This window comes from Saccharopolyspora dendranthemae (assembly GCF_007829955.1).
GTDB lineage: Bacteria > Actinomycetota > Actinomycetes > Mycobacteriales > Pseudonocardiaceae > Saccharopolyspora > Saccharopolyspora dendranthemae.
This window is the reverse complement of record NZ_VIWX01000006.1, coordinates 398,445-484,333: the sequence shown is the minus strand read 5'-3', so window position 1 is coordinate 484,333 and position 85,889 is coordinate 398,445. Positions and strand designations below refer to the sequence as shown.

Sequence of the window (85,889 nt, the reverse complement as noted above, 5' to 3'; positions counted from 1 at the left end):
GCCGAGCAGTCGGGCGTCGAGGGCCTCGACGACCTGTTCGTCGGCCCGACCGCGATCGCCTTCGTTGAAGGCGAGCCGGTCGATGCAGCCAAGGCGATCAAGGAATTCGCCAAGGGCAACCAGAACCTGGTGGTCAAGGGCGGGTACATGGACGGCCGCGCGCTGTCCGTGTCCGAGGTCGACAGCATCGCTGACCTCGACTCGCGCGAAGTCACGCTGGGCAGGCTGGCCGGTGCCATGAAGGCCAAGATGAACGAGACCGCCGCGCTGTTCGTCGCGCCGGCGTCTCAGGTGGCTCGCATGGCCGCCGCCCTTCAGGAGAAGAAGGGCGAGTAAGGCTCCCGCAGTCCGCAGTGGACGGTGCGTGGAGCGCGCGCCGTTGCGGGCCCGTGGAACGTCTTTCGCGCGAAACCCCCTTACCCGGATACCGACGGTGCCCGGGCACTGAGCAGAAAGGAACGCCGACATGGCGAAGCTGAGCAACGACGAGCTGCTGGACGTCTTCAAGGAGATGACCCTCCTGGAGCTGTCGGAGTTCGTGAAGCAGTTCGAGGACACCTTCGACGTCACCGCCGCCGCCCCGGCCGCGGTCGCCGTTGCCCCCGCCGCCGGTGGCGAGGCCGCCGAGGCTGAGGAGCAGGACGAGTTCGACGTCGTGCTCGAGAGCGCCGGCGACAAGAAGATCCAGGTCATTAAGGTCGTTCGCGAGATCGTCACCGGCCTGGGCCTGAAGGAGGCCAAGGAGCTCGTCGAGGGCACCCCGAAGGCCATCCTGGAGAAGGTCGACAAGGAGAAGGCCGAAGAGGCCAAGGGCAAGCTGGAAGAGTCCGGCGCCTCCGTCTCCGTCAAGTGATTCACCACCCGGCCGCTGGGCGCTTCGTCCGGCGGTCCGGGTAGCGGAACCTGACACGCCGCTCCACGACTCGCGGCTGCGCCGCACGCGTCGGGTTCGAAAACCAGGTTCCGGAGTCGCTGAGTCTTTGACTCGCTGTGAGAGAACGGGCACTCGCTGTTGCGGGTGCCCGTTCTCTTTTCCTTTGCGCGGAAACGAGGACCTTTTTTCGGACGTATCCGAGAAGGGTCCTTGATTTGTAGTGAACTCATGAGTAACCCTGCTGCGTCGAGCTCGTTGCATAGGTGTGACGCCAACTACCTTCGTTAGGCGCGTCACGTGTGCGAGGGTGCTTCTCCGGGGATGGATTACGTCCCCGGAATCGGTGTAATCGAGGACGCGGAGGTTCGGATGGGCGTCGAGGTGGTTGTCGAAGGGCTCTCGAAGTCCTTCGGCCCGCAGACCATCTGGCGGGACGTCTCGCTGAATCTGCCCCAGGGCGAGATCAGCGTGCTGCTCGGGCCTTCCGGCACCGGCAAGTCGGTGTTCCTGAAGTCGCTGGTGGGTCTGCTCAAGCCGGATGAGGGCAAGGTCGTCATCAACGGGACGGACATCTGCACTTGCTCGGAAAAGGATCTTTACGAGGTTCGGAAGCTTTTCGGCGTGCTGTTCCAGGACGGCGCGCTGTTCGGCTCGATGAACCTCTACGACAACATCGCCTTCCCGCTCCGCGAGCACACCCGCAAGAGCGAGACCGAGGTCCGAAACGTGGTCCTCGAGAAGATGGAGATGGTCGGTCTCATCGGTGCGGAGGACAAGCTCCCAGGTGAGATCTCGGGCGGCATGAAGAAGCGCGCGGGTCTGGCCCGCGCCCTCGTGCTCGACCCGGAGATCCTCCTGTTCGACGAGCCGGACTCCGGTCTGGACCCGGTCCGGACCGCGGTGCAGAACCAGCTGATCGTCGACCTCAACGCGCAGATCGACGCGACGTTCCTGATCGTCACGCACGACATCAACACCGCTCGGACCGTGCCGGACAACATCGGCATGCTCTACCGCCGCAACCTGGTGATGTTCGGGCCGCGCGAGGTCCTGCTGACCTCCGACGAGCCCGTGGTCGTGCAGTTCCTCAACGGCCGGCCCGACGGGCCGATCGGCATGAGCGAGGAGAAGGACACCGCGCTGGTGGAGGCCGAGCTGGCCAAGCACGGCCGACCGCAGGTCCCCGCGATGATGCCGCAGCTGGAGGTCAGCCCCGGCCTGCCGGACCGCTCCGCCGTGCACCGCCGCAAGGAGCGCGTGCTGCGCCAGCTGCGCTCGCTGAACCCCACCGCGCAGGAGGAGATCCTCAAGAGCCTGACTCCGGAGGAGTTGGCGCTCTACGGGTTCAAGTCCCCCGCGACCGGTTCCTGGCCCCAGCAGCAGGCGGCACCGCAGCAGCAGGCGGCACCGCAGCAGCAGGCGGCACCCCAGCAGTTCGCCAACCCGCAGCAGCCGCCGCAGCAGTTCGCTCAGCAGCCGCAGCAGGCCGCACCCCAGCAGCCCGCGCCGCAGCAGTTCGCCCAGCAGCAGGCGCAGCCCCAGCAGGCGCAGCAGCAGCGGCCCTCGCCGCACCCGCGCCAGCAGGAGCAGGAACCGGTGTGGCCCGGCGGGTTGCAGGCGGACGAAGAGCCCGCGGGCGGTCGCCGCCGCTGGTTCGGACGCAAGCGAGGTGAGCAGTGAGCGCGTCCCGGGTGCAGTTCCCCGGTGCCGGTGGTCTGCGCCAGACGGGCAAGCTGTTCGCGCTGGGGATGGACATCGTGCGGGCCATGCCCTCGCGTCCGTTCCAGATCCGTGAGTTCATCCAGCAGTGCTGGTTCATCGCCAGCGTCACGATCCTGCCGACCGCACTGGTCTCGATCCCCTTCGGCGCGGTCATCGCGCTCCAGCTCGGATCGCTGACCAGGCAGATCGGCGCCCAGTCGTTCACCGGTGCCGCCAGCGTGCTGGCGATCATCCAGCAGGCCAGTCCGATCGTGACGGCGCTGCTGATCGCCGGTGCGGGTGGTTCGGCGATCTGCGCCGACCTCGGGTCGCGCAAGATCCGCGACGAGATCGACGCGATGGAGGTGCTGGGCGTCTCGCCGATCCAGCGCCTCGTGGTGCCCAGGGTTCTGGCCGCGATGCTGGTGGCAGTGCTGCTCAACGGCATGGTCAGCGTCGTCGGCGTGGTCGGTGGCTACACCTTCAACGTGATCATGCAGGACGGGACGCCGGGCGCGTACATGGCCAGCTTCAACGCGCTGGCCCAGCTGCCGGACCTGTGGATCAGTGAGCTCAAGGCCCTGATCTTCGGCTTCTTGGCGGGTGTGGTGGCCGCTTTCCGCGGCCTCAACCCACCACCGGGTCCGAAGGGCGTCGGGGACGCCGTGAACCAGTCGGTCGTGATCACCTTCCTGCTGCTGTTCGCGGTGAACTTCATCCTCACGACGCTGTACATGCAGTTGGTCCCGCCAAAGGGAATGTGATGGCCGCCAGGGGAATGGGAACATGGTGACGATCTCGCAGCGCGCCAAGCGCGCGGCCCGACGGCCGGTGGAGATGCTGGACGACCTGGGTGACCAGATGTCGTTCTACATGCGCTCGCTGGCGTGGATTCCGAGGGCCATCACCCGCTACGCCAAGGAAACGCTGCGCCTGCTGGCCGAGGTCAGCTTCGGCAGCGGCGCCCTGGCCGTCATCGGCGGCACGGTCGGCGTGATGATCGGCCTGACGCTGTTCACCGGCACGGTCGTCGGGCTGCAGGGCTTCGCGGCCCTCGACCAGCTCGGCACCTCGGCCTTCGCCGGCTTCATCTCGGCCTACTTCAACACCCGCGAGATCGCGCCGCTGGTGGCCGGTCTGGCCCTGTCGGCGACGGTGGGTTCGGGCTTCACGGCGCAGCTGGGCGCGATGCGGATCTCCGATGAGATCGACGCGCTGGAAGTCATGGGCGTGCCGAGCCTTCCGTACCTGGTGACCACCCGCGTGATGGCCGGCTTCGTCGCCGTCGTCCCGCTCTACGTGCTGGGCCTGCTGACGTCCTACGTCGCGGCCAGAGGCGTCACCGTCTACCTCTACGGGCAGTCGGCGGGCACCTACGACCACTACTTCAACCTGTTCCTGCCTCCCGAGGACGTCCTGTGGTCCTTCGGGAAGGTCCTGATCTTCAGCGTGGTGGTGATCATGACGCACTGCTACTACGGCTACCGGGCCAGCGGCGGCCCCGCCGGGGTCGGCGTCGCGGTGGGACGCGCGGTGCGGACCGCGATCGTGACCACCGCCCTGCTGGACTTCTTCCTGAGCCTCGCGATCTGGGGCACCACCACGACCGTTCGGATCACGGGATGAGCGGGCGCGGAGCGGTCACCACGGTCAAGCGCAGGGTCATGGGTCTGGCGCTGCTGATGAGCATGGTCATGTTCGTCGTGCTGTGCCTGGCGTTCTACAACAAGGCGTTCACGGCCTCCTCGGACGTGATCCTCAAGGCGGCTTCCACCGGCAACCAGCTGCTTCCGGACTCCGATGTCAAGGTCCGCGGCATGATCGTCGGTCGCGTCGTCGAGGTGAAGTCGACGGGCAAGGGAGCGGAGCTGCACCTGGCGCTGCAGCCGGACATGGCGGAGAAGATCCCGTCCAACGTCTCGGCGCAGCTGCTGCCGCGCACCCTGTTCGGCGAGCGCTACGTGTCGCTGGACATGCCCAAGGAGCCGTCGTCCAAGACGCTCGCCTCGGGCGGGGTGATCGAGCAGGACCGGACCCGCGCGGGCCTGGAGCTGGAAACGGTTCTGGCCGACACGATGCCGGTGCTGCAGGCGGTGAACCCCGAAGACCTGGCGTCCACGCTCAACGCGCTGGACCACGCGCTGTCCGGGCGCGGCGACCAGGTCGGAGACACGCTGTCGCAGCTCAACACCTACCTGGACGGTCTCAACCCGTCGGTGCCGGACCTGCGGGACAACCTGCGGGAGCTGGTCGGGGTCGCGCAGACCTACGAGCAGGCCGCACCGGACATCATCTCCGCGCTGGACAACTTCTCCACCACGGCGCGAACCCTGGTGGACCAGAAGCAGAACCTGCAGAAGATGACCGGGCAGCTGACCACGACGTCCGGCGACCTGACGACGTTCTTCAACGCCAACGGCAAGAACATCATCCAGCTCGCCGATGCCCAGCGGCCGACCTTGGACGTGCTGTCGAAGTACTCGTCGTCCTTCCCGTGCTTCCTGGGCGAGATGGCGGAGTACGTCCCGCGCATCCGCAAGGCGTTCGGCGAGGGCACCAACGAGCCGGGTCTGCACGTGACGCTCGAAGTCGCCGCGCACCGCGGCAAGTACGAGCCGAACCAGGACGAGCCGGAGTTCGCCGACAAGCGCGGACCGCGTTGCTACAACTTCATGGAGCACCTGGACCCGATGCCGGAATACCCGCCGGACGGCCCGTTCAAGGACGGCTCGGTGCCGCCGCCGGCATCCCGCCCGGCGACCGGTGGCCTGAACCCGGCAGCGGGCACCAGCCCGCAATCAGCACCGGCCGGTACCGCGACGCAGTGGGTCAACTCGCCCGCTGAGCAGGACATGGTGGCCACCGTGCTGGCTCCGGCCCTGGGACGTCCTTCCTCGGAGGTTCCCGACTGGGGCGGGTTGCTGGTCGGACCGGTGCTGCGAGGTGCGGAGGTGAGCTACCGATGAACGGGATCAGCATTCGCGGACCGCTCTTCAAGTTCATGATCTTCGTCGTCGTCACGTTGCTGGCCTCCGGTCTGCTGATCATGACGATCGCGAACCAGGACCTGCGGTCGGCGACCTCGTACTCCGCGCGGTTCACCGACGCCACCGCCCTCAACGAGGGCGACGAGGTGCGGATCTCCGGGGTCAAGGTCGGTGAGGTCGAGGACGTCGAGCTCGTCGACAACAAGATCGCGCAGGTGACGTTCAACGTCGCCGACCGGAAGCTCCCGTCGTCGGTGACCGCGACCATCAAGTACCGGAACCTGGTGGGACAGCGCTACATCGCGCTGGAGCAGGGGGCCACGCCCGCCGGCTCCGGCGGTGCCGCCGGCCGGACCGCGCAGGGCGGATTCCTGCCCGAGGGCGGCATGATCCCGCAGGAGCGCACCAAGTCCGCGCTGGACCTGACCGTGCTGCTGGGCGGCTTCAAGCCGCTGTTCCAGGCGCTGTCACCGGAGGACGTCAACAAGCTGTCCTACGAGATCATCCAGGTCCTGCAGGGCGAGGGCGGCACGGTCGAGAGCCTGCTGTCGCACACCGCTTCGCTGACGACCACCATCGCCTCCCGCGACAAGGTGATCGGCGAGGTCATCACCAACCTCAACGGCGTGCTGGACACCGTCAACGCGCGTGATCAGCGGCTCTCCGAGCTGGTCGGTCAGCTGCGGCAGGTGGTGTCCGGACTCGCCGAGGACCGCGACTCCATCGGCAGCGCGATCACCTCCTTGGACGGCCTGACCAACACCACGGCGGGGCTGCTGGAGGACGCCAGGCCGGGTCTGCAGCAGGACATCGCCGGTCTCGGTGACCTGTCGAAGAACCTCAACGACAACGAGCAAATCGTGGACCGGGTGCTGCACAACATGCCGAACAAGCTGGAGAGCTTGAGCCGCACCGCTTCCCACGGGTCGTGGTTCAACTTCTACATGTGCAGTGCCTCCGGCAACGTCGGCGTCGGCAACATTAACCTGCCGCTGCCGCTCGCGCCGGTGACCCAGCCGAGGTGCCAGCGATGACTTCCTACTCCCAGCGCGACCCGCTCAAGATCGGCATCGCCGGCATCCTGGTGCTGGTGGTGGCGTTCCTGCTGGTGGCCAACTACGAGCGGCTGCCGCTGATCAGCGGCACCAAGTACACCGCCGAGTTCAGCGAGGCGGCGGGGCTGCGGGCCGACAACGAGGTCCGGGTCGCAGGCGTCAAGGTCGGCACGGTCTCCGACGTCGAGCTGGAAGGCGACCGCGTGCTGGTCAGCTTCCGGATCAACGACGCCGAGATCGGTGACCACACCACCGCGGCGATCAAGGTCAAGACGCTGCTCGGCCAGAAGTACCTGGCGCTGGACCCGCAGGGTTCCAAGGAGCTCGACAACGACCAGCCGATCCCGCTGAACCGGACCATGTCGCCGTACGACGTCATCGAAGCGTTCAGCGACCTGTCCAAGAACGTCGACCAGATCGACACGGCGCAGCTGGCCAAGAGCTTCGAAACCCTCTCCAGCACGTTCAAGGACACGCCCGGTGAAGTCGGCGGTGCCCTCAACGGGCTCTCGCAGCTCTCGAAGACGATCTCGTCGCGGGACGAGGAGATCGAGCACCTGCTGAACAACACCACGCAGGTCTCCCAGCAGCTCGCCGACCGCAACGAGGACTTCGAGAAGCTGCTCTCCGACGGCAACCTGCTGCTCCAGGAGCTCCGGGCCCGCCGGGAATCGATCTCGTCGCTGCTCACCGGAACCCAGGAGCTGTCGCAGCAGCTGACCGGGCTGGTCGACGACAACCAGGCGCAGCTGGGGCCGACGCTGGAACAGCTGGACAAGGTGACCAAGATGCTGCAGCGCAACCAGCAGAACCTGGACCGGAGCCTGAACACCTTCGCCCCGTTCACCAGGCTGTTCTCCAACGTCCTCGGCAACGGCCGCTGGTTCGACACCTACATCTGCGGTCTGCTCCCGCCCGCCGTCGGGCCGATCAACCAGGAGGGTTGCAAGCAATGACGAACGCACCCTCGAAGACCTCGACGCTGGCCAAGGTCCTCACCGTCGGGATCGTGGTCGTGCTGCTCGGCGCCGTCGGCGGCTGGTGGCTGTTCTACGGCGCGGCCGAGCGCAAGGTCACCGCCTACTTCGACGCGGCCGTGGGCCTGTACCCGGGCGGTGACGTGCGCATCCTCGGCGTCCCGGTCGGCACCATCGACGAGGTGACGCCGCAGGGCAAGCAGGTCAAGGTCACGCTGAGCGTGGACCGCGACACCGCGATCCCCGCCAGCGCCAACCTGGTCGCCGTCTCGCCCAGCGTCGTCTCCGACCGGTACGTGCAGTTCGCGCCGGTCTACAAGGGAGGCCCGAAGCTCGGCGACGACGCGGTGATCCCCGCCGATCGCACCGCGACGCCCGTCGAGCTGGACAACATCTACCGGAGCCTCAACGACCTCACCAACGCGCTGGGTCCCAACGGGGCCAACAAGAACGGCGCGCTGACCGACCTGCTCAACACCGGTGCCGCCAACCTGGAGGGCAACGGCAAGGCGCTGTCGGAAACCCTGCGCAACCTCGGCGAAGCGGGCACGACGCTGTCGGGCAACAGCGACGAGCTGTTCAAGACGGTCGACAACCTGCAGCGGTTCACCGGGATGCTCGCCGACAACGACGGCCAGATGCGCCGGTTCAACTCGCAGATGGAAGAGGTCAGCAGCCATCTCGCCGGTGAGCGCAACGACATGAGCGCGGCGCTGGCCGAGCTGTCGGTGGCGCTGGGTAAGGTGGAGACCTTTGTGCGGGACAACCGCTCTCAGGTGCAGTCCAACGTCAGCCAGCTGCACGACGTGGCCGCCGTGCTGGTCAAGCAGAAGGCGGCGCTCAACGAATCGCTGACCAACGCGCCACTGGCCATGAGCAACCTGAACAACACCTACAACGGTGCCTCCGGAACGCTGGACCAGCGCGCCATGTTCAACGAGCTCAACCAACCCCCGCTGGTCTCCGTCTGCAAGCTGCTCGACCAGAGCACGCCGAAGGAGGTCCCGCTGGAGGTCAGCACGGCTTGTGACGCGCTGCGACCGGTCCTGGGCGGCGCCGAGAAGCTGCCGACGCTGGCCGAAACCCTCAACGCGGTGCAGAACGGCAAGCTCCCGCCGTTGCCGCTGCCGCTGACCAACGGACTTCAGCCCGCTGGAGGTGGCCAGTGATGCGGCCCGGTTCGATGACCCGGCTCGTGCGATCCGTCCTCAACCGCAAGTCGGCCGTCAAGGTCGGTGCGGTCGCGGCGGTCGGCTTGCTGGCGCTGTCGGGTTGCTCCTCGCGCGGCGTCTACGACATGCCGCTGCCGGGCGGAGCCGACGTCGGCAGCGACCCCTACGACGTGAAGGTCCGCTTCACCGACGTGCTCGACCTCGTGCCCAACGCGGGTGTCCGGGTCAACGACGTGGCGGTCGGACGGGTCTCCAACATCGTCCTGGCACCCGGGACGTGGGACGCCGAGGTGACGGTGACCCTCAACGGAGACGTCAAGCTGCCCGCCAACTCCGTCGCCCGGCTGCGCCAGTCCAGCCTGCTGGGTGAGAAGTACGTCGAGCTGGCCGCGCCCCCGCAGGCTGCCTCCGGGCGGCTGACCGAAGGCGCGACCATCGGCCTGAACCGCTCGAACCGCAACCCCGAGGTCGAAGAGGTCCTCGGCGCGCTGTCGCTGCTGCTCAACGGTGGTGGTGTCGCGCAGCTGCAGGACATCACCAAGGAGCTCAACAAGGCGATGAGCGGGCGTGAGTCCGACATCCGCGGCTTGCTCAACAACCTCGACGAACTGGTCTCTGGGCTGGACGCGCAGCGCAACGACATCGTGCGCGCCCTGGACAGCGTCAACCGGCTCTCGGCCAAGCTCAACGAGCAGCGCGGCAGCATCGACACCGCGCTGCGCGACCTCGGCCCCGGGCTGCAGGTGCTCCACGAGCAGCGCGGCCAGCTGGTGACCATGCTGCAGTCGCTGGACAAGCTCTCGGGCGTGGCGACCAACGTCGTCGACAAGTCGCACGAGGACCTCGTTCACGACCTCAACCAGCTCGCGCCGACGCTGCACCAGCTCGCAGCGGCCGGTGACGCGCTGCCGAAGTCGCTGGAAACCCTCGTCACCTTCCCGTTCCCGGACAACGCGGTCGAAGGCATCGGGAAGAGCGACTACACCAACCTGTACCTCAAGGTCGACCTGAACCTGAGCACGATCGTCGACAACCTCGGGCGGTCGCGTCAGCCGCTGTTGCCGGTGCCCGACGGCCTTCCGCTCCCGTTGAACGGCCAGACGCAACAGCCCCAGAAACCCGCACCTCCCCAGCCGAAGCCGAATGAATCCGGTGGCGGCGTGCTGGGCTGGCTGTTCGGAGGTGACGACTGATGCTCACCCGTCGAGCACGATTCCAGATCATCGGCTTCGTGCTGATCGCTCTGATCGGTTGCAGCTACGCAGGGTTCAAGTACGCCGGCATGGACCGGCTCTTCGGCAACCGCGGGTACGAGGTCGCGCTCAACCTCGCCAGCACCGGCGGTGTCTTCAAGAACGCCGAGGTCACCTACCGCGGCGTTCCGGTCGGCCGGGTCGGCGACCTGAAGCTGACCGCCGACGGCGTCCAGGTGCCGCTGGACATCGAGGAGAAGGCGCCCTCGATCCCGGCCGACGTGGAAGCCGTCGTCACCAACCGGTCCGCCGTCGGTGAGCAGTACGTCGACCTGCGTCCCAAGCACAACAAGGGTCCGTACCTCAAGGAAGGTTCGGTCATCGCCGAATCGCGGACCACGACGCCGCTCCCGGTCCAGGACCTGATGATGAACCTGGACTCGTTCGCCAAGTCGGTGCCGCAGGACTCGCTGCGCACCGTCGTCAGCGAGCTGGGAACGGCCTTCCGGGACAACGGCGGCCACCTGCAGACCATCCTGGACACCTCCCGCGAGTTCACCACGCAGGCCCAGAACCACCTGCCGCAGACGGTGCAGCTGCTCGAGGACGGCAAGACCGTCCTCGGCACGCAGAACGACCAGGGCTCGGCCATCAAGTCCTTCAGCAAGGACCTGAACCTGCTGTCGCAGTCGCTGGAACGCTCCGACGGCGACCTGCGCGGCGTCATCCAGAAGGCGCCCCCGGCCGCCGTTCAGCTCTCCGGCCTGATCAAGGACAACCCCCGGATCGGACCGCTGCTGGCCAACCTGACCACGACCTCGCAACTGCTGTCGTCGCACACCGACGGCATGGAGCAGCTGTTCGTCAGCTACCCGGCGCAGGTCGCGGTGTCCAACACCGTCGTCCCCGGGGATGGCACGGCTCACTTCGGACTGGTGCTGAACCTCTTCGACCCGATGCCGTGTACGAAGGGGTATGAGGGAACACCGGAGCGGGCAGGCAACGACATGAGCCAGGCCCCGCTGAACAAGGACGCGCATTGCGCTGAGCCTCCGGGCAGTGACATCTCAGTGCGCGGCGCGCAGAACGCACCCGGGCAGTAAGAGAGGCAACACGTGACCGTTCAAGCCGACACCGCTCGCCGGCGGCCCAAGCTGTCGCTGGTGCTGTTCGTGGTGAGCCTGGTCTGCGCCCTGGTCCTCGGGGTGTTGTGGGTGATGGCCATCAACAACTCCTCGGTCGCCTACGCGGAGACCCGCGACGAGGCGCTGCAGCAGGGCCAGGAAGCGATCGTCAACTTCAACACCCTGGACCACAAGGACATCGACCGCGGTCTGCAGCGGTGGGAGGACACCTCCACCGGCCCGCTGCGGGACGAGGTCAAGAAGGGCCGCAAGGACTACGCGACCCGGATCCAGCAGGCCAAGAGCACCACCACTGCCCGCGTGCTCGACGCCGGCATCGTCGAGCTCGACGAGAACGCGGGCAAGGCCAGGATGATCGCGGTCATGCAGATCACGGTGACTGTGGAAGGCCAGCCCCCGGCCAACAAGCAGGATCGCTACCAGGCCGAACTCACGCGTGAGGGCGACGTCTGGAAGATCAGCGGACTGGGCACCGTCCCGGTCGGCTGAACGGCGAGACCCGAAAGCGATTCGAGGAGTAGAGCCAGTGCCAACCAACCGCCGTTCCGGCACGAACCGGCAGCCAGCGGCCCGCCGGCCGAAGGTGGCCGGCCTGCGCAAGCCCACCGCCTCGCCCGCCTCGACGCCGGTGGAAGACGAGCACGTCAACGGCAACGCGACGCCGGAGGCGGCGGAGCAGGAGCCGAAGACCGCTGAGCCCGCGGCGCCAGAGGCGGCTGAGCCCGCGTCCGCCGAGGTCAGCGAGGCTGCTGCGGACTCGGCTTCGTCCGAGGAGTCCTCTGCGGCCGGGTCCGCTGACGAGCCCGCGGTCGACGAGCCTTCCGACGCGGAGACCTCGACGCCTGAGTCCTCGGCCGCTGAGACTTCGGCCGCTGAGTCCTCGGCTGCTGAGACTTCGGCCGCTAAGTCCTCGCAGGCTGAGTCCGAGGAGAGCGGATCCGAGGATGCCGCTGAGCCGGAGTCCGAGGAGTCGAAGTCCGAGGAGCAGGACTCCGGCAAGACCGGGTCCCCCTGGGTGCTGTGGAGCGCGACCGCGGTCCTGGCCGCGCTGGCGATCTTCTTCGGCGTCGCGACCTACACGACTTACAACACCGGTTCCGCCGCGAACGAGGCGTTGACCTCGGCGGGCGAGACCAGCGAGGTCAACGGCCAGATCAGCGAGGGCGTCGAGAAGCTCTTCTCCTACGACTTCAACGACACGGCCAAGACCGAGAACGCCGCCAAGGACCTCCTGGTCGGCTCGGCCGTGCAGAAGTACAACGAGCTGTTCGCCCTGGTCAAGCAGCAGGCGCCGCAGCAGCAGCTGATCGTCACCACCACTGCCAAGAACAGCGCGGTGACCCATCTCGAAGGCGACCGGGCCGAGGTCCTGGTCTTCCTGGATCAGCACGCCATGCGCGCCAACACGGGTGAGTCCAACATCGGTCCCGCTCAGCTCTCGGTCAGCGCCGAGAAGCAGGGCGACAAGTGGAAGATCACCCAGCTCACCCTCCGCTGACCGGAGACGCGAAGCCCAGCGAGAAGCCCCTCGCCCGGAACGCCCCACCAGGAGCGCCCGAGCGAGGGGCTTCCCGCTTCGCACGCACGCCCCGGAAGAGCCCCGGGGTCACCAAGTCCCAGTTTTAGTCCAAACCGAGCCATGATCATGTCCGAAATGTCGGCTCAGTTATGACTAAAACTGGGACCTGGTGGGTGCCGTTGTCTTCAGGTGTGGGACTCAGCCCGCACCGCCGCGGGTTCTCACACGTCGTCTGGCGAGTACGCCGCGACGCCGTGTATTGGCATACATCAGGAGTGGCGCACGGAGTCCAGGCGGCGTGTGAGGTTCCGCCACCCGCACCGCCAAGCAACGCGAGACCGCAATCACCCCTGAAGCTGGGACCGGGTGAGGTTACGGGCCGACGTGGGTGTGGGCGCTCCAGATCGCGTGTTTGTCGGGGTGGGCGTTGCGGAGCTCCCGGACCGCGTTGTGGAGCGCGTAGGCCGCACCGTCCGTGCCGTAGCCGTTCGACCCGAAGACCTCCCCGTAGAAGTCCGCGTGCGCTTCGACCGCGCTGTTCGTCTCGACCTCCCACAGAGTGCCGACGACGTGCGTGAACCCGGCGAAGGCCAGCGCCGAGCACAGCGACAGCGCCGCCGAGGTCGGGTGATCCGCCGCGGTCGCCACCTGACCGAGGTAGCAGAACTCGGCCTTGTCCAGCGCGACCTGCCCGAGCTCGACCAGCCCGAGCGGCCGCTGGCCCTCGCGGTCCAGCAGCATGCCGGCGGCGGGCTGCGCGGGGAACTGCGAGCTCGGCTCGCAGACGTGCACCCACGGGTAGTTCGGCAGCATCCGCAGCACGTCGGTCGCGCTGGCGCTCTCCGTCGAGACGATCCCGGCGCTCGGCCAGTACTGCGCCAGCACCTGGTTCTGCGGCGGGAGTTCGCGCGAGACCTGCACGGCGGATCCCGCCGCCACGAGCGCCTCCCCGTCCGGGACCGGCCGGGTGCGCGCCCGCAGCAGGCACCCGAGGGTCGGCGTGTACGACGAGACCACGCGATCCAGGGCCGAGGCGCCGGCGTGCGCGGTCGCCGCGTGCAGCGGCAGGTAGGCCGCCGCGCCGAACCCGCTCCACCAGACCCGGGGCCAGCGCGCGCCGGCGGGCGGCGTGTTGAGGTATCCCATCCGGTCCAGCACCGGGCGGACCAGCCGCACCCACGTCCAGTCGAGCACCTCGGCCATCGCGGCGTGGTCGTCGTGCTGCGCGGCGGTCAGCAGGGACAGGACCTGCTCACTCGCCTTCTCCGGGGTGGAGTGCGGGATCGGGACGGTCAGCACCCGGCCGCCGAAGATCACCAGAACGTCGGAGCGGTACCGGCTGAGGTTGACGATCGCCACCGACCCGTCGCCGCCGACCCCGCTGAGCGCGCTGAACTGCTGCATCCGCAGGTGTCCCGGCTGGATCTCGCGGACCTCGTCGATCAGCGCGGTCCAGGCATCGGCCAGCCGGCTCCGGTCGTCGGCGTCGCCGAGGTCGGGGTCCTCCGCCGGGCGGTCCAGCAACCGCCGCAACCGGACGATCTCGTCGGCGAGGTCCGGGTGATCGCGGTGCAGCGAGCCGAGCTCGCCGCCGCTGGGCAGGAAGTCGGCCAGTATCGCCGACCGCCCGTGCTCGATCAGCTCCACCGCCTTGTCCGGCTCACCCGCTTCGATGGCGCTCGCCGCCGCGTCGGCCACGATCGAGGCCCACCGCTGCTGCGCGCTCGGCGAAGCGACGACCCGCTTGCCGCGGGTCATCAGCGGCAGCAGTTCGACGGCGGTGGTGAACGACTCCAGCGCTTCGGACCAGCGCTGCTCCTGCGCGCTGATGCGGCCGGCGAGCGCGGCTGCCCGCAGCCGCTGCTCGGCGGGAGCGTTGCTCTGCGTGGCGGCCTCGGTGAGCACCTTGCGCGCCCACCGGTAGTACCGCCGACGCCCGGTGCGCTGGTGCAGCGACTGCAGCGCGCGGCCGAGCTGGATCGACACCGCCGCCCGCCCCGGGGTGGTGTCGGGCATGGCGATCAGCGCCTGGTCGAACAGCTCGATCGCGGTCTCGACGTCCTGCGCGCGCCCTGCGTGCTGGAACCGGTGCGCCAGCACCGCGCCCAGCTGGACCCACGCGATGTGCTGGGTCTCGCTCTCGGAGGACTTCGCCGCCTCGCGGGCCAGCTCACCGGCGCGATCCAGGTCGTCGCGGTTCTCGCCGTGCTCGTAGCGCACCAGGAGGCTGGTGTTGAGCGCGGTGATCATCCGCGCGCGCTGCGAGGGCGCCGCAGCTTCGACGGAAGCTTCGCCCGCGGTGACCGCGGTGTCCAGGGCCTTGGCCTCGCCTCCGTGCTGGAAGTGCCTGCGCAGCAGGATCGCGTAACCGCCCAGTGCGAGGGCGCGGTAGGTGTCGTCGGTGGACAGCGCTCGCACGGCCGGGGCGATCGGCCGGAGCACCCGGCGCAGCTGACCGGATTCGCCGGTGGCGTCGACGTGCTCGGCGGTCGCGGCCGACAGCTGCCAGACGGCCAGCCCCAGCTGCAGGTTCCCGCTTTCGAGCGCTCCGAGGACGCCGATCAGCTCGTTGAGCGCGGAGTTGAGATCGGTCAGATCGCCGTTGCGCTGGAAGCGCAGCCGCAGCGCCTCGGCGTACCGGCACAAGCCCCCGCGCCTGCCGTCGCCGTCGGGCAGCGCGCCGGATCCGGCGGAGAGATGGCGGATCGCCTCGTCGAGATCGTCCGGTTCCCCGTTGCGCTGGTACCGGCGCATCAGCGCGGCACCGAGGTTGATCAGCAGCTCGGAGGTGGTGGGGTCGCTGGCCGGGGAGATCCGCGCGGCCTCGCGGAACACCGCGATGGACTCCTCGTCGGATTCCGCCGAGTCCGCGAGCTGTGCGTGCAGCTTCAGCGCGTTCGCCAAGCGCAGCAGCACCATCGGACGCCGCTGATCGCGCTTGGGGGTCTTCTCGACGGCGTCGCGCGCGACCTGCGCGCTGTCGGCCGCGAGCTGCGCCTGGCCGGTCTTGCCCGCGAGATCGGTCAGGGCCAGCGCGAGGTTGCAGTAGTAGAGGATGCGGTCGCGGTCGCCGGAGTGCGCGGAGGTCGTCGCCGCGCGGTAGTAGCCGATGGCGTCTTCGAGGTCGGCGAGCTCGCGGCTGCGCACGTGGGTCAGCTGCGCGGCGCTGCCGAGGTTGTTGAGCACGCCCGCCCGGGCGGGGTCGTCCTCGCGCAGCACGCCCGCGGTGGTGCGGAAGACCTCGGTGACCCAGCCGAGGTTGCTGAAGTCGAGCGTGGTGACGATCTGGTTCATGGCCGCGATGGCGTCGGCGTAGCGCTGCTCGGCGCTGCGACGCTCGGTTCCCCCGGCTTTGGGGCCGCCGGGTTTCGATCCGACCGCTGCTTGGCCGCCCGTGACGGGGCCCCCGCCGACACCCGGGTTCGTCCCGCTGTGCGGACCGCCCGGTCTTGCGTCCGGGGCGTCCGGGGTGGCGTCGCCGTCGTCCTCCGGGGCGAACCAACTGGATTGTGGGGGTTGAGGGCCGCTCTGGTCCTTGCCGCCGGTCCAACGCTGCAGCCCGCGGAACCGTTCGCTCGCGCGGCTTGCATCGTCTGTCATCGGTCGTTTCTCCTGTGGCCTGCCGGGCACCGGTCGGGGAAGCCGGTGGTCATCTCACGTTACCGGCGGAGGTAATTGTCGAGTAGCCCATGCGTTACTGGGTGGGATCGCCCCCAGAGGTGACGCATCCCCCCGTTGGATGCATTTGCAGAGCTTCGGTCGAAGAAACTACTAGCTCTGCGCGACGGCTTCAGCCCCGTAGGGGAATGTTTGCGGCATCTCGGGGTCTCGATGTGGTCAAGCCGCGCGGGGGATCGCCCGGCGTCGATGGTGAGCCCCGCAGCGTTACGACGTTCGGGCTACGGCCGTCCAGGTCAAGCCGACTACCGATACTCAGAGTAGTCATTCGTGAACGGTCGTTTCCAGATTTCAGGAGTCGCGCGAGTGGTCTCGGGTGGTCTCGCGAATTGGCGTGGACCAATGTTTTCAAGATCGCGAAAGAGCTTCGCGTGAATTTCGCTCACGCCTTCTGGAATGAGTCCAATCGAGAGGTGTGCGAATTGGGGCTCGCGGGGCGCGAGTGAATTGTGTGGCGTTCGTCGCGGAAGGGGTGATCGGCTTCCCGCGCCTCCTTTCGGGCGCGGCGCGGCCGCCGTCGCGGAGGTTCGGCGTGATTCGCAGCGGCCACCGGCCGTCCGGGAGCGCGTTCCGCGTCCCTCCTCTGTGGTCCGAGCAAGGCATTCAGAAGGTTGTCAAGAGCCGATCGGAGGGGGTTCGCTGAGGGCTTGATCGAAGTGCCACATGGGATGATCAAATGCCCCTGACCAGGTTAAACCGACCCCTGCACGCTCACGTGAAGTGATCGTGTTTTCCGCCACGAGAGTGATCGATCGGTGATCTCTTGACTGAAAGCGCGTGCGGGTTCACTCTGGTCCTCAACGCGAGGCTGGGCCGCCGTCGGTGGGCCCCCTCGACAGCTGGCGTCCTTCCGGCTAGACTGCTACTTTGCGCTGCCCTCCTATTGGTCTGCCCGCACTGGACCGTAGGATGGTCGGCGCCATTGCACCCTTGACAGCTGTGCTAGCGATCTGCGCGCTTGCCTGACGCGTGCTTTTTGCGGTGAGCATGGCTGTAGCCAGTTCAGAGTCCCGGAAGGACGCATCTTGGCAGTCTCCCGCGCGACCAAGGTCTCTGCAGCTTCCAACTACACGTCGGGGATCCCTGGGGCACCCAAGCGGGTCTCGTTCGCGAACATCCGCGAACCGCTGAACGTGCCGAACCTGCTAGACCTGCAGATCCAGTCCTTCGAATGGCTCGTCGGAAACGAGGCCTGGTTCCAGCGCCGGGTCGACGCCGGCGAGGACAACCCGGTTGGTGGTCTTGAGGAGGTCCTCAGCGAGATCTCCCCGATCGAGGACTTCTCCGGATCGATGTCGCTGTCTTTCTCCGATCCGCGCTTCGACGAGGTCAAGGCCTCCGTCGGGGAGTGCACGGACAAGGACATGACCTACGCTGCGCCCCTGTTCGTCACGGCTGAATTCACCAACCACTCGACTGGCGAGATCAAGAGCCAGACGGTGTTCATGGGTGACTTCCCGATGATGACCGACAAGGGCACCTTCATCATCAACGGAACCGAGCGGGTCGTCGTCTCCCAGCTCGTGCGTTCCCCCGGTGTCTACTTCGACCAGTCGGTCGACAAGACCACCGACAAGGACGTCTTCAGCGTCAAGATCATCCCGAGCCGCGGTGCGTGGCTCGAGTTCGACGTCGACAAGCGCGACACCGTCGGTGTCCGCATCGACCGCAAGCGCCGTCAGCCGGTCACCGTGCTGCTCAAGGCGCTGGGCTGGTCCACCGAGGCCATCCGTGAGCGCTTCGGTCACTCCGAGACGCTGATGGCGACGCTCGAGAAGGACCACACCGGCGGCACCGACGAGGCGCTGCTGGACATCTACCGCAAGCTGCGTCCCGGCGAGCCGCCGACCAAGGAGAGCGCGCAGACCCTCCTGGAGAACCTGTTCTTCAAGGAGAAGCGCTACGACCTGGCCCGCGTCGGTCGCTACAAGGTCAACAAGAAGATCGGTCTCTCGCAGTCCTACGAGACCGGTGTGCTGACCGAAGAGGACATCGTCACCACGATCGAGTACCTCGTCCGCCTGCACGCAGGTGAGATGGAGATGCCCGCTCGCGGTGAGGACGCCGGCGACAACATCCCGGTCGAGGTCGACGACATCGACCACTTCGGCAACCGCCGCCTGCGCACCGTCGGCGAACTGATCCAGAACCAGGTCCGCGTCGGCCTGTCGCGCATGGAGCGCGTCGTCCGCGAGCGGATGACCACGCAGGACGTCGAGGCGATCACGCCGCAGACCCTGATCAACATCCGCCCGATCACGGCGGCGATCCGGGAGTTCTTCGGCACCTCGCAGCTGTCGCAGTTCATGGACCAGACCAACCCGATCGCGGGTCTGACGCACAAGCGTCGTCTCTCCGCGCTCGGCCCGGGCGGTCTGTCCCGTGAGCGCGCGGGCATGGAAGTCCGAGACGTGCACCCCTCGCACTACGGCCGCATGTGTCCGATCGAGACGCCGGAAGGCCCGAACATCGGTCTGATCGGCTCGCTGGCCACGTTCGCGCGGGTCAACCCGTTCGGCTTCATCGAGACGCCGTACCGCAAGGTCGTCGAGGGCCGGGTCACCGACCAGATCGACTACCTGACGGCCGACGAAGAGGACCGCTACGTCAAGGCGCAGGCCAACGCGGTCATCGACGAGGACGGCAACTTCGTCGACGAGCGAGTCCTGGGTCGACGCAAGGGTGGCGAGGTCGAGCTGCTCGCCCCCACCGAGATCGACTACATGGACGTCTCGCCGCGGCAGATGGTCTCCGCCGCGACCGCGATGATTCCGTTCCTGGAGCACGACGACGCCAACCGCGCCCTGATGGGTGCGAACATGCAGCGTCAGGCGGTGCCGCTGCTGCGCAGCGAGTCCCCGCTGGTCGGCACCGGCATGGAGCTGCGCGCCGCGGTCGACGCCGGTGACGTGATCACGGCGGAGAAGGCCGGTGTGGTCGAGGAGCTGACCGCCGACTTCGTCACGATCATGGCCGACGACGGCAGCCGCCGCTCGTACCGGATGGAGAAGTTCTCCCGGTCCAACCACGGCACCTGCATCAACCAGAAGCCGATCGTCAACGAAGGCGACCGGATCGAGGCCGGGCAGGTCATCGCGGACGGACCGTGCACCGAAGACGGCGAGATGGCCCTGGGCAAGAACCTGCTCGTGGCGATCATGCCGTGGGAGGGGCACAACTACGAGGACGCCATCATCCTGAGCCAGCGCCTGGTGCAGGACGACGTGCTCACCTCGATCCACATCGAGGAGCACGAGGTCGACGCTCGCGACACCAAGCTCGGTGCCGAGGAGATCACCCGGGACATCCCGAACGTCTCCGACGACGTGCTGGCCGACCTCGACGAGCGCGGCATCATCCGCATCGGTGCCGAGGTCCAGGGCGGCGACATCCTGGTCGGCAAGGTCACCCCGAAGGGCGAGACCGAGCTGACCCCGGAGGAGCGGCTGCTGCGCGCCATCTTCGGCGAGAAGGCCCGCGAGGTCCGCGACACCTCCCTGAAGGTGCCGCACGGCGAGACCGGCAAGGTCATCGGCGTCCGCGTGTTCAACCGCGAGGACGACGACGAGCTGCCCCCGGGCGTCAACCAGCTGGTGCGCGTCTACGTCGCGCAGAAGCGCAAGATCCAGGACGGCGACAAGCTCGCCGGCCGCCACGGCAACAAGGGCGTCATCGGCAAGATCCTGCCCGCCGAGGACATGCCGTTCCTGTCCGACGGCACCCCGGTCGACATCATCCTGAACACCCACGGTGTTCCGCGACGGATGAACATCGGCCAGGTGCTGGAGACGCACCTCGGCTGGATCGCCTCGCGCGGATGGACGATCGACCCCGATGCCGAGTGGGCCAAGCGCCTGCCGGAGGAGCTGCTCGACGTCGAGCCCGGGACCAACACCGCCAGCCCCGTCTTCGACGGTGTGCGGGAGGAAGAGATCACGGGTCTGCTGAGCTCGACGAAGCCGAACCGCGACGGCGACCGGATGGTCGGCGGCGACGGCAAGGCGCAGCTGTTCGACGGCCGCAGCGGTGAGCCGTACCCGTACCCGACCGCGGTCGGGTACATGTACATCCTCAAGCTGTCGCACCTGGTGGACGACAAGATCCACGCCCGTTCCACCGGCCCGTACTCGATGATCACCCAGCAGCCGCTGGGTGGTAAGGCGCAGTTCGGTGGTCAGCGCTTCGGTGAGATGGAGTGCTGGGCCATGCAGGCCTACGGTGCGGCCTACACGCTGCAGGAACTGTTGACGATCAAGTCCGACGACGTGGTCGGCCGCGTCAAGGTCTACGAAGCGATCGTCAAGGGCGAGAACATCCCCGAGCCGGGTATCCCGGAGTCGTTCAAGGTGCTGCTGAAGGAGCTTCAGTCCCTGTGCCTGAACGTCGAGGTGCTCTCCAGCGATGGCGCCGCGATCGAGATGCGCGACACCGAGGACGAGGACCTGGAGCGGGCTGCCGCCAACCTCGGAATCAACCTGTCCCGCAACGAGAACCCGTCGGTTGACGACATCGCGCACTGACCCTCGCCGCCGGCTCGCGGGAGCGATCCCGCGAGCCGGCGACCGACCCAACCTGGCACTTGCTTCCACCGGTGGCACCCGGGGAAGCACCATTCGACCAAGGGAGAAGACCCGACGTGCTTGACGTCAACTTCTTCGATGAACTCCGCATCGGCCTCGCCACGGCCGACGACATCCGCCAGTGGTCGTACGGCGAGGTCAAGAAGCCCGAGACCATCAACTACCGAACCCTGAAGCCGGAGAAGGACGGGCTCTTCTGCGAGAAGATCTTCGGTCCGACCCGGGACTGGGAGTGCTACTGCGGCAAGTACAAGCGGGTCCGCTTCAAGGGCATCATCTGTGAGCGCTGCGGTGTCGAGGTCACCCGCGCCAAGGTGCGTCGTGAGCGGATGGGCCACATCGAGCTGGCCGCCGCGGTCACGCACATCTGGTACTTCAAGGGCGTTCCCTCGCGGCTGGGCTACCTGCTGGACCTGGCCCCGAAGGACCTCGAGAAGATCATCTACTTCGCGGCTTACGTGATCACCGGTGTGAACACCGAGCTGCGGCACAACGACCTGTCCACGCTCGAGAGCGAGATCAGCGTCGAGCGCAAGCGGGTCGCCGACCAGCGCGACGCCGACCTGGAGGCCCGGGCCCAGAAGCTCGAGTCCGACCTGGCCGCGCTCGAGGCCGAGGGTGCCAAGAGCGACCAGCGCCGCAAGGTCAAGGAAGGCGCCGAGCGCGAGATGAAGCAGCTGCGCGACCGCGCGCAGCGCGAGCTCGACAAGCTCGACGAGATCTGGGACACCTTCACCAAGCTGGAGCCCCGTCAGCTCATCGCCGACGAGTCGCTCTACCGCGAGCTCTACGACCGGTACGGCGAGTACTTCACCGGTGGCATGGGCGCGGAGGCGATCCAGAGCCTGCTGTCGAACTTCGACATCGGCGCCGAGGCCGAGTCGCTGCGCGAGACCATCCGCAGCGGCAAGGGCCAGAAGAAGCTGCGCGCCCTCAAGCGGCTCAAGGTCGTGGCGGCCTTCCAGGCCACCGGCAACGACCCGAGCGGCATGGTGCTCAACTGCGTGCCGGTCATCCCGCCGGACCTGCGTCCGATGGTGCAGCTCGACGGTGGTCGTTTCGCGACCTCCGACCTCAACGACCTGTACCGCCGCGTGATCAACCGCAACAACCGCCTCAAGCGACTGATCGACCTCGGTGCTCCCGAGATCATCGTCAACAACGAGAAGCGGATGCTGCAGGAGTCCGTGGACGCGCTGTTCGACAACGGCCGTCGCGGACGTCCGGTCACCGGCCCGGGCAACCGGCCGCTGAAGTCGCTGTCCGACCTGCTCAAGGGCAAGCAGGGTCGTTTCCGCCAGAACCTGCTGGGCAAGCGAGTCGACTACTCGGGCCGTTCGGTCATCGTCGTCGGCCCGCAGCTGAAGCTGCACCAGTGCGGTCTGCCGAAGGAAATGGCCGTCGAGCTGTTCAAGCCCTTCGTCATGAAGCGGCTGGTCGACCTCAACCACGCGCAGAACATCAAGTCCGCCAAGCGGATGGTGGAGCGCCAGCGCCCGCAGGTGTGGGACGTGCTGGAAGAGGTCATCGCCGAACACCCGGTGCTGCTCAACCGCGCGCCCACGCTGCACCGCCTCGGCATCCAGGCCTTCGAGCCGCAGCTGGTGGAGGGCAAGGCCATCCAGCTGCACCCGCTGGTCTGCGAGGCGTTCAACGCGGACTTCGACGGTGACCAGATGGCGGTCCACCTGCCGCTGTCGGCCGAGGCCCAGGCCGAGGCCCGGGTCCTCATGCTCTCCAGCAACAACATCCTGTCGCCGGCCTCCGGTCGGCCGCTGGCGATGCCGCGTCTGGACATGGTCACGGGCCTGTACCACCTGACCCGCCTGGTCGAGGGCGCCAAGGGCGAAGGCCTCGCGTTCTCGTCGGTCGGCGAGGCGATCATGTCCTTCGACCGCGGTGTGCTGGACCTGCAGGCCAAGGTCAAGATCCGGCTGCGGGACCTGGTCCCCAACGCCGAGCAGATGCCGGAGGGCTGGGAGCCGGGTCAGCAGTGGATCGCCGAGACCACGTTGGGCCGCGTCTGGTTCAACGAGCTGCTGCCCGAGGACTACCCGTTCGTCGACGACCTGCTGCCGAAGAAGAAGCAGGCCGCGATCGTCAACGACCTCGCCGAGCGGTACCCGATGGTCACCGTCGCCCAGACGCTGGACAAGCTGAAGGACGCCGGTTTCCACTGGGCCACCCGTTCCGGTGTGACCGTGTCGATCACCGACGTGGTCGTGCCGCCGAACAAGACCGAGATCCTGGACAGCTACGAGACCAAGGCCGACCAGGTCGAGAAGCGGTACCGCCGCGGTGCGCTGTCCTACCAGGAGCGCAACGCGGAGCTGGTCAAGGTCTGGACGGCGGCCAAGGACGAGGTCGCCGAGGCCATGGAGACCAACTTCCCCGAGGACAACTCGATCAGCACGATCGTGAAGTCCGGGGCGGCCGGTAACATGACCCAGGTCGTTCAGCTGGCCGGTATGCGTGGTCTGGTGTCGAACCCCAAGGGTGAGTACATCCCGCGCCCGATCAAGGCGAACTTCCGCGAGGGCCTGTCCGTGCTGGAGTACTTCATCTCCAACCACGGTGCCCGCAAGGGTCTGGCCGACACGGCGCTGCGTACCGCTGACTCGGGTTACCTGACCCGTCGTCTGGTGGACGTCTCGCAGGACGTCATCGTCCGCGAGACCGACTGCGGCACCGAGCGCGGTGTCAAGATGCCGATCGCCGAGGTGCTGCCCGACGGTCGCGTGCTCCGTCACCAGTACGTCGAGACCAGCGTCTACGCCCGCACGACCGCCGAGGACGTCACCGACGCCGACGGCAACATCGTGCTGGCTCGCGGGTCCGACCTGGGCGACCCGGCGATCGAGAAGCTGCTCGCGGCGAAGGTCACGAAGGTCAAGGTCCGCAGCGTCCTGACCTGCGAGTCCGGCGTGGGCGTCTGCTCGGTCTGCTACGGCCGCTCGATGGCCACCGGCAAGCTGGTGGACGTCGGCGAGGCCGTCGGCATCGTCGCCGCCCAGTCCATCGGTGAGCCCGGTACGCAGCTGACGATGCGCACGTTCCACCAGGGCGGTGTCGCAGGTGACGACATCACCACTGGTCTGCCGCGTGTGCAGGAGCTGTTCGAGGCCCGCGTCCCGAAGGGCAAGGCCCCGATCGCCGACACCTCCGGGCGCATCCGCATGGAGGACAACGACCGCTACTGGAAGATCACGATCATTCCGGACGACGGCGGCGAGGAGATCGTCTACGACAAGCTGTCCAAGCGTCAGCGGCTCGCGGCGATCTCGGTCGACGGCACCGAGCGGCAGATCACCGACGGCGACCACGTCGAGGTCGGTCAGCAGCTGCTCGAAGGTGCGGTCGACCCGCACGAGGTGCTGCGCGTGATGGGCCCCCGCGAGGCCCAGCTGCACCTGGTGAACGAGGTGCAGGAGGTGTACCGGTCGCAGGGTGTGGGCATCCACGACAAGCACGTCGAGACGATCGTCCGCCAGATGCTGCGCCGGGTCATCATCATCGACTCGGGTGCCACCGAGTTCCTGCCCGGTTCGCCGGTCGAGCGCTCGCAGTTCGAGTCGGAGAACCGCCGCGTCGTCGCCGAAGGCGGGGACCCGGCGTCCGGCCGTCCGGTGCTGATGGGCATCACCAAGGCGTCGCTGGCCACCGAGTCGTGGCTGTCGGCGGCTTCCTTCCAGGAGACGACCCGCATCCTCACCAACGCCGCTATCGAGGGCGCGAGTGACAAGCTGGTCGGCCTGAAGGAGAACGTGATCATCGGTAAGTTGATCCCGGCTGGTACGGGCATCAACCGGTACCGCAACATCCAGGTGCAGCCGACCGAGGAGGCACGGGCCGCGGCCTACGCGATCCCGTCCTACGACGACAGCTACTACACCCCGGATGTGTTCGGCGCCGGCACCGGTGCGGCCGTCCCGCTGGACGACTACGACTTCGGCCGCGACTACCGCTGAAGTCCTGAGTGACCAAGAGCCCCTGCCCGACTCCTCCGGGCAGGGGCTCTTTCTCGTGGTGCAGCGGGTGATCGTGCTCGATGCTGTTGTGCGCTATTACCAGCGGTTGGGCGCGCTGAATGAGGACGCCGCTGCCGGTGTCCGGCGTTGCTCGCAGCGAATCTGCAGCTCAGACACCCTCCGGCGCTGACGGCGGTGACGCCGCGTCGATCCTCTAGCTGCGGGGTTCGTCGGGCGTGCTGTCCGCAGGTGCGGGCTGCGACTGGGTGTCGTAGTAGTCGGCGAGGGCTTCCGCCTCGACCTTGGGCATGGGGAGCGTCTGTTCCGCGGGGGCTGGACTCATGTGTCGGAAGCTAGTGCAGAGCCACCGGCTAGCGGAACCGTTGTTGATCATTTCGTTGACTTCGGGACATGAAAAAGCCCCTGCGTGGCAGGGGCTTCTTCATGTCCAGGGGGCCGTGCCTGGGAGGGGACCACGGCGCCCCGGGAGTTCAGCGGGTCAGGCTTCGAGGTCGGCGAGGGCCTTGCGGACCCGCTCGACCTCGGCCTCGAGCTCGGCGAGCTTGGCCTCGTGCTGCTGACGGGCCTCGTTGATGACGCCCTCGATTGTCTCGGAGATCTCCGAGTTGAGCTCGGCGGCGGCCTTGGACACCGCGGCGGCGGCGACGGGCAGGGCCTGCACGACGCGCTTGCCCTGGTGCATCAGGTCGGCCTGCCACTCGCCGTCGGCGCTGCCGGTGACCGTGAGCGTGAGCTCGACCGTGCGGGTCTTCTTCGCCGTGCTCTTGCGGGTCTGGCGCTTCTTCGGGGCCTCGGAGCTCTCGGCGGCCGCCGACGCCTGGGATTCGGGAGAAGCGGCCTCGGTCGCGACAGCGGAGGTGGCCGTGCTGTCGGCGCCGGTGTCCTCGGCCGGGGTGGTCTGCTCTTCGGTCAACTCAGTCTCCTGTTTATCGCGGGAGGGGACACCAGAATAGAACAAGTGTTCCCCAGCTGTCCTGGCGACACGTCGGTCGTCGCTCGGTGTCGCACGATCCGGTCATCGTTCGAGGACGGCGACCAGTGCTTGCAGTGCGGGGCGGAACGCGCGGTCGGACGGTGCGGCGTACCCGACGATCACGCCGGGCGGGTGCGCGCCGGGGCTGACCCAGTGCGGTCCCAGCACCTGGAGCTCCACCGAGTGCCGCCGAGCCCTGTCGAGAACTTCGAGTTCCGTGGGTCCCTCCGGATCCAGCTGCAAGGTCACGTGCAGGCCCGCCGAGATCCCTGCCGGGTGAGGCCGGTGGTTCGCGCGCATCCCGCGCAGGGCTTCGCCCAGCTGCTCGCGGCGGTGCCGGTAGGTGGCGCGCGATCGGCGGACGTGCTGATCGTAGGCCCCCGACAGGATCAGCTCCGCCATGGCCAGCTGTTCGAACAGCGGTGCGTGCAGTCCGCTCTGCCGCTTGAGGTCCCGCACCGGTTTCACCAGCCGCGTCGGCAGCGCGAGCCAGGCCAGGCGCAGCGCGGGCGCGAGGGTCTTGCTCGCCGTGCCCGCGTAGACGACGTGCTCCGGGGCCATCCCCTGCAGCGACCCCACAGGTTGCCGGTCGAAGCGGAACTCGCCGTCGTAGTCGTCGTCGATGACCAGCAGGTCCTCGTCCTTGGCCCGCCGCGCCAGCTCAGCCCGCCGCCCGGAGCTCATGCTGACGCCGAGCGGGAACTGGTGAGCGGGGGTGACCACCACGGCACGGCTGCGCAGCATCGACACGTCGATGCCCTCGCCGTCCACCGGGATGCCGTGCACCGACATCCCGAACCCGGCCGGGATGTCCCACAGGTGCGGCGCCGACGGGTCCTCGAAGTCGATCGAGATCTCGCCGTGGTCGGCAAGGGCATTGCTGAGCAGTGACAACGCCTGCGTGTAGCCGTTGCAGACGATGATGTTGCCCGCCGTGGTCGCCACTGCCCGCTCGCGGGCGAGGTAGCCGGCGAGGGCTTCGCGCAACCGAGGATGTCCTTGCGGATCGCCGTAGTCGAGGTCGTCGGTGGGTGCGTCGCGCAACGCCCTGCGGCTGGCGGCGAGCCAGTCCCGGCGGGGGAACGAGCTCAGGTTCGGTCGTCCCGGGCGGAAGTCCCAGCGAGCGACGTCCGGCTGCGCGGGTTCGGGTGCGTCGGGAGGAACGGGTGCCGCGAGCAGCTCGGCGACGACGGTGGGGGCGCCCTGCCTGGCGACGAGGAAGCCCTCCGTGACGAGCTGGTTGTAGGCGCGGGTGACGGTGCCGCGAGCGATCCCGAGCTCGTGGGCCAGCGACCGGGTCGACGGGACCCGGCTGCCCGCCGCCAATGATCCGTCCCGGATCGCGGCTCGCAGGGCTTCGGTCAGCTGCCTGCTGTCCGGGCGAACCAGCTCAGCACACCATCCAACCGTCACGCCCCCGACCTTAATGCCTGCCGCAGGGCTCGCTCCGCCCTGCGGTGGGCGTGGCGGAGCCCCGCGTCGGCTCCCATCGGCCGGCATCCGGCAACCGTGATCCTCGCCTCGACGGGAAGGCCGCCGAACGGACCTCCCGTGCCATGATCGGTTGATAATCTCCTCATCCGCTGGACGGGATCTACGGGGAGTGCTGTGGCGGAGGACTTCGGCAGGGACATCGGTGCTGCTGAGCGGATGGTTCGGGATTGGCAGGACCGGGCTCAGGAGAAGGCGGAGAAGTTCAACCGGCTGCAGCAGCAGGTCGAGGGCATCTCGGTGACCGAGTCGACGCGCGACGGCGCGATCCAGGTGACGGTGGCCTCGTCTGGGATGCTGCAGAACCTGCAGCTCGCCGACAACGCGAACAACCGCCCGATGCCCAAGCTGGCCGCGGAGATCATGCGGCTGGTGCAGCAGGCGCAGGCCAAGATCCCCGGCCAGATGGAGCAGGCCGTCGAGGACACCGTGGGGCTCGCCGACTCGGCCGCTCAGCACGTGCTCGGCCAGGCGCGCAAGCACTTCCCGGAGCCGCCGCCCGAGGAGGAACCGCCGCGCGGGACCCGGGCGAACGAGATCCGGACTCCTGCCGAGGACGAGTCCCCGCCGCCGCGTCGTCAGCAGGCGCCCGGCCGTCGCAAGCCGGACGACTTCGACGACGAGGACTTCGGCAACGGCTCCTTCCTGCGCTGAACGGGGATGACACATGCCTGACGAGATGAACGTCGTCATCGAGAACCTGCGCACCCACGCATCCAAAGTGGACGGCGTCGTCGATCAGCTGGGCACGGCGATCGACGCGTCGCAGCAGGTTTCGCTGGACAACGACGCCTACGGGATCCTGTGCCGCCCGTTCGCGTGGATGATCGACCCGGTCGAGCAGATGGGTGTCGAGGCGTTGCGCACGGCGGTGACCTCGATGCAGGAGATCGCTGACAACGTCCGCGCCAGCGCCGAGGACTACCAGCAGGTCGACGACCACAACAGCGAGCTGATCCGCGGGGTGCAGCCGTGAGCAACCCGCTCGTCGCGCAGCAGCCCGAGAGCAACGACGGTTTCATCACCAAGGGCACCGGTGACGCGGGCTGGGCAACCGGCATCGGCATCGCCGAGTCCGTCAACGACGTCTCCAGCCTCAACGAGGGATCCAACTGGGTCGAGTCCGGGCTCGCCTACGGCGGTCTCGCGATGGAGGCCGTCAGCGCCGCAGTCGATCCCATCGGCACCCTGCTCTCCTACGGCCTGTCCTGGCTGATCGAGCACGTCCAGCCGCTCAAGGAAGCCCTCGACTGGTTCGCCGGCGACCCCGACGGCGTCGAGGCCTACGGCAAGACCTGGGAGAACGTCTCGAAGGCGGTCAGCGAGGCCGCTGAGCAGTACAACGCGGCCGTCAAGGCCGACACCGCGGACTGGACCGGCGCCGCGGGCGACGCCTACCGCAAGACCGCTGCGGAGAAGGGCGAAGCGCTCACCGGTGCGGCCCAGCTGGCGGGCACCATCAGCTCGGTCGTGACGATCATGGGCGAGGTCGTCTCGTTCGTCCGGGAGTTCGTCCGCGACCTGGTCGCCGACTGCGTCTCGCGGCTGATCACCTACGCGCTGGAAGCCGTGCTGCCGCCGATCGCCTCGCTGGCCTGGGTGATCCCGCAGGCGGTCGCGTTCATCTCGAAGACCGTCACGAAGATCGTCGACATCGTCACGAAGCTGACCAAGACGATCAGCAACGTCTCGCCGAAGCTGGCCAAGCTCGCCGAGGTCTTCGGCGACATCATGAAAACCCTCGGCAACATGGGCAAGGCCACTGCCGGGGGGCTCGGGAAGGTCGCCGACAAGCTCGACGTCGCCGAACACCTGGCGAAGAAGACGTGGCAGAAGGTCGACGACACCTTCGGCACCGACGTCGTCGGTCGGCGCAACGCCAGGATGGGTGGGCCGGACGCGCCTGACGGCGCCGACTCCCCGGCCGACTCCGAACCCGGTGGAGGCTCGGGAGGTTCCTCCTCGGCTTCCGAATCCGGGGGTTCGGGTTCCTCGGGCGCATCGGGGTCGTCGTCGCCGGGTGATGCTCAGTCCTCCGTGCGGTCGGAATCCGCCGGGGGCTCCAGCGGTTCGCGTTCCGATCCGGGCTCGGGCGATTCGTCCCCGAGCGGGCGCACCGAGGCGGAACCGGGGACTTCCGGGGGCCGCACGGATGCGGGTTCGGGTTCGCAGCCGCACGGCGACGCCGGCCAGAGCTCGGGTGGTTCGTCGCGCACGGACGCCGACTCGGGTTCGGGGTCCGGCGGTTCGACGAACTCCGACGCGGGTTCGCAGGCTCGTGCCGATTCCCCCTCCGACTCCGGCTCGCAGGCGCGCACGGAGTCCAGCGCTGATCCCGGCTCGGGGACGCAGGCGCGCACGGATTCGAGCCCGGGTTCCGGGTCTGATGCGCGCCCGGACGTCAGTCCTGATCCCGGTGGGCAGGCTCGGTCCGAGTCGTCGAGTTCTGCTGGAACGCAATCGGATTCGGGGACGTCCGGTCAGAGTCAGTCCAGTGGTTCGGGCTCCGGCGGTGCGGGCTCCGGCGGTGCGGGCACGCACACCTCCGATGTTCCGCGAGAACCTGCGCACACCTCCGCTGCCGGTGTTGAAGCTCCGGCCAAGCCGCCGGAAACCGCTGCGCCGCAGTCGTCTCCGGCGCCGCCGCGCCCTGACCAGCCGTCGGGGGCAGCCCCGACGGGCGGGGCGAACGCGCCGGGGAGCTCGTCGGCCCCGGGTGGCAGAACGCCGTCGCCGCGTGGCGGACGTCAGGGCGGACAGGCAGGGTGGACCGGCAGCTCAGGACTTCCTGGTGCTGCACGGGACCTCCCGTCCCACGCGCCCCGGACACCGCGCTCTCCGAGCCACCCTCCGAGCCCGCGCCCGAACGGCCCCGGACCCGCGCACCCGCACGCGCCGAGGGGCGGGTCGCCGATGCCCACCCGGGCCCCGCACGCTCCGGCTCCGATGCGGTCCGCTCGTCCCGACGCCCCGCACACCCCGTCCCGGCCCGGCACGCCCGTGCAGCGGCAGCAGGTCGCCCCGCCGCGCCCGGAGCAGCTGCGCACGGCCGACTCGCCGCGCACGCCGATCCCGGCCCAGCGCACGCCGGAAGCGCCCAACAGCCTTCCTGAGCAGCCACGACCCGACGCGCCGAAGATCTCGACGGCGGATTCGATGGCCGCTGAGACCCCGCCGAAGGACCAGTGGCAGGCCGGGCACCACATGGTCGAGCACACCCCGCGCCTCGACATCTCGCCCGAGCTCCGGAACAAGCTCGGGTCGTCCCTGAGGGACATCGAGGCCACCGGTGCGGGCCTGTCGTTTACCAAGCCCCCGGTGAAGGACTACTTCGGCCGCGCCGACTGGGCGCACAAGCGCCCCCGGTGCTCGGTCGACCCGAACCGCTTCACCGTCGAGATGCACGGCAGCCCGGACGGAGTGAAGTTCAAGGGCAACCAGCTGGACGCGAAGGAACTCGCCGAGATCATCAGGGGATCCTCGGGCTACAAGGACGGCACCCCGATCCGCCTCGTCTCCTGCGAGACCGGCGCCGACGTTCCCGATGGTTCGAAGAACTTCGCCCAGCAGCTCTCCGAGGAGCTCGGCGTCGAGGTCCTCGCCCCGAACACCAACGCCTGGGTCGACAACTACGGCAACATCTACGCCAACGAGTCCAGCGCCAAGTTCGACAAGAACGAGCCGGGAACCCCGAAACCCAGGCTCGACTCCCCGGGCGAGTGGACCGCCTTCCGCCCCGACGGCACCAAAGCCGTCCACAGCAGCCCCTACCCACCAGGCCACCAACCCGAATGGGTCCGCCACGGAATCCAAGCCGAAGGCGCCCGCATGCGAGGACTCTTCGGCCGCAAGGACGAAGACTTCTCAACAGACCCCGTCACCGGCCACAACTACAGCAATGCCCCACCCCAGGGGCACGGCCCGCCGCAGGGGCAGTACGGCCCGCCGCAGGGGCAGTTCGGTCCGCCGCAGGGAAACTACGGCCCCCCGCAGGGGCACTACGGCCCGCCGCAGGGGCAGTTCGGACCGCCGCAGGGGCAGTTCGGCCCTCCGCAGGGAAACTACGGTCCCCCGCAGGGAAACTACGGTCCCCCGCAGGGGCAGTTCGGTCCGCCGCAGGGAAACTACGGCCCGCCGCAGGGACAGCACGGTCCCGCGCAGGGACAGCACGGCCCGCCCCAGCAGCACTTCCCGCCGCAGGGAAACGTCCCGCAGGGGCAACACTTCGTGCCCCAAGGTCAGCACCCCGGTCCTCAGGGGCAGAACCTCGGACCGCAGGCCCAGCACTTCCCGCAGCAGGCGAACGTCCCGCCGGGACAGCACTTCCCGCAACAGGGCAACGTGCCTTCGCAGCCGCAGAACGTCGGGCCGCCGAACCAGGGGCTTTCACAGCAGGCCCCGCACCCGCAGTCCGGGCCGAACCAGGCGTACTCGGCGCCGCCCAGCCACTCCCAGCACGGGTACCCGAATCCTGGTCACCCGCCGCAGTCCCACCCTCAGCCGAACGGTCCGAAGCCCACCACAAGTGCTGCTCCGCACGCGCACCTGCCGCAGAACAACCCGCAGGGAGTGCACGGTAGTCACCCTCCGCAGGTTCAGCACGGCCCTGGGCAGGCGGGATATGCTCAACCGCCGCATCCGGGGCAGCTCCAGGGCGTACCGCAGAGTTCCTATTCTCCGCCGAACCAACAGACGCACGGCCCTTCCGCGCAGGCTCCTCAGAAGGGCCCTTCGGCGCCCCAGCCGCAGTCTCCGGTGTCGAACCCCGGACCGAGCGCGTCGTCACCGGCTGCTCCAGGAAACCCCGCGCAGCACGGGCCCGGACCGCAGGCGAGCCAGCATCAAGCGATGCCTCAGGGGGCACATCCTCAACCCTCCTCACCGAACTCAGCGCTGAAACCGCCGGTGCAGGCATCGCCGACAGCGCATCCGGGGAGCCCTGTCCCGCAATCCGCGGGTAAGCCGCAGGCCACGCCCGCCCACTCATCGCCGCAGCCGCAGCCGCAGCACCAACCGACGACGCAACCGAAGCTGTCGCAACAGCCCGGCCCGGCATCGCCGCCGCCGAAGTCGCCGGACCTCGAACCGGGCGCGCAGAAGCCGGGAAGCGCACAAGCTGTGGGGCAGAGTGCACCGAACTCCCCATCGCAACCGAAGGTGAACGGGCAGGACACCTCACCGAAGGGGGGAGACTTCGAGGAGCTCGCACCGTCCGGCACAGCAGAGCCGAACGTGCATCCCGAACAGGCCGACGTGTCGTCGCCTGGGACGCCGAAGCTTGACGATTTCGAGCCGAAGGGCGCTCCGGCATCGTCGCCTTCTCACGTCGGCAAATCGGGCTCGGGGCAGTCCGAGCCCTCGGCCATGACTGATGGTGGCCCTTCAGTCGGGCATGGCCCGAAGCTCGATGATTTCGAGCCGAAGGCCAATTCGCCGGTGCCTGCGTCGCACACGGGCCCGCCGCCTCCGAAGCTCTCGTTCGATCAGATGCTCAACGGCACGGACACGGGTGTCCCGGACGCACCGGATGCTCATCCGCACGAGCCGGCCGGCGGCGAAGAATTCAGCCGGCCCGCTCCGAACGTGCCCGAGCACGGTGTTGATCCACCGAACCCGGAATCGTTGACGAACGGGGATCCTGACGGACCTCCGCGCGGCAATCCTGACTTCGTCGCCAGTCGCGAGGATCAGGAAGCGTTCCTCGAACATGCGAGGAACAACTGGCAGTTCACCCTGTCGACTCCGCAAGAGCTTCAGGAGCTGCGAGCGAAGCTCTCGCCGCGGCTCGATGCCATGTCGGATGCGGAGATCGATGCGATCCGCACCTACACCCGGGACAACGGAGACACCTACCGGAGGCTGAACGAGGCGCTGCGCAACGGCCAGGCCGACGGGTACGAGCCGTACCGCCGGACCCTCACCTCGGCGTTGAACAAGCTACGTGCTGCGAACATCGAGGCCGGCCTCGGTCCGATTCCTGGGCAAAAGCTCCTTCGCGGGATGAGCCTGGACCCGAAGGCCCTCGAGCAGTTCCGATCGGATCACCAACCGGGCGGGGCCGTGGAGCACAAGGGATTCATGAGCACCGCCTACGGGCGGGACGGGTTCGCCGGAAACGTCACCATGGAGATCTACGGGCACTCCTTTACTGATATCCGTGACCTCTCCCGCTTGGACGAGGGGGAGTTCCTCGGAATTGACGGAGTCCGATTCATGGTCACGGAATTGCGCGACAAGCCTGATGGCGGTGTTCATGTGGTTATGGAGGAGATCACTGAACACAGCACGATCAGGGCGAGCGCCGGAGATGTCGACATGAATTCCGAGCGGAGCGCGTTCGATAAGATACTCAACGGGTTGGACGGCTAAAATGGCGTCGAACGGCGAAGGGAATGCGATGGCTGAGGCAGGACGCGAGGGCGGCGGCCCTGTTCGCCGTGTCTTGGTCACTCCGCAGGAGGAGCGCTTTCTCGGACTCTGGCAGGACTTCTGGTGGAGCACGGGGAAGCAGGTCCACGGCCAGGGAACCTTGTACCGACTGGCGGCCCATTCCTTGAGCGCTGCGGAGATGGAGCGCTGGCACGAACGACAGCGCATGGCGGGCGAGGAGATCCCTCGATACGCGCCCATCTTTCGGGAAAGCGCAGCATCCAGGATCTCCCGTGCTCTGCCTGGCATGATTCTCGGCGAGCTCGTGGGCGACGCGGTGGGGATCTCCGCGGCGGATGGTGCTCCGTTCGGCCAGTCCAGCTCGTTCGCTCAGCTGACGTTGTTCTCACTGGAAGCCTTGATCGCGACGCGTTTGTGGGCGGACGTGAACGGCAAATGGGCCGATCAGGAGAATCTGCGGGCCGCTGAGTTCTTCGCAGTTCTGATGTGGGGGCACGCGCAGGGGACCGCCTGGTCGGAGATCATGAGCGGTGACCGTGCTGCGCGCTTCCCGCATCCCCTGGGCTGGTTGGCGGCGCGACCGGAGATGCGTTTCCGGGCGCACCCGGACGAAGCGGCGCTCGGCGCGGTGCGTGATTTCGCCACTCGCAACCGGGCGAGCGCCGTGGCCGGGAACGATTCGAGGTCAGCTGGTGTGCTGGCTTCGAGCGTCCCCCTGGCGATGTGGTCCGATGCTCCGGACCGATTGGTCGCACTCGCTACGAAGAACGCTGCCCTCACGCACGGAGCGCCGCAGGCTCACGTCTCCGCCGCTGCTCTGGCGGTCGTCTGCAACGCGCTGCTCAACGAGCACGACCTCCGCACAGCGGTTCGCGAGGCGATCGAAGCGGTAGGTGCCTTGGATGGCGCGGCCGATACCGTGCGTGCCCTTGAAACCGTGCTGACGGCAGCGGAAGTCAGCACGGTCGAGGAGTTCGCGAGGACTTTCGACGGGGTCTGGACCGCAGACGCGGTGCTGGGTGTGGCCGTGCATGCGGCGATGGTGCACGGCCGCGACTTCGATCGCGCGGTGACTGAATCAGCCGGCGTTCAGGGGGACAGGCCGGCTACTGCCGGAGTGTGCGGGGCTTTGGTGGGGATCGCATCAGGCGTCGCGGCGATCCCCGCGGCACGTCTGAGTCCACTCGCAGTGGGCGGTGTCGCGCAGGAATTGATCGATGACGCGTTGGCTGAATTCGCCAGCGCGAATCCGCCGCGGTCGCAGGAGTGGCACGACCGCTATGACCACTTGCGCGGATTGTGAGGGTGAGCGTTGACTCAGCATGATGGTGGTCGGCGCCCGGTTGAAGTGACGTCGGAGGAAGAGCTCGTACTCGACGAACTGCGTCTATTCCTTCAGGACTCGACCAGGCAACGGGTGGAGGACGCCGACTTCTTCGAGACTTGGCACGGCGTCACCGAGGACCGCTTGCGGCAGGAACTCGAAGCGGACGCCCAGAAGCCCCTTCCCTTCTGGTGGTATCGGTCTTCGATCGGGCTCACCGGGATGCTCTTCGGTGGCGCGGTCGGTGATTCCTTCGGTCAGACCGCCGAAGGCCGCCCGGTCGCCGAGCTCGCTCGTACCGCGTCCGGTGACATGGCTGATTCATGCGCCTTGGGCGTGACCACCGCATGTACTCGGAGGTCGCTTCTGTTCGCCGAGGCCATGGTGTGCGGGCACGTCGCGTTGAGGCGAGAGGAATCCGTCGACCTGGATCGGTTGGTCAGCGAAACCTATCGGCGATGGCTGCAGGTTGAGGGGGTCGGTTCCGGAGCTTCCGGGGGATGGCTGCTCTCCGACTCCCGGCTTCGGGGGGACGCGCACGCGGAGAAGCAGATGCTGAACGCTCTGGCTCTCCAATCGCGTGGTGAAGATGCGTTGGATCGGTTTCCGGCTTCGAGGGTGCTGGCCCACGCAGCACCGCTGACCTTGTTCTGGGACCGCAGTTTCAATCCGCGTCCTGAGCGTTCCCAGGAGAAGCTGCTCGCTTTCGGCATCGCATTCGGTGGTCAGACGCACACGTCACCGGTTGAGCGGCTGGCCATCGCGACGCTTCCGCTGCTCGCTCGGAGGCTGCCGTCGGATCAGACCGTGTTGCGTGCGCTCTCCGCTGCGGAATACGCATTGCACCAGGTTCCCGGGCACGAGCGGGTGAGTTCGGTCGTGCAGCGGGTTCGCCAGTTGCATCAGGACGAGGTTGATCCAGTACCCGCTGTGGAGCAGCTGGCGAGGGAGTTCGATTCGGACAGCGCCCTGGGCGTTCTGGCGATCGCGGTCTACGCCGCTGCTCACGGGAACAAGACGAGTTTCGCCAACGGTCTGGCGGTTTCGGTGCTGCACGACGGGGACCGGCTGGCTTCGTCGACGGTGTGCGGGCAGATCATGGGAATGAACCAGGGCCCGGCCGTGATTCCACGCCGGTGGCTCGAGCAGCTGGACGTCCGCGACCTCGTTGAGCAGATCGCCTCGGACGTGGTTCGCGAGGTCGGCCCGCACTCGCCGGTCAGCGATGAATGGTTCACCCGGTACTCGCTCGCGAACTCGCACGAGCTTGCCCCGCCCACTGAGGGAGCGACTCCCGCAGCGGTAGCGGAGACGCAGACCGCGGACCAGAGGCAGTCCACCAACGCGCCACCACCCGACCCGCATGAGCGGTTCCACGGTTCCATGCTCGCTGGTGCGATGGGTGATGCGCTGGGGTATGCGATCGAGTTCAACGACATCGGGATGATTCGTCGTCATCACGGGGAGAACGGGCTGGTCTCGCCGGTCCTGCGGAACGGTGTCGCGCAGATCTCGGATGACACGCAGATGATGCTGTTCACCTTGGAGGGGTTGATCCGGGCGCACGTGGCGCGGCGCATCGAGCCGCGGGACAACGATCCGATTCCCGAGGTGCAGCACGCGTATCAGCGGTGGTTCCACACCCAGAGCCAGTCGTGGCAGGTTGCCGGCGGGCCGTTCGCGCGTCAGCTGCAGCGCCCGGACGGCTGGTTGATCACCAACCCGGAGTTGTTCTCGAATCGCGCGCCGGGCAACACCTGCATGTCGGCTCTGGCGAACTTCGCCCAGACCGGGGTGTTCGCGACTCCGCAGAACCGGGTCAACGACTCCAAGGGGTGCGGTGGCGTGATGCGCGCGGCTCCGGCCGCGGCGTGGTCCAACGATCCCAGCGAGGTCTTCCTGGTCGCGGTGCGGACGGCGGCGCTGACCCACAGCCATCCGAGCGGGTTCCTGTCGGCCGGGGTGCTGGCGGTGATCGTGCACCAGCTGATCCGCGAGGTTCCGCTGCGCGAATCCGTGAGGTTGGCGAGGGAGTTGCTGACGCGGTGGCCGCAGCACGAGGAGCAGCTGCAGGTCCTCGATCGTGCGGTGGGCTTGGCCGAGCGTGGCCGGGTGTCGCCGGAGGAGCTGAAGGGCGAGCTCGGCGAGGGCTGGGTCGGTGAGGAAGCGCTGGCCATCGGTCTCTACGCCGTGCTGGCCACCGACAACCTGCGTGATGCGCTGCTGCTCTCGGTGAACCACTCCGGCGATTCGGACTCCACGGGGATCGTGTGCGGCAACATCGGCGGCGCGCTGTACGGAACGCGCGGCATTCCGCAGGACTGGTTGCAGCAGCTCGAGCTGCGCGAGGTGATCGAGACCATCACCAACGACATGCTCGCCGAGTTCAGCCCGGGACCGCCGACGGATCCGTCCTGGACCCAGCGCTACCCGGCCTGGTGATTGCGCACCGCGGAGAACGGGTGCGATGAAAGACGTGCGGATCAGGCCGAAGAGCTGCGCCTGGCGACGATGCTGAGCACGAGCCGAAACCTCCACAACCACCGGAAGGGGTCGCAGTCGTGAGTTCCCAGGAGGGGGCGGGGATGACCGCGCTGGAGCAGGCGATCGAGCGGTACGCGAAGGATCCTGAGGCGATTGGCCAGGTCTACCAGGAGTTCTTGACGGCGGAGTTGTTCTTGGTGAGTTCCGAGAACGAGCCCGAGCCCGTCATGGTGAGCGTGAAGGGGCAGGAGAAGCAGCAGATCTGGGTGTGCACCAGGAAGGACAACGTTCCTGATTTCGCGCCCGGCACGGCGGTGGTGAACGGGTACCAGCTGCTGCCGAGGCTCGCGGAGCTCAACGTGCACGTCGTCGCCTCGCCGCACGCCGCGGACGTGATGCTGATCGGTTCGCGGGCGATCATGCACTCGGCGCCCGAGGCGACCGAGGAGATGCGCGCTGCCGCCCGGCACGCTCCCGGTTCGTGGATCGGTGCTCCTGACCGCATGTACCAGGGGCGTCCGCGCGAGGAGATTCCCGGACACGCCTTCGTGGGGGCGTACTGGGCGGACGAGTCGGGCGAGCTGACCGACCGGTACAGCCCGAACTCCGAGTACCGGCCCTCGCCGAAGACGCTGGGTTTCCCGGAACCGGTGAGCGACCTGGAGAGCTTCCTGCACCTCCAGGCGACCGGCTACCTCTCCGGCAGTTCGCTGGTGACATTGCTGGAGCCCTGCGATTTCGCGCTGGTCGTGGAGGAAGACGGGACCCCGTCGGCCTTTCCGCTCAACGGTGGGCTCGTCCTGGTCGGCGCCTCGTCCGTCAAGTACGTGCCGGACTTCGCGAAGAACGCGAACAAGGCCAACCTCGCCGCCATCGAGAGGCACCTGGACGAGGTCGGTCTCGTCCTCGACCTCGGTACGCGGCATCAAGCGCACATCCCGGGTCCCATGCTCAAGGAGCAGCTCGAGAAGAGCCGGAGTGCGGAGCAGCAAGCGGCTCAAGCTCAACCGACGCCGGCGCAGCAGCCGCCGGACGCCCACGAGCGGTTCTTCGGGTCGATGCTGGGTGGGGCGATGGGGGATGCGCTCGGGTTCGCGATCGAGTTCTACGACATCGACTCGACTCGGCGGGAGCACGGGCCTGCCGGGATCACCGGGCCCGTGCTGCGGGACGGTGTCGCGCAGATCTCGGATGACACGCAGATGATGCTGTTCACCTTGGACGGGTTGATCCGGGCGCACGTGGCGCGCCGGATGCAGCCGACCGACAACGATCCGGTTCCCGAGGTGCAGCACGCGTATCAGCGCTGGTACCACACGCAGGGGCCGGAATGGCGTGCTGCGGGTGGGCCTTACACGCAGCACTTGCAGCGGCCCGACGGGTGGTTGATCACCAACTGGGAGCTGTTCGCGAGTCGGGCTCCGGGCAGCACCTGCATGTCGGCGCTGTCGAACTTCGCGCAGACCGGGGTGTCGGCGACGACGCACAACCGGATCAACAACTCCAAGGGGTGCGGCGGTGTCATGCGTGCCGCGCCGGTGGCGGTGTGGTCGAACGATCCGGCCGAGGTGTTCTACGCGGCCGTCGGGACGGCGGCGCTGACCCACAGCCATCCGAGCGGTTTCCTGTCGGCCGGGGTGCTGGCGGTGATCGTGCACCAGCTGATCCGCGAGGTTCCGCTGCGCGAATCCGTGCGGTTGGCGAGGGAGTTGCTGACGCGGTGGCGGGAGAACGAGGAGCAGCTGCAGATCCTGGACAAGGCGGTCGCGCTGGCCGAGCGGGGACCGATTTCCCCCGAGGAGATCGCGCAGGAGCTGGGCGGCGGCTGGGTCGGTGAGCAGGCTCTCGCCATCGGTCTCTACGCCGTGCTGGCCACCGACAACCTGCGTGACGCACTGCTGCTTTCGGTGAACCACTCGGGGGACTCCGACTCCACCGGGATCGTGTGCGGCAACATTGGCGGGGCGCTCTACGGGACTCGGGCCGTTCCACCGGACTGGCTCGGGACCCTCGAACTGAAGGGCCTGGTCGAAACGGTGGCCAAGGACGCGCTGGCGGAATTCAGCCCGGGACCGCCGACGGACCCGGCGTGGACGCAGCGCTACCCCGCCTGGTGAGCAACGAGGAGAAGGCGATGACCGACCCGCAAGGACAGCTGAGCTGGGCCGATCGTTTCCGCGGTGCGCTGCTCGGCGGCGCCGTGGGCGATTCCCTCGGCGCCGGCGTCCGGCACACCACGACTGCCGAGATACAGCAGTGGTTCGGGCCGCGGGGCGTCGTCGACTACCTGCCGGTCTACGGCAGGCGCGGAGCCGTGACCGACCTGACCCAGCTCACCGCGTTCACCCTCGAAGGCCTGCTGCGCGCGAAGGCCGAGGGCTGCACCGGGCTGCCCACCGAGTTCGTGTTCGCCAACCACCTGCGCTGGCTGCACACCCAGGGCGTGCCGTGGGAGTACGCGATGTCGGCGTTCGCGGCGACCGAACCGGCACCCGCCAGCTGGTTGCTGGAACGCCGGGAGCTCTACTCCACCCGCAACCCGGCGGGCAACGCGCTGGGCCTGCTCGGGCGCATGGCGGCGCGCTCGCCGCTCGGTCCCGACGGCATGCTGCACCCGCCGGTGGACGTCGACGGATCCGCCGACTACCCGGTGATCGCCGCTCCGGCGATGGTGTGGTCCAACGTGCCCGAGGGCGTGTACGCGGCGGGCGCGGGCGTCGCGAACCTCTTCACCTCGGGCGCCAACTCGATCGCCGCCGCCGGCCTGCACGCCGACGTGCTCGCGCAGCTCATCCGCGGAATTCCGCTGTGGGACGCGGTCACCGGTTCCGACCAGCGCAGGCTCAACGCCGCCTACCGGGTGCCCGGGGTGCCCGCCGACGTTCGCCGGACCGTGCACGCGGCCATGTTCGTCGGCCAGCGCGGCGGAACACCCGGACCGCTGGACATCGACATCGAGTTCGACGTCGTCGACAAGCCCGGTGAGCTCGGGATCGCGCTCGCCGCCGTCGGCAGCACCCGCACCTTCGCCGACGCGGTGCAGGTCGCGGTGAACAACTCCGCCGACAGCGCCGTCACCGGTGCGCTCGCCGGACAGCTCGCGGGCGCGCTGCACGGTCCCGCCGCGATTCCCGCGCCGTGGCTGGACGAGCTCGAGCTCCGCCAGGTCATCGAGACCTTGTGCGGCGATGCCGCGGAGGCGTTCGCGCCGCCGCCACCGCCCCAGTGGGCGCAGCGCTACACGCGCGGGCCCCAGCAGCCGGGCGCCCGGCAGATCGCCGCCGGACCCGCGAAGACCGTCGAAGGATCCGCCGAGCAGACCATGGTGATGCCGGCGATCAGGGACGATTCCCCGCCTCCTGCTGCGCAGCCGACGCCGCGGCCGCCCGCGCAGCCGACACCACCGCCGCAGACGGCCGCCGCCCCGGCACCGCTCACGGTCCCGGAGCCGCCCATCGACCCGGAACCGCCGGTGCAGGAGGACGTTCCGCGGTTCGAGCCGCAGGACGACGCGCGGATCGGCGCACCGACCTTCCCCACGCGCGCCGAGGTCCGCGAACCCGAGCAGCAGGCCGAGACCACCGCCGTCTTCGCGGCGATCCGGGACGAGCCGGAACCCGAGCAGAACCCCCTCGACCTCGACATGCGCTCCCGCACGCCGATCGACCTCGACCCCGGCGAAGTCGAGGAACCGGAACCGGAGGTCGAGCAGCCCGCCCCGGCTCCGGAGACGCCCTTGGTCGATCTCGCGCCCGAGCCGGAAGTCGAGCCCGAGCCCGAAATCGAGTCGGAGGCGGTGAACGCGCAGGTCGTCGAGGCCCTTGCGGAATCCGACGAGGACGAGGGCTCCACCGTGGTGGACGTCAGCGGCATCGGATCGCCCTTCGACCTGATCGCCGTTCCGCACCGCGACGAGAACGAGCCCGCGCCGGACGCCCGGTTCACCCGCGACGCCGATCCGGAATACCGCTTCACCGACGCGGACGCGGACGCGGACGTCGACGTCGTCTCCGGCACCGATGCGGAGCCCGAGCCGACGCCGATCGACCTGAGCCCGGAGCCCGACGCCGTGCCCGCCGTCGCGCGGCTCTCGGCGGTCGAGACGGAGCCGGACGAGCCCGAGCCGGCCGTCGCGGAATCAGACGTGGCGGAATCGGACGTGCTCGAAGAGGCCGTGTCCGAAGTGGCCGTGGCGGAACTGGCCGTGGCGGACGAGGACACCGCCGAACCGGAGGACCTCCAGGACGTCGAAGCCCTGGACTCCGAAGAGGACGCCGAGTACGAGGACGTCACCGAAGCCGAAGCCGAAGCCGAAGCCGAAGCCGAAGCCGAAGCCGAAGTGGAAGCCGAAGCCGAAGTGGAAGCCGAAGCCGAAGCCGAGGCCGAGCCGACGAGGATCCCGCTGCCGGAGGAGGCAGTGCGGGAACCCGAAGAGCCCGTCGTGCCCACCACCGAAGACCTCGTCGAGGACGCCGCCCTCGACGAGGACACCGCGGCGGTCGAGGAAGCGGACGTCGACGCCACGACAGCGGTTCCCGGCACCGGAGCCCCGGCGTTCGTCCCCAGGACCGCAGACGAAACCGCCGGAACCGCAGCGGGAGCAGCGCCGGCGGACACCGGCGAAGAGGTTCCGGCCGAGCCGGAATCGCAGGTCATCGAGGCCCCTCCGATCTCCGGCGGTCGTCGGGTGCACGCCAAGAACGAGGGCCCCGGTGACGCGGCGCCGTCGCTGACCGAGCGGGTCCTGGGCTGCTTCCTCGGCGGTGCTCTCGGTGACGCGCTCGGAGCCGACCTGGAGTTCGCCACCGCCGCTCAGATCACCGAGCGCTTCGGCCCGACCGGCCCCAGCGGCCTGCGCGAGGCCTACGGGGTGCACGGTGCGATCACCGACGACACCCAGATGACGCTGTTCACGGCCGAAGGGCTGATCCGCGGCAGCATCGCCGCGCGCACGCACGGCGTCGAGGACCCGCTTCCCGAGGTGCAGCTCGCCTACCAGCGCTGGCTGCACACCCAGGGCGTCGAGTGGGACGCGGCCGCGGGCCCGTTCCTCGACGACCACCCGATGCCGGACGGCTGGCTGGTCGAGGTCCCGAGCCTGTTCCGCACGCGGGCGCCGGGCAAGACCATCTTCCGGGCGCTGACCGACTTCGGGGACGGCAACCCGGCCGGTTCGCTGACCCAGAAGATCAACAACTCGAAGGGCTGCGGCGGCGCGATGCGCGCGGCTCCGGTTTCCCTGGCCTCCACCGACCCGGCGGAGGTCTTCGAGCTGGCGGCGCGCACCGCGGCCCTGACTCACAGCCACCCGGCCGGCTACCACTCCGCGGGTGCGCTGGCGGTGATCGTCCAGCAGGCGCTGCTCGGCCGCAGCCTCGACGACGGCGTGTGGCTGGCCCTGCAAGTCCTGGAGACCTGGGAAGACCACGAGGAGACCACCGAGGCGATCAAGGCCGCGGTCGGCCTAGCCGCCGAAGGCGTTCCCTCGCCGGAGCGCATCGCCGAGGTGCTCGGTGGCGGCTGGGTCGGCGAGCAGGCCGTGGCCATCGCGGTGTGCGCGGCACTGGCCGCGGGCGAGGACGTCGAGCTGGCGCTGAAGATCGCCGTGCACCACGACGGCGACAGCGACTCCACCGGCGCGATCTGCGGCAACATCGTCGGCGCTTTGCAGGGCGTCGGCGAGCTGCCGCTGGACTGGCTGGCCGAGCTGGAGCTGCGCGACGTCATCGAGCAGATGGCGCTGGACTGCGTCGCCGAGTTCGGCCGCGGTGGGTTCCAGCCCGGCCGGGCCGCCATCGAGCCGCCGTCCGATCAGGACTGGAACGAGCGCTACCCGGTCCGGTCGACGTGGTCGGCCGAACCGGCGACCGTCGGTGCCGAGGCCGGCGGGTTCCCGTCGCCGAAGCCGGCACCGCGCCGCCGCCTCGACGGGGTGGCGCACACCGAAACAACTGAGGGGAACAGTTGATCAACGTCAGGCAGGGTGACCCGTTCCCGGTGCACCCGCCCTTCCCGGCTCCGGCCGCCTTCGGCGCTTTCCCGGATCGCACCGCGCAGCTGGAGGAGCTGCTGCAGGCCCTGCGCGCCGTGGCGGGCAGCGGCGAGATCCGCTGCACCGCCCTCGGGACCCGCTTCGAGTCCGACGCGGGCGACGAGGCGTTCGAGCTGCTGCGGAGGCTTCGCGACGTCGGCTACACCCCGGACGCGGGCGCCTGGACCTCCGCGGTCTTCGCCGGCGGGGAGCTGCACACCTCCTTCGACGAGCCGCAGTGGCGGAACCCGCCGGAGGACGGCCGCGCGCACCTCGACGAGCTGCGGTTCTACCCGCGACGCGATCCCGCGCAGTGGTTGCTCGCCCCGGCCTGGGACTACTTCGTCGACTCCGTCACCTACCCGGACGGCGCGACCGGTCCGCTGCGGATGCTGCCGGTCTTCGACGGGCGCGACGCGCAGGGTGCTCCGCAGGTGTTCCGGCCCGCGGTGCCGTGGATCGAGAAGCGCGAGGTCTTCAGCTACCTCAACGGCGGCGAGATCGTGCTGTCGGCGATGTCCACCGACGCCGACGAGCTCGACCCGCAGCGCGGCGCCGAGGTGCCCAAGCAGTTCCACACCGACGGCGTGTGGGTGTGGCCGCAGGCGATGGCCTACTACCTCGAAGAGCACGACATCGCGCCGCCGCCGGAGTTCCTCGACCACATCCGCCGCGCCCGCTACCAGGCGCCGACCACGGTCGCCGACATCCGCTCCGCCGAGGCGAAGTCGCTGATCCTGGCCAACGACCCGGCGTCGATGCTGGCGCACCGGCCGGAGGACGCGTTCGTCGCGGTCGGCGCGCACCTGGCGGCTCAAGGCGTGAGCAGCCGGTTCTACAGCTTCGACGAGCCGGTCGGCGGCGGCTGGAGCATGCGCCCCGAGCCGGACGGATGGTGGGCGGTGGAGGCCCACGACGACCGGCCGAACCCCAAGCACCGCTTCCCGGACCCGTGGACGGCGGGGTTCTTCCTGATCGGTGCGATGACCGTCGAGCGCGAGCGCTACCTGCGAGAGCCGGACGAAGCGCTGCTGGACTTCGAGTGCCCGTGGCCGGAGATGTCCGACGAGCCGCCGCTGTCGTCCTACGACCAGAAGTTCGTGGTCCGGCTGCAGCCCGGCGACGAGCTCGACCGCTTCGGCGAGCCCACCGGCAACACCGCGTTCGTCGCGGGCACCACGCTGCCGCAGCGCAGCCTCCCGCCGGGTCGGGAACCGGGGCCTTACCGCCGCTACCGGGTCGCGCAGCCGTTCGACGCGATCACCGGCATCGCCAAGCCCGATCACGGCCAGGTCGGCGGCGGAACCGCCTTCGTGCTGCCCAACTCCCTCAAGGTCCTGTCCGAGGAGGGCTGGCTCGCCGAGGCCTGATCGATCTTCGCGCGCGGTCCCACACCGCGGCTGAGGAACGGGGTGCCCGGACCGGGCGCCCCGTTCTCGGTCGTGCCGGAGGGGCTTGTCGCACGGGGTAGGCTGACGCCAGCAGTCGATGAGAGCTCGCACCTCATTCGAGGCGCGCACGCCGCGCCGGGTGATCGAGCAGGTCAAGAGGACCCCCCGTTTTGACCCTCTGAGAACGGGCCGGGTATCTTTGTTTATCGGACCCGACGCCAATCGGGTCGATCCGCATGCCCGTGCATGACGTGGCCGCCCGAGTGGAGGGCCGCGGCAGCGCCGAGGATGTGTGGAACTCCTCCGAAAACCCTCTGGGGTCTATCTCGGTTTCGGCCGATGCGGGCGCTGCGAGGGCCGAGGGGTGGGCGACACGCCCGACCTCGTGTGCGGGGAGCTCCGAAACACAGTGCCTGACAGGTGCTCGACGCCCAGGGCACGCCGAAGCTCGAACGAGCGGCTGCTTGGTCGAGTACCTAAAAGACGCGAACGCTGACAGAAAGCCGGTCCATGCCCACCATCCAGCAGCTGGTCCGTAAGGGCCGCCAGGACAAGGTCGCCAAGACCAAGACCGCGGCGCTCAAGGGGAGCCCGCAGCGGCGTGGCGTGTGCACCCGCGTGTACACGACCACCCCGAAGAAGCCCAACTCGGCCCTGCGCAAGGTCGCTCGTGTCAAGCTGACCAGCGGCATCGAGGTCACGGCCTACATCCCGGGTGAGGGCCACAACCTGCAGGAGCACTCGATCGTGCTCGTTCGTGGCGGCCGTGTGAAGGACCTTCCCGGCGTGCGCTACAAGATCATCCGCGGTTCCGCTGACACCCAGGGTGTGAAGAACCGCAAGCAGGCTCGCAGCCGCTACGGCGCGAAGAAGGAGAAGAGCTGATGCCCCGCAAGGGTCCGGCCCCGAAGCGGCCGCTGCACGCTGATCCCGTGTACGGCTCGCCGCTGGTCACGCAGCTGGTGAACAAGGTCCTCGTCGACGGCAAGCGCTCGCTGGCCGAGAGGATCGTCTACGCGGCCCTCGAAGGCTGCCGTGAGAAGACCGGCACCGACCCGGTCGTCACGCTCAAGCGTGCCCTCGACAACGTGAAGCCGACCCTGGAGGTCCGCAGCCGCCGTGTTGGTGGCGCGACCTACCAGGTGCCGATCGAGGTGCGGGCCGGCCGGTCCACCACCCTCGCGCTGCGTTGGCTGATCACCTACTCCCGGCAGCGCCGCGAGAAGACGATCGTCGAGCGCCTGATGAACGAGCTGCTGGACGCGAGCAACGGTCTCGGCGCGAGCGTCAAGAAGCGTGAAGACACGCACAAGATGGCGGAGTCCAACAAGGCCTTCGCGCACTACCGCTGGTGACATCTGGTGGGTCTTGCCCGCCAGCCGAACCGATTCGACAGCTTTGCACCTGTCACCGCGACTTGCACCTGCTGTTAGGGAACGGGGAAGAATCTCGTGGCACGCGACGTGCTGACTGACCTGACCAAGGTCCGCAACATCGGCATCATGGCCCACATCGATGCGGGCAAGACCACCACGACCGAGCGGGTCCTCTACTACACCGGGATCACGCACAAGCTCGGTGAGACGCACGACGGTGCGTCTCAGATGGACTGGATGGAGGAGGAGCAGAAGCGGGGCATCACGATCACCTCGGCTGCTACCACCACCTTCTGGGGCGACAACCAGATCAACATCATCGACACCCCCGGCCACGTCGACTTCACCGTCGAGGTCGAGCGCTCGCTGCGCGTCCTCGACGGCGCGGTCGCGGTGTTCGACGGCAAGGAAGGTGTCGAGCCCCAGTCCGAGCAGGTCTGGCGCCAGGCCGACAAGTACGACGTCCCGCGCATCTGCTTCGTCAACAAGATGGACAAGCTCGGTGCGGACTTCTACTACACCGTGAGCACCATCGAGGACCGGCTGCACGCGACGCCGCTGGTCCTGCAGCTGCCGATCGGTGTCGAGTCCGAGTTCGAGGGCGTTGTCGACCTGGTCCGGATGAAGGCTCTGACCTGGCGTGGTGAGGTGTCCAAGGGCACCGACTACGAGGTCGAGGAGATCCCGGAGGATCTGGTCGACAGGGCCGCCGAGTACCGGGAGAAGCTCGTCGAGGCCGTCGCCGAGACTGATGAGGCCCTCATGGAGGCCTACTTCAACGGCGAGGAGCTGACGCAGGAGCAGATCAAGGCCGGCATCCGCAAGATCACCGTCGAGCGCAGCGCGTTCCCGGTCATCTGCGGCACCGCGTTCAAGAACAAGGGCGTTCAGCCCATGCTCGACGCGGTCGTCGACTACCTGCCCTCGCCGCTCGACGTCCCGCCGGTGCAGGGAACCCTGCCCGACGGCGAGACCCCGGCGGAGCGCAAGCCGAGCACGCAGGAGCCGTTCGCCGCGCTGGTCTCCAAGATCGCGGTGCACCCGTTCTTCGGCAAGCTCACCTACATCCGGGTCTACTCCGGCAAGGTCGCCTCCGGCGCCCAGGTCATCAACTCGACCAAGGGCCGCAAGGAGCGCATCGGGAAGATGTTCCAGATGCACTCCAACAAGGAGAACCCGGTCGAGGAGATCCAGGCCGGCCACATCTACGCGGTGATCGGTCTCAAGGAGACCACCACCGGTGACACCCTGAGCGACTCCGCGAACCCGATCGTCCTCGAGTCGATGACGTTCCCGGCGCCGGTCATCGAGGTGGCCATCGAGCCCAAGACGAAGGCCGACCAGGAGAAGCTCTCCACGGCGATCCAGAAGCTCGCCGAGGAAGACCCGACGTTCCAGGTCAACCTGGACGACGAGACCGGTCAGACCATCATCAAGGGCATGGGTGAGCTGCACCTCGAGGTGCTGGTCAACCGCATGAAGAGCGACTTCCGAGTCGAGGCGAACATCGGTAAGCCGCAGGTGGCCTACCGCGAGACGATTCGCAAGACGATCGAGAAGTACGAGTACACGCACAAGAAGCAGACCGGTGGTTCCGGTCAGTTCGCGCGCGTGATCATCAGGCTCGACCCGATCGAGCAGACGTCCGACAGCGCGACCTACGAGTTCTCGAACAAGGTCACCGGCGGTCGGATCCCGCGGGAGTACATTCCGTCGGTGGACCAGGGTGCGCAGGACGCCATGCAGTACGGCGTGCTGGCCGGCTACCCGCTGGTCGGCGTGAAGGTGACCTTGCTCGACGGCCAGTACCACGAGGTCGACTCGTCGGAAATGGCCTTCAAGGTCGCCGGTTCGATGGCGCTCAAGGAGTCGGCCGTCAAGGCGTCTCCCGCGCTGCTCGAACCGATGATGGCGGTCGAGGTGACCACGCCCGAGGACTACATGGGCGAGGTCATCGGTGACCTGAACTCCCGCCGTGGCCACATCCAGGCCATGGAGGAGCGCAGCGGAACCCGCGTCGTCAAGGCTCTCGTGCCGCTGTCCGAGATGTTCGGGTACGTCGGCGACCTGCGGTCCAAGACCCAGGGTCGCGCCAACTACTCGATGGTGTTCGACTCCTACGCCGAGGTTCCGGCCGGTGTGGCTAAGGAGATCATCGCCAAGGCAACGGGCGAGTGACCCGCTGGTCGGCCTCGGGTGACCGGGGCCGGCCAAGAGGCGACGCCTCGCGAAGGCGACCGGGGAGCAATCCCCTCCAGACGGCGGCGAGCGGGCCGCGACTTCCCACGGGAGGAAGCCAACCGCTCGTCACCGACCCGACAGGACTCCGCCTGGCACACCAAGTCGTACGGCGGAAAGTTAACAAGTCCAGGAGGACAATCCAGTGGCGAAGGCGAAGTTCGAGAGGGACAAGCCGCACGTCAACATCGGGACCATCGGTCACGTTGACCACGGCAAGACCACGCTCACCGCAGCCATCACCAAGGTTCTGCACGACAAGTTCCCGGAGCTGAACCCCTTCACGCCGTTCGACGAGATCGACAAGGCGCCGGAGGAAAAAGAGCGCGGCATCACGATTCAGATCTCGCACGTCGAGTACCAGACCGACAAGCGTCACTACGCGCACGTCGACGCTCCCGGTCACGCTGACTACGTGAAGAACATGATCACCGGTGCCGCCCAGATGGACGGTGCGATCCTGGTGGTCGCCGCGACCGACGGCCCGATGCCGCAGACCCGTGAGCACGTGCTGCTGGCTCGCCAGGTCGGCGTGCCCTACATCCTGGTTGCGCTCAACAAGTCCGACATGGTCGACGACGAGGAGATCCTCGAGCTCGTCGAGATGGAGGTCCGCGAGCTGCTGTCGTCCCAGGAGTTCCCGGGCGACGACGTGCCGGTCGTGCGCGTCTCCGCGCTGAAGGCGCTGGAGGGCGACGAGGAGTGGGCCAACAAGATCGTTGAGCTCATGAGCGCCGTCGACGAGAGCGTCCCGGACCCGGTGCGCGACACCGACAAGGCGTTCCTGATGCCGGTCGAGGACGTCTTCTCGATCACCGGCCGCGGCACCGTCATCACCGGCCGCATCGAGCGCGGCATCATCAAGGTGAACGAGGAGGTGGAACTGGTCGGCATCAAGGAGAAGCCGCTCAAGACCACCGTCACCGGTGTCGAGATGTTCCGCAAGCTCCTCGACGAGGGCCACGCGGGCGACAACGTCGGTCTGCTGATTCGCGGCATCAAGCGCGAAGAGGTCGAGCGCGGCATGGTCGTCGTGAAGCCGGGCACCACCACCCCGCACACCGAGTTCGAGGCGCAGGTCTACATCCTGTCCAAGGACGAGGGTGGCCGTCACACGCCGTTCTTCAACAACTACCGTCCGCAGTTCTACTTCCGGACGACGGACGTCACCGGCGTTGTGACCCTGCCCGAGGGCACCGAGATGGTCATGCCGGGCGACAACACCGAGATGTCGGTCCAGCTGATCCAGCCCATCGCGATGGACGAGGGTCTGCGCTTCGCGATCCGCGAAGGTGGCCGCACGGTCGGCGCCGGTCGCGTCACCAAGATCACCAAGTGATGTGACGAGGACCCGCTTTCCACAACGGAAGGCGGGTCCTCTCTTGTTTTTCGTGACCTCGGTCGCGTAAAACGACCCCCGATTTTGGGTGGTGCGAGCGATGTGCCATCCTATATGGGTTGCTCGTTCAGGGCGGCCGGAATTTCAGGCTTCGGATCGATCTCATCGGTCCTGGTAGCCGCGTTGAGACTCCGGCCGCCTTGGTGCGAGGGCCTCGCGCCCTTGTTCGGTGTTCGGATCCGTTCTCTTTCGGAATCCGATCCTCCGGCCGCTCGGTCGGCCGAGCAGGGCACAAGAAAGGTGTACGGGCCTCCGGGCCCACCCCATCGGCGACGTTCGAGGGGACCAGTATGCGACAGCTGGGCGACACGCCCGACCGCGTGTACCGGGCACCTCAACACTTGAACAGGGGCGGACTGAGAGCTGTGACGGCTCCCGGTATCGGGGACGACACCAAGCTGAGGGCCGTGAGGGGCACCGATGGGTGCGCCCTGCACCCATGTACCTAACCGCGGCACGAGACTAGAGGAACGGCAAGCCACCATGGCGGGACAGAAGATCCGCATCCGGCTCAAGGCCTACGACCACGAGGCGATCGACGCGTCCGCACGCAAGATCGTCGAGACCGTGACGCGCACCGGCGCTCGGGTCGTGGGGCCGGTGCCGCTGCCCACTGAGAAGAACGTCTACTGCGTCATCCGCTCCCCGCACAAGTACAAGGACTCGCGGGAGCACTTCGAGATGCGGACGCACAAGCGGCTCATCGACATCCTCGAACCGACGCCGAAGACGGTCGACGCACTCATGCGTATCGACCTGCCGGCCAGCGTCGACGTGAACATCCAGTAAGGCACGGCGACGAGGTAGCGGAGAGAACGAGACCAATGTCTGACAGGCAGATCAAGGGGCTTCTGGGCACCAAGCTCGGCATGACCCAGGTCTTCGACGACAAGAACCGGGTCATCCCGGTCACCGTCGTGCAGGCCGGGCCGAACGTGATCACCCAGATCCGGACCCCCGAGAAGGACGGCTACTCGGCCGTGCAGCTGGCGTTCGGCGCCGTCGACCCCCGCCGGGTGAACAAGCCGCGTGGCGGCCACTTCACCAAGGCCGGTGTCACCCCGCGCCGCCACGTCGTCGAGCTGCGCACCGCGGACGCCGGCGAATACGAGCTCGGCCAGGAGATCAGCGCGGACCTCTTCGAGGTTGGCGCGGTGGTCGACGTGGTCGGCACCAGCAAGGGCAAGGGCTTCGCGGGCACGATTAAGCGGCACGGTTTCCACCGTCAGCCGATGAGCCACGGTGCTCAGGCCGTGCACCGCAAGCCGGGTTCCATCGGCGGCTGCGCGACCCCCGGTCGCGTCTTCAAGGGCATGCGCATGGCGGGGCGGATGGGTACCAACCGCGTCACCACGCAGAACCTGAAGGTGCACAAGGTCGAGGGCGACAACGGCCTGCTGCTGATCAAGGGCGCCGTGCCCGGCCCGAAGGGTGGCCTGGTTCTGGTGAAGAGTCCCGCGAAGGGTGGTGCGTGATGAGCTTGACGCTCGATGTCCGTACCCCGGACGGCAAGACCGACGGCACGGTCGAGCTGCCGGCCGAGATTTTCGACGCGCAGGCCAACGTGGCGCTGCTGCACCAGGTCGTCGTGGCCCAGCTGGCCGCGGCTCGCCAGGGCACGCACGCGACCAAGACCCGCGGTCAGGTCTCCGGCGGCGGCAAGAAGCCGTACCGGCAGAAGGGCACCGGTAACGCCCGGCAGGGCTCCATCCGCGCGCCCCAGTTCGCCGGCGGTGGCACCGTCCACGGCCCGCAGCCGCGGGACTACACCCAGCGGACCCCGAAGAAGATGGTGAAGGCCGCCCTGCGCGGTGCCCTCTCCGACCGGGTTCGCGCCGGCCAGCTGCACGTGGTCACCGGCGTCGTCGGCGGCGAAGCGCCGTCCACCAAGTCGGCCAAGACCGCGCTGCGGAACTGGACCGAAGCCAAGAAGGTTCTGGTCGTGCTCGACCGCCACGAGGATCAGAACTCGTGGCTGAGCCTGCGGAACCTGCAGAACGTGCACCTGATCGACCCGGGTCAGCTGAACACCTACGACGTGCTCAACAGCGATGACGTGGTGTTCACCAAGGCCGCCTACGACCGTTTCGTCGCAGGTCCGGCCAAGGGCCGGTCGGTCAAGGCCGTCGCTTCTTCCGCTGAGGAGGCAGAGCAGTGAGCGCCGACCCCCGGGACATCATCCTGAAGCCGGTGATCTCCGAGAAGAGCTACGGACTGCTGGAGCAGTCGCAGTACACCTTCTTGGTGGACCCGCGCTCGAACAAGACCGAAATCAAGATCGCCATTGAGCAGATCTTCGACGTCGAGGTCGCCAGCGTCAACACGATCAACCGCAACGGCAAGCGCAAGCGCACCCGCACCGGGTTCGGCAAGCGCAAGGACACCAAGCGGGCGATCGTGACCTTGACGCCGGGGAGCAAGGCGATCGAGATCTTCGGCGGTCCGGCCGCCTGACGGTGCTGATTAGGACGAGGTTGCTTTAGAAATGGGCATTCGCAAGTACAAGCCGACGACGCCTGGCCGTCGTGGCTCGAGCGTGTCCGACTTCGCCGAGATCACCCGGACGGAGCCGGAGAAGTCGTTGATCGTCCCGCTGAATCGCAAGGCGGGCCGCAACGCTCAGGGCAAGATCACCACGCGGCACAAGGGTGGCGGTCACAAGCGGGCCTACCGCCTGATCGACTTCCGCCGCAACGACAAGGACGGTGTGCCGGCCAAGGTCGCGCACATCGAGTACGACCCGAACCGCAGTGCTCGGATCGCTCTCCTGCACTTCGCTGACGGCGAGAAGCGCTACATCGTGGCGCCGAACGGCGTGAAGCAGGGAGACGCGATCGAGTCCGGCGCTCGGGCCGACATCAAGCCGGGTAACAACCTGCCGCTGCGCAACATCCCCACCGGTACCGTGATCCACGCGATCGAGCTCCGCCCCGGACAGGGTGCGAAGATCGCTCGCTCGGCCGGTGCCCGGGTGCAGCTGGTGGCCAAGGACGGGCCGTACGCCCAGCTGCGGATGCCTTCGGGCGAGATCCGCAACGTGGACGCGCGCTGCCGGGCCACCGTCGGCGAGGTCGGCAACTCGGAGCACGCCAACATCAACTGGGGCAAGGCCGGCCGCATGCGGTGGAAGGGCAAGCGCCCGACCGTCCGCGGTGTCGTCATGAACCCGGTGGACCACCCGCACGGTGGTGGTGAGGGCAAGACCTCCGGTGGTCGCCACCCGGTTAACCCGAACGGTAAGCCGGAGGGTCGTACCCGTCTCCGCAAGCCGAGTGACAAGCTCATCGTCCGCCGCCGGCGTACCGGCAAGAAGCGCTGAGCAGGGAGGTAAGCAAACATGCCACGCAGCCTGAAGAAGGGCCCGTTCGTGGACGACCACCTGCTCAAGAAGGTGGACGCGCTTAACGAGTCGGGCAAGAAGACCGTGATCAAGACTTGGTCCCGTCGGTCCACGATCATTCCGGACATGCTGGGCCACACCTTCGCGGTGCACGACGGCCGCAAGCACGTCCCGGTGTTCGTCACCGAGGCGATGGTGGGTCACAAGCTGGGCGAGTTCGCCCCGACCCGCACGTTCAAGGGCCACGTCAAGGATGACCGGAAGTCGCGCCGCCGCTGAGCGGGTCTGTGACACGAACGAGTAAGAGCAAGGGGTAGCAGGATGACAGCCCGTTCCGACTCCACTGCCGCGGAAGCTCCGCGCGCAGTGGCGCGGGCCCGGTTCGTCCGCGTGTCGCCGATGAAGGCGCGACGCGTGGTCGAGCTCATCAAGGGCCGGAGCGCCAGCGATGCCCTGGCTGTGCTTCAGTTCGCGCCGCAGACCGCAAGCGGTCCGGTGTCGAAGGTGCTCGCCAGTGCGATCGCCAACGCGGAGAACAACCTTTCCCTCGACCCCGACACGCTGGTCGTGCACCACGCGTACGTGGACGAGGGTCCGACGTTGAAGCGGTTCCGGCCGCGCGCGCAGGGTCGTGCGTACCGGATCCGGAAGCGGACCAGCCACATCACGGTCGAGGTTGAATCTCGGCCTGCGGCGACCAAGTCCCGAAAGAGCCAGAAGGGGAGTGCCCGGTAGTGGGTCAGAAGATTAACCCGCACGGCTTCCGACTCGGCATCACCACGGACTGGAAGTCTCGCTGGTACGCCGACAAGCAGTACTCGGAGTACGTCGCGGAAGACGTCAAGATCCGCCGGCAGCTGTCTCGCGGGATGGAGCGCGCTGGGATCTCGAAGGTGGAGATCGAGCGCACCCGTGAGCGCGTCCGCGTGGACATTCACACCGCCCGGCCGGGCATCGTCATCGGCCGTCGTGGTGCCGAGGCGGACCGCATCCGCGGTTCCCTCGAGAAGCTGACCGGCAAGCAGGTTCAGCTCAACATCCTCGAGGTCAAGAACCCCGAGGCGGACGCCCAGCTGGTCGCACAGGGTGTGGCCGAGCAGCTGTCCAACCGCGTGTCCTTCCGGCGCGCGATGCGCAAGGCCATTCAGTCGGCCATGCGCTCGTCGCAGGTCAAGGGCATCCGGGTGCAGTGCGGCGGACGTCTGGGTGGCGCGGAGATGTCGCGCTCGGAGTTCTACCGCGAGGGTCGCGTTCCGCTGCACACGCTGCGCGCGGACATCGACTACGGCTTCTTCGAGGCCCGCACCACCTTCGGGCGCATCGGCGTCAAGGTGTGGATCTACAAGGGCGAGCTGGTCGGTGGCCTGAAGCAGAAGCAGCAGGAGTCCGAGGTCCGGCCCCCGCGCGGCGGTGGCAACGAGCGCAACGAGCGTGGTGGCCGCGGTGACCGCGGTGGCCGTCGCCGTGGCGGCGCGGACCGCGGCGAGCGCGGTGCGGCTGACAAGTCCGCCAAGGCCGAGACCAAGGCCGCGGAGGGCGAGCAGCCGCAGGCTGCGCCGGCTGAAGAGAAGACGGAGGGCTGAGACGTGCTCGTCCCACGCAGGGTGAAGTGGCGCAAGAGCCACGCGCCGAAGCGTAAGGGCTTCGCCAAGGGTGGCACCCGGATCAGTTTCGGCGAGTACGGCATTCAGGCGATCGAGCACGGCTACGTGACCAACCGTCAGATCGAGTCGGCCCGTATCGCCATCACTCGGCACGTCAAGCGTGGCGGCAAGGTGTGGATCAACATCTTCCCGGACCGCCCGCTGACGAAGAAGCCCGCCGAAACCCGTCAGGGTTCCGGTAAGGGTTCGCCGGAGTCCTGGGTCGCCAACGTCAAGCCCGGACGCATCATGTTCGAGCTGACCTTCCCGAACGAGAAGACGGCGGTCGAGGCGTTGACTCGTGCGGCGCACAAGCTCCCGATGAAGTGCAAGATCGTGTCCCGCGAGGGTGGTGACTTCTGATGGCAGCGGGTGTCACCGCATCCGAGCTCCGCGAGCTGGACAACGAGGAGCTCGTGCAGCGGCTGAAGGAATCGAAGGAAGAGCTGTTCAACCTCCGGTTCCAGATGGCCACTGGTCAGCTGCAGAACAACCGGCGGCTGCGCGTCGTCCGACAGGACATCGCCCGGATCTACACCATCATGCGCGAGCGCGAACTGGGCCTGACGGTTAACGCCGAAGGTGCTGAGGAGGGCGCGGCATGAGTGAGAAAGGACAGGGCGTGGAGCGCAACAGCCGCAAGGTGCGTGAGGGCTACGTCGTCTCGGACAAGATGGACAAGACGATCGTGGTCTCCCTGGAAGACCGCAAGAAGCACGCCCTCTACGGCAAGGTCATGCGTCAGACCACCAAGGTCAAGGTGCACGACGAGGCCAACACCGCCGGTATCGGCGACCGGGTGGTGCTGATGGAGACCCGGCCGCTGTCGGCCAGCAAGCGCTGGCGACTGGTCGAGGTCGTCGAGAAGGCCAAGTAATCAACCGTTTTGGGGCGCTCCCGCGCTGCGGTGGTTCCCCAGAGCGACACGGTGGACCGGCCGGTCGTCGGCGAGATCAACGACCGGCCGTTTCGCTTGTGGAAGTTGACCGCGCGTGTCAGGTCGGCAATTTGGCACGCCAGAGTGTGTCCGGGCGCAAGGTCCGGGCACTTAGGGTCAGGAGTCATACGTGATCCAGCAGGAGTCGCGACTTCGCGTCGCCGACAACACCGGGGCCAAGGAGATCCTCACGATCCGTGTCCTCGGTGGGTCGGGCCGGCGCTACGCGGGCCTCGGGGACATCATCGTGGCGACCGTCAAGGAAGCCATCCCCGGAGCCGGAATCAAGAAGGGCGATGTGGTCAAGGCCGTCATCGTCCGGCAGAAGAAGGAAAGGCGTCGCGCGGATGGCTCGTACATCCGGTTCGACGAGAACGCCGCCGTCCTGGTGAAGCCGGGCGGCGAGCCGCGGGGCACCCGCATCTTCGGGCCGGTGGCCCGAGAGCTGCGCGACAAGAAGTTCATGAAGATCATCTCGCTCGCGCCGGAGGTGTTGTGATCATGAAGATCAAGAAGGGCGACACGGTCGTCGTCATCTCCGGAAAGGACAAGGGCGCCAAGGGCAAGGTCATCAAGGCCATGCCGGACGCCCAGCGGGTCCTGGTCGAGGGTGTCAACCGGATCAAGAAGCACACCAAGGTCTCCCGGACCGAGCGTGGCGCCCAGTCCGGCGGCATCGTCACCCAGGAAGCCCCGATCCACGTGAGCAACGTGATGGTCGTGGACTCGGACGGGAAGCCGACCCGTGTCGGTCACCGCATCGACGAGGACGGCAAGAAGGTTCGCGTCTCGCGCCGCAACGGTAAGGACATCTGATCATGACTACTGCTGAGAAGATCGTCCCCCGGCTCAAGACCCGGTACCGCGAGGAGATCCGCCAGGCCCTGAACGAGGAGTTCACCTACTCCAACGTCATGCAGGTGCCGGGCGCGGTCAAGGTCGTGGTCAACATGGGTGTTGGCGACGCCGCGCGGGACAGCAAGCTGATCGAGGGCGCGGTCCGCGACCTCGCCGCGATCACCGGCCAGAAGCCCGAGGTCCGTCGGGCCCGCAAGTCCATCGCGCAGTTCAAGCTGCGCGAGGGCCAGCCGATCGGTGCGCGGGTCACCCTGCGCGGCGACCGCATGTGGGAGTTCCTGGACCGCTTGGTCACCATCGCGCTGCCGCGCATCCGTGACTTCCGCGGTCTCTCGCCGAAGCAGTTCGACGGCAGGGGCAACTACACGTTCGGCCTCAACGAGCAGTCGATGTTCCACGAGATCAACCCGGACAACATCGACCGCCCGCGGGGTATGGACATCACCGTCGTTACCACTGCCACCAACGATGAAGAGGGCCGGGCGCTGCTGAAGCACCTGGGCTTCCCGTTCAAGGAGAACTGAGCGATGGCGAAGAAGGCGCTGGTCATCAAGGCGGCCCAGAAGCCGAAGTTCAAGGTTCGCGGCTACACCCGCTGCCAGAAGTGCGGGCGTCCGCGTTCGGTGTTCCGCAAGTTCGGTCTGTGCCGCGTGTGCTTCCGCGACATGGCGCACGCGGGCGAGCTGCCCGGCGTGAGCAAGTCTTCCTGGTGATTGCTCGCCTGCTTCAGGGTCCCGGTTGCCCGGTCTGATCCGGCGCCCCTTACCCTGAAGCAGGCGCTACCAGGGCTGATGCCCACGCTCCGCACGCGAGCCGTGCTTGCGCCCGACTAGAACAGGGCCCCGCCACCGTGGCGGGAGGCCCCGAACTTCGTCCAGGCCAGAGCCCAGACGTCCGTCCGCAGGGCGTGACCGGTCCGGGCTCATCGGAACCAGACGAGAAAGGTTGAGCAGGTCATGACGATGACCGATCCGATCGCAGACATGCTGACGCGTCTGCGCAACGGAAACTCTGCGTATCACGACGAGGTCGTGATGCCGCACTCCAAGCTGAAGGCGAACATCGCCGAGATCCTCAAGCGGGAGGGCTACGTGTCCGGCTCCCGCGTCGAGGACGGGGACACTCACCAGAACCTCGTCGTCGAGCTCAAGTACGGCCCGAACCGCGAGCGGAGCATCGCCGGCCTGCGCCGGGTCTCCAAGCCCGGTCTGCGGGTCTACGCCAAGTCCACGAACCTGCCCAAGGTTCTCGGTGGTCTGGGCGTCGCCATCATCTCGACCTCCGGCGGTCTCGTGACCGACCGGCAGGCCATGAAGAAGGGCGTGGGCGGGGAAGTCCTCGCCTACGTCTGGTAAGGGAGGAGGAGCGGCTATGTCGCGCATCGGAAAGCTGCCGATCACCGTCCCCTCCGGCGTCGAGGTGAACATCGACGGCCAGGCGGTGACCGTGAAGGGCCCCAAGGGCGAACTTGCACACCAGGTCCGCGAACCGATTCTCGTCGAGCGTGACGAGGACGGTGCGGTGCTGGTCAAGCGCCCCGACGACGAGCGGGAGAGCCGGTCGCTGCACGGGCTGACCCGGACCCTCGTCAACAACATGGTGATCGGCGTCAGCCAGGGATACCAGAAGGATCTGGAAATCCAGGGCGTCGGTTACCGAGTGCTGCAGAAGGGATCGAACCTCGAGTTCTCCCTGGGCTACAGCCACCCCATCGTGATCGAGCCGCCGGACGGCATTCAGTTCGCGGTCGACGGCCCGACCAAGCTTTCGGTCAAGGGCATCGACAAGCAGCTGGTCGGCGAGATCGCGGCTCGTATCCGCAAGCTGCGCAAGCCCGACCCGTACAAGGGCAAGGGTGTCCGGTACGCGGGTGAGACCATCCGCCGCAAGGTCGGAAAGACGGGTAAGTGACCATGAGCGAGACAGCTACCAAGCGCAAGCCGGTTGGCAAGGACATCTCGACCAAGCGTCGGCTCTCCCGCGCCAAGCGTCACACGCGCCTCCGGAAGAAGATCCTGGGCACCGCCGAGCGCCCGCGTCTGGTCGTCACCCGGTCTCTGCGGAACATCACCGCGCAGGTCATCGACGACACCAAGGGCCTCACGGTCGCGTCGGCCACGAGCCTGGAGTCCGAGCTCCGCGGGTTCGAGGGCGACAAGAAGGCCATGGCCACCAAGGTCGGCGAGCTCGTGGCCGCCCGTGCCAAGGACGCCGGTGTCGAGAAGGTCGTGTTCGACCGGGGTGGCAACGCCTACCACGGTCGCGTGGCCGCACTGGCCGACGCCGCCCGTGACGGCGGACTGGAGTTCTGACAAGTGCGTAAGAACGAGACTGGAAGGGACGCCTGATGCCTGGACGCACTCGGCGTGAAGGCGGCGGGGAGTCCGGCGGCAAGGACCGCCGGGACCGCCGCGACGGCGGCCGTGGCGGGGCGGCCCAAGAGAAGACCCCGCAGTTCGAACGTGTCGTGACCATCAACCGCGTCGCGAAGGTCGTCAAGGGTGGCCGGCGCTTCAGCTTCACCGCGCTGGTCGTCGTCGGCGACGGCGACGGCATGGTCGGTGTCGGCTACGGCAAGGCCAAGGAAGTTCCCGCGGCCATCGCCAAGGGCGTCGAGGAGGCGAAGAAGAACTTCTTCCGCGTCCCGCGCCTCGGCGGCACCATCACGCACCCCGTGCAGGGCGAGGACGCCGCCGGCGTCGTGCTCCTGCGTCCGGCCAGTGCCGGTACCGGTGTCATCGCCGGTGGCCCGGTGCGCGCGGTCCTGGAGTGCGCCGGTATCCACGACGTGCTGAGCAAGTCGCTGGGTTCGGACAACCCGATCAACATCGTGCACGCCACGGTGGACGCCCTGAGGCAGCTGCAGCGTCCGGAGGAGGTCGCGGCTCGCCGTGGCCTGCCGCTGGAAGATGTCGCTCCGGCGTTCATCATGCGTGCGCGTGCCGCCGGGCAGGGGGTCTGATCGTCATGGCACAGCTCAAGATCACTCAGGTGCGCGGGCTGGTCGGCACCAAGCAGAACCAGCGCGACAGCATGCGCAGCCTCGGCCTGCGCAAGATCCGTCAGTCCGTGGTTCGCCCGGACGACTCCAACGTGCGCGGCATGGTCAATGCCGTCCGTCACCTCGTGACGGTCGAGGAGGTCGACTGACATGGTCATCAAACTGCACGACCTGCGTCCGGCTCCCGGTGCCAAGCGCGACAAGATCCGCGTCGGCCGCGGTGAGGGCTCCAAGGGCAAGACCGCCGGCCGCGGTACCAAGGGCACCAAGGCCCGCAAGACCGTCTCCCCTCGTTTCGAGGGTGGGCAGATGCCGATCCACATGCGGCTCCCGAAGCTTCGCGGCTTCAAGAACCGCTTCCGCACCGAGTACCAGGGTGTGAACCTCGGCAAGCTGGCCCAGGCGTTCCCGGAGGGCGGCACCGTCGGTTTCGACGAGCTCGTCGCCAAGGGCCTGGTCAAGAAGAACGAGCTGGTGAAGGTCCTCGGCGACGGGGACTTGGATGGCGTCGAGCTCGACGTCACCGCTCACGCCTTCACCGGCAGCGCTCAGGAGAAGATCACCGCCGCCGGCGGTACGGTCACCAAGCTCGAGCGCTGAGCCAGTTCAACGAGAGGACCCGCCATCCAACCGGGATGGCGGGTCCTTCTTGTATTTTGGTGATTCCCACAGTTTCACGGACGCGATACGGTGTGCGTTCGCAGCATCACCCTTGGCAGTTCACTTAGCCAGATCGCGATGATCGCGCGGCGACATGTCCGAACGCCGAGCCCTCTCTTCAGCCGAAGAAGATCCACTGAAGAGTGTCAAGCGAAGGTGGGTTCGCGCGGCGCCTCTTCGATGGTGTTGCCCCTGTCACAGGTCTCCCTAGCTTTGTCCTCGCCGTTTCACCCGGACGGCGCTGGAAGAGCGAGGGAGGAGCGACGGCATATGCGACCACGACAGGTGGGACGGCGAGCCGTCCTGATGGTCGTCGCGGTGTTGGCCGCGGTCGTCCCCGGAGCAGCGGTCGCGCAGGCCGGGGAACAAGCGGCGCCGCCACGAGAGCACTGCAGTTATCACTTCAGCACCGGTGAGACCCGGTGCTTCACCACGCTGGCCGAGGCCACCGCGAGCCCCAGGGACGACCGCGGAGACGTCATCCAGGCCACGCTGTTCGCCGATCCCAACTACGGCGGAGGCAGCTTCACCGTCTACGGCTCGGGGATGTGCGAGAAGGACGGCGTCGTCAACTTCCAGATCAACCTGCCCGACGACTGGAAGGACGTCGTCTCCTCGGTGCAGCCGTGGGGCGGTTGCTGGGTGTGGCTGTACCCCGAGCCCGACCTGGGCGGCGAGCGCGACGGGCCGTTCAAGGAGAACACGCCCGATGTCGGTTCGATGATGAACGACCGCACCCAGTCCGTCGGTCTGAGCTGAGGGGATCTCGCGATGCAGGCACGAACGATCCGCGCTCTGGTGGCCTCGGCGAGCGTGCTCGGCGCGCTGGCCGTCCCCGCCACGGCCAACGCCGAGGACGCGGGCGTCATCAACGCCCGGGGAGTCAGCGCAGCGGAGGACCCGACGGTCCGAGAGCTGCTGGAGAAGTGCGACAACGGCACCGACAGCTGCGTGTTCCACCCGGCCGGCGAGCCGGAGTACTTCACCGCGGACACCAAGCAGGTCGGCGATCCCGTCTACAACTGCACGCCGGACGACCAGCGGCACAACGTCACCTGGTCGGACACCACGTCGCAGAGCAACAGCGTCGGCCTGTCGATGACCACGGAAGCGGGCTTCGGCAAAATCTTCGCCGTCAGCTACGAGCAGACCTTCCAGCACACCTGGGAGGAATCGCACACCGAGTCGCAGTCGACCTTCGTCGACACCGGTTCCCACCAGGTCGGCTGGGTCGAGCGGGCCGCGCAGATGCAGAAGGTGCGCGGCACCTACGAGCTGCACTTCGAGGACAAGTTCCACGACCACTACATCTGGTACGTCAACGACTTCGAGGCGACCGGGCCCGCGGAGGACTCCTCGACCGCGGTCAGCCAGCACTCCCGCGACATGTCCCAGGAAGAAGTGGACGCCTGCCCGTGACCGCCGGCGAATCCCGGCGGGAACCGGCCCAGGGCAAGCTGATCGAGAGGAACTCGATGATGAAGCGCATCGCGGCGAGCTGCGCGTCGGTGGTCGGGGCGGCGCTGCTGATGGCCCCGCCGGCCACGGCGGCGGAGGAGCCCACGGTCCGAGAGCTGCTGGAGAAGTGCGACAACGGCACCGACAGCTGCGTCTTCCACCCCGCCGGCGAGGTGGAGTACTACCAGAACACCTCCGAGGAGGTCGGCGCTCCGGTGTTCAACTGCACCGACAAGGAGCAGATGATGAGCGTCGCCTGGTCCGACAGCACCGCGGAGAGCAACAGCGTGGGCCTGTCGATGGGCACCAGCTTCGGCGAGGTGTTCAAGGTGGCCTTCAAGGCGACCTACGGCCACGAGTGGCGATCCGAGCACACCGAGTCGCAGACGACCTTCATCACTGTGCGTCCAGGTGAGGTCGGGCAGGTCTACCACGGTCCGAAGATGCAGAAGGCGAAGGGAACTTACGAGCTGCACTTCGAGGACAAGTTCTACGATCACTACATCTGGTACGTCAACGACTTCGAGGCCAGCGGCCCGGCCGACGACCAGGGCGGAACGATCACCCAATCGACGCGCGCGATGACCGAGGAAGAAAAGCAGGCCAACTGCGGTTGATCGGTTGTGGCGCTGGTCTTCGAGCAACACCGCAGGTCACGCTGGGAATAACGGCAACCGCGCCGGAACGGGCGCGGTTGCCGCTGCTTGGCGACGATGTTGCGAAACGTTGATCGTCGTGAGGGTTCGGTCGCTGTCCGTATCCGCCTCGCGGCCTGCTAAAGTCGCGCGGTAGTGCCGTGGGAGACCACGGCCTTGTCCATGGAGTTTCCCGCCGTGCCGGCTGGCGAAGCCGGCCGCTTGTTTTCCGGCCGGTTCCGACCGGCTCGCGTACAGGAGGTTCGCGTGCTCGGCGCCTTCCGCTCGGCTCTGGCAACGCCGGACCTGCGCCGCAAGATCCTGTTCACGCTGGGAATGGTGGTGCTGTACCGACTCGGCGCGACGATCCCGTCGCCCGGTGTGTCGTACCCCAACATTCAGCAGTGCATCGAGCAGATCCAAGGCAGCGGCTCAGAAAGTGTCTACTCACTCCTCACCCTCTTCAGCGGCGGCGCGCTGCTGCAGCTCTCGGTGCTGTCGCTGGGCATCATGCCCTACATCACGGCGAGCATCATCATTCAGCTGCTGCAGGTGGTCATTCCGCGCTTCGAGCAGCTGAAGAAGGAAGGCCAGTCCGGCCAGGCCAAGCTCACGCAGTACACCCGGTACCTCGCGATCGCGCTGGCGGTCCTGCAGGGCACCGGCATCGTCGCGCTCGCGGTGCGCGGGCAGCTGTTCCAGGGCTGCTCGGTCTCGCCGATCCCGGACGACTCCGTGCTGAACCTGATCACGATCGTGGTCGTCATGACCGCCGGTGCGGCCGTCCTGATGTGGATGGGCGAGCTGATCACCGAGCGCGGTATCGGCAACGGAATGTCGCTGCTGATCTTCACCTCGATCGCTTCGCGGATCCCCGCCGAGGGCGGCAACATCCTGAACTCGCACGGTGGCCTGGTCTTCGCCATGGTCTGCCTGTTCGCGGTCGCGATCATCGCCACGGTGGTGTTCGTGGAGCAGGCGCAGCGCCGGATCCCGGTGCAGTACGCCAAGCGCATGATCGGCCGCAGGATGTACGGCGGCACGTCCACGTACCTGCCGCTGAAGGTGAACCAGGCGGGTGTCATCCCGGTCATCTTCGGTTCGTCGCTGCTGTACCTGCCGCAGCTGATCGGTCAGCTCGCGGGCAACCAGGACAGCTGGTGGTCGCGCTTCCTGCAGACCTACATCGTCGATCCGGCCAGCTGGGTGCACATCCTGCTGTACATGCTGCTGATCATCTTCTTCGCCTACTTCTACGTGTCGATCACGTTCAACCCGGAAGAGCGGGCGGACGACATGAAGAAGTTCGGCGGCTTCATCCCCGGTATCCGACCCGGTCGCCCGACCGCGGAGTACCTGAGCTTCGTGCTCTCCCGCATCACCCTGCCCGGCTCGCTGTACCTGGGCATCGTGGCCATCCTGCCGATGTTCTTCCTGGGCCTGACCGGTGGTCAGGGCCAGAACCAGAACTTCCCGTTCGGCGGCACCGCGGTGCTGATCATGGTCAACGTCGGCCTGGACACGGTGAAGCAGATCGAGAGCCAGCTCACGCAGCGCAAGTACGAGGGTTTCCTCCGGTAAAATGGAGCGTCCGGGCGTGTGCTGAACACGCCCGGACCAGCGTGCTTGCCCTTGCGAGGAGTTCCGCATGGGCGTGTTCGCCCGCCCCTCGTCCATGCGTAGGGTGGTTGGGATCGCAGCGCCGTTGTACGGGGCGGCGCCGCGTAGCTCGTCAGCAGTTGGCGCGCGATGGTGAGGATTCGGAGGCAGACCCTTGGTGCGATTGGTTCTCGTCGGCCCGCCTGGAGCCGGTAAGGGTACCCAGGCGGCTGTGCTCAGCGAGAAGCTCGGTGTGCCGCACATCTCCACCGGAGATCTGTTCCGCGCGAACATCGGCAACTCCACGCCGCTCGGCCAGAAGGCCAAGAGCTACATGGACGCCGGTGAGCTGGTGCCGGACGAGGTCACCAACGAGATGGTGCGCGACCGGCTCGGCGACGAGGACGCCGCTCAGGGCTTCCTGCTCGACGGCTACCCGCGCAACACCGCGCAGGCCGAGGTCCTCGGCGGCATCCTCGGCGAGAAGCACCTCGAGCTGACCGCGGTGGTGCAGTTCGACGTACCGGAGGAGGAGCTGGTCAAGCGCATGCTGGCGCGCGGCCGCTCCGACGACACCGAGGACGTCATCCGCCGCCGTCTCGCGGTGTACCACGAGGAGACCGAACCCATCCTGGGCTACTACCGGGAGAAGGTCCTCAAGATCGACGCCTTGGGTTCGATCGAGGAGATCACCGGCCGCGCGCTGGAAGCACTGCGCAGCCACCAGTGAGCTTGCCCGCGGCCGGTCACCGATGGTGGCCGGCCGTTGCATTTCATTCGCCGGGCGAAACCCGGCATCATCCAGCAATACTTCGAAGGTGAGTGCCTTGTTGCGTCGGGGGAAGGGCATCGAGCTCAAGTCGCGCGGTGAGATCGAGGCGATGCGCGCCGCCGGGCTCGTGGTCGCGCGTGCGCTGGCCGCTGTCCGGGAGAAGGCCGTGCCCGGAGCGAGCACCGGTGAGCTGGACGCCGTCGCCGACCAGGTCATCCGCGAAGCCGGCGCCGTGCCCTCGTTCAAGGGCTACCACGGCTTCCCCGCCTCGATCTGCGCCTCCCTGAACGAGAAGGTCGTGCACGGCATCCCGTCGGTGCGCGAGGTCCTCTCCGAGGGCGACCTGCTGTCGGTCGACTGCGGCGCCATCCTCGACGGCTGGCACGGCGACTCCGCCGTCACACTGGCCATCGGCGAGATCAGCGAGGCCGACCGGGCGCTGTCCGCGGCGACCGAGGCGTCCATGTGGGCCGGCGTCGAGAAGGTGCGCGCGGGCAACCGCCTGACCGACATCTCGCACGCGGTGGAGGGCGCGGCGCTGTCCGCTGCCGCCACCGACGGACGCGACTACGGCATCATCGCCGAGTACGGGGGCCACGGCATCGGCACCCAGATGCACATGGAGCCGTTCCTGCCCAACCTCGGCAAGCCCGGTCGCGGCCCGAAGCTGCGGGTGGGCATGGCGCTGGCGGTGGAACCGATGCTGACGGGTGGCACCGCGGAGACCGAGGAGCTCGACGACGCCTGGACCGTCGTCACCGCCGACGGCTCCCGCGCGGCCCACTGGGAGCACACGGTGGCCATCACCGAAGAGGGGCCCTGGGTCCTCACCGCCCCGGACGAGGCCTGACCGGCGAATCCGCTGGTCATCAAGGCCCTCAACGGCCCGGCCCCGATCCGGGTTGACGTCGTCGAGAGTCAGCCCTTGGGGCGGCGGCAGGCGTAGACGCGAGCCGGAGGCACGTTGCGCCAGACTGCGCTGCGGGGGAACACCTCGTCGAACGTGTCGTCGAGGGCGTCGATGAACTCCTTGGTCTGCGTCCGCCAGAGGGTCGTCAGGTAGGTGACCGTGGTGAACACCGCGTCCTGGCTCATCACCGAGGCCGCTTCGCGGAGGAGCTCCCGCTGCTTGTCGCCCGGCAGCAGGGTCCACGGGATCGAGCTGATCACCGCGTCGACCTGGTCCACGTCGGCTTCGGCCAGCAGTTTGCGCAGGTCGGAAGCGTCTCCTTCGATGACCTCGAGCCAGGGCTTGGTGCGGTTGAGGAAGCGCACCAACTCCGGGTCGATCTCCACGGCCAGGTGACGGGAGCCCGGTGCGACGCGCCGCCGGATCGGTTCGCTGAGCGCACCGGTGCCGGGACCGAGCTCCAGCACGGTGCTGGGACCGCCGCTGGGCACCACGTCGGCGACCGCGCGGGCCACGTGCTCCGAGGTCGGCAGCACTGCGCCCACCTTGGACGGGTTCTGGACGGCACGTCCCACGAACATCAGGTACTCGCGTGATCTGTTCACGGCTCTCCTGCCCCTCCCCGGGTTTGACGCCGCCCGACCGTAACCGGTCCGCAATCGGCGCTCGACATCGACCGATCCCGGGCTTTTGCCTGAAGTACCCGGTTGTCGGGGTGGTCAGACCCGAGGGCGGCGGCAGATGTAGTGCAGGATCGGCGGGAAGTTCCGCCAGGTCGTGTGGGTGAGGACCTCGTCGAAGGTCTCGTGCAGCCGCTCGCGGAAGCGGCGCGCGTTGCGGGTGCGCTCCGCGGGCAGGTACGTGAGGGCCGTGAACGCGCCGTTCGGCGTGAGGGCCTTGGCCGCCTGGCCGAGGATGTGGCCCTGGAGCTCGTCGTCCAGCAGCGACCACGGGATGCTGCTGACGACCGCGTCGACCTGGTCGATCCCGCGTTCGGACAGCACGGAGATCAGGTCACCGGCGTCGCCGTGGACGACGTCCAGCCACGGTTTGTGCTCGCGCAGGTGCGCGACCAGGTCCGCGCCGAGCTCGATGCCGAGGTGACGGGCGCCGCGGGGCAGGCGGGAGTGGATGCCGTCGGACAGCGATCCGGTGCCGGGGCCGAGCTCGACCACGGTCGGGTTGCCGGTGCTGGGCACGACCTGCGCGACCGTGGCCGCCACGGCCGACGAGGTAGGGGTGGCGGCGCCGACCATGCGCGGGTTGTGCATCGCGGTCTGGAAGAAGGTCCGGTATTCGGACAGCTTGCCGGTCAACGCCTGCACCGGGCGGCCGGTGGGCTGCTGCTGGGCTGTCACGCTGCTCCTCGGGTTTCCGGGGTGGGCGCGCCTCGACGCCGGTGTCGAGTCGAGTATGTGGTCGAAAGTAGTGAGCGCGCGAAGATCAGCGCAAGCCTCCGATGGCGCTGAACGCGCCGTGAGCAGCCCCGATGTGTAGCGCTCATCCGGCTGCGCGTACGATGGACTATCGGCGCACGAGTGGCGCCGGTTCGTTGTGCTCGGGTGTCCGTCCGCGCGACTCTTTCCACAGAGTATCCGGATCGGGTGTTCATCGGTATTTCGAATCGGATCCCGCGTGTGTCGGTCATGCGTGTCGGGGCCTCCGGCGCGCGTGGCAGGGGCTTCGAGCCCCGCAATCCGTCACCGTCACGAAACGCGGAGGACATGGGCAAGAAGGACGGGGCCATTGAGGTCGAGGGTCGGGTGATCGAGCCGCTTCCCAACGCGATGTTCCGTGTCGAGTTGGAAAACGGCCACAAGGTCCTCGCGCACATCAGTGGCAAGATGCGCCAGCACTACATCCGAATCCTCCCCGAGGACCGGGTTGTGGTGGAGCTCTCGCCGTACGACCTCTCCCGTGGGCGCATCGTCTACCGCTACAAGTGACCTCCACGGTGTTCGGGGCGACCCGGACACGCGTCCAACAGGAGAGCACGACCGTGAAGGTCCAGCCGAGTGTGAAGAAGATCTGTGACAAGTGCCAGGTCATCCGTCGTCACGGACGAGTCCTGGTGATTTGCGACAACGCCCGACACAAGCAGCGTCAGGGCTGATCGCAGACCACTTCGGTCGCAGACGACATCGAGAAGAACTCCCTCGACCTGTCGGCTCGTGAGTTGAGCCGATTGACCTCCGGACCAGGCCGGGGCTCCGCACCCAATGTGCGGGGGCGGCGAGGGAGCAGACCTGGACTGACAAAGGAGAAGGAGCCGACATGGCACGGCTCGTTGGTGTCGACCTCCCGCGCGAAAAGCGCATGGAGATCGCGCTCACCTACATCTTCGGAGTCGGCAAGACCCGGGCCCAGGAGATTCTCTCCGGCACCGGCGTCTCGCCCGACGCGAAGCCTCGTGACCTCGACGACGAGCAGCTGACCAAGCTGCGCGACTTCATCGAGGAGAACTACCGGGTCGAGGGTGACCTCCGACGCGAGGTCCAGGCCGACATCCGCCGGAAGATCGAGATCGGCTGCTACGAGGGTGTGCGCCACCGTCGTCACCTGCCCCTCAACGGGCAGCGGACGAAGACCAACGCGCGTACCCGCAAGGGGCCGAAGAAGACGGTCGCCGGCAAGAAGAAGGCCGGGAAGAAGTAAGCCTCGCTAGGAGAAAGCTAAAGCTATGCCACCCAAGGCTCGCGCTGGCGCCGTCAAGAAGGTGCGGCGCAAGGAAAAGAAGAACGTTGCCCACGGGCAGGCTCACATCAAGAGCACGTTCAACAACACGATCGTGTCGATCACCGACCCCACCGGTGCGGTGATCAGCTGGGCATCCGCCGGCCACGTCGGGTTCAAGGGCTCTCGCAAGTCCACCCCGTTCGCCGCGCAGATGGCCGCCGAGAACGCGGCCCGCAAGGCCGCCGAGCACGGCATGAAGAAGGTCGACGTCTTCGTCAAGGGTCCGGGTTCGGGCCGCGAGACGGCGATCCGCTCGCTGCAGGCCGCAGGCCTCGAGGTGGGCACCATCCAGGACGTGACCCCGCAGCCGCACAACGGTTGCCGCCCGCCGAAGCGTCGTCGGGTCTGAGCCGCGGGAAAGGAGTAAGGATCACCAATGGCTCGTTACACCGGTCCCGCGACCCGCAAGTCCCGTCGTCTCAAGGTTGACCTTGTCGGCGGAGACCAGGCCTTCGAGCGTCGCCCGTACCCGCCGGGGCAGCACGGTCGCGCGCGCATCAAGGAAACCGAGTACCTGCTGCAGCTCCAGGAGAAGCAGAAGGCGAAGTTCACCTACGGCGTGCTCGAGCGGCAGTTCTCGAACTACTACGAGGAAGCCAACCGGCGCTCCGGCAAGACGGGTGACAACCTCCTGCAGCTGCTGGAGTGCCGCCTGGACAACGTGGTCTACCGCGCTGGCCTGGCCCGCACCCGTCGGATGGCGCGTCAGCTCGTCAACCACGGTCACCTGCTGGTCAACGGCAAGAAGGTCGACGTCCCCAGCTTCCAGGTTTCGAAGTGGGACATCATCGACGTGAAGCCGAAGGCCCTGGGCACCACGCCGTTCCTGATCGCCAAGGAAACCTTCGGCGAGCGCCCGGTCCCGGCCTGGCTCCAGGTCGTGCCCTCGAACCTGCGCATCCTGGTGCACCAGCGCCCGGAGCGCGCGCAGATCGACACCCCGGTCACCGAGCAGCTCATCGTCGAGCTCTACTCGAAGTGACGCGTCCCGCCGACGGCCTCCTCGCGAGGTCGTCGGCGGCCGCAGCCAGCGGTGGCGGTGCAGGAATCCGCCGCCGGCCCGCGATCTTCTCGCGGGCATGCCGTTCCATCGGCGTCAAATAGCGGGCGCCGTGAGGAAAGGAATACGAAGTGCTCATCTCCCAGCGACCCACACTGTCCGAAGAGGCCGTGTCGGAGACCCGTTCCCGGTTCGTCATCGAGCCGCTGGAGCCGGGCTTCGGCTACACCCTGGGCAACTCGCTGCGTCGTACGCTGCTCTCCTCCATCCCGGGGGCGGCGGTCACCAGCCTGCGCATCGACGGTGTGCTGCACGAGTTCACCACCATCCCGGGTGTGAAGGAGGACGTCACCGACGTCATCCTGAACATCAAGGAGCTCGTCGTCTCCTCCGAGGAGGACGAGCCGGTCACGATGTACCTGCGCAAGCAGGGCCCGGGTGAGGTCACCGCCGCGGACATCGTCCCGCCGGCCGGTGTCACCGTGCACAACCCCGAGCTCCACATCGCCACGCTGAACGCGAAGGGCAAGCTGGAGATCGAGCTCGTCGTCGAGCGTGGTCGTGGCTACGTTCCCGCGATGCAGAACAAGCAGACCGGTGCTGAGATCGGCCGGATCCCGGTCGACTCGATCTACTCGCCGGTTCTGAAGGTGACCTACAAGGTCGAGGCCACTCGTGTCGAGCAGCGCACCGACTTCGACAAGCTGATCCTCGACGTCGAGAGCAAGCCGTCCATCACGCCCCGCGATGCGGTGGCGTCGGCCGGTCGCACTCTCGTCGAGCTGTTCGGGCTCGCTCGCGAGCTCAACATCGATGCCGAGGGCATCGAGATCGGCCCGTCGCCGGCGGAGGCCGACACCATCGCGGCCTACGCGATGCCGATCGAGGACCTGGACCTGACGGTTCGCTCTTACAACTGCCTCAAGCGGGAGGGCATCCACACCGTCGGCGAGCTGGTTTCGCGCAGCGAGGCCGACCTGCTGGACATTCGCAACTTCGGTGCGAAGTCCATCGACGAGGTCAAGATGAAGCTGGCCGGTCTGGGCTTGGCCCTCAAGGACAGCCCGCCCGGGTTCGACCCGTCCGCAGCAGCGGCCGAGTACCCCGCGGAGAGCTGGACCGCCGAGGACGAGGTCATCGTCGGCTCGGCGGGTCCCGTCGAGGACAGCGGCTACGACGACGGTCAGGACTACGCGGAGACAGAGCAGCTGTAGCTGTGTTGCGCGTCCGGGGTTCACCCGCGCGCCCTCGAGAGGAGCAACCCGATGCCCACCCCGACCAAGGGTCCGCGTCTCGGCGGGTCCCCGTCGCACGAACGGCTCATCCTGGCCAACCTGGCCACCTCGCTGTTCGAGCACGGTCGGATCACCACCACCGAGGCGAAGGCGAAGCGGCTGCGGCCGATCGCCGAGCGGCTGATCACCAAGGCCAAGAAGGGCGACCTGCACAACCGTCGCGAGGTCATGAAGACCATCCGCGACAAGGACGTCGTGCACAAGCTCTTCGCCGAGATCGGCCCGTTCTTCGCTGACCGCAACGGCGGTTACACCCGCATCATCAAGACGATGCCGCGCAAGGGTGACAACGCGAAGATGGCCGTGATCGCCCTGGTGGCGGAGAAGACCGCGACCGCTGAGGCCGAGGCCGCCCGCGGCACGAAGTTCGCCAAGGACGAGCCGAAGACCGAGGAATCCACCACCGAGGCCGCTGAGGCCCAGGTGGAGGAGACCGCCGACGACACCGCAGCCGAGAAGAAGGACGAGTCCTGATTCTGGCCGGTGATGCTGTGAACGAGCCCGCTGTTCCCGCTGGGGATGGCGGGCTCGTTCGCGTGCGCCTCGACTTGTCCTACGACGGCACGGATTTCAAGGGCTGGGCCAAGCAGCCCGGTCTGCGCACCGTGCAGGGCCTGGTGGAGGACGCGCTCGCCAAGCAGCCCCCGGGCCGCGAGGTGCCCAGGTCGGTCGTGGTCGCGGGCCGCACCGACACGGGCGTGCACGCGACCGGTCAGGTCCTGCACCTCGACGTGGTCCCGCTGGATCCGGAAGCGCCCGGCAGGCTCTCGGTCGATTCGCGGGGGATCCCGGACCTGACGCGCATGGTTCACCGGTGGAACCGGATCCTCCCGCCGGACGTGCGGATCCTCAGCGCCGAGGCGGTTCCGCCGGAGTTCGACGCCCGCTTCTCGGCGCTGCGCCGGCACTACCGCTACCAGGTCTCAGACGCTCCCTGGGGCGCTGATCCGCTGCGGCGCAAGGACACCCTCGCCTGGAACCGCCCGCTCGACGTGGACGCCCTCAACGAGGCGTCCCGGGAACTGCTGGGCCTCAACGACTTCGCGGCCTACTGCAAGCCGCGCGAGGGCGCGACGACGATCCGCGAGCTCCAGCGCTTCACCTGGACCCGCGCGGAGGACAACCTCATCGTCGCCGACGTCTCGGCCGACGCCTTCTGCCACTCCATGGTCCGCAGCCTGGTCGGCACGCTCCTGATGACCGGCGACGGTCGTCGCCCGGACTCCCACCCGGCCGACCTCCTCGCAGCCCAGACCCGCACCACTGCGGTGGCCCCGCCCCACGGTCTCACCCTCCGCGCGATCGACTACCCCGCGAACGAGGACCTGGCGGCCAGGAAGCACCAAACCCGAGCCACCAGAACCCTCCCCTGAGCGCCCCCACCCCACGGTGCACGCCCCCGCGAGAGCTCGGCATCTCCCAGTTTTAGTCCAAACCGAGCCATGATCATGTCCGAAATGTCGGCTCAGTTATGACTAAAACTGGGACCTGGGGCGCAAAAGAGCCCCTCGGAAGCACCGAGGGGCTCTGTCGCTGCGAGCGGGAGGTCAGTCGCCTCGGCGGATGGGGCCGAGGATCTCCTTCTCCTTCTGGTTGGTGACGAGCCGGATCATCGTCCAGGTCATGTTGCCCAGCGCGATGAGCTGGTCGTCCTGGAGCTGGGTGAGCGGCTGCACCTGGTGGTTGCGCAGGCTCCAGATCCGCTGAGCGAGCTGCGCCTGGTTGAGCGGCAGGCGCTGCAGCAGGACCAGGTCGGCGGTGTTGGCCGCCGTGCCGCTGCTGACCTGCGGGTGCAGGTACGGCAGCACGTACATGGTCGTCTGCCACGGTGCGCGCGGCGGGAAGAGCTCCTGCGGAACGGCGCCGCCGTCGTGGATGACCAGCAGCGGGGTGTCCTCCGAGGACCGCGGCAGGTCGAACGGGGCGAGCCGACGGATCTGCACCAGCGGAACCGGCTTGCCGTCCGGGGTTTCACCCGCGGCGCGCTCCAGCATCTTCCACGCGGCCGGACGTCCGGTGGCGACGATCACCCAGGCCCCGGTCGCCATCGCGCGCAGCGCGAGCTGGCGGGCCAGGTACAGGCCGCCGACGGTGACCATGCGGGTCGGCATCGACCGCAGGATCGACGCGGCCTGGGCCTCGCCCTGCGGGTCCGACCCGATGATCACGCCGCCGCGGTCGCCGGACGGGCTGATCGTGTCCAGGGTTTCCGGTGTGACGAGGAATTCCGGTGCGACGCCCTGGCTTCCGGGAACGTCGATCGTCCTGCTTCGGCTCATGCCGCACCTCCGAGCGGCAGCGTCGCTGCGTAGCCGGCCAGCTGCGAACCGCGCAGCGGCGTGAGGGTCATCCCGAGTCGGTTGCTGATCGCCTTCAGGCGGGCGTCGGCGGTGTCCAGCTCGGCGGGCGTGCGCGCCGAGACGCGCACCAGACCGCGGAGTCCGACCTCGTCCTCCTCGCCGACCGGCGAGACCGACAGGGCGATGCTGGTGGACAGCGCACGGATGCCGGTGAGGGCGTTGAGGCTGTCGTTCATCTGGTTCGGCCACGAGGTGATGGCGTAGCTGGAGTGGCCGACGCCACCGGCGGTGACGCCGTCCCAGCGCTCCTTGAGGCCGACGGGCCGCTGCGATCCGAGCACGCTGTGCAGCTCGGCCGAGGAGATACCGGCCTGCAGCAGCTCGTCGGGGTCCAGCGGCCGGGTCGGAATCCCGTGCTGCTCCAAGGAGGAGCGCACGCGCGACAGGGCGCCGATCAGCGCGCGCTGCGCGCCGAGCACACCGCCGCCGCGCTCACCGATGGCCTTGGCGCACCGCTGCGGGTCGAGCCGCACGGCGATCCAGGTGGTGCGCCGGGCAGCGGCGGGAAGCCGGCCCAGGACCTCGAGGTAGGAGTTCAGCGCCGGCGAGTTCGACGGCAGGGCAGCGCTTCCCGGGTAGCAGTGCCAGATGACCTGGACCGCGTCGAGCACCACACCGCGGTCCTCGAGGCACGGCACGATGGCGCCCAGCGGCAGGTTCGGCGCGTTGTCCACGGGGTTGAGCAGCGAGGGGGTCGGCTCGACCATCAGCACCGCGGTCCACTTGCCGTTGTGCCAGGACATCCCGACCGGGTTCCGGTCGTGGTCCTGGGTGCGGGCGATCACCAGGTCGTCGACGACGAGGCGGAGCAGGGCGACCCGGTGGTTCTCGTCCGGGCCGATGATCCCGTCGCCGTCCTTGTCCTCAGCGGGCTCCGCGATGTCGACGTTGGCCGGTTGGGACACGCGGGTGTGGTTGCGGCCGCGGTATTCGAGCACCTGCCCGAACCACTGCGTGAACCAGCGGCCACGACGCCGAAGAAGAGCGATGATCAGGGCCAGCAACGCGATTCCACCCGCGATGGACCACATGACCGGGTCCCGCGGGTTGATCAAGAAGACGCCGGCGCCGATTCCCAGGCCGACTTCGATCAGCACGATGTTGGCCGCCGGGATCCCGGCGAGCGTCACGCCGTTGATCCGTCGACGGCGCGCGCGGATGCGGGCGCGGGGCGGGTTGGCTGGCCCGGGAGCCTTCGGCTGGGCCGGATGTTGTGTGGGCACGGACATCCGTTCGGTCTCTCCCCCTCGCAGGTAGGTGCGGCGGACGCGTTCGTCGGAGTTGGGCCGCGTGCAGAGAATACTGACGGAGTCCGCCGAACCGCACCCATTCGGTATATCTCAGCGACTATCCTGCGAAACCGTACCTCGGACGGGAGAGCTGTAGGCGAAGAATGGCATCAACACCCACAACGAAGTCACAGGTTCAGGCCTACCGGTTCGTGCTTCGCCGCATGGAGTCGGCGCTGGTGCGAAAAGACGCGGTGATGCTCCACGACCCGATGGGCTCGCACAAGCGGGCCACGGTCGCTGGTGCGGTCCTGGCTGCCGTCGGCATCATCGGGTTCCTCGTATGGGGCCTGTTCGGCGGCAAGGGCACGGTTCCCGAACCAGGGAACATCGTCGTCGCGAAGGAGAGCGGCAGCGTTTTCGTCGTCACCTCTGACGACAAGGCGCAGAAGCGGCTCATCCCGATGCTCAACATGGCCTCGGCGAAGCTGCTCGTCATGCAGCAGGGCGGCAAGCAGGGCAGCGGTGCGGTGCCGACGACCACGGTCAAGGAAGCCGCGCTCGCCGACTTCGCGCGCGGCCCGCTGACCGGCATGGTCAACGCGCCCACCTACGTGCCGAGCGCGGACAACCCGGCGGAACCGTCGTGGGCCGTCTGCGACGTCGGCCAGGTCCAGGGCAACCTCAGCTCGTCCCGGGTTGAGGCCGCCACCAAGGTCGAGACGACCGTGATCGGCGGCGACGGGCACCACGGCGTGGAGCTGGCCCCGGATCAGTCGCTGTTCGTCAAGGACCAGAGCTCGGGAGACGAGTACCTCGTCTACCGGGCTCAGCGGAAGAACGAGCCCAACACGCACGCGGTGAAGGCGAAGGTCGGCAAGAGCGAGACCGTCGTCCGCGACGTGTTCGGTCTCAACGGCGTGACCCCGCGCACCATCAGCACCAACATGCTCAACGCGATTCCGACCGTGCCGGATCTGCAGGTCCCGGAGATCCCCAACGAGGGAGCTACGGCGTCCTACTTGAACCGCTACAAGGTCGGTGACGTGGTCAAGCGCAGCGTTCCCGGTGAGCCGGAGCAGTACTTCCTGCTGCTGCAGGACGGCAAGCAGACGCTGACCGCGCAGGGTGCGGCCGCCGTGCTGCACGCGGGGAAGTCCACCAGTCGCGAGGTTCCGAACCTCACCGGCGCGATCACGACCGCCGATGAGTCGGACAACCCGCTCAACCTCGACCACTTCCCGATGTCGGTGCCGAAGCCGGTTTCCTTCCAGCAGAACGACACGTCCTGCCTGAGCTGGAAGAACGTCGGCGGCTCGCAGATCATCACGATGACCCTGAACAAGGGCACCCCGGCCGTGAAGCCGGCTGTGAAGCTGGCGCAGTTCGACGGTTCGGGTCCGAAGGTCGACTACTACTACGGTGCCGCGGGCAAGGCCGCCGTGGTGCGCGGTACGTCCAACGAGGCGGGTGCCGAGAGCGGCCCGATCTTCCTCGTGTCCGATCAGGGCGTGCAGTACGGCATCAAGGACCTCGCCACGGCCCAGGGCCTGGGCGTGGCCAAGGGTGCTGGTGATCTCAAGGCCGGTCCGTCCTGGCTGATGCGGACGCTTCCGCGCGGCGACTTCCTGGACCCGGCGGCCGCCAGCGCCACCTACGACTCGGTGCCGGTCGGACCGGGCGTGAACCGCCCGGCTCCGAAGCCGCAGGCCGGAGGGGCCGCCGGAGGGTGAGTCACGCGGGTGGAGCGGCGGTCCCAGCGAACCCGCAGCCCCACCCGGGAACCGAACCGACGGTCTCCAACGTCTGAGGAACGAGCAAACCGCCCGCAGCCACGGTGAGCTGCGGGCGGTTTGTCTTTGGAGCGAGAACCGATCTTGGAGGTGGGGCCGGTGTCGGGGATCAGGATCGACATCGACTGGCTGGCGACTCACGCGCGGCAGGTGCGCGAGGCCGGTGAGGACATCACCACCGGCAGGGCGAAGCTGGCGGAGGCGGAGATCACCGCCGAGTCCTTCGGCGAGATCGGCCGGGAATCGGGTGCGCCCGATGCCTACCGACAGCTGTGCGAGCAGCTGCTCGAACGGCACCGCAAGGCGGCCGAGACCTTGACGAGCGCAGGTGACGAGCTGCGCGAGGTGGTCGACCACCACGCGGTCGGCGACGACGACAGTGCCGTTGACCTGCGCAGACAGGAGGCCTGAGATGTCGACCGAGCACTACCACTACCTCGCCGGCATCGCCGTGGAGCTCGGCGCCCCGCACTTCCTCCCCGATGATCCCTCCGAATTGGTGGGGGATCCGGAGGAATTCCGCGCAGCGGCCCGGGTGTGGCGCGAGGGCGCCGAGACCGTCGAGCAGTCCTCGGGTGATGTGGACGGCAAGCTGGGTGGCATCGACACGGCGTGGCAGGGTACTGACGCGGAGGCCTTCGTCTCCCACATCCGCGGTGCAGGACTGGCGGGCAAGGACCTCGTCGACTCGATGACCGCCCTGGCCGAAGCGCTGGAGCACGCCGCGGAGGGCATCGGTGCGCAGCGAGGACGTCTGAACGAGCTCGTCGCCAAGACGGCCGATGACGTCAAGGCCGCGATGGTCGCCGCCGATCCGGCTCGTGCCCGGAAGTTCTTGGCGGACCTCGACGAACCGGCCCGCGAACTCCTGGAGTCCATCGCGGACTACTACATGGCCTTCACCCGCCTCTGCGACGACATGGCCGGGACCCCCACCCGCGAGCCGGGGCGCTGGGAGCCGCGGGTCTCGGGTTCGGCGGGAACTCCCGTCACTTCCGCCACTCTCGCTGCGGCCGAGGTCGGCGCGGGCTCGGGAACCTCGGCGGGATCCGGGTCCGGTGCGGAGTCCGGGGCAGCCGGTGCTGCGGCTGACTCCGGTGACTCGGCGGCGTCCGAGGGCGCTGCCGCGACGGAACCGGCTGCTGCGGAGTCCGGCGCTGCGACGACGGCTGCGAACGCTCCTGGGGAGTCCGAGGAGGGCGAGTCCGGGGCCGGTGCCGCCGGTGGAGTCGCCGCGGGCGCGGCCGTGGGTGCGGCGGGAGTCGGCATGGGCATGATGCCGATGGGCATGATGGGCGGAATGCTCGGGCAGCAGCGAGGTGCCGGGAACCAGGAGCGGCAGAACTCCTCGCGCCTCAAGTCCAACGCGGAGGACCTCTTCGGCGCCGCGCCGGACGCCCCGCCGGCGGTGTTCGGCGAGCAGGCGAAGCCCGAACAACCCCAGGCGGACGGGAAATCGGCTCCGACGAGCGCGGATTCTCAAGCCTCGACGAACAGGCTGAACCTCCCCTCGACCTTCCAGCAGGCGCCGCCCAAGCCCTCCATCGACGAAGTCCTGACCCCCCACGCACCACAAGCCCCCAAACCCACCCAACCTCCCACCGCGAACTCGGCCGCCAACGCGAATCCGGCCGCCAAGGGGAACTCGCTCGCCAACGCGAATCCGGCCGCCAAGGCGAATCCGGCCTCCAATGAGAAGCCGGCCCACGAGGAAAACTCGGAATCCACCAAGAAGGCCACCAAGACGCCCCCGGATTCCAAGGCGAACCCGGCCGCCAAACCGGAGACGGGCACGGCGGGCGTCGGAGACGCCCCACCTCCGAAACCCCGAGGCTGAACCCCACTCCTGCGCTCGCCCTCCCGAACCACGAACGGGGCATTTCCCAGTTTTAGTCCAAACTGAGCGGACATATCGGGCGCAGAAGGTCCTCGGTTTGGACTAAAACTGGGACATGCCTCGACACGCCCACCGCGAGTCGCGGAGCACGGTCCGTGGTAACCGGATCAGGGCTTGGGGGAATGGGAAAGGGCCGCCTCCCGGAGGGGGAGACGGCCCTTTTTCTTGTGACCTTCGGCTCTGCGAGCTTCCGGATTCCGGGCCCTGCGGCCTTCGGCCTTCGGCCTTCGGCCTCGGGGTTGCCGTCGGTTGTGGTTGGTCAGCGGTTCTGCCTGGCTCGGGACCTGACGCTGCGGACGGCGTTGGCCAAGAAGGCCGTGAAGACGATGCCCGCGATTCCCGCACCCGCGCCGCCGATGGCGACGATGATGGCCGGGAAGTCCTTCTGCTGCAGGGCGTCCGCCGCGAGGTGCGTCGGCTTCTTCGGCGCTTCCAGCTTGCCGTGCTCGGCCGGGACGACGTCCTGCAGCGCCGCCATCGCGTCGATCATGCCGTAGCCGACGATGTCGTTGCGGCCGTTGGCCCCGCCCGGGTGCAGCGCGGTGGTCTTGATCCGATCCATGACCTGCTCGGGCTTGAGGTCCGGGTACTTCTCCTTGATCAGCGCTGCGACGCCGGAGACGTACGGAGCGGCGAAGCTGGTGCCCTGGATCGGGCCCATCTCGCCCTTCTCACCCTCGGCGATCTGGCTGACCAGGCCGTTGCCGCCCACGCCGGGGTCGATCGCGATGAGGTTCTCGCCGGGAGCGGCCACGTCGACCCAGGGGCCGGGAACGGTGAACTCCGAAGGGGCGCCCTGCTGGTTCACCGAGGCCACCGTGAGCACCTCGTCGTCGAACCACGCGGGGAGCACCGCCGTCGACGGGCTGCCGGGGGAGTTCTTCTGGCAGTTGCCACCGACGTTGCCCGCTGCGGCGACGATCACGATGCCCTGGTTGTTGGCCCTGATCACCGCGTTGTGCAGCATCTGGTTGCCGGAGTCGCTGTAGCTGCTCGCCTGCGCGATCGACTGGCACGACGACTGCGAGATGTTGATGACCGTGGCGCCCCTGTCCGCGGCGAGGTTGATCGCCTGCGCCATCGTCTCCGTGGTCCCGACCGTGGCGTTGGTCTGGTCGTCGACGAACAGGTTCGAGGTCTGCCGGATCGAGAGGATCTGCGCGTCCGGCGCGACACCGACGTAGCCGGTCTCGCCGCTCTGGTCCGGATCGGCGGAGATGATGCCGGCCACGATCGTCCCGTGGCCGTCGCAGTCCTGCGTGCCGCGACCGTCGGAGGTGATCGAGGTGCCGCCCGATTCCACCGCGCCCGCGCCCAGCAGCGGCTGGTTGTTCACGCCGGTGTCGATCACGGCGACCTTCTGGGAGGCACCGGTGAGCCCGAGCTCGTGCGCCCGCTCGAAGCCCAGGACCAGCTGGCTCCAGGGCTTCTCGGGGATCGTGCTGCCGGGGCTGCCGTTCATGCAGCCCTGCTTCTGCGGGAAGTTCTGAACCTTCAGCGATGACCCGGTCTGCTGACTGGGGTCCAGCCGAGGCGGCCCGACCTGCTGAGCGAGGGCTGGTGCCGCCGGTCCGCTGAGCCCGAGGACGCCCACCGCGGCGCACAGCGCGAGACCGCGCCGTGCGCCGCGAGAGCGGGGGTGCTTGAAGCCCATGTGCGAGATTCCCTCTTAGAAGTTCAGGTTCAGGTCGCGGATGGCCATGTAGAGGTCCATCGCGGCCAGCGCCAGCGGGAGCACCAGGGCGATCAGGACGGCTTCGAGGATGTCGACCATCCGGCGCTGAACCGGCGAGAACCGGCGGTTCGGGAACACCACGCCGAAGATCACCGCGAGGCCACCGAGGATCAGCAGCGGCGGGAACACGGCCGCCACCATCACCGGCTCGTCGGCGACCTTGAACAGCAGGCCGATGGCGATGCCAGCCGAGGCCAGCAGACCGTTGAACAGCAGGGCCAGCGCCTGGCTGCCGTTGGCGTAGTTGCGGCCCCGCAGCAGCAGGACGGCGGCGACGACGACCGCGAAAGCCGAGCCCCAGATGGGGTTGCTGGCCGCGGCGACCATCGCGCCGACCGCGGCGACGACACCGCAGCCGATGATCAGACCGGTCATGTACTGGTGGGCCAGTCCGGTCTGACGCTCGATCATCCGGTAGTCGGGGAACCCGGAGTCTTCCTTGAGGTCCTCAGCGCTGCCCGGGACGTGCGGCAGCGGCAGCTTCGACAGCTGGATGGTGATGCGCGGGAGCAGCGAGATGCCCGCGAGCGCCACGGCGGCAGCACCGGCGGCGACGCTGGAAGCGCTGACCGCCTGGAAGATCGTCGCGACCGCGAAGGCGATCGTGCCGAAGGCACCTGCGGTGGCGGCAGCGATGAAGGTCACGATTCCCGTGCCCATCACCATGATCGCCACCGAGGCGAGGATGAAGGCCAGCGCGCTGCCCAGCAGCAACCGCGGTTCCAGCGTGTTGCCGGGAACCATGTTGAAACCGGCCACGAACGCCATCGGCAGACCGCCGGCTCCGGCGATCACGGTGCCGGTCGTCGCAGCCCCGTAGGCGCGGGCGACGACGGAACCGATGCCGGTCGCGAAGATCGCGACGACGGTCGCTGCCACGGCGGCCACCAGCTGGAACACCACCGCGGTGGTTCCCTGGATGACGGTCGGGTGCAGCATCCCGGCAGGACCGGCGAGGCCGAGCGCGGCGGCCGCGGTGATGAGGCCCAGCGCACCGGCGACGTGACCGACCTTCCTGGAGGTCTCCTTGGTCCACGGGCGGTAGCTGCCCGGTTCGGCCTCCGCGAGCGCGTCCACGACGTCGTCGTAGAGCGGCGGCGGCGGGTCGTCCGACCGGCGGCGCAGTTGCAGGATGTCGCCGTCGACAACTCCCTGCGAGGACAGCGACTGACTCGGATCGAGGGCCGAGCTCTCACCGAGCTTGGCCAACACCCAGCCGCCGTGCCGCGAACCGCCGTCCGGGGTCATCTCGCGGGCCATGTCCAGAAGCATCGGCAGAAGATCTGCCACCGATACGTCCGAAGGCAGCGCCAGGTCGATACGAGTTGTAGGCGCCACCACCGTCACGCGGCTGAACACCGTGGTCCCGGTCGCCACTTGGGCCCCCTACTCCCTGAAAGTTGATTGCCGTGCGTTCGTTTGTCGAGGGCTCGATCCAACCAAGCCGGGTTTTCTTGTCGAAACCCACCCGCCCGGTCGGAGAGCGCCCCTAGTATGGCCACACCGACCGTCCACGGGTGACGGGTTTGGCGGAACTCGTATCAACTACTTGATATCTGGTTGGTCACGCTGAGCCGCACCCCGCCATCCCGAGCTGCGCGACAGTGAACAATGCTGGCTGCGAGTTCGACGAGCACCGGAGGTCTTCTGGTGTTTTCAGGCACGTCTGAGAAAGGTTGTTGCGTCCGGTGAGCACGCTGCAGTTCAAGCGAACGCCACGCCTGGCCGCTCCCAGGCCACCGGGCGGGGAGGTGCACCTCGAACCACCGCCTGAGATTCCGCGGACCATCCCCGGCAACATCGTTCAGAAGGTCCTTCCCGGCCTGATGATCGTGGCATCCCTGGGAATGATGGCCTTCATGTTCACGCGGGCTCAGAACAACCCGATGATGATGATGATGCCGATGATGATGCTCATCTCAACATTCGGGATGATGGCCGGCGGTGGCAGGGACAGCGGCCAGAAGAAGGCCGAGATGGACGAGGACCGCAAGGACTACCTGCGGTACCTCGGCCAGATGCGCGACCGCGCCCGCGAGGCCGCCGACGAGCAGCGGCTGGCCCGCGAGTGGGTGCACCCCGACGCGCAGACCCTGTGGTCGCTGGCCGCGGGCAGCAGGCGGATGTGGGAACGGCGTCCCAACGACAACGACTTCTGCCAGGTCCGCGTGGGCCGCGGTTCGCAGCGGTTGGAGACCCGCCTGGTCCCGCCGCAGACCGGACCGGTCGACGAGCTGGAGCCGATCACCACGCTGGCGCTGCGCCGCTTCGTGCGCGCGCACTCGTTGGTGCAGGACCTGCCGATCGCGACCTCGCTGCGCGGTTTCGCCGCGGTCGGGCTGCAGGGCGAGAAGGAGCTGGTGCGCGGTCTCGCTCGCGCGATGATCTGCCAGCTGGCCACCTTCCACACGCCCGAAGACGTGATCATCGCCGTCGCCAGCTCCGGTCAGGCGCGTCGCGAGTGGGAGTGGGTGAAGTGGCTGCCGCACGCGCAGCACCCCTCCGAGACCGACGGCATCGGGCAGATGCGGCTGATGGCGGGTTCGCTGGCGACGGTCGAGAGCATGCTCGCCGAGCAGCTGGCCGACCGCCCGCGCTTCCAGCGCAACGCGGCGCCGCCGGACGGCCAGCCGCACGTGGTGATCCTCATCGACGACGCCGAGATCAGCCGCGAGGAAGCCCTCTACGTGGAGGGCGGCCTGGCGGGCGTCACCATGATCGACCTGTCCGACCTGCTGGGGCCGCTCACGGCTCGCCGCGGCATGCGGATGGTCGTCGAGGAGGAGCGCATCGGCGCCCGCGGTGGTTCCGGTGTGGAGTGGTTCGGCAGCCCGGACTCGCTGACCATGGAGGAGGCGACGTCGCTCGCCCGCCAGCTCGCCCCGTACCGGGTGGCCGGTGGACCGGCGCTCGACACCGACTCGGGCAGCTACGAGCCGCTGACCACGCCGCTGAACTACATCGAGCAGCTGGGTCTCGCGGGTGACGTGGTCACCTTCGACCTCAACGAGGCGTGGCGCCCGCGTCCCACCGATGACCTCTACAAGGTCGCGATCGGTCCTGGTGAGCAGGGCGAGGTCGTGCACCTGGACATCAAGGAAACCGCGTCGGGCGGCATGGGCCCGCACGGCCTGTGCATCGGTGCGACCGGTTCCGGTAAGTCGGAGTTCCTGCGCACGATCGTGCTGGGCCTGATGGCCACGCACTCGTCGCAGATGCTCAACTTCGTGCTGGTCGACTTCAAGGGTGGTGCGACCTTCAACGGGTTCGACACCCCGCACGTGTCGGCGTCGATCTCCAACCTGGAGGGCGACGGCTCGCTGATCGACCGGATGCAGGACGCGCTGGCCGGTGAGATGAACCGCCGCCAGGAAGTCCTGAACAAGGCGGGCGCGAAGAACGTCTGGGACTACCGGAAGATGGCCGAGGCGGGCGACGAGCACGCGCAGGAGCCGCTGCCGGCGCTGTTCGTGGTCATCGACGAGTTCTCCGAGCTGCTGTCCCAGCAGCCGGAATTCGCCGAGCTGTTCGTGATGATCGGTCGTCTGGGTCGTTCGCTGCAGGTCCACCTGCTGCTGGCGTCGCAGCGGCTGGAAGAGGGCAAGCTGCGCGGTCTCGACTCGCACCTGTCCTACCGGATCGGTCTGAAGACCTTCAACGCCGCGGAATCCCGCGCCGCCATCGGTGTTCCGGACGCCGCTGATCTACCGGCCACCGGTGGTCACGGGTACCTCAAGCACCCCAACGGCATGGACCGCTTCCGCGCGGCCTACGTCTCGGGCCACCTGCACCAGACCAGCGGTCGTCGTCCGACGATGCTGGGCGGGGCCTCGCCGGTGACCGGCGAGAAGATGCCGCGCTACTTCATCCCCGACTTCATCGAGAAGCCTCCGGAACCGGAGAGTTCCGAGGAGCCGGAGGTCAAGGACGAGTCGCAGGATCCGGAGTACACGGACTTCCAGATCATCGTCGACAAGTTCAAGAAGATCGCTGCTCCGCCGGCGCACCAGGTCTGGTTGTCGCCGCTGGACGCACCGGCCACCTTGGACACCTTGCTGCCGCCGCTGCAGTCGACCGATGACCGCGGTTACACCGCCGCCGGCTATTCGGGCAGCTCCCGGTTGCAGGTCCCGATCGGCATCATCGACGTCCCGTACCACCAGCGCCAGGACGCGATGACCCTGGACCTGTCGGGTCAGGGTGGTCACGGTGCGGTGGTCGGCGGCGTCGGTTCGGGCAAGTCGAACACGATCCGGACGATCATCGCCTCGGCCGCGCTGACCCACACGCCGCAGGAGATGCAGTTCTACTGCGTCGACCTCGGTGGTGGTTCGCTGACCACGCTGCGGGGTCTGCCGCACGTGGGTGGTTACGGTTCGCGTCGCGACCCGGACACGGTGCGCCGGTCGATCGCCGAGCTCAAGACGGTCCTGTCCGAGCGGGAGGGCCGGTTCCAGCAGCACGGCATCGAGGGCATGAACGACTACCGCAACCGCAAGCGGCGCGGTGAGTTCGAGGACGACCCCTACGGTGACCTGTTCCTGGTCATCGACGGGTGGCGGGCGTTCCGCGAGGAGTTCGAAGCCCTCGAGCAGGACGTGCTGAACCTGGCGTCGAACGGTCTGGCCTTCGGTGTGCACGTGTTCATCACGGCGTCCCGCTGGGCGGAGATCCGGCCGGCGATGAAGGACCTGATCCAGACGCGCATCGAGCTCCGGCTGGGTGACCCGAGCGAGTCGGAGATCGACCGCAAGTTCGCGGTGAAGGTCCCGCAGGGTCGTCCGGGTCGCGGCATGCACGAGTCGAAGCTGCACTTCCTGACGGCCTTGCCGCGTGTGGACAGCGAGAACATCGGTGACCGCGTCGAAGCCGAGACGCAGGCCGCCGAGGAGGAGCGCCGTCCTGCCCGGATGGGCTGGGAGCTCTACAACGACGACGTCTCCGACGGCGTCGCGGACCTGGTCAACCGGGTCAAGAGCTCGTGGAAGGGGCGTCCGGCCCCGCAGGTCCGCCTGCTGCCGGAACTGCTTCCCTACCAGCAGCTTCCGCGCCCGGAGCAGCAGCCGAACCCGAAGCTGGTGCCGATCGGCATCAACGAGGACGGGCTGCACCCGGTCTACCTGGACTTCCGCGCCGAGCCGAACTTCTACGCGTTCGGCGAGCGGGAGTCGGGCAAGACCGCGCTGCTGAAGAACATCGTGCGCGGCATCACCGAGCGCTACACGCCGAAGGAAGCGCTGATCCTGCTGGTGGACTACCGGCGTTCGATGCTGGGCTTCCTCAACTCCCACCTGCTGGAGTACTCGGTCAGCGCGGATCAGCTCAAGGCCAACGTCAAGGACGTGTGCGGCTCGCTGAAGAAGCGCATGCCGGGACCGGACGTCACGCAGGAACAGCTGCGCGACCGCTCCTGGTGGAAGGGCCCCGAGCTGTTCGTGGTCGTCGACGACTACGAACTGGTCGCGCCGCAGGGCAACAACCCGCTGGCACCGCTGGCGGAGTTCATCCCGCAGGCGTCCGACGTCGGTCTGCACGTCATCCTGGCGCGCAACTCCGGTGGCGCGGGACGTGCGCTCTACGAGCCCGTCATCGGCAAGATGCGCGAGACCTCGGCTCCCGGCCTCGCGATGAGCGCCAACAAGGACGACGGCCAGCTGGTCGCGAACATCAAGTCGCGTCAGCTGCCGCCAGGCCGAGGCACCCTCGTCAGCCGCACGCTGCGAGGCGGCCCGCAGATGATCCAGACGGCCATGGTCCAAGAGCAGCAGCAGTGATCTGAAGCCGAAGAAGAAGGCCTCCCCCGGTTCCGGCCGGGGGAGGCCTTCTTCGTGCGCGAGGTGCGGCAGCTCCCAGTTTTAGTCCAAACCGAGGACCTCTCGTGCCCGAAATGTCGGCTCAGTTTGGACTAAAACTGGGACCTGGTGAGCGACCGGCGAGACGCTGCCAGCAGGTCATGCAGGTGGGTTCGAGGATCCAGGCGATCTCGTCGACGTCGTGGAGCTTCGTCGCCTCGACCTCGGCGCCGCAGTAGGCGGTCGCGGTCCCCTCGGGGTCGAGCTTCGTG

Annotated in this window: 77 protein-coding genes (1 of these 77 only partly in view); 66 read left to right on the top strand and 11 right to left on the bottom strand. The window is 67.9% G+C overall.

The genetic code is table 11. The features are described 5' to 3' along the window. From rplJ to FHU35_RS26670, 13 genes are all read left to right on the top strand, one after another. A partial coding sequence (rplJ, locus tag FHU35_RS26730; RefSeq protein ID WP_145744623.1) for a 50S ribosomal protein L10 occupies positions 1-336 on the top strand: 336 nt, incomplete at its 5' end. Between the two features lie 130 nt (positions 337-466). Continuing rightward, on the top strand, positions 467-853 hold the full coding sequence (gene rplL / locus FHU35_RS26725) for a 50S ribosomal protein L7/L12 (protein ID WP_145741377.1): 387 nt from the start codon (positions 467-469) through the stop codon (positions 851-853). A gap of 390 nt (positions 854-1,243) precedes the next feature. Then, positions 1,244-2,554 (top strand): ABC transporter ATP-binding protein, encoded by a 1,311-nt coding sequence (locus FHU35_RS26720; RefSeq protein WP_145741379.1) that lies wholly within the window; start codon positions 1,244-1,246, stop codon positions 2,552-2,554. Next, the gene (locus tag FHU35_RS26715) at positions 2,551-3,339 is read left to right on the top strand and encodes an MlaE family ABC transporter permease (RefSeq protein WP_145741381.1); all 789 of its coding nucleotides are present in this window, start codon (positions 2,551-2,553) and stop codon (positions 3,337-3,339) included. Before FHU35_RS26720 ends, FHU35_RS26715 begins: the two co-directional genes overlap by 4 nt. Before the next feature lie 22 nt (positions 3,340-3,361). Then, entirely contained in the window at positions 3,362-4,201 is an 840-nt protein-coding gene (locus FHU35_RS26710; RefSeq protein WP_145741383.1) for an MlaE family ABC transporter permease, read from the top strand. Next, positions 4,198-5,541: an MCE family protein gene (locus FHU35_RS26705; RefSeq protein ID WP_145741385.1), complete on the top strand. Its 1,344-nt coding sequence runs from the start codon at positions 4,198-4,200 to the stop codon at positions 5,539-5,541. The genes FHU35_RS26710 and FHU35_RS26705 overlap by 4 nt, the downstream gene beginning before the upstream one ends. After that, a complete protein-coding gene (locus FHU35_RS26700; protein ID WP_145741387.1) occupies positions 5,538-6,596 on the top strand; it encodes an MCE family protein in 1,059 nt (352 codons plus the stop codon). Before FHU35_RS26705 ends, FHU35_RS26700 begins: the two co-directional genes overlap by 4 nt. Then, the gene (locus FHU35_RS26695; protein WP_145741389.1) at positions 6,593-7,573 is read left to right on the top strand and encodes an MCE family protein; all 981 of its coding nucleotides are present in this window, start codon (positions 6,593-6,595) and stop codon (positions 7,571-7,573) included. The genes FHU35_RS26700 and FHU35_RS26695 overlap by 4 nt, the downstream gene beginning before the upstream one ends. Further along, complete coding sequence (locus FHU35_RS26690) at positions 7,570-8,763, top strand: MCE family protein (protein ID WP_145741391.1); 1,194 nt, start codon at positions 7,570-7,572, stop codon at positions 8,761-8,763. The genes FHU35_RS26695 and FHU35_RS26690 overlap by 4 nt, the downstream gene beginning before the upstream one ends. Beyond that, positions 8,763-9,959: an MCE family protein gene (locus tag FHU35_RS26685; protein ID WP_246110594.1), complete on the top strand. Its 1,197-nt coding sequence runs from the start codon at positions 8,763-8,765 to the stop codon at positions 9,957-9,959. The genes FHU35_RS26690 and FHU35_RS26685 overlap by 1 nt, the downstream gene beginning before the upstream one ends. Next, entirely contained in the window at positions 9,959-11,062 is a 1,104-nt protein-coding gene (locus tag FHU35_RS26680; RefSeq protein ID WP_145744621.1) for an MlaD family protein, read from the top strand. The genes FHU35_RS26685 and FHU35_RS26680 overlap by 1 nt, the downstream gene beginning before the upstream one ends. Positions 11,063-11,074: 12 nt before the next feature. Beyond that, on the top strand, positions 11,075-11,593 hold the full coding sequence (locus tag FHU35_RS26675; RefSeq protein ID WP_246110593.1) for a nuclear transport factor 2 family protein: 519 nt from the start codon (positions 11,075-11,077) through the stop codon (positions 11,591-11,593). A gap of 37 nt (positions 11,594-11,630) precedes the next feature. Beyond that, entirely contained in the window at positions 11,631-12,602 is a 972-nt protein-coding gene (locus tag FHU35_RS26670) for a prolipoprotein diacylglyceryl transferase (RefSeq protein WP_145744618.1), read from the top strand. A 393-nt stretch (positions 12,603-12,995) separates the two neighbouring features. Here FHU35_RS26670 and FHU35_RS26665 read toward each other — a convergent pair whose 3' ends face one another. Then, the gene (locus FHU35_RS26665; RefSeq protein ID WP_145744616.1) at positions 12,996-16,223 is read right to left on the bottom strand and encodes a CHAT domain-containing protein; all 3,228 of its coding nucleotides are present in this window, start codon (positions 16,221-16,223) and stop codon (positions 12,996-12,998) included. Positions 16,224-17,326: 1,103 nt separating this feature from the next. On the opposite strand from FHU35_RS26665, the gene rpoB reads away from it, so the two are divergent. Both rpoB and FHU35_RS26655 read left to right on the top strand, forming a co-directional pair. Then, on the top strand, positions 17,327-20,821 hold the full coding sequence (rpoB, locus tag FHU35_RS26660; RefSeq protein WP_145744614.1) for a DNA-directed RNA polymerase subunit beta: 3,495 nt from the start codon (positions 17,327-17,329) through the stop codon (positions 20,819-20,821). A 116-nt stretch (positions 20,822-20,937) separates the two neighbouring features. Further along, positions 20,938-24,849, top strand: a complete 3,912-nt coding sequence (locus FHU35_RS26655) for a DNA-directed RNA polymerase subunit beta' (protein ID WP_145744611.1) — start codon at positions 20,938-20,940, stop codon at positions 24,847-24,849. Between the two features lie 214 nt (positions 24,850-25,063). Here FHU35_RS26655 and FHU35_RS30250 read toward each other — a convergent pair whose 3' ends face one another. The 3 genes from FHU35_RS30250 to pdxR all read right to left on the bottom strand — a co-directional run bounded on the left by FHU35_RS30250 (position 25,064) and on the right by pdxR (position 27,256). Beyond that, positions 25,064-25,192 (bottom strand): hypothetical protein, encoded by a 129-nt coding sequence (locus tag FHU35_RS30250; RefSeq protein ID WP_281290273.1) that lies wholly within the window; start codon positions 25,190-25,192, stop codon positions 25,064-25,066. A gap of 156 nt (positions 25,193-25,348) precedes the next feature. Continuing rightward, entirely contained in the window at positions 25,349-25,783 is a 435-nt protein-coding gene (locus FHU35_RS26650) for a DUF6319 family protein (RefSeq protein ID WP_145744609.1), read from the bottom strand. Between the two features lie 102 nt (positions 25,784-25,885). Further along, positions 25,886-27,256 carry a MocR-like pyridoxine biosynthesis transcription factor PdxR gene (gene pdxR / locus FHU35_RS26645; RefSeq protein ID WP_246110592.1) on the bottom strand — a complete coding sequence of 457 codons (1,371 nt, stop codon included), beginning with the start codon at positions 27,254-27,256 and terminating at the stop codon, positions 25,886-25,888. A gap of 195 nt (positions 27,257-27,451) precedes the next feature. Between pdxR and FHU35_RS26640 the strand changes: the two genes are divergently transcribed. From FHU35_RS26640 to map, 39 genes are all read left to right on the top strand, one after another. Continuing rightward, on the top strand, positions 27,452-27,988 hold the full coding sequence (locus tag FHU35_RS26640) for a YbaB/EbfC family nucleoid-associated protein (RefSeq protein WP_186459632.1): 537 nt from the start codon (positions 27,452-27,454) through the stop codon (positions 27,986-27,988). Positions 27,989-28,001: 13 nt separating this feature from the next. Next, positions 28,002-28,310, top strand: coding sequence for an ESX-1 secretion-associated protein (locus tag FHU35_RS26635; protein ID WP_145744604.1), 309 nt, complete (start codon positions 28,002-28,004; stop codon positions 28,308-28,310). After that, a complete protein-coding gene (locus FHU35_RS26630) occupies positions 28,307-33,703 on the top strand; it encodes a WXG100-like domain-containing protein (RefSeq protein ID WP_145744602.1) in 5,397 nt (1,798 codons plus the stop codon). The genes FHU35_RS26635 and FHU35_RS26630 overlap by 4 nt, the downstream gene beginning before the upstream one ends. A 28-nt stretch (positions 33,704-33,731) precedes the next feature. Further along, positions 33,732-35,027, top strand: coding sequence for an ADP-ribosylglycohydrolase family protein (locus FHU35_RS26625; RefSeq protein ID WP_186459631.1), 1,296 nt, complete (start codon positions 33,732-33,734; stop codon positions 35,025-35,027). A gap of 114 nt (positions 35,028-35,141) precedes the next feature. After that, on the top strand, positions 35,142-37,490 hold the full coding sequence (locus FHU35_RS29475; protein WP_186459630.1) for an ADP-ribosylglycohydrolase family protein: 2,349 nt from the start codon (positions 35,142-35,144) through the stop codon (positions 37,488-37,490). A gap of 119 nt (positions 37,491-37,609) precedes the next feature. Further along, positions 37,610-39,649: an ADP-ribosylglycohydrolase family protein gene (locus FHU35_RS26615; protein WP_246110591.1), complete on the top strand. Its 2,040-nt coding sequence runs from the start codon at positions 37,610-37,612 to the stop codon at positions 39,647-39,649. Between the two features lie 17 nt (positions 39,650-39,666). Next, complete coding sequence (locus tag FHU35_RS26610; protein ID WP_145744598.1) at positions 39,667-43,500, top strand: ADP-ribosylglycohydrolase family protein; 3,834 nt, start codon at positions 39,667-39,669, stop codon at positions 43,498-43,500. Further along, entirely contained in the window at positions 43,497-44,933 is a 1,437-nt protein-coding gene (locus tag FHU35_RS26605) for a TNT domain-containing protein (protein ID WP_145744596.1), read from the top strand. The genes FHU35_RS26610 and FHU35_RS26605 overlap by 4 nt, the downstream gene beginning before the upstream one ends. A 531-nt stretch (positions 44,934-45,464) precedes the next feature. Beyond that, positions 45,465-45,839: a 30S ribosomal protein S12 gene (rpsL, locus tag FHU35_RS26600; RefSeq protein WP_009948619.1), complete on the top strand. Its 375-nt coding sequence runs from the start codon at positions 45,465-45,467 to the stop codon at positions 45,837-45,839. Further along, the gene (gene rpsG, locus FHU35_RS26595; protein ID WP_145744594.1) at positions 45,839-46,309 is read left to right on the top strand and encodes a 30S ribosomal protein S7; all 471 of its coding nucleotides are present in this window, start codon (positions 45,839-45,841) and stop codon (positions 46,307-46,309) included. Before rpsL ends, rpsG begins: the two co-directional genes overlap by 1 nt. 96 nt (positions 46,310-46,405) lie before the next feature. Further along, positions 46,406-48,508 carry an elongation factor G gene (gene fusA, locus FHU35_RS26590; RefSeq protein ID WP_145744592.1) on the top strand — a complete coding sequence of 701 codons (2,103 nt, stop codon included), beginning with the start codon at positions 46,406-46,408 and terminating at the stop codon, positions 48,506-48,508. A gap of 205 nt (positions 48,509-48,713) precedes the next feature. Next, positions 48,714-49,907, top strand: a complete 1,194-nt coding sequence (gene tuf / locus FHU35_RS26585; protein ID WP_145744590.1) for an elongation factor Tu — start codon at positions 48,714-48,716, stop codon at positions 49,905-49,907. A 543-nt stretch (positions 49,908-50,450) separates the two neighbouring features. Next, the gene (gene rpsJ, locus FHU35_RS26580; protein ID WP_009948626.1) at positions 50,451-50,756 is read left to right on the top strand and encodes a 30S ribosomal protein S10; all 306 of its coding nucleotides are present in this window, start codon (positions 50,451-50,453) and stop codon (positions 50,754-50,756) included. Positions 50,757-50,791: 35 nt separating this feature from the next. Beyond that, positions 50,792-51,442, top strand: coding sequence for a 50S ribosomal protein L3 (gene rplC / locus FHU35_RS26575; protein ID WP_145744588.1), 651 nt, complete (start codon positions 50,792-50,794; stop codon positions 51,440-51,442). Continuing rightward, on the top strand, positions 51,442-52,125 hold the full coding sequence (gene rplD, locus FHU35_RS26570) for a 50S ribosomal protein L4 (protein WP_145744586.1): 684 nt from the start codon (positions 51,442-51,444) through the stop codon (positions 52,123-52,125). The genes rplC and rplD overlap by 1 nt, the downstream gene beginning before the upstream one ends. Then, entirely contained in the window at positions 52,122-52,421 is a 300-nt protein-coding gene (gene rplW, locus FHU35_RS26565) for a 50S ribosomal protein L23 (protein ID WP_145744584.1), read from the top strand. Before rplD ends, rplW begins: the two co-directional genes overlap by 4 nt. 31 nt (positions 52,422-52,452) lie before the next feature. Then, the gene (rplB, locus tag FHU35_RS26560; protein WP_145744582.1) at positions 52,453-53,286 is read left to right on the top strand and encodes a 50S ribosomal protein L2; all 834 of its coding nucleotides are present in this window, start codon (positions 52,453-52,455) and stop codon (positions 53,284-53,286) included. Between the two features lie 18 nt (positions 53,287-53,304). Beyond that, positions 53,305-53,586, top strand: a complete 282-nt coding sequence (rpsS, locus tag FHU35_RS26555; protein WP_093414191.1) for a 30S ribosomal protein S19 — start codon at positions 53,305-53,307, stop codon at positions 53,584-53,586. Between the two features lie 42 nt (positions 53,587-53,628). Further along, positions 53,629-54,042 (top strand): 50S ribosomal protein L22, encoded by a 414-nt coding sequence (gene rplV / locus FHU35_RS26550; protein ID WP_186459629.1) that lies wholly within the window; start codon positions 53,629-53,631, stop codon positions 54,040-54,042. Then, complete coding sequence (rpsC, locus tag FHU35_RS26545; RefSeq protein ID WP_145744578.1) at positions 54,042-54,890, top strand: 30S ribosomal protein S3; 849 nt, start codon at positions 54,042-54,044, stop codon at positions 54,888-54,890. Before rplV ends, rpsC begins: the two co-directional genes overlap by 1 nt. Positions 54,891-54,893: 3 nt before the next feature. Next, positions 54,894-55,313 carry a 50S ribosomal protein L16 gene (rplP, locus tag FHU35_RS26540; protein WP_132624366.1) on the top strand — a complete coding sequence of 140 codons (420 nt, stop codon included), beginning with the start codon at positions 54,894-54,896 and terminating at the stop codon, positions 55,311-55,313. Beyond that, positions 55,313-55,555: a 50S ribosomal protein L29 gene (rpmC, locus tag FHU35_RS26535; RefSeq protein WP_145744575.1), complete on the top strand. Its 243-nt coding sequence runs from the start codon at positions 55,313-55,315 to the stop codon at positions 55,553-55,555. The genes rplP and rpmC overlap by 1 nt, the downstream gene beginning before the upstream one ends. After that, a complete protein-coding gene (gene rpsQ, locus FHU35_RS26530; protein ID WP_145744573.1) occupies positions 55,552-55,827 on the top strand; it encodes a 30S ribosomal protein S17 in 276 nt (91 codons plus the stop codon). The genes rpmC and rpsQ overlap by 4 nt, the downstream gene beginning before the upstream one ends. A 190-nt stretch (positions 55,828-56,017) precedes the next feature. Beyond that, complete coding sequence (gene rplN, locus FHU35_RS26525; RefSeq protein WP_145744570.1) at positions 56,018-56,386, top strand: 50S ribosomal protein L14; 369 nt, start codon at positions 56,018-56,020, stop codon at positions 56,384-56,386. A 2-nt stretch (positions 56,387-56,388) separates the two neighbouring features. Beyond that, a complete protein-coding gene (gene rplX / locus FHU35_RS26520) occupies positions 56,389-56,703 on the top strand; it encodes a 50S ribosomal protein L24 (protein WP_145744568.1) in 315 nt (104 codons plus the stop codon). Positions 56,704-56,705: 2 nt separating this feature from the next. Next, the gene (gene rplE / locus FHU35_RS26515) at positions 56,706-57,269 is read left to right on the top strand and encodes a 50S ribosomal protein L5 (protein WP_145744566.1); all 564 of its coding nucleotides are present in this window, start codon (positions 56,706-56,708) and stop codon (positions 57,267-57,269) included. Between the two features lie 3 nt (positions 57,270-57,272). After that, positions 57,273-57,458 (top strand): type Z 30S ribosomal protein S14, encoded by a 186-nt coding sequence (locus tag FHU35_RS26510; RefSeq protein WP_145744563.1) that lies wholly within the window; start codon positions 57,273-57,275, stop codon positions 57,456-57,458. Between the two features lie 243 nt (positions 57,459-57,701). Further along, the gene (rpsH, locus tag FHU35_RS26505) at positions 57,702-58,100 is read left to right on the top strand and encodes a 30S ribosomal protein S8 (protein ID WP_145744561.1); all 399 of its coding nucleotides are present in this window, start codon (positions 57,702-57,704) and stop codon (positions 58,098-58,100) included. 16 nt (positions 58,101-58,116) lie between these two features. Next, positions 58,117-58,656 (top strand): 50S ribosomal protein L6, encoded by a 540-nt coding sequence (gene rplF, locus FHU35_RS26500; RefSeq protein WP_145744559.1) that lies wholly within the window; start codon positions 58,117-58,119, stop codon positions 58,654-58,656. A gap of 2 nt (positions 58,657-58,658) precedes the next feature. Then, a complete protein-coding gene (gene rplR / locus FHU35_RS26495) occupies positions 58,659-59,057 on the top strand; it encodes a 50S ribosomal protein L18 (protein WP_145744556.1) in 399 nt (132 codons plus the stop codon). Positions 59,058-59,092: 35 nt separating this feature from the next. After that, on the top strand, positions 59,093-59,707 hold the full coding sequence (gene rpsE, locus FHU35_RS26490; protein ID WP_145744553.1) for a 30S ribosomal protein S5: 615 nt from the start codon (positions 59,093-59,095) through the stop codon (positions 59,705-59,707). Positions 59,708-59,712: 5 nt separating this feature from the next. Continuing rightward, the gene (gene rpmD / locus FHU35_RS26485; RefSeq protein ID WP_145744551.1) at positions 59,713-59,895 is read left to right on the top strand and encodes a 50S ribosomal protein L30; all 183 of its coding nucleotides are present in this window, start codon (positions 59,713-59,715) and stop codon (positions 59,893-59,895) included. Position 59,896: 1 nt separating this feature from the next. Further along, the gene (gene rplO / locus FHU35_RS26480; protein WP_145744549.1) at positions 59,897-60,346 is read left to right on the top strand and encodes a 50S ribosomal protein L15; all 450 of its coding nucleotides are present in this window, start codon (positions 59,897-59,899) and stop codon (positions 60,344-60,346) included. A gap of 330 nt (positions 60,347-60,676) precedes the next feature. Further along, a complete protein-coding gene (locus FHU35_RS26475) occupies positions 60,677-61,165 on the top strand; it encodes a hypothetical protein (protein ID WP_145744547.1) in 489 nt (162 codons plus the stop codon). Positions 61,166-61,177: 12 nt separating this feature from the next. Beyond that, positions 61,178-61,825, top strand: a complete 648-nt coding sequence (locus FHU35_RS26470) for a hypothetical protein (RefSeq protein WP_145744544.1) — start codon at positions 61,178-61,180, stop codon at positions 61,823-61,825. Next, entirely contained in the window at positions 61,822-62,481 is a 660-nt protein-coding gene (locus tag FHU35_RS26465) for a hypothetical protein (protein ID WP_246110590.1), read from the top strand. The genes FHU35_RS26470 and FHU35_RS26465 overlap by 4 nt, the downstream gene beginning before the upstream one ends. Positions 62,482-62,766: 285 nt before the next feature. Further along, a complete protein-coding gene (gene secY, locus FHU35_RS26460) occupies positions 62,767-64,080 on the top strand; it encodes a preprotein translocase subunit SecY (RefSeq protein WP_145744542.1) in 1,314 nt (437 codons plus the stop codon). A 193-nt stretch (positions 64,081-64,273) separates the two neighbouring features. After that, positions 64,274-64,828 (top strand): adenylate kinase, encoded by a 555-nt coding sequence (locus tag FHU35_RS26455; RefSeq protein WP_186459628.1) that lies wholly within the window; start codon positions 64,274-64,276, stop codon positions 64,826-64,828. A 97-nt stretch (positions 64,829-64,925) separates the two neighbouring features. Continuing rightward, positions 64,926-65,720, top strand: coding sequence for a type I methionyl aminopeptidase (gene map / locus FHU35_RS26450; RefSeq protein WP_186459638.1), 795 nt, complete (start codon positions 64,926-64,928; stop codon positions 65,718-65,720). 68 nt (positions 65,721-65,788) lie between these two features. Here the strand turns inward: map and FHU35_RS26445 are convergent, their stop codons facing one another. Beyond that, positions 65,789-66,385 carry a class I SAM-dependent methyltransferase gene (locus tag FHU35_RS26445; protein WP_246110589.1) on the bottom strand — a complete coding sequence of 199 codons (597 nt, stop codon included), beginning with the start codon at positions 66,383-66,385 and terminating at the stop codon, positions 65,789-65,791. Positions 66,386-66,499: 114 nt separating this feature from the next. Next, entirely contained in the window at positions 66,500-67,138 is a 639-nt protein-coding gene (locus FHU35_RS26440) for a class I SAM-dependent methyltransferase (RefSeq protein WP_246110588.1), read from the bottom strand. A gap of 366 nt (positions 67,139-67,504) precedes the next feature. Between FHU35_RS26440 and infA the strand changes: the two genes are divergently transcribed. The 8 genes from infA to truA all read left to right on the top strand — a co-directional run bounded on the left by infA (position 67,505) and on the right by truA (position 72,184). Then, entirely contained in the window at positions 67,505-67,726 is a 222-nt protein-coding gene (gene infA, locus FHU35_RS26435) for a translation initiation factor IF-1 (RefSeq protein ID WP_009948665.1), read from the top strand. Positions 67,727-67,779: 53 nt separating this feature from the next. Then, on the top strand, positions 67,780-67,893 hold the full coding sequence (gene rpmJ, locus FHU35_RS26430; protein WP_093414693.1) for a 50S ribosomal protein L36: 114 nt from the start codon (positions 67,780-67,782) through the stop codon (positions 67,891-67,893). Positions 67,894-68,054: 161 nt separating this feature from the next. Beyond that, positions 68,055-68,435, top strand: coding sequence for a 30S ribosomal protein S13 (gene rpsM / locus FHU35_RS26425; RefSeq protein WP_145744538.1), 381 nt, complete (start codon positions 68,055-68,057; stop codon positions 68,433-68,435). A gap of 25 nt (positions 68,436-68,460) precedes the next feature. Further along, complete coding sequence (rpsK, locus tag FHU35_RS26420; RefSeq protein ID WP_093414154.1) at positions 68,461-68,865, top strand: 30S ribosomal protein S11; 405 nt, start codon at positions 68,461-68,463, stop codon at positions 68,863-68,865. A gap of 27 nt (positions 68,866-68,892) precedes the next feature. Continuing rightward, positions 68,893-69,498 carry a 30S ribosomal protein S4 gene (gene rpsD, locus FHU35_RS26415; protein WP_145744536.1) on the top strand — a complete coding sequence of 202 codons (606 nt, stop codon included), beginning with the start codon at positions 68,893-68,895 and terminating at the stop codon, positions 69,496-69,498. A 149-nt stretch (positions 69,499-69,647) separates the two neighbouring features. Further along, positions 69,648-70,730, top strand: a complete 1,083-nt coding sequence (locus tag FHU35_RS26410; protein ID WP_145744534.1) for a DNA-directed RNA polymerase subunit alpha — start codon at positions 69,648-69,650, stop codon at positions 70,728-70,730. 51 nt (positions 70,731-70,781) lie between these two features. Then, positions 70,782-71,285 (top strand): 50S ribosomal protein L17, encoded by a 504-nt coding sequence (gene rplQ, locus FHU35_RS26405; protein WP_145744532.1) that lies wholly within the window; start codon positions 70,782-70,784, stop codon positions 71,283-71,285. A 62-nt stretch (positions 71,286-71,347) separates the two neighbouring features. Next, positions 71,348-72,184, top strand: coding sequence for a tRNA pseudouridine(38-40) synthase TruA (gene truA, locus FHU35_RS26400; RefSeq protein WP_246110587.1), 837 nt, complete (start codon positions 71,348-71,350; stop codon positions 72,182-72,184). A 174-nt stretch (positions 72,185-72,358) separates the two neighbouring features. Here truA and FHU35_RS26395 read toward each other — a convergent pair whose 3' ends face one another. Then, entirely contained in the window at positions 72,359-73,090 is a 732-nt protein-coding gene (locus FHU35_RS26395; RefSeq protein WP_145744528.1) for a hypothetical protein, read from the bottom strand. Beyond that, complete coding sequence (gene eccE / locus FHU35_RS26390) at positions 73,087-74,400, bottom strand: type VII secretion protein EccE (RefSeq protein WP_145744525.1); 1,314 nt, start codon at positions 74,398-74,400, stop codon at positions 73,087-73,089. Before eccE ends, FHU35_RS26395 begins: the two co-directional genes overlap by 4 nt. Positions 74,401-74,564: 164 nt before the next feature. Here eccE and eccB point away from each other — a divergent pair, with 164 nt between their 5' ends. The 3 genes from eccB (at position 74,565) to FHU35_RS26375 (ending at position 78,030) form a co-directional block, all read left to right on the top strand. Continuing rightward, positions 74,565-76,133, top strand: coding sequence for a type VII secretion protein EccB (gene eccB / locus FHU35_RS26385; protein ID WP_145744523.1), 1,569 nt, complete (start codon positions 74,565-74,567; stop codon positions 76,131-76,133). A 159-nt stretch (positions 76,134-76,292) separates the two neighbouring features. Next, entirely contained in the window at positions 76,293-76,604 is a 312-nt protein-coding gene (locus FHU35_RS26380) for a hypothetical protein (protein ID WP_145744521.1), read from the top strand. Between the two features lies 1 nt (position 76,605). After that, positions 76,606-78,030 (top strand): WXG100 family type VII secretion target, encoded by a 1,425-nt coding sequence (locus tag FHU35_RS26375; protein ID WP_145744519.1) that lies wholly within the window; start codon positions 76,606-76,608, stop codon positions 78,028-78,030. Between the two features lie 319 nt (positions 78,031-78,349). On the opposite strand, the gene mycP is transcribed toward FHU35_RS26375, so the two are convergent. Both mycP and eccD read right to left on the bottom strand, forming a co-directional pair. After that, on the bottom strand, positions 78,350-79,744 hold the full coding sequence (gene mycP, locus FHU35_RS26370) for a type VII secretion-associated serine protease mycosin (protein ID WP_145744517.1): 1,395 nt from the start codon (positions 79,742-79,744) through the stop codon (positions 78,350-78,352). Positions 79,745-79,759: 15 nt separating this feature from the next. After that, positions 79,760-81,202: a type VII secretion integral membrane protein EccD gene (eccD, locus tag FHU35_RS26365; protein WP_145744515.1), complete on the bottom strand. Its 1,443-nt coding sequence runs from the start codon at positions 81,200-81,202 to the stop codon at positions 79,760-79,762. 311 nt (positions 81,203-81,513) lie between these two features. On the opposite strand from eccD, the gene eccCa reads away from it, so the two are divergent. Then, positions 81,514-85,599 carry a type VII secretion protein EccCa gene (gene eccCa / locus FHU35_RS26360; RefSeq protein WP_145744513.1) on the top strand — a complete coding sequence of 1,362 codons (4,086 nt, stop codon included), beginning with the start codon at positions 81,514-81,516 and terminating at the stop codon, positions 85,597-85,599. 121 nt (positions 85,600-85,720) lie between these two features. Here the strand turns inward: eccCa and FHU35_RS26355 are convergent, their stop codons facing one another. Continuing rightward, on the bottom strand, positions 85,721-85,889 hold the 3' portion of the coding sequence (locus FHU35_RS26355) for an HC3 family zinc finger protein (protein ID WP_145744512.1). It continues 68 nt past the right edge of the window; the window shows 169 of its 237 coding nt (coding positions 69-237); its start codon lies beyond the right edge, outside the window; it ends in the stop codon at positions 85,721-85,723.

Excerpts from the sequence above, each read along its gene's own strand:
- rplL (WP_145741377.1), top strand. The coding sequence starts at position 467 with ATGGCGAAGCTGAGCAACGACGAGCTGCTGGACGTCTTCAAGGAGATG.
- FHU35_RS26720 (WP_145741379.1), top strand. The coding sequence starts at position 1,244 with ATGGGCGTCGAGGTGGTTGTCGAAGGGCTCTCGAAGTCCTTCGGCCCG.
- FHU35_RS26710 (WP_145741383.1), top strand. The coding sequence starts at position 3,362 with ATGGTGACGATCTCGCAGCGCGCCAAGCGCGCGGCCCGACGGCCGGTG.
- FHU35_RS26705 (WP_145741385.1), top strand. The coding sequence starts at position 4,198 with ATGAGCGGGCGCGGAGCGGTCACCACGGTCAAGCGCAGGGTCATGGGT.
- FHU35_RS26700 (WP_145741387.1), top strand. The coding sequence starts at position 5,538 with ATGAACGGGATCAGCATTCGCGGACCGCTCTTCAAGTTCATGATCTTC.
- FHU35_RS26695 (WP_145741389.1), top strand. The coding sequence starts at position 6,593 with ATGACTTCCTACTCCCAGCGCGACCCGCTCAAGATCGGCATCGCCGGC.
- FHU35_RS26690 (WP_145741391.1), top strand. The coding sequence starts at position 7,570 with ATGACGAACGCACCCTCGAAGACCTCGACGCTGGCCAAGGTCCTCACC.
- FHU35_RS26685 (WP_246110594.1), top strand. The coding sequence starts at position 8,763 with ATGCGGCCCGGTTCGATGACCCGGCTCGTGCGATCCGTCCTCAACCGC.
- FHU35_RS26680 (WP_145744621.1), top strand. The coding sequence starts at position 9,959 with ATGCTCACCCGTCGAGCACGATTCCAGATCATCGGCTTCGTGCTGATC.
- FHU35_RS26665 (WP_145744616.1), bottom strand. The coding sequence starts at position 16,223 with ATGACAGACGATGCAAGCCGCGCGAGCGAACGGTTCCGCGGGCTGCAG.
- FHU35_RS30250 (WP_281290273.1), bottom strand. The coding sequence starts at position 25,192 with ATGAGTCCAGCCCCCGCGGAACAGACGCTCCCCATGCCCAAGGTCGAG.
- FHU35_RS26635 (WP_145744604.1), top strand. The coding sequence starts at position 28,002 with ATGCCTGACGAGATGAACGTCGTCATCGAGAACCTGCGCACCCACGCA.
- FHU35_RS26625 (WP_186459631.1), top strand. The coding sequence starts at position 33,732 with ATGGCTGAGGCAGGACGCGAGGGCGGCGGCCCTGTTCGCCGTGTCTTG.
- FHU35_RS26610 (WP_145744598.1), top strand. The coding sequence starts at position 39,667 with ATGACCGACCCGCAAGGACAGCTGAGCTGGGCCGATCGTTTCCGCGGT.
- rpsL (WP_009948619.1), top strand. The coding sequence starts at position 45,465 with ATGCCCACCATCCAGCAGCTGGTCCGTAAGGGCCGCCAGGACAAGGTC.
- rpsG (WP_145744594.1), top strand. The coding sequence starts at position 45,839 with ATGCCCCGCAAGGGTCCGGCCCCGAAGCGGCCGCTGCACGCTGATCCC.
- rpsJ (WP_009948626.1), top strand. The coding sequence starts at position 50,451 with ATGGCGGGACAGAAGATCCGCATCCGGCTCAAGGCCTACGACCACGAG.
- rplC (WP_145744588.1), top strand. The coding sequence starts at position 50,792 with ATGTCTGACAGGCAGATCAAGGGGCTTCTGGGCACCAAGCTCGGCATG.
- rplD (WP_145744586.1), top strand. The coding sequence starts at position 51,442 with ATGAGCTTGACGCTCGATGTCCGTACCCCGGACGGCAAGACCGACGGC.
- rplB (WP_145744582.1), top strand. The coding sequence starts at position 52,453 with ATGGGCATTCGCAAGTACAAGCCGACGACGCCTGGCCGTCGTGGCTCG.
- rpsS (WP_093414191.1), top strand. The coding sequence starts at position 53,305 with ATGCCACGCAGCCTGAAGAAGGGCCCGTTCGTGGACGACCACCTGCTC.
- rplV (WP_186459629.1), top strand. The coding sequence starts at position 53,629 with ATGACAGCCCGTTCCGACTCCACTGCCGCGGAAGCTCCGCGCGCAGTG.
- rpmC (WP_145744575.1), top strand. The coding sequence starts at position 55,313 with ATGGCAGCGGGTGTCACCGCATCCGAGCTCCGCGAGCTGGACAACGAG.
- rpsQ (WP_145744573.1), top strand. The coding sequence starts at position 55,552 with ATGAGTGAGAAAGGACAGGGCGTGGAGCGCAACAGCCGCAAGGTGCGT.
- rplX (WP_145744568.1), top strand. The coding sequence starts at position 56,389 with ATGAAGATCAAGAAGGGCGACACGGTCGTCGTCATCTCCGGAAAGGAC.
- rplE (WP_145744566.1), top strand. The coding sequence starts at position 56,706 with ATGACTACTGCTGAGAAGATCGTCCCCCGGCTCAAGACCCGGTACCGC.
- FHU35_RS26510 (WP_145744563.1), top strand. The coding sequence starts at position 57,273 with ATGGCGAAGAAGGCGCTGGTCATCAAGGCGGCCCAGAAGCCGAAGTTC.
- rpsH (WP_145744561.1), top strand. The coding sequence starts at position 57,702 with ATGACGATGACCGATCCGATCGCAGACATGCTGACGCGTCTGCGCAAC.
- rplF (WP_145744559.1), top strand. The coding sequence starts at position 58,117 with ATGTCGCGCATCGGAAAGCTGCCGATCACCGTCCCCTCCGGCGTCGAG.
- rplR (WP_145744556.1), top strand. The coding sequence starts at position 58,659 with ATGAGCGAGACAGCTACCAAGCGCAAGCCGGTTGGCAAGGACATCTCG.
- rpsE (WP_145744553.1), top strand. The coding sequence starts at position 59,093 with ATGCCTGGACGCACTCGGCGTGAAGGCGGCGGGGAGTCCGGCGGCAAG.
- rpmD (WP_145744551.1), top strand. The coding sequence starts at position 59,713 with ATGGCACAGCTCAAGATCACTCAGGTGCGCGGGCTGGTCGGCACCAAG.
- rplO (WP_145744549.1), top strand. The coding sequence starts at position 59,897 with ATGGTCATCAAACTGCACGACCTGCGTCCGGCTCCCGGTGCCAAGCGC.
- FHU35_RS26475 (WP_145744547.1), top strand. The coding sequence starts at position 60,677 with ATGCGACCACGACAGGTGGGACGGCGAGCCGTCCTGATGGTCGTCGCG.
- FHU35_RS26470 (WP_145744544.1), top strand. The coding sequence starts at position 61,178 with ATGCAGGCACGAACGATCCGCGCTCTGGTGGCCTCGGCGAGCGTGCTC.
- infA (WP_009948665.1), top strand. The coding sequence starts at position 67,505 with ATGGGCAAGAAGGACGGGGCCATTGAGGTCGAGGGTCGGGTGATCGAG.
- rpsM (WP_145744538.1), top strand. The coding sequence starts at position 68,055 with ATGGCACGGCTCGTTGGTGTCGACCTCCCGCGCGAAAAGCGCATGGAG.
- rpsK (WP_093414154.1), top strand. The coding sequence starts at position 68,461 with ATGCCACCCAAGGCTCGCGCTGGCGCCGTCAAGAAGGTGCGGCGCAAG.
- rpsD (WP_145744536.1), top strand. The coding sequence starts at position 68,893 with ATGGCTCGTTACACCGGTCCCGCGACCCGCAAGTCCCGTCGTCTCAAG.
- rplQ (WP_145744532.1), top strand. The coding sequence starts at position 70,782 with ATGCCCACCCCGACCAAGGGTCCGCGTCTCGGCGGGTCCCCGTCGCAC.
- FHU35_RS26395 (WP_145744528.1), bottom strand. The coding sequence starts at position 73,090 with ATGAGCCGAAGCAGGACGATCGACGTTCCCGGAAGCCAGGGCGTCGCA.
- eccE (WP_145744525.1), bottom strand. The coding sequence starts at position 74,400 with ATGTCCGTGCCCACACAACATCCGGCCCAGCCGAAGGCTCCCGGGCCA.
- eccB (WP_145744523.1), top strand. The coding sequence starts at position 74,565 with ATGGCATCAACACCCACAACGAAGTCACAGGTTCAGGCCTACCGGTTC.
- FHU35_RS26375 (WP_145744519.1), top strand. The coding sequence starts at position 76,606 with ATGTCGACCGAGCACTACCACTACCTCGCCGGCATCGCCGTGGAGCTC.
- mycP (WP_145744517.1), bottom strand. The coding sequence starts at position 79,744 with ATGGGCTTCAAGCACCCCCGCTCTCGCGGCGCACGGCGCGGTCTCGCG.